At 44.8% G+C, this 115,343-nt stretch carries 105 protein-coding genes, 24 tRNA genes, 3 rRNA genes and 1 other RNA gene (2 of these 133 running past the window's edge); 53 read left to right on the forward strand and 80 right to left on the reverse strand.

Features of this window, described 5'->3' with window-relative positions:
- The 4 genes from trmD to ffh form a co-directional block, all read right to left on the reverse strand.
- Positions 1-638, reverse strand: partial view of a tRNA (guanosine(37)-N1)-methyltransferase TrmD gene (gene trmD, locus H9L11_RS03710; protein WP_033905595.1) — the 5' portion only. The gene continues 124 nt to the left of window position 1, outside the view; 638 of the gene's 762 nt are visible here — the first part of the coding sequence; its start codon is at positions 636-638; its stop codon lies beyond the left edge, outside the window.
- Between the two features lie 27 nt (positions 639-665).
- Positions 666-1,214 (reverse strand): ribosome maturation factor RimM, encoded by a 549-nt coding sequence (gene rimM, locus H9L11_RS03715; RefSeq protein WP_005379964.1) that lies wholly within the window; start codon positions 1,212-1,214, stop codon positions 666-668.
- Positions 1,215-1,243: 29 nt separating this feature from the next.
- Positions 1,244-1,492 (reverse strand): 30S ribosomal protein S16, encoded by a 249-nt coding sequence (gene rpsP / locus H9L11_RS03720; RefSeq protein ID WP_005379962.1) that lies wholly within the window; start codon positions 1,490-1,492, stop codon positions 1,244-1,246.
- Positions 1,493-1,701: 209 nt separating this feature from the next.
- A complete protein-coding gene (gene ffh / locus H9L11_RS03725; RefSeq protein ID WP_005385423.1) occupies positions 1,702-3,084 on the reverse strand; it encodes a signal recognition particle protein in 1,383 nt (460 codons plus the stop codon).
- Positions 3,085-3,308: 224 nt separating this feature from the next.
- Here ffh and H9L11_RS03730 point away from each other — a divergent pair, with 224 nt between their 5' ends.
- Together H9L11_RS03730 and H9L11_RS03735 are read left to right on the forward strand one after the other, a co-directional pair.
- A complete protein-coding gene (locus tag H9L11_RS03730; protein WP_005379950.1) occupies positions 3,309-4,103 on the forward strand; it encodes an inner membrane protein YpjD in 795 nt (264 codons plus the stop codon).
- Positions 4,104-4,227: 124 nt separating this feature from the next.
- The gene (locus tag H9L11_RS03735) at positions 4,228-5,508 is read left to right on the forward strand and encodes a CNNM domain-containing protein (protein ID WP_005379948.1); all 1,281 of its coding nucleotides are present in this window, start codon (positions 4,228-4,230) and stop codon (positions 5,506-5,508) included.
- Positions 5,509-5,576: 68 nt separating this feature from the next.
- On the opposite strand, the gene luxS is transcribed toward H9L11_RS03735, so the two are convergent.
- The 25 genes from luxS to pncC all read right to left on the reverse strand — a co-directional run bounded on the left by luxS (position 5,577) and on the right by pncC (position 25,013).
- The gene (gene luxS / locus H9L11_RS03740) at positions 5,577-6,095 is read right to left on the reverse strand and encodes an S-ribosylhomocysteine lyase (RefSeq protein WP_017820391.1); all 519 of its coding nucleotides are present in this window, start codon (positions 6,093-6,095) and stop codon (positions 5,577-5,579) included.
- Between the two features lie 84 nt (positions 6,096-6,179).
- Positions 6,180-6,785, reverse strand: a complete 606-nt coding sequence (locus H9L11_RS03745; protein WP_172563496.1) for a hypothetical protein — start codon at positions 6,783-6,785, stop codon at positions 6,180-6,182.
- 23 nt (positions 6,786-6,808) lie between these two features.
- A complete protein-coding gene (gshA, locus tag H9L11_RS03750; RefSeq protein ID WP_033905598.1) occupies positions 6,809-8,377 on the reverse strand; it encodes a glutamate--cysteine ligase in 1,569 nt (522 codons plus the stop codon).
- Positions 8,378-8,533: 156 nt separating this feature from the next.
- Entirely contained in the window at positions 8,534-11,377 is a 2,844-nt protein-coding gene (locus tag H9L11_RS03755) for a pitrilysin family protein (protein ID WP_033905599.1), read from the reverse strand.
- A 9-nt stretch (positions 11,378-11,386) separates the two neighbouring features.
- Entirely contained in the window at positions 11,387-11,848 is a 462-nt protein-coding gene (locus H9L11_RS03760) for a YqaA family protein (protein ID WP_005379938.1), read from the reverse strand.
- A complete protein-coding gene (locus H9L11_RS03765; protein ID WP_005385434.1) occupies positions 11,842-12,792 on the reverse strand; it encodes an NADP-dependent oxidoreductase in 951 nt (316 codons plus the stop codon). Before H9L11_RS03765 ends, H9L11_RS03760 begins: the two co-directional genes overlap by 7 nt.
- 123 nt (positions 12,793-12,915) lie before the next feature.
- On the reverse strand, positions 12,916-14,046 hold the full coding sequence (locus H9L11_RS03770; protein WP_005379935.1) for a sodium ion-translocating decarboxylase subunit beta: 1,131 nt from the start codon (positions 14,044-14,046) through the stop codon (positions 12,916-12,918).
- A 9-nt stretch (positions 14,047-14,055) separates the two neighbouring features.
- Complete coding sequence (gene oadA, locus H9L11_RS03775; RefSeq protein ID WP_033905601.1) at positions 14,056-15,840, reverse strand: sodium-extruding oxaloacetate decarboxylase subunit alpha; 1,785 nt, start codon at positions 15,838-15,840, stop codon at positions 14,056-14,058.
- A 31-nt stretch (positions 15,841-15,871) separates the two neighbouring features.
- Positions 15,872-16,129, reverse strand: a complete 258-nt coding sequence (locus tag H9L11_RS03780; protein WP_005379932.1) for an oxaloacetate decarboxylase subunit gamma — start codon at positions 16,127-16,129, stop codon at positions 15,872-15,874.
- A gap of 552 nt (positions 16,130-16,681) precedes the next feature.
- Positions 16,682-16,758, reverse strand: a tRNA-Arg gene (locus tag H9L11_RS03785).
- Between the two features lie 52 nt (positions 16,759-16,810).
- Positions 16,811-16,887: transfer RNA gene (locus H9L11_RS03790), tRNA-Arg, on the reverse strand.
- Between the two features lie 53 nt (positions 16,888-16,940).
- Positions 16,941-17,017: transfer RNA gene (locus tag H9L11_RS03795), tRNA-Arg, on the reverse strand.
- Between the two features lie 52 nt (positions 17,018-17,069).
- Positions 17,070-17,146, reverse strand: a tRNA-Arg gene (locus H9L11_RS03800).
- Between the two features lie 52 nt (positions 17,147-17,198).
- Positions 17,199-17,275: transfer RNA gene (locus tag H9L11_RS03805), tRNA-Arg, on the reverse strand.
- 52 nt (positions 17,276-17,327) lie between these two features.
- Positions 17,328-17,404: transfer RNA gene (locus tag H9L11_RS03810), tRNA-Arg, on the reverse strand.
- Positions 17,405-17,459: 55 nt separating this feature from the next.
- Positions 17,460-17,536 (reverse strand) — tRNA-Arg (locus tag H9L11_RS03815).
- 85 nt (positions 17,537-17,621) lie between these two features.
- Positions 17,622-17,713 (reverse strand) — tRNA-Ser (locus H9L11_RS03820).
- A 29-nt stretch (positions 17,714-17,742) separates the two neighbouring features.
- Positions 17,743-17,819, reverse strand: a tRNA-Arg gene (locus H9L11_RS03825).
- A gap of 31 nt (positions 17,820-17,850) precedes the next feature.
- Positions 17,851-17,942: transfer RNA gene (locus H9L11_RS03830), tRNA-Ser, on the reverse strand.
- 334 nt (positions 17,943-18,276) lie between these two features.
- Positions 18,277-18,474, reverse strand: a complete 198-nt coding sequence (csrA, locus tag H9L11_RS03835; protein WP_004415691.1) for a carbon storage regulator CsrA — start codon at positions 18,472-18,474, stop codon at positions 18,277-18,279.
- Between the two features lie 92 nt (positions 18,475-18,566).
- Positions 18,567-19,754 carry an aspartate kinase gene (locus tag H9L11_RS03840; protein ID WP_033907430.1) on the reverse strand — a complete coding sequence of 396 codons (1,188 nt, stop codon included), beginning with the start codon at positions 19,752-19,754 and terminating at the stop codon, positions 18,567-18,569.
- A gap of 212 nt (positions 19,755-19,966) precedes the next feature.
- On the reverse strand, positions 19,967-22,549 hold the full coding sequence (alaS, locus tag H9L11_RS03845; RefSeq protein ID WP_033907431.1) for an alanine--tRNA ligase: 2,583 nt from the start codon (positions 22,547-22,549) through the stop codon (positions 19,967-19,969).
- A gap of 142 nt (positions 22,550-22,691) precedes the next feature.
- Complete coding sequence (recX, locus tag H9L11_RS03850) at positions 22,692-23,159, reverse strand: recombination regulator RecX (protein ID WP_017633543.1); 468 nt, start codon at positions 23,157-23,159, stop codon at positions 22,692-22,694.
- Between the two features lie 127 nt (positions 23,160-23,286).
- Positions 23,287-24,330 carry a recombinase RecA gene (gene recA, locus H9L11_RS03855; RefSeq protein ID WP_005380874.1) on the reverse strand — a complete coding sequence of 348 codons (1,044 nt, stop codon included), beginning with the start codon at positions 24,328-24,330 and terminating at the stop codon, positions 23,287-23,289.
- A gap of 200 nt (positions 24,331-24,530) precedes the next feature.
- Entirely contained in the window at positions 24,531-25,013 is a 483-nt protein-coding gene (gene pncC / locus H9L11_RS03860) for a nicotinamide-nucleotide amidase (RefSeq protein ID WP_017633544.1), read from the reverse strand.
- A 366-nt stretch (positions 25,014-25,379) separates the two neighbouring features.
- Here pncC and H9L11_RS23665 point away from each other — a divergent pair, with 366 nt between their 5' ends.
- Positions 25,380-26,639 carry a flagellin gene (locus tag H9L11_RS23665; protein ID WP_029851395.1) on the forward strand — a complete coding sequence of 420 codons (1,260 nt, stop codon included), beginning with the start codon at positions 25,380-25,382 and terminating at the stop codon, positions 26,637-26,639.
- A 70-nt stretch (positions 26,640-26,709) separates the two neighbouring features.
- On the opposite strand, the gene H9L11_RS03870 is transcribed toward H9L11_RS23665, so the two are convergent.
- Positions 26,710-27,516 carry a hypothetical protein gene (locus tag H9L11_RS03870; protein WP_029851397.1) on the reverse strand — a complete coding sequence of 269 codons (807 nt, stop codon included), beginning with the start codon at positions 27,514-27,516 and terminating at the stop codon, positions 26,710-26,712.
- Positions 27,516-27,743 (reverse strand): AlpA family phage regulatory protein, encoded by a 228-nt coding sequence (locus H9L11_RS03875; protein ID WP_029851398.1) that lies wholly within the window; start codon positions 27,741-27,743, stop codon positions 27,516-27,518. Before H9L11_RS03875 ends, H9L11_RS03870 begins: the two co-directional genes overlap by 1 nt.
- 182 nt (positions 27,744-27,925) lie before the next feature.
- On the opposite strand from H9L11_RS03875, the gene H9L11_RS03880 reads away from it, so the two are divergent.
- The 5 genes from H9L11_RS03880 to H9L11_RS03900 all read left to right on the forward strand — a co-directional run bounded on the left by H9L11_RS03880 (position 27,926) and on the right by H9L11_RS03900 (position 32,185).
- Complete coding sequence (locus H9L11_RS03880; protein ID WP_029851399.1) at positions 27,926-28,843, forward strand: hypothetical protein; 918 nt, start codon at positions 27,926-27,928, stop codon at positions 28,841-28,843.
- A gap of 301 nt (positions 28,844-29,144) precedes the next feature.
- Positions 29,145-29,327, forward strand: coding sequence for a hypothetical protein (locus tag H9L11_RS03885; protein ID WP_205390997.1), 183 nt, complete (start codon positions 29,145-29,147; stop codon positions 29,325-29,327).
- Between the two features lie 54 nt (positions 29,328-29,381).
- The gene (istA, locus tag H9L11_RS03890; RefSeq protein WP_205390739.1) at positions 29,382-30,401 is read left to right on the forward strand and encodes an IS21 family transposase; all 1,020 of its coding nucleotides are present in this window, start codon (positions 29,382-29,384) and stop codon (positions 30,399-30,401) included.
- Positions 30,398-31,192 carry an IS21-like element helper ATPase IstB gene (gene istB / locus H9L11_RS03895; RefSeq protein WP_205390738.1) on the forward strand — a complete coding sequence of 265 codons (795 nt, stop codon included), beginning with the start codon at positions 30,398-30,400 and terminating at the stop codon, positions 31,190-31,192. The genes istA and istB overlap by 4 nt, the downstream gene beginning before the upstream one ends.
- An 81-nt stretch (positions 31,193-31,273) precedes the next feature.
- A complete protein-coding gene (locus H9L11_RS03900) occupies positions 31,274-32,185 on the forward strand; it encodes a hypothetical protein (RefSeq protein WP_205390998.1) in 912 nt (303 codons plus the stop codon).
- Between the two features lie 231 nt (positions 32,186-32,416).
- On the opposite strand, the gene H9L11_RS03905 is transcribed toward H9L11_RS03900, so the two are convergent.
- A complete protein-coding gene (locus H9L11_RS03905) occupies positions 32,417-33,691 on the reverse strand; it encodes a site-specific integrase (protein ID WP_205390999.1) in 1,275 nt (424 codons plus the stop codon).
- Positions 33,692-33,864: 173 nt separating this feature from the next.
- Between H9L11_RS03905 and mutS the strand changes: the two genes are divergently transcribed.
- Complete coding sequence (mutS, locus tag H9L11_RS03910; RefSeq protein WP_205391000.1) at positions 33,865-36,456, forward strand: DNA mismatch repair protein MutS; 2,592 nt, start codon at positions 33,865-33,867, stop codon at positions 36,454-36,456.
- An 82-nt stretch (positions 36,457-36,538) separates the two neighbouring features.
- On the opposite strand, the gene rpoS is transcribed toward mutS, so the two are convergent.
- The 13 genes from rpoS to rlmD form a co-directional block, all read right to left on the reverse strand.
- Positions 36,539-37,525: an RNA polymerase sigma factor RpoS gene (gene rpoS, locus H9L11_RS03915; RefSeq protein WP_005380887.1), complete on the reverse strand. Its 987-nt coding sequence runs from the start codon at positions 37,523-37,525 to the stop codon at positions 36,539-36,541.
- An 80-nt stretch (positions 37,526-37,605) separates the two neighbouring features.
- Positions 37,606-38,529, reverse strand: coding sequence for a peptidoglycan DD-metalloendopeptidase family protein (locus H9L11_RS03920; protein ID WP_033907434.1), 924 nt, complete (start codon positions 38,527-38,529; stop codon positions 37,606-37,608).
- A gap of 13 nt (positions 38,530-38,542) precedes the next feature.
- On the reverse strand, positions 38,543-39,169 hold the full coding sequence (locus tag H9L11_RS03925; protein WP_033907436.1) for a protein-L-isoaspartate(D-aspartate) O-methyltransferase: 627 nt from the start codon (positions 39,167-39,169) through the stop codon (positions 38,543-38,545).
- Entirely contained in the window at positions 39,169-39,945 is a 777-nt protein-coding gene (gene surE / locus H9L11_RS03930; protein ID WP_005380894.1) for a 5'/3'-nucleotidase SurE, read from the reverse strand. The genes H9L11_RS03925 and surE overlap by 1 nt, the downstream gene beginning before the upstream one ends.
- A complete protein-coding gene (gene truD, locus H9L11_RS03935; protein ID WP_033907437.1) occupies positions 39,945-40,988 on the reverse strand; it encodes a tRNA pseudouridine(13) synthase TruD in 1,044 nt (347 codons plus the stop codon). Before truD ends, surE begins: the two co-directional genes overlap by 1 nt.
- A gap of 45 nt (positions 40,989-41,033) precedes the next feature.
- Complete coding sequence (ispF, locus tag H9L11_RS03940) at positions 41,034-41,510, reverse strand: 2-C-methyl-D-erythritol 2,4-cyclodiphosphate synthase (protein WP_005380896.1); 477 nt, start codon at positions 41,508-41,510, stop codon at positions 41,034-41,036.
- A gap of 14 nt (positions 41,511-41,524) precedes the next feature.
- Positions 41,525-42,232: a 2-C-methyl-D-erythritol 4-phosphate cytidylyltransferase gene (gene ispD, locus H9L11_RS03945; RefSeq protein WP_017821625.1), complete on the reverse strand. Its 708-nt coding sequence runs from the start codon at positions 42,230-42,232 to the stop codon at positions 41,525-41,527.
- A 1-nt stretch (position 42,233) separates the two neighbouring features.
- Complete coding sequence (gene ftsB / locus H9L11_RS03950) at positions 42,234-42,515, reverse strand: cell division protein FtsB (RefSeq protein ID WP_005380907.1); 282 nt, start codon at positions 42,513-42,515, stop codon at positions 42,234-42,236.
- A 401-nt stretch (positions 42,516-42,916) separates the two neighbouring features.
- Entirely contained in the window at positions 42,917-44,218 is a 1,302-nt protein-coding gene (gene eno, locus H9L11_RS03955) for a phosphopyruvate hydratase (RefSeq protein WP_033907438.1), read from the reverse strand.
- Between the two features lie 78 nt (positions 44,219-44,296).
- Positions 44,297-45,937, reverse strand: a complete 1,641-nt coding sequence (locus H9L11_RS03960; protein WP_021034029.1) for a CTP synthase — start codon at positions 45,935-45,937, stop codon at positions 44,297-44,299.
- Between the two features lie 205 nt (positions 45,938-46,142).
- Complete coding sequence (gene mazG / locus H9L11_RS03965) at positions 46,143-46,946, reverse strand: nucleoside triphosphate pyrophosphohydrolase (protein ID WP_033907439.1); 804 nt, start codon at positions 46,944-46,946, stop codon at positions 46,143-46,145.
- Positions 46,947-47,295: 349 nt separating this feature from the next.
- Positions 47,296-49,515 (reverse strand): GTP diphosphokinase, encoded by a 2,220-nt coding sequence (gene relA / locus H9L11_RS03970; protein WP_005380915.1) that lies wholly within the window; start codon positions 49,513-49,515, stop codon positions 47,296-47,298.
- 123 nt (positions 49,516-49,638) lie between these two features.
- Positions 49,639-50,958, reverse strand: coding sequence for a 23S rRNA (uracil(1939)-C(5))-methyltransferase RlmD (gene rlmD, locus H9L11_RS03975; protein ID WP_025768846.1), 1,320 nt, complete (start codon positions 50,956-50,958; stop codon positions 49,639-49,641).
- 192 nt (positions 50,959-51,150) lie between these two features.
- On the opposite strand from rlmD, the gene barA reads away from it, so the two are divergent.
- Positions 51,151-53,949, forward strand: a complete 2,799-nt coding sequence (gene barA / locus H9L11_RS03980) for a two-component sensor histidine kinase BarA (RefSeq protein WP_033907441.1) — start codon at positions 51,151-51,153, stop codon at positions 53,947-53,949.
- Positions 53,950-54,018: 69 nt separating this feature from the next.
- Here the strand turns inward: barA and acpS are convergent, their stop codons facing one another.
- From acpS to rpoE, 11 genes are all read right to left on the reverse strand, one after another.
- Positions 54,019-54,399: a holo-ACP synthase gene (gene acpS / locus H9L11_RS03985; protein ID WP_005380927.1), complete on the reverse strand. Its 381-nt coding sequence runs from the start codon at positions 54,397-54,399 to the stop codon at positions 54,019-54,021.
- 10 nt (positions 54,400-54,409) lie between these two features.
- Positions 54,410-55,144, reverse strand: coding sequence for a pyridoxine 5'-phosphate synthase (gene pdxJ / locus H9L11_RS03990; RefSeq protein WP_005384579.1), 735 nt, complete (start codon positions 55,142-55,144; stop codon positions 54,410-54,412).
- Complete coding sequence (recO, locus tag H9L11_RS03995) at positions 55,141-55,872, reverse strand: DNA repair protein RecO (protein WP_005384578.1); 732 nt, start codon at positions 55,870-55,872, stop codon at positions 55,141-55,143. The genes pdxJ and recO overlap by 4 nt, the downstream gene beginning before the upstream one ends.
- 115 nt (positions 55,873-55,987) lie before the next feature.
- A complete protein-coding gene (gene era, locus H9L11_RS04000) occupies positions 55,988-56,950 on the reverse strand; it encodes a GTPase Era (RefSeq protein ID WP_005380931.1) in 963 nt (320 codons plus the stop codon).
- Positions 56,943-57,620 (reverse strand): ribonuclease III, encoded by a 678-nt coding sequence (rnc, locus tag H9L11_RS04005; protein ID WP_005380932.1) that lies wholly within the window; start codon positions 57,618-57,620, stop codon positions 56,943-56,945. Before rnc ends, era begins: the two co-directional genes overlap by 8 nt.
- Before the next feature lie 21 nt (positions 57,621-57,641).
- The gene (gene lepB, locus H9L11_RS04010; RefSeq protein WP_005380933.1) at positions 57,642-58,541 is read right to left on the reverse strand and encodes a signal peptidase I; all 900 of its coding nucleotides are present in this window, start codon (positions 58,539-58,541) and stop codon (positions 57,642-57,644) included.
- Positions 58,542-58,645: 104 nt separating this feature from the next.
- Positions 58,646-60,439, reverse strand: coding sequence for a translation elongation factor 4 (gene lepA, locus H9L11_RS04015; RefSeq protein ID WP_005380934.1), 1,794 nt, complete (start codon positions 60,437-60,439; stop codon positions 58,646-58,648).
- A gap of 158 nt (positions 60,440-60,597) precedes the next feature.
- On the reverse strand, positions 60,598-61,068 hold the full coding sequence (locus tag H9L11_RS04020; protein ID WP_205391001.1) for a SoxR reducing system RseC family protein: 471 nt from the start codon (positions 61,066-61,068) through the stop codon (positions 60,598-60,600).
- 2 nt (positions 61,069-61,070) lie between these two features.
- Entirely contained in the window at positions 61,071-62,030 is a 960-nt protein-coding gene (gene rseB / locus H9L11_RS04025; protein WP_005380941.1) for a sigma-E factor regulatory protein RseB, read from the reverse strand.
- Positions 62,027-62,653, reverse strand: a complete 627-nt coding sequence (locus tag H9L11_RS04030) for a sigma-E factor negative regulatory protein (RefSeq protein ID WP_005380944.1) — start codon at positions 62,651-62,653, stop codon at positions 62,027-62,029. The genes rseB and H9L11_RS04030 overlap by 4 nt, the downstream gene beginning before the upstream one ends.
- A 26-nt stretch (positions 62,654-62,679) precedes the next feature.
- Positions 62,680-63,258 carry an RNA polymerase sigma factor RpoE gene (rpoE, locus tag H9L11_RS04035; protein ID WP_005380946.1) on the reverse strand — a complete coding sequence of 193 codons (579 nt, stop codon included), beginning with the start codon at positions 63,256-63,258 and terminating at the stop codon, positions 62,680-62,682.
- A gap of 553 nt (positions 63,259-63,811) precedes the next feature.
- Here rpoE and nadB point away from each other — a divergent pair.
- Positions 63,812-65,425, forward strand: coding sequence for an L-aspartate oxidase (nadB, locus tag H9L11_RS04040; protein ID WP_005380947.1), 1,614 nt, complete (start codon positions 63,812-63,814; stop codon positions 65,423-65,425).
- A gap of 22 nt (positions 65,426-65,447) precedes the next feature.
- On the opposite strand, the gene H9L11_RS23515 is transcribed toward nadB, so the two are convergent.
- Both H9L11_RS23515 and H9L11_RS04050 read right to left on the reverse strand, forming a co-directional pair.
- On the reverse strand, positions 65,448-65,909 hold the full coding sequence (locus H9L11_RS23515) for a protein YgfX (protein WP_238939353.1): 462 nt from the start codon (positions 65,907-65,909) through the stop codon (positions 65,448-65,450).
- On the reverse strand, positions 65,878-66,138 hold the full coding sequence (locus H9L11_RS04050) for a succinate dehydrogenase assembly factor 2 (RefSeq protein WP_005380951.1): 261 nt from the start codon (positions 66,136-66,138) through the stop codon (positions 65,878-65,880). Before H9L11_RS04050 ends, H9L11_RS23515 begins: the two co-directional genes overlap by 32 nt.
- A gap of 189 nt (positions 66,139-66,327) precedes the next feature.
- Here H9L11_RS04050 and ygfZ point away from each other — a divergent pair, with 189 nt between their 5' ends.
- The 3 genes from ygfZ (at position 66,328) to H9L11_RS04065 (ending at position 68,607) form a co-directional block, all read left to right on the forward strand.
- Positions 66,328-67,296: a tRNA-modifying protein YgfZ gene (gene ygfZ, locus H9L11_RS04055; RefSeq protein ID WP_025768842.1), complete on the forward strand. Its 969-nt coding sequence runs from the start codon at positions 66,328-66,330 to the stop codon at positions 67,294-67,296.
- Entirely contained in the window at positions 67,289-67,762 is a 474-nt protein-coding gene (locus H9L11_RS04060) for a YbaK/EbsC family protein (protein ID WP_005384562.1), read from the forward strand. The genes ygfZ and H9L11_RS04060 overlap by 8 nt, the downstream gene beginning before the upstream one ends.
- A 638-nt stretch (positions 67,763-68,400) precedes the next feature.
- Positions 68,401-68,607: a DUF1107 domain-containing protein gene (locus H9L11_RS04065; protein WP_005380970.1), complete on the forward strand. Its 207-nt coding sequence runs from the start codon at positions 68,401-68,403 to the stop codon at positions 68,605-68,607.
- Between the two features lie 65 nt (positions 68,608-68,672).
- On the opposite strand, the gene H9L11_RS04070 is transcribed toward H9L11_RS04065, so the two are convergent.
- From H9L11_RS04070 to H9L11_RS04080, 3 genes are read right to left on the reverse strand one after another with little or no spacing between them, the layout of a single operon-like run.
- Complete coding sequence (locus tag H9L11_RS04070; RefSeq protein WP_017633554.1) at positions 68,673-69,881, reverse strand: FAD-dependent 2-octaprenylphenol hydroxylase; 1,209 nt, start codon at positions 69,879-69,881, stop codon at positions 68,673-68,675.
- A gap of 31 nt (positions 69,882-69,912) precedes the next feature.
- The gene (gene ubiH / locus H9L11_RS04075; protein ID WP_017633555.1) at positions 69,913-71,091 is read right to left on the reverse strand and encodes a 2-octaprenyl-6-methoxyphenyl hydroxylase; all 1,179 of its coding nucleotides are present in this window, start codon (positions 71,089-71,091) and stop codon (positions 69,913-69,915) included.
- 23 nt (positions 71,092-71,114) lie between these two features.
- A complete protein-coding gene (locus H9L11_RS04080; protein ID WP_005380976.1) occupies positions 71,115-71,693 on the reverse strand; it encodes a YecA family protein in 579 nt (192 codons plus the stop codon).
- Between the two features lie 249 nt (positions 71,694-71,942).
- Here H9L11_RS04080 and zapA point away from each other — a divergent pair, with 249 nt between their 5' ends.
- From zapA to serA, 5 genes are all read left to right on the forward strand, one after another.
- A complete protein-coding gene (zapA, locus tag H9L11_RS04085) occupies positions 71,943-72,251 on the forward strand; it encodes a cell division protein ZapA (protein ID WP_005384553.1) in 309 nt (102 codons plus the stop codon).
- 8 nt (positions 72,252-72,259) lie between these two features.
- Positions 72,260-72,444, forward strand: a non-coding RNA gene (gene ssrS / locus H9L11_RS04090) — 6S RNA.
- Positions 72,445-72,447: 3 nt separating this feature from the next.
- Positions 72,448-73,047, forward strand: a complete 600-nt coding sequence (locus tag H9L11_RS04095; protein ID WP_005384552.1) for a 5-formyltetrahydrofolate cyclo-ligase — start codon at positions 72,448-72,450, stop codon at positions 73,045-73,047.
- A 53-nt stretch (positions 73,048-73,100) separates the two neighbouring features.
- The gene (gene rpiA / locus H9L11_RS04100) at positions 73,101-73,757 is read left to right on the forward strand and encodes a ribose-5-phosphate isomerase RpiA (protein ID WP_005380982.1); all 657 of its coding nucleotides are present in this window, start codon (positions 73,101-73,103) and stop codon (positions 73,755-73,757) included.
- Positions 73,758-74,031: 274 nt separating this feature from the next.
- Positions 74,032-75,264 carry a phosphoglycerate dehydrogenase gene (gene serA / locus H9L11_RS04105; protein WP_017821632.1) on the forward strand — a complete coding sequence of 411 codons (1,233 nt, stop codon included), beginning with the start codon at positions 74,032-74,034 and terminating at the stop codon, positions 75,262-75,264.
- Positions 75,265-75,335: 71 nt separating this feature from the next.
- On the opposite strand, the gene H9L11_RS04110 is transcribed toward serA, so the two are convergent.
- Positions 75,336-76,028 carry an oxidative stress defense protein gene (locus tag H9L11_RS04110; protein ID WP_005384550.1) on the reverse strand — a complete coding sequence of 231 codons (693 nt, stop codon included), beginning with the start codon at positions 76,026-76,028 and terminating at the stop codon, positions 75,336-75,338.
- 207 nt (positions 76,029-76,235) lie between these two features.
- On the reverse strand, positions 76,236-77,132 hold the full coding sequence (locus H9L11_RS04115) for a LysR family transcriptional regulator ArgP (RefSeq protein WP_171343181.1): 897 nt from the start codon (positions 77,130-77,132) through the stop codon (positions 76,236-76,238).
- A 147-nt stretch (positions 77,133-77,279) separates the two neighbouring features.
- Here H9L11_RS04115 and H9L11_RS04120 point away from each other — a divergent pair, with 147 nt between their 5' ends.
- Positions 77,280-77,909 (forward strand): LysE/ArgO family amino acid transporter, encoded by a 630-nt coding sequence (locus H9L11_RS04120; protein WP_171343180.1) that lies wholly within the window; start codon positions 77,280-77,282, stop codon positions 77,907-77,909.
- A gap of 26 nt (positions 77,910-77,935) precedes the next feature.
- Positions 77,936-78,418: a YbaK/EbsC family protein gene (locus tag H9L11_RS04125; protein ID WP_017633558.1), complete on the forward strand. Its 483-nt coding sequence runs from the start codon at positions 77,936-77,938 to the stop codon at positions 78,416-78,418.
- Between the two features lie 47 nt (positions 78,419-78,465).
- On the opposite strand, the gene mscS is transcribed toward H9L11_RS04125, so the two are convergent.
- From mscS to H9L11_RS04150, 5 genes are all read right to left on the reverse strand, one after another.
- Positions 78,466-79,332, reverse strand: a complete 867-nt coding sequence (gene mscS / locus H9L11_RS04130) for a small-conductance mechanosensitive channel MscS (RefSeq protein WP_005380995.1) — start codon at positions 79,330-79,332, stop codon at positions 78,466-78,468.
- Between the two features lie 423 nt (positions 79,333-79,755).
- On the reverse strand, positions 79,756-80,832 hold the full coding sequence (fbaA, locus tag H9L11_RS04135) for a class II fructose-bisphosphate aldolase (RefSeq protein WP_005380996.1): 1,077 nt from the start codon (positions 80,830-80,832) through the stop codon (positions 79,756-79,758).
- Positions 80,833-80,985: 153 nt separating this feature from the next.
- Positions 80,986-82,146: a phosphoglycerate kinase gene (locus tag H9L11_RS04140; RefSeq protein WP_005384547.1), complete on the reverse strand. Its 1,161-nt coding sequence runs from the start codon at positions 82,144-82,146 to the stop codon at positions 80,986-80,988.
- A gap of 151 nt (positions 82,147-82,297) precedes the next feature.
- Positions 82,298-83,335: an erythrose-4-phosphate dehydrogenase gene (gene epd / locus H9L11_RS04145; RefSeq protein ID WP_171343179.1), complete on the reverse strand. Its 1,038-nt coding sequence runs from the start codon at positions 83,333-83,335 to the stop codon at positions 82,298-82,300.
- Between the two features lie 135 nt (positions 83,336-83,470).
- Positions 83,471-85,429, reverse strand: coding sequence for a ligand-gated channel protein (locus H9L11_RS04150; RefSeq protein ID WP_053306783.1), 1,959 nt, complete (start codon positions 85,427-85,429; stop codon positions 83,471-83,473).
- A gap of 140 nt (positions 85,430-85,569) precedes the next feature.
- Here H9L11_RS04150 and H9L11_RS04155 point away from each other — a divergent pair, with 140 nt between their 5' ends.
- Positions 85,570-86,463 carry a LysR family transcriptional regulator gene (locus tag H9L11_RS04155; RefSeq protein WP_017633561.1) on the forward strand — a complete coding sequence of 298 codons (894 nt, stop codon included), beginning with the start codon at positions 85,570-85,572 and terminating at the stop codon, positions 86,461-86,463.
- Positions 86,464-86,554: 91 nt separating this feature from the next.
- On the opposite strand, the gene tkt is transcribed toward H9L11_RS04155, so the two are convergent.
- Positions 86,555-88,549 (reverse strand): transketolase, encoded by a 1,995-nt coding sequence (tkt, locus tag H9L11_RS04160; RefSeq protein WP_205391002.1) that lies wholly within the window; start codon positions 88,547-88,549, stop codon positions 86,555-86,557.
- A 315-nt stretch (positions 88,550-88,864) separates the two neighbouring features.
- Between tkt and metK the strand changes: the two genes are divergently transcribed.
- From metK to ruvX, 8 genes are all read left to right on the forward strand, one after another.
- The gene (gene metK, locus H9L11_RS04165) at positions 88,865-90,019 is read left to right on the forward strand and encodes a methionine adenosyltransferase (protein WP_005381027.1); all 1,155 of its coding nucleotides are present in this window, start codon (positions 88,865-88,867) and stop codon (positions 90,017-90,019) included.
- A 402-nt stretch (positions 90,020-90,421) separates the two neighbouring features.
- Positions 90,422-91,219, forward strand: coding sequence for a DUF2189 domain-containing protein (locus H9L11_RS04170; protein WP_064377333.1), 798 nt, complete (start codon positions 90,422-90,424; stop codon positions 91,217-91,219).
- A gap of 68 nt (positions 91,220-91,287) precedes the next feature.
- Entirely contained in the window at positions 91,288-91,785 is a 498-nt protein-coding gene (locus H9L11_RS04175) for a SprT family zinc-dependent metalloprotease (RefSeq protein ID WP_064377331.1), read from the forward strand.
- A gap of 150 nt (positions 91,786-91,935) precedes the next feature.
- Positions 91,936-92,631: a deoxyribonuclease I gene (gene endA, locus H9L11_RS04180; RefSeq protein WP_025768831.1), complete on the forward strand. Its 696-nt coding sequence runs from the start codon at positions 91,936-91,938 to the stop codon at positions 92,629-92,631.
- Between the two features lie 113 nt (positions 92,632-92,744).
- Complete coding sequence (gene rsmE, locus H9L11_RS04185; protein ID WP_025768830.1) at positions 92,745-93,476, forward strand: 16S rRNA (uracil(1498)-N(3))-methyltransferase; 732 nt, start codon at positions 92,745-92,747, stop codon at positions 93,474-93,476.
- Positions 93,477-93,489: 13 nt separating this feature from the next.
- Positions 93,490-94,440: a glutathione synthase gene (gene gshB, locus H9L11_RS04190; protein WP_005381021.1), complete on the forward strand. Its 951-nt coding sequence runs from the start codon at positions 93,490-93,492 to the stop codon at positions 94,438-94,440.
- A 127-nt stretch (positions 94,441-94,567) separates the two neighbouring features.
- Positions 94,568-95,131, forward strand: coding sequence for a YqgE/AlgH family protein (locus H9L11_RS04195; protein ID WP_005381020.1), 564 nt, complete (start codon positions 94,568-94,570; stop codon positions 95,129-95,131).
- Positions 95,132-95,166: 35 nt separating this feature from the next.
- Positions 95,167-95,592 (forward strand): Holliday junction resolvase RuvX, encoded by a 426-nt coding sequence (gene ruvX, locus H9L11_RS04200; RefSeq protein WP_005381017.1) that lies wholly within the window; start codon positions 95,167-95,169, stop codon positions 95,590-95,592.
- 61 nt (positions 95,593-95,653) lie between these two features.
- Here the strand turns inward: ruvX and H9L11_RS04205 are convergent, their stop codons facing one another.
- Both H9L11_RS04205 and H9L11_RS04210 read right to left on the reverse strand, forming a co-directional pair.
- Positions 95,654-96,760 (reverse strand): PilT/PilU family type 4a pilus ATPase, encoded by a 1,107-nt coding sequence (locus H9L11_RS04205; RefSeq protein WP_005381016.1) that lies wholly within the window; start codon positions 96,758-96,760, stop codon positions 95,654-95,656.
- A 30-nt stretch (positions 96,761-96,790) separates the two neighbouring features.
- The gene (locus H9L11_RS04210; protein WP_205391003.1) at positions 96,791-97,831 is read right to left on the reverse strand and encodes a type IV pilus twitching motility protein PilT; all 1,041 of its coding nucleotides are present in this window, start codon (positions 97,829-97,831) and stop codon (positions 96,791-96,793) included.
- 28 nt (positions 97,832-97,859) lie between these two features.
- Between H9L11_RS04210 and H9L11_RS04215 the strand changes: the two genes are divergently transcribed.
- From H9L11_RS04215 to hemW, 7 genes are all read left to right on the forward strand, one after another.
- Positions 97,860-98,561, forward strand: coding sequence for a YggS family pyridoxal phosphate-dependent enzyme (locus H9L11_RS04215; protein WP_005384521.1), 702 nt, complete (start codon positions 97,860-97,862; stop codon positions 98,559-98,561).
- A gap of 159 nt (positions 98,562-98,720) precedes the next feature.
- Positions 98,721-99,539, forward strand: coding sequence for a pyrroline-5-carboxylate reductase (gene proC, locus H9L11_RS04220; protein ID WP_205391004.1), 819 nt, complete (start codon positions 98,721-98,723; stop codon positions 99,537-99,539).
- A 52-nt stretch (positions 99,540-99,591) separates the two neighbouring features.
- A complete protein-coding gene (locus H9L11_RS04225) occupies positions 99,592-100,149 on the forward strand; it encodes a YggT family protein (protein ID WP_005381012.1) in 558 nt (185 codons plus the stop codon).
- Entirely contained in the window at positions 100,149-100,439 is a 291-nt protein-coding gene (gene yggU, locus H9L11_RS04230; RefSeq protein WP_005381011.1) for a DUF167 family protein YggU, read from the forward strand. Before H9L11_RS04225 ends, yggU begins: the two co-directional genes overlap by 1 nt.
- A gap of 128 nt (positions 100,440-100,567) precedes the next feature.
- The gene (locus tag H9L11_RS04235) at positions 100,568-100,999 is read left to right on the forward strand and encodes a DUF4426 domain-containing protein (protein ID WP_005381010.1); all 432 of its coding nucleotides are present in this window, start codon (positions 100,568-100,570) and stop codon (positions 100,997-100,999) included.
- Positions 101,000-101,117: 118 nt separating this feature from the next.
- The gene (locus tag H9L11_RS04240; RefSeq protein WP_025768828.1) at positions 101,118-101,720 is read left to right on the forward strand and encodes an XTP/dITP diphosphatase; all 603 of its coding nucleotides are present in this window, start codon (positions 101,118-101,120) and stop codon (positions 101,718-101,720) included.
- A gap of 18 nt (positions 101,721-101,738) precedes the next feature.
- Entirely contained in the window at positions 101,739-102,917 is a 1,179-nt protein-coding gene (hemW, locus tag H9L11_RS04245) for a radical SAM family heme chaperone HemW (protein ID WP_025768827.1), read from the forward strand.
- A gap of 90 nt (positions 102,918-103,007) precedes the next feature.
- Here the strand turns inward: hemW and glsB are convergent, their stop codons facing one another.
- The 3 genes from glsB to trmB form a co-directional block, all read right to left on the reverse strand.
- A complete protein-coding gene (gene glsB / locus H9L11_RS04250) occupies positions 103,008-103,928 on the reverse strand; it encodes a glutaminase B (RefSeq protein ID WP_005381007.1) in 921 nt (306 codons plus the stop codon).
- A 98-nt stretch (positions 103,929-104,026) separates the two neighbouring features.
- Positions 104,027-105,055: a DNA methylase gene (locus tag H9L11_RS04255; RefSeq protein WP_065274864.1), complete on the reverse strand. Its 1,029-nt coding sequence runs from the start codon at positions 105,053-105,055 to the stop codon at positions 104,027-104,029.
- A 17-nt stretch (positions 105,056-105,072) separates the two neighbouring features.
- A complete protein-coding gene (trmB, locus tag H9L11_RS04260; RefSeq protein WP_005384506.1) occupies positions 105,073-105,792 on the reverse strand; it encodes a tRNA (guanosine(46)-N7)-methyltransferase TrmB in 720 nt (239 codons plus the stop codon).
- Between the two features lie 203 nt (positions 105,793-105,995).
- Between trmB and mutY the strand changes: the two genes are divergently transcribed.
- The 16 genes from mutY (at position 105,996) to H9L11_RS04340 (ending at position 112,096) form a co-directional block, all read left to right on the forward strand.
- Positions 105,996-107,072, forward strand: a complete 1,077-nt coding sequence (mutY, locus tag H9L11_RS04265) for an A/G-specific adenine glycosylase (RefSeq protein WP_205391005.1) — start codon at positions 105,996-105,998, stop codon at positions 107,070-107,072.
- 19 nt (positions 107,073-107,091) lie between these two features.
- Complete coding sequence (locus tag H9L11_RS04270) at positions 107,092-107,364, forward strand: oxidative damage protection protein (protein WP_005381002.1); 273 nt, start codon at positions 107,092-107,094, stop codon at positions 107,362-107,364.
- A gap of 77 nt (positions 107,365-107,441) precedes the next feature.
- Complete coding sequence (gene mltC / locus H9L11_RS04275; protein ID WP_005381001.1) at positions 107,442-108,581, forward strand: membrane-bound lytic murein transglycosylase MltC; 1,140 nt, start codon at positions 107,442-107,444, stop codon at positions 108,579-108,581.
- Positions 108,582-108,681: 100 nt separating this feature from the next.
- A tRNA-Phe gene (locus H9L11_RS04280) sits at positions 108,682-108,757 on the forward strand.
- A gap of 66 nt (positions 108,758-108,823) precedes the next feature.
- Positions 108,824-108,899, forward strand: a tRNA-Thr gene (locus H9L11_RS04285).
- A gap of 7 nt (positions 108,900-108,906) precedes the next feature.
- A tRNA-Phe gene (locus H9L11_RS04290) sits at positions 108,907-108,982 on the forward strand.
- A 45-nt stretch (positions 108,983-109,027) separates the two neighbouring features.
- A tRNA-Asn gene (locus H9L11_RS04295) sits at positions 109,028-109,103 on the forward strand.
- A 71-nt stretch (positions 109,104-109,174) separates the two neighbouring features.
- Positions 109,175-109,250, forward strand: a tRNA-Thr gene (locus H9L11_RS04300).
- A 7-nt stretch (positions 109,251-109,257) separates the two neighbouring features.
- Positions 109,258-109,333, forward strand: a tRNA-Phe gene (locus tag H9L11_RS04305).
- A gap of 45 nt (positions 109,334-109,378) precedes the next feature.
- A tRNA-Asn gene (locus tag H9L11_RS04310) sits at positions 109,379-109,454 on the forward strand.
- 275 nt (positions 109,455-109,729) lie between these two features.
- Positions 109,730-111,355: a methyl-accepting chemotaxis protein gene (locus H9L11_RS04315; RefSeq protein WP_205391006.1), complete on the forward strand. Its 1,626-nt coding sequence runs from the start codon at positions 109,730-109,732 to the stop codon at positions 111,353-111,355.
- Between the two features lie 233 nt (positions 111,356-111,588).
- Positions 111,589-111,664, forward strand: a tRNA-Phe gene (locus H9L11_RS04320).
- A 52-nt stretch (positions 111,665-111,716) separates the two neighbouring features.
- Positions 111,717-111,792: transfer RNA gene (locus H9L11_RS04325), tRNA-Thr, on the forward strand.
- 22 nt (positions 111,793-111,814) lie between these two features.
- Positions 111,815-111,890 (forward strand) — tRNA-Asn (locus tag H9L11_RS04330).
- 39 nt (positions 111,891-111,929) lie between these two features.
- Positions 111,930-112,005 (forward strand) — tRNA-Thr (locus H9L11_RS04335).
- 15 nt (positions 112,006-112,020) lie between these two features.
- Positions 112,021-112,096: transfer RNA gene (locus tag H9L11_RS04340), tRNA-Asn, on the forward strand.
- Positions 112,097-112,342: 246 nt separating this feature from the next.
- On the opposite strand, the gene H9L11_RS04345 is transcribed toward H9L11_RS04340, so the two are convergent.
- From H9L11_RS04345 to H9L11_RS04370, 6 genes are all read right to left on the reverse strand, one after another.
- Complete coding sequence (locus H9L11_RS04345) at positions 112,343-113,779, reverse strand: NAD-dependent succinate-semialdehyde dehydrogenase (protein ID WP_205391007.1); 1,437 nt, start codon at positions 113,777-113,779, stop codon at positions 112,343-112,345.
- Positions 113,780-114,276: 497 nt separating this feature from the next.
- Positions 114,277-114,353, reverse strand: a tRNA-Asp gene (locus H9L11_RS04350).
- A 76-nt stretch (positions 114,354-114,429) separates the two neighbouring features.
- Positions 114,430-114,546, reverse strand: a 5S ribosomal RNA gene (gene rrf / locus H9L11_RS04355).
- Between the two features lie 57 nt (positions 114,547-114,603).
- Positions 114,604-114,679: transfer RNA gene (locus tag H9L11_RS04360), tRNA-Thr, on the reverse strand.
- A 101-nt stretch (positions 114,680-114,780) separates the two neighbouring features.
- Positions 114,781-114,896 (reverse strand): 5S ribosomal RNA (gene rrf / locus H9L11_RS04365).
- A gap of 93 nt (positions 114,897-114,989) precedes the next feature.
- Positions 114,990-115,343 (reverse strand): 23S ribosomal RNA (locus H9L11_RS04370); it runs 2,533 nt beyond the window's last position.

The following is a 115,343-nucleotide window of genomic DNA, read 5'->3' on the forward strand; positions in this document are numbered from 1 at the left end:
AACGACTGCTTGAGTCGCCATTGACGAATGTCCTTGTGATTGCCTGACATCAGTACCGCTGGTACCTCTTTGTCATCCAATACTTCTGGACGCGTATAGTGAGGGCAATCTAACAAGCCATTTGCAAAAGAGTCTTCTTCTGCTGACGCGAAATCCCCTAGTACACCCGGAACAAACCGAGAGACAGCGTCGATTAACGTCATGGCTGGTATCTCACCACCCGTCATCACAAAATCACCAATCGACCATTCTTCGTCGACTTCAGATTGAATGATGCGCTCATCTACCCCTTCATAACGACCACAAATCAGAAGCAAGTTCTCATTCGTTGCCAGTTCTTCCACTCCTTTCTGGTCGAGCTTGCGACCTTGAGGAGAAAGGTAGATGACTTTCGTCTTGCCCGGTGAGGCTGCTTTCGCGGTATAAATGGCATCGCGCAAAGGCTGAACCATCATTAACATACCAGGGCCACCACCGTAAGGTCGGTCATCGACTGTGCGATGTTTGTCGTGAGTGAAATCTCTAGGATTCCAAGTCTCAATCGACAAAAGACCTTTTTTAACCGCTTGACCTGTTACTCCAAAATCAGTAACAGAACGGAACATTTCTGGAAAAAGGCTAATAACGCCAACCCACATGTTTATCTCGCTCTGTAATTTTGGAGATTAGAATCCAGGATCCCAGTCAACTTCGATCCGTTGAGCTTCGCGATCAACATTAATGATCACTTGCTCTTCAAGGAACGGGATTAATCGTTCCTTCTGCCCGAAAGCATCTTTAAGATTTGCTTTAACAACCAGAACATCGTTTGAGCCAGTTTCTAGCATGTCAGTAACAACACCTAGATCGTAACCTTTAGTGGTTACAACTTGCATCCCAAACAATTCGCGCCAGTAGAACTCATCTTCTGACAATTCAGGAAGTACCGCAGGGTCAATAGCAATTTCAAAGTTCGTCATTAGATGCGCGTCTTCACGAACATCCATGCCTTCCAGCTTAGCCACCATACCTTTGTTATGGCGCTTCCAGCTTTCTACTTTGTACTCAACCCACTTGCCCTTTTGGTTAATGTACCAAGGGCTGTAATCGAAAATGCTTTCAGCATTGTCTGTGTAGGAAAAAACCTTAAGCCAACCACGAATGCCGTAAGTAGCACCAAACTTGCCTACAACAATCTTTTCGTTGCTCATTGTTTCTTTACCTTTCATCGACATAAACTAGTTTCTACTTTTCAAGTAAAAAATTAAGCCGCTTTTTGAGCGTCTTTAACTAGCTTAGCAACACGGTCAGATACTGACGCGCCTTGACCAACCCAGTGGTTAACGCGGTCTAGGTCTAGACGTAGACCTTCTTCTTGACCTTTAGCAGTTGGGTTGAAGAAACCAACTTTCTCGATGAAACGGCCAGTTGCAGCGTTGCGGCTGTCCGCTACTACGATTTGATAAAATGGACGCTTTTTAGCGCCGTGACGTGCCAAACGAATGGTTACCATGTCGTCCTCTTTGCTTTCTCAAAAATAAAATTAACCCCAAAAACCATTCAATAAATTAAACAGTTTGGGGTCTCGTGCCAAAATAAAGCTCCGGAATTTTACTCTTCTCCCGGAGCAATGCAAGGAGTTTAGTTACTTTTTCACCAACATAAATTGAATTTAAAGTTTGTGACGTACCTAACACCCTGAATCTATGCGTGATCGATTAATTAACGACCAAATGGATTGAAGCCACCGCCACCACCCATGCCGCCCATCATGCCTTGCATATTGCGCATCATGCCTTTCATGCCACCTTTTTGCATCTTTTTCATCATTTTCTGCATTTGGGTGAACTGTTTTAGTAAGCGGTTTACATCTTGAACCTGCACACCAGAACCAGCCGCGATACGCTTCTTGCGCGAGCCCTTGATAATTTCTGGGCGTTGACGTTCTTTCATTGTCATGGAGCTGATGATCGCTTCCATCTGTTTGAACATCTTGTCATCAACTTTGTCTTTTACATTGTCTGGTAGCTGGGACATTCCTGGAAGCTTATCCATCATCCCCATCATGCCGCCCATGTTTTGCATCTGGCCTAGCTGTTCACGGAAATCTTCAAGGTCGAAACCTTTCTTCTCTTTGAACTTCTTCGCTAACTTTTCTGCCTTTTCTTGGTCAACGTTGCGTTGTAGGTCTTCAATCAAAGACAGAACGTCACCCATGCCAAGAATACGTGAAGCAACACGATCTGGGTGGAACGGTTCTAGCGCGTCAGTTTTTTCACCGACACCCAAGAATTTGATTGGTTTGCCCGTTACATGGCGTACTGAAAGTGCCGCACCACCACGAGCATCACCATCAACCTTAGTTAGAACTACACCGGTAAGAGGTAGCGCATCGCCAAAGGCTTTTGCTGTATTTGCTGCGTCTTGACCCGTCATGGCGTCAACAACAAATAGCGTTTCTACTGGGTTGATAGCTGCGTGAAGATCTTTGATCTCCCCCATCATCTCTTCATCAATTGCCAAACGACCTGCGGTATCGACAATAAGTACGTCGTAGAATTTTTTCTTCGCATGGTCAATCGCTGCATTGGCGATATCAATAGGCTTTTGGTCTGGTGATGATGGGAAGAAGTCAACACCGATGTCTGATGCCAGTGTTTCAAGCTGCTTGATTGCCGCAGGACGGTAAACGTCGGCAGACACAACCAAAACTTTCTTCTTGTCACGTTCTTTTAGAAGCTTAGATAACTTACCTACCGATGTGGTTTTACCCGCACCTTGTAGACCTGCCATAAGAAGCACAGCAGGTGGTTGAGCGGCAAGGTTTAGCGCCTCATTCGACTCACCCATTACGGCTTCAAGTTCTGTTTGAACGATCTTGATAAATTCCTGACCTGGAGTCAGAGATTTAGAAACTTCTACGCCCACCGCTTTTTCTTTAACGCGGTTCACAAATTCACGAACGACCGGAAGCGCAACGTCAGCTTCAAGTAGAGCCATTCGGACTTCACGTAGGGTTTCTTTAATGTTGTCTTCGGTCAGACGACCTTTACCACTGATATTTTTCAGCGTTTTGGATAATCGATCCGTTAAATTCTCAAACATCTTTGTCTCTTCGCTAAAATGGCGATTAATTAGTGTGAGTATACATTAGCCAAGGTCTGAGTCATACCCGTACCGCTGTCCTATTCTTGTCTCTATTTATATATGGTGCGGTAACTTATTAATTTCAATATCTCATCTCTCACGATTGATGTCGGATATAACGTAGCCCCAAAGTGTAATGCAAGGTATAATTTCTCCATCGTGCACAATAATATTTAGGATTCATGGATAGCTTAATAGCCATCGCGGCCGCCATACTTTATGTCTTGGCGATTGCGACCATCATACCCGGACTCTCACAACAGTCAGGAATCAAAGCAAAAACAGTGTTTGCTAGTGCTGCCTGTGCGCTTGTTTTTCATGCGTGGATTTTGAGTGATCTGATTTTTGATGGTTCAGGTCAAAACCTGAGTATTCTCAACGTGGCTTCTTTGATCAGTTTTATTATTTCTCTGGTCATGAGCCTTGCTATGTTGAAAAACCGACTGTGGTTTTTATTGCCAGTTGTTTATAGCTTTGCTGCCATCAATTTATCTGCTGCCACATTTTTGCCAAGCACGTTTATAAAGCACCTAGAGAATGACCCTAAGCTACTCATTCATATTTCATTTGCGCTCTTCTCATACGCGACTTTAACTATCGGGGCACTCTATGCGCTTCAGTTGGCTTGGCTGGATCACAAACTGAAAGCAAAAAAATCTTTGGCGATTAACCCAAACCTGCCGCCTCTATTAATGGTGGAGCGTCAACTCTTCAAAATTATTTTGATCGGTAACTTATTGTTAACTGCCACGCTCATTACTGGCTTTGTCTTTGTGCAGGATATGTTTGCCCAAGGTAAGGCACATAAGGGCATTCTTTCTTTCATCGCTTGGGTGGTGTACTCAATACTGCTTTGGGGTCACTATCAAAAAGGCTGGCGTGGTAGAAAAGTCACATGGTTCGCTGTTGCAGGAGCAACACTGTTAACTCTGGCATATTTTGGCAGTCGCTTTGTAAAAGAAATCATCTTGAATTAAGGAGCTCTAGGGCTCCTATCCTTTATATTTTAGGCTAGATAAAATACAGTACGCCTTAACTCTTTGACTTAACGGACTTACTCAACCGTTATATAACCCAATACTTACAAGGAACAGCAACGTTTTGGACGACATCTCTACGGGTATCTTGTTTGCGCTACTCGCGTGTCTTATCGTCATATCAGGTTACTTTTCCGGTTCAGAAACAGGGATGATGTCTCTGAATCGTTATCGCTTAAAACACTTAGCCAAAAACGGGCATAAGGGTGCTAAGCGAGTCGAAAGACTATTAGACCGTCCAGATCGTTTGATTGGTCTTATTCTTATCGGCAACAACCTCGTTAATATTCTCGCGTCCGCGATCGCGACCATTATTGGTATGCGTTTGTATGGTGATTTAGGTGTCGCTATCGCAACCGGTGCACTAACTATGGTTGTATTGGTTTTTGCCGAGGTTACCCCTAAAACAATTGCAGCGCTTTACCCTGAACGTGTGTCCTACGCGAGCAGTATATTATTGACCATACTGATGAAGTTACTGTCGCCTTTAGTGATGCTTGTTAACTTTATTACGAATGGCTTTATCCGCTTACTTGGTGTAAGAGCGGATCACTCAGCAGAAGATCATCTTAGCTCCGATGAGCTGCGTACGGTGGTAAATGAAGCTGGCGGTTTGATCCCTCGCCGACACCAAGACATGCTAGTGTCTATTTTAGATCTTGAGCACGTCACCGTGAACGACATTATGGTCCCACGCAATGAAATTACCGGTATTGATATTAACGACGACTGGAAATCCATTGTTCGCCAGCTAACACACTCACCACATGGACGCATAGTTTTCTATCGTGACCAAATTGATGAAGTGGTTGGCATGCTGCGCTTGCGTGAAGCTTATCGTCTGATGTTGGAAAAGAACGAATTCAACAAAGAAACGCTATTACGTGCTGCTGATGAGGTCTATTACATCCCAGAAGGCACACCACTGAACGTGCAAATGTTGAAATTCCAACGCAACAAGCAACGTATCGGTCTGATCGTGGATGAGTACGGTGATATCATCGGTCTAATCACTCTTGAAGATATTCTGGAAGAGATCATTGGTGAGTTCACGACGTCAATTTCTCCAAGCCTCTCTGATGAAATCAGTCCTCAAGGTGACGGAAGCTTTCTTATTGAAGGCAGCACCAATATTCGAGATATTAACAAAGGCCTGAAATGGGATTTACCAACGGATGGCCCAAGAACGTTAAACGGTCTTATTTTGGAGCACCTGGAAGATATTCCAGAGAGCCATTTAAGCGTGAGAGTAGCGGGTCACCCAATGGAACTTGTTGAGATTGAAGAGAACCGAATCAAGCTCGTTCGTGTTTATCCGAAGAAGAAAAAATCGACATCCAAATAACCAAAAGAAAAGCCTGACTCATGTCAGGCTTTTTTACTTATTGGGGCAATATGCTTCTTAATGAGCACCTAGTCGATACGCAACTCTTTTAACATCGACTCAGGCAAAGCAAGTTCATCATTTTTGTTCACCGAAACACCAGCATCCAAAATGTTCTTTGCGATCTGTTGTGCTTCTTTTAAAGAGTGCATTGCTGCCGTGCCGCATTGGTATTCGTTAAGTTCAGGGATCTTATTCTGACTTTCTACCTTCAGCACGTCTTCCATTGCTGCAATCCAAGCATCTGCGACTTGCTGCTCTGATGGTGTGCCAATCAGACTCATGTAAAAACCTGTGCGGCAACCCATAGGCGAAATATCGATGATCTCAACAGAATCACCGTTTAGGTGATTACGCATAAAGCCTGCATAAAGGTGCTCTAGGGTGTGAATACCTTTTTCAGAAAGAATGTCTTTGTTTGGCGCAGTAAAGCGTAAGTCGAAAACAGTAATCGTATCCCCTTTTGGGGTCTGCATGGTTTTCGCCACTCGCACTGCCGGTGCATTCATACGAGTGTGGTCCACGGTAAAACTATCGAGTAAAGGCATTACATCTCTCCTGATTGTAACTCCAGTACCTTTCGGTAATGGATAAATGTCATTCATCCCTACAGCACATGAACTGACTGTGGGCTAAAAGAACCAGCTGCTGTTGTCTTCTAATTCCTCACGACATTGCTTCAGCTGCCAGCCATAAGTTTTCGCTGTTTGTTCAACACGTCGAGCGACTTTGATTAAACTAGGTTTTCGATTATAAGTGCCTCGCTTATATCCACCTCGCCCTTCATGATAAGCCAGATACTGGTTATAGGGATCCCATAATGAAATCCCTAGCTGACGCCGTGTTTCATGAGTGTACCAACCGACAAACATCATAGAATCATCGAAGTTGGTACGAGAGCCCCCCTGACCTGTCGCATCTTGGAAGTCTTCCCAAGCAGGGTCTTGAGCTTGAGCATAACCATACGCACTGCTGACTCGTCCCCAAGGAATAAACCCTAGCAAATAATCTTTAGGTGGTTTTGCATCGTGCCGAAAGCTGCTTTCTTGTTTAATGATGGCCATAGCGACATGAATAGGGGTACCCCATTCATCTTCCATATCTTTGGCATCATCGTACCAACCGGATTTCTCTCGGAATATCTCGCATAAGTTATTCTGCTGCTTTGGCGGTGCCGTAGCACAACCTGCAAGTAACACGCTTCCAAGTACCGCTACTACTAACGACTTAATGTTCAACCCCACCAATCCTTAGTTAGTCATTACTGCTTCAGGTAAGCAAAGTAATCTTCCAAAAAATCATCAAAAGAAAGCATGTCACTCTGCTCTGCTTGCTTTTGTTTTTCCACGGACGACGCAACTTCCGTTTCCATCGTATCTTGTGAATAGTACTGATAACCGTGAGCTAGGTTTTCATCACGGTACTTCATACCAAGAGTACAACCGACTTTACCTAGCCCACCCAGCTCTTTCGTTAGCTCTAATAGTTGACCAGAGATCGTTAGTTCTGGGTTATCAATCCATGTCTCGAGTTGATTACACACATCTTGGTATGCACAGCCACCAGCGGTCATATCCATTTGCTGTGCTATTTGACGTAACTCGACGAAAACTCGGTGTGCCCAATCTTGTAGAGATAGACGCTCACCTTGGCAACCAATTTGCAGCATTAGACCTTTTTCACGGCCTGAAACAATGACTTTATTCCAGTTATCGCGCCAACACTCTAATTCACAGTTATCCATAGGGTCTGAGTCTGACAAGGCCGCCCAGGTAAGGAAGAGATCCAAGAATCGTACTTGCTCTTCATTTAAGCCCACTGCGCTGAATGGGTTAACATCTAGAGAACGAACTTCAATGTATTCGACACCACCGCGTCGTAACGCATCTGAAGGCTTCTCACCACTTTTCGATACACGTTTTGGACGAATCGGAGCGTACAGTTCATTCTCAATTTGTAAGATATTGGAATTAAGCTGGCGGTATTCACCATCCACTTTTACCCCAATTTTCGCAAACTCTTCTGATGGGTGGCGAATCGCATCACTCAAACCATCGAGGTATTGGTCAATGCTGTTAAAACCAATTTTCAGCACACTTTGAGCACTATTGGTATAGCCAAGATCGCTCAAACGCAAAGACGTCGACTTCGGCAAATATAATGTCCCGCCAATCTTCTCGAATGGCAGATCGGTTTCACGACCTTGAATAAAAGAGCCACATAACGCTGGTGATGCACCAAAGAAGTAGGGAATCATCCAGCCAAAGCGGTAGTAATTACGGATCAACGCAAAGTACGCATCAGACTTAGCATCTTGGCGGGCTTGTTCATCTTGCTCGCCATAGAGCGCATCCCAAAATGTTTCAGGAAACGAGAAGTTAAAATGGACACCTGAAATAATTTGCATCAGGCTGCCATAGCGACGCTTTAGGCCTTCTCGGTACAGCGTTTTCATTTTCGCTGCATTCGAAGAGCCATACTGGGCTAACTGAATATCATCCTCTGAGCCTACGTAGCAAGGCATTGATAGTGGCCACATTTTCTCTTCACCCATTTTGGTTTGAGTGAAATGATGGATATCTTTCAGCTGTGCCATCAGTTCTGGAATTTCATGTGACACAGGCGTAATGAACTCTAACAATGATTCCGAAAAATCCGTTGTGATCCATTGATTTGTGAACGCAGAGCCTAACCCTTCAGGATGAGGAGTTGTAGCTAGATGTCCATCCTGACGATAGCGCAAAGTTTCTCGCTCAACACCGCGTCCAAACTGCTTAAATACTTCGGGGTTTGATGCAACTTTTTTTAGTCGCGCAGCAAAATCAGTCAAAATGAGGTTCGCTTATATTGGGAGCAGGACACTTGTTACATAACACAAGTGTAAGCTAAGTTATTGATAGTTAATGCATCTAGATAAATAACCCACGAAAAGTTGCTTATCTAGATGAATAGCGGAGAAACGTTTCTCCGCTATTAAATGTGTACTCTATCGAATGATTTCAAGCTCTTCTACGTCTTTCCCCAACTTTTCTAATTGAGGACGCAACGATTTAGCATCACCAACGACGATAATTTGATAGTCATTTGGATCAAACCATTTCTGAGCCAGCGCATTCAACGTCTGCTTATCGACTTTTTCTACGATAGCGTTTCTTTGCTGCAAGTAATCATGATCGAGGTTGTACTTAAGAATATCACTGATGAGCTCCGCTTTTTGTGTTGGCGTTTCATATTTCAGTGCATCTTTTTGACCGACCGCTTGACGCATAAATTTCATCTCTTCATCAGTAATACCTGACTGCGAGTATTCATTTAGCTCATTTTCCATCTCAATGATCGAAGCAACCGTTGCATCCGCTCGTACTTGCGCGGTGAAAACCACCGAGCCTGTTTCTGGATTACCAGAGAAGTAGCCGTAAGCACCGTATGTGTAACCCTTGTCTTCACGTAGATTTTGGTTAATGCGGCTATTGAAGTTCCCAGCTAAGTTGAAGTTTGCCAGTTGACTTAGGTAAAAATCGCCCGTTGCGTCGTAAGGCATACCTTGACGAACCATCATGACCACACTTTGCGGCGCTCCTGGTTTATCAACAAGATGGATCTTTTGCTCACCTAATGCAGCAATGCTTTGCGGTGCATACAATGGCGCAGCTTCATCTTGCCAGTTTTTCCAGAACGTCAGTTGCTGCTCAATTTCCTGTTTATTGATGTCACCAACAACGACGATTTGCGCACTTTGTGGCGTGTAATGCTTCGAGTAGAATTCACGGACATCATCCAACGTTAATGCACTGACACCTGCTTGCGTGCCGTCTTTTGGTCGAGCAAAAACCGAATCCCCATAGAGCACCTGGCGACTCGCTTGTGACGCCATCCAACTTGGATTTTGGTGCTCATACACCAGGCCTTCTAGCGCTTGCATTTTTACACGCTCGAAATCATCTTGATTAAATGCAGGAGACAGCAACATCTCTTCGACAATTTCTAACGTCGGCTCTAAGTTCTTTTCTAGAGCAGAAACACTGATGTTTGTTGTATAACCTGTGGCATTAACAGAGATAACACTACCCAGTTTATCAAGCTCAGCTTGAATCTCTTCGACACTGCGTTTCGTTGTACCTTCTTGCAACATCGCAGCGGTCAATTGGGCAAGACCTTCTTTACCCTTTTCAACAAAACGTGTCCCTGCAGGTAGACTAAATTGCATCATCACCGTCGGCGTTTCATCGCTAACTGCACCAAGCAGCTCTGAGCCATTCTTGAAATGTAACTCGTACAGCTCTGGCATCGTCGCTTTCACTGGTTCTCCTACTGGCGGTTGCACTGAGCGATCGAAGTTATCGGTCGCACGACGATACGCCAATTGGTCATCGGAAATCTTCTCATATTCTGGCAGCGTGCGCTTTGGCGTCACAAAGGTCGCAGGTTTTACGACAAGGTCTGTTTTTCCTTTTGGGACCACGCTTAGGGTCACTTTGTTCTTACCTTGGATAAAGTCCGTATACGCTTTTTCTACCGAAGTCGGCGTAACTGCACGGATTTGCTCAAGCTGTTGCTCAAGACGATCAGGATCGCCGAAAAATGTCTCGTTGGAAGCCAACTGAGTCACTTTACCTTTAACGCTTTCTAGCGCAAAAATAGCATCCGCTTCCGCTTTACCCTTCAACTGCTCAAGGCGATCTTCTGTCACGCCTTTTTCCGCAAACTGATTCAGTGATTGTAAAAGCTCGTCGTACAGTTTTGATAGGTCGCCTTTGTCTCCAGAATCACCCATTGCGTAAACGTAAAAGTTACACGCCAGTTCAGCACAATCATGGAATGAACCAGCATCGACCGCTTTTTGAGTCTTCACTAGGTCTTGATAGAGCACGCTGTTGGTACCGCCACCCAATACTTCTGATAATGTATCGAGAGACGCTTGGCTTTCTTCGCCGTTGTAGGTTGTTGGCCACGCGATCATCACCATAGGTTGTTGAATACGATCTTCTAGAGTGATGTATTTATCTTCTTGCAGTTTTGCAGGTTGTTTCGGCGCATTTTCAACCTCAGGACCACGAGGAATCGAACCGAAGTACTTATTTACCCACTCTAGAGTTTGTTCAACGTCTAAGTCACCACCGATCGTGATAGTCGCATTGTTTGGGCCATACCAACGCAAGAAAAACGCTTTGAGATCGTTCACATCAACACGATCAAGATCTTCAACATAACCAATGGTTTGCCACGAATACGGGTGACCTTCAGGATATAGCGCTTCGGACATGCGCTCCCAAATTAAGCCATAAGGACGATTATCGTAACGCTGAGCTCGCTCATTTTTTACAGTAGAACGCTGAATTTCAAATTTGCGTTGAGAAACCGCATCCAACAAAAAGCCCATACGGTCAGACTCTAACCACAGCATTTTCTCGAGCTGGTTAGCAGGGACCGTTTCAAAGTAGTTAGTACGATCGCGGTTTGTTGTACCATTTAACGTGCCGCCAGCCTCTGTGATGATTCTGAAGTGCTCTTGGTCACCAACGTTCTCTGAGCCTTGGAACATCATGTGCTCAAAGAAATGCGCAAAACCAGACTTACCCACTTCTTCACGAGCTGAACCAACATGGTAAGTCACATCCACATGGACCAATGGGTCAGAATCTTCAGGAGCTAAGATCACCGTTAAACCATTATCGAGTTTATACTTTTGGTATGGAATCTTAACTTTGCCTTCTTCAGCTTTCGATGACTCAACGAAAGTTACCCCTTTCGGCAGTGATGAAACTGGCGTATTTGATGCACAGCCCGTGATCACCAACAGTGAACACGCGCCAACCCAAAACATCTTCATGTACTTTCCTTAAAATAATCCGAGATAGATGGCCGCAAGTAAGCTATACCTAGCAGCCTTTCCTAAAAATATTAAAATCACGCAAGGCAGAAACTTCATTCTTAGCCACCCTGCGGCTAAACACAGCGGGTCTCCTATTACAGGTAACCAGCTAAAAAATAATCCCCAATAGCCATACTTAGAGAGCCACTTTAATGCGGTATGACCGTGCTTTTCCTCTTGTGCTTTGTTGGGAATCCACAAGCCAAGCCAATAATTTGTTAAGCCACCAAGCGTATTACCGATAGTAGCGACCATAACAATTGAAGAAACGGAGTATTGATTTAATGAGAGAGTGGCAACTAAGCCCGCCTCAGAACCACCAGGCAACAACGTGGCACTGAGAAAACCGGTCATGAAAAGCACCCATAATGCTGAATCTGAAAACCAAAGCGCTAAACTTTCAAAACTCGTGTTAAATGCTTCTAGCATGTCATATCAAGCAACACCTTGCCTCTGGTTCTTCCTGATTCGACCTGCTGGTGAGCACCAATGACATCACTCATAGGATAAACCTGTTGAATTTCAGTCTTCAGTAAGCCAACGCCGACCATGTACAACAAGGTATCTAACTGCGCAGGGTCTGGTTCAACCAACATGCCACTAGCCTCAAAGCCTAGGAGTTTGGCTTTTTCACAAATCAGCTCAGCAGTTATGGTTGGAACGGTGATGACTCTCGCATTGTCTTTCAGGCATTTAAGCGCATCTAACGCAGCATCTCCGCCTACTAAATCAATCAAAACATCAACATCTTCAACACGTTCTGACACTGGTGCAAATTGATAGTTCACTGCATGAGCACCGAGCGTCGCAAGGTAATCTAAATTTCGTTCACTGCAGGTTGTAAAGACTTCCGCTTTCGTCGCGATCGCAATTTGTACCGCGAGGTGTCCAACACCACCGGCACCAGCGAGGATAAGTACGCGATCGTTTTCCGTCACATTAGCCTTACTGAGAGCTTGTGCCGCAGTTTGTCCCGCCAACGGTAATGCAGCAGCTGCCTCTAAAGTGACAGAGCTAGGAACATGACTTAACTCAGTTTCTGGAACACATATGTATTGACTGTAACCACCGCCTCGAACTGGGAAACCAATAAATCCAGCCACCTCATCACCTTCATTAAAACGTGATGCCCCCTCTCCACAAGACATCACTTTTCCTGAGATGTCGTAACCTGGCACCCAAGGTAAATTATCCTTATTCTGCGCTGCTGCCCAACCGAGCCCAGCTCGAGTTTTGACATCAATAGGATTTACGCCTGAAAAAGCGACTTTTACTAAGACTTCACCAGGCTGTGGTGATGGTGTAGAAGCATGTTGAATCGCGAGTACGTTGGCATCACCAAACTCAGTGATAACGATCTGTTTGTGTTCCATAAACCATTCCCTGCAAGAAAACAAAAAGGGATGCGAAAGCATCCCTTTGACTATAAACCATTTTGTTAACCTAAGTTAATCGTGATTTTGTAAATTGGTTGATCATTCCATTTTCAATAATGTCTAACCAACAAGTGCTAACAATATACCAGCCGCAACGGCTGAACCCAGCACACCAGCAACGTTTGGTCCCATCGCATGCATTAACAAAAAGTTTTGCGGGTTAGCTTGTAAACCAACTTTGTTTACGACTCGCGCGGCCATTGGTACCGCAGAAACGCCAGCCGCACCAATAAGTGGGTTGATGTCTTCTTTCGAGAACTTGTTAAGCAGTTTCGCCATCAGGACGCCCGCACCAGTACCGATACTAAATGCAACTGCGCCTAACCCCAAGATACCTAACGTTTCTAGGTTCAAGAACTGCTCAGCTTGCAGCTTAGAACCAACACCAAGACCTAAAAAGATAGTCACTATGTTGATCAATTCATTTTGAGCAGTTTTCGATAAACGATCGACCACACCAGCTTCACGCATCAAGTTACCCAAACAGAACATACCAACCAATGGCGTAGCTGAAGGTAAGAACAGAATCGTCATCAGTAATACAGCAAGCGGGAAGATGACTTTCTCCCATTTACCAACATGACGAAGCTGAGCCATCTTGATTTGACGCTCTTCCTTGGTTGTCAGTGCTTTCATGATTGGTGGCTGGATGATCGGCACCAATGCCATATAGCTGTATGCCGCGACTGCAATCGCACCTAACAGATCTGGAGAGAGCTTACTCGCCAAGAAAATCGCTGTTGGCCCATCAGCACCACCGATGATCGCGATAGACGAAGCATCTGCCATGGAGAACTCCATGCCAGGTACATAGTTGAGCAAAATAGCGCCAAACAGTGTTGCAAAAATACCAAACTGCGCAGCCGCACCTAACCACAACGTTTTTGGGTTTGCGATCAAAGCACCAAAGTCAGTCATCGCGCCCACACCCATGAAGATCAATAGCGGGAACACACCCGATTCAATCCCAATGTAGTAAACGTAGTAGAGCAAGCCACCAGGCTCAGTAAAGCCAGCATTTGGAATATTCGCCAAAATAGCACCGAAACCAATCGGCAATAACAGTAAAGGTTCAAATCCTTTTTTAATTGCCAAAAACAGCAAGGTACAACCAACCAGCATCATACAGATTTGGCCGAACTCGAAGTTAGCGATCCCTGTTTCTGCCCAAAGGGTTAACAATCCGTCCATGATACTCCCTTACGCCAGGCTCAACAGAGGCGCACCTACTGTGACAGCATCGCCTTCTTTAACGTTCAGCTCTTGAACCACACCACCACGCGCCGCTCGTACTTCAGTTTCCATTTTCATCGCTTCAAGGATGAGCAATACATCGCCTTCAGCTACCTCAGCACCAGGTTGAACATTCACTTTGAAGATGTTACCTGCAAGAGGAGCAGGTACCGCTTCTGCTGAAGCATTAGAAGGTGCGCTAGGTGTAGCCGATTTTGCCGGTGCATTAGAAGGAGCAACAGATGTCAGTTCACCTTGAGGGCCAACTTCCACCTCATACACCTGCCCGTCAACACGTACACTATAAGTTTCTACACCACCAGTTGCTGGTTGAGCTACAGGTACAGCAGGCTTCTCAGCTTCTAGCGTTGGTGCAGGCTCAAATGCTTCTGGGTTTTCACGATTCTTAAGGAACTTAAGCCCAACTTGAGGGAAAAGTGCATAAGTGAGTACGTCATCAACACGCTCACTTGCTAGCTTAATGCCTTCTGATTTCGCTTTCTCCATCAGATCAACCGTAAGCGTCTCCATTTCAGGCTCAAGTAAATCGGCAGGACGACAGGTAATTGGCTCTTTACCATCAAGCACTTTCGCTTGCAGTTCTGCATTTAACTCGGCTGGCGCTTGACCGTACTCACCTTTCAATAGGCCAGCGGTTTCCTTGGTAATACTCTTATAGCGCTCGCCAGTAAGAACGTTAATCACCGCTTGCGTACCGACGATCTGTGAAGTTGGAGTCACCAATGGAATGAAACCAAGATCTTCACGTACACGAGGGATCTCTTCTAATACTTCATCAATGCGATCCGCAGCACCCTGCTCTTTCAACTGGCCTTCCATATTGGTCAGCATACCACCAGGCACTTGAGCAATCAGGATGCGTGAATCGACTCCTTTTAACTGGCCTTCCCACTTCGCATACTTCTTACGTACCTCACGGAAATATGCGGCGATAGATTCCAGTTGCTCGAGTTTCAAATTGGTATCTCGCTCGGTGCCTTCTAGCATAGCGACTACCGTTTCTGTCGGTGTATGACCGTAAGTACAACTCATTGAAGAAATCGCAGTATCGAGAATATCAATACCGGCTTCTACTGCTTTTACCGCTGTTGCTGTAGACAGCCCCGTTGTTGCATGACAATGAAGTGCCAATGGCACATCACAAGACGCTTTGATACGCGTGATAAGCTCTTCCGCTTCATAAGGCTTAAGTAAGCCAGACATATCTTTAATACACAGCGAATGACAACCTAAATCCTCTAGGCGTTTTGCCAAGTCAACCCAAGTGTCTGCGTTATGCACTGGGCTCGTTGTGTAAGACAACGTACCTTGAGCATGCGCACCAACATCAACCGTTGCTTTCACGGCTTTCTGGAAGTTTCGCACGTCATTCATTGCATCAAAAATACGGAATACATCCATGCCGTTAGCATGCGCGCGTTCAACAAACTTTTCTACTACGTCGTCGGCATAATGGCGGTATCCTAAAAGGTTTTGACCACGCAGTAGCATTTGCATTGGTGTATTAGGCATCGCTTTTTTTAGTTCACGTAAACGCTCCCAAGGGTCTTCCCCTAAGAATCGAATACAAGAATCAAATGTTGCACCACCCCAAGTCTCTAGAGACCAGTAACCAACCTTATCCAACTCAGCTGCGATAGGCAGCATATCCTCAATACGCATACGCGTAGCAAATAGTGATTGATGGGCATCACGAAGGACCACATCAGTAATAGCTAGTGGTTTAGACATGCTCTTAAACTCCTTTTTAATCCTAGTTCGGCTACTTCGCGAATGAGGCGCGATGTTTATGAATCGCAGCCGAGATCGCCGCCACTACTTGTGGACTAACAGCTGAAGAGGTTGATTGAATATTAGTGTTTGTTTTTGGTGCTGCGATCGGCTCTGGTACTTCTTCTGGTACCAATTTCGACATTAACCGAACGAGATAAACAAGAATAGTGAGGAAAATAAATACGACCGCCATCCCCGTTAGCATCAGGGTGGCCGCATCTACTAGCAGGCTTCCTATATTAGTCATGTTGCTTCCTTTCTTTGTCATCCTGACAACGTGCAGGACTTTAATAGTGTCAAATCCCGACCCATGGATTATCTCGATTGGTTAAATTTTGTCAATTTTGTTTAAGGAAGGTTTGTAGTAATCCTGATAAATGATTATTTATTCACTACCCAGATCACAGTTCATGACAAAATAATCACTTCAAATCGCTATCACCTTACGAACAGAGTAAAGGAGGACATAAATAAAAACTGCGATTTAGATTTCAAAATCAAATCGGGACTCACGCAGTAAAAACCAACAAAAACAAAAAGATGAACAAGATTAACAATAAATAAACAAATAACAAACAAAGTGACTACATGAGAGTGATTGAAATGAAAAATGGAAGTCAGTGTATAGGAGGGATAATCAGGATGATTTCACACGATGCGACAGAAGCTTGATAGCAAATTGCTTAGATACGCACATATTCGCTTTTAAAAAGAGGAACATAGGCTCTAGTGATCCTACGCCATATTTCAGATGTCTAGATACAAAAAAGCCTCGCAATTGCGAGGCTTTTTCAATAAGTGGCGCGTCCTGGAGGATTCGAACCTCCGACCGCCTGGTTCGTAGCCAGGTACTCTATCCAGCTGAGCTAAGGACGCGCAGTTTTCGATATCGAATTTCATCAATATCAGGGCATTACCCTTTAATAAGTGGCGCGTCCTGGAGGATTCGAACCTCCGACCGCCTGGTTCGTAGCCAGGTACTCTATCCAGCTGAGCTAAGGACGCGCAAGTTTTCGATATCGACTTTCGTCAACATCAGGGCATTACCCTTTAATAAGTGGCGCGTCCTGGAGGATTCGAACCTCCGACCGCCTGGTTCGTAGCCAGGTACTCTATCCAGCTGAGCTAAGGACGCGCAATTTTCGACATCGACTTTCGTCAACATCAGGGCATTACCCTTTAATAAGTGGCGCGTCCTGGAGGATTCGAACCTCCGACCGCCTGGTTCGTAGCCAGGTACTCTATCCAGCTGAGCTAAGGACGCGCAATTTTCGACATCGACTTTCGTCAACATCAGGGCATTACCCTTTAATAAGTGGCGCGTCCTGGAGGATTCGAACCTCCGACCGCCTGGTTCGTAGCCAGGTACTCTATCCAGCTGAGCTAAGGACGCGCAGTTTTCGATATCGACTTTCATCAACATCAGGGCATTACCCTTTAATAAGTGGCGCGTCCTGGAGGATTCGAACCTCCGACCGCCTGGTTCGTAGCCAGGTACTCTATCCAGCTGAGCTAAGGACGCGCAATAATCTTATTTTACTTTGTATAACCCGTTTATCAAACGAATTATTAAATAGTGGCGCGTCCTGGAGGATTCGAACCTCCGACCGCCTGGTTCGTAGCCAGGTACTCTATCCAGCTGAGCTAAGGACGCGCAGATCTTCTTGCTAAGAAGTTGTGAAGTAAATCACATTCATTTCTTACGAAACAAAAAAAAGGCCATCGGGCCAGTCAATGAATGGCGGTGAAGGAGGGATTCGAACCCTCGATACGGGATAAACCGTATACTCCCTTAGCAGGGGAGCGCCTTCAGCCTCTCGGCCACCTCACCGTTTTCATTGTTATATCTCAAAAGAGATATGGCGCGTCCTGGAGGATTCGAACCTCCGACCGCCTGGTTCGTAGCCAGGTACTCTATCCAGCTGAGCTAAGGACGCACTTTTTGTTGATAAATCAACGTTGCAAGAATGGCGGTGAAGGAGGGATTCGAACCCTCGATACGGGATAAACCGTATACTCCCTTAGCAGGGGAGCGCCTTCAGCCTCTCGGCCACCTCACCGTCTTGCGGAGGCACATATTACGTTTTACCGAAAATATGTCAAACACTTTCTTTGAAAAAATCTACGAAACTGGCTTAACCGTTGCTGATTTAATCAAAGTGACTATTAAACGAACTTTATCACTCTATTATGATGAAAAAAAGAGAGTCTTCTCTGAAAAAAAGACATTTATTTTCAAATAACTTTCTGAAGTTCGAATCAACATTATTGATGAATTCACAGCCATACTCAACACAATAGTTTCTGCAAATTTTCAAAAACAGTAAAAACTAAAAAGGCCAACCCTTCGGTTAGCCTTTTTCATTCAAACTAAGCTCTGTAAACAGGAGCGACTTAGTAGTTACCTGAAGCAACGTTGCCATTGCCTTTTTCAGCTTGAATGCGCATGTAGATTTCTTCACGGTGAACTGAAACCTCTTTCGGAGCGTTAACGCCGATACGCACTTGGTTACCTTTAACACCTAGTACAGTTACAGTCACTTCATCACCAATCATCAGTGTTTCGCCTACGCGGCGAGTCAAAATTAGCATTCTTTGCTCCTTGAGTAATCTCTAAATTTTCTTGCTACAAAGCTATTATCCAACAAAAGTTATATTTTCGTAAACTACCTTGTTAGCGAAAATCAGCCTAAAAAGGCATGTTTTTGTTGAATGTTTAATGCTTCACTAGACGTAATGTAAGCATCATGCAGAATGTTTGCTGCTGTATCCACACATTCGGGTGCTAAAACTAGCATCATAGTGAGTGCATTCGTTGCGCTGAAATTGATCTCAATATCTCGCTTTGCCAACAAATCGCATGCGTGCTCTACCATTCCATTGGCCTCAAGCCCCACTGCGGTCAACAGGCTTACCACTTCACTATTACGGATTTTGTCGCTGAACACCAGATCGAACTTGGCACATGCATCTTGTTTTATCATGATACCTGCCCGTTCTGTTTCCTCGATCACATTCCAAATGTCGATACCCAACATCTGACATTGTTTTGTAGCACTAGATAAATGTTCTTTATCGACTTCGATTATGGCAAGGTCACGTTGAATGGCTATACCAGAGACGGCTTGATTGCCTAACTCCCCCTTTACCAGACTGCCTTCATTAACATCAAATGTCGAAAGCACGCGCAGTGGCACATTATTCTTCCATGCAAATTGCACTGAAGGTAAATGTAATACTTTCGCGCCTCGGCTTGCCATCGCTTCCATGGAAGGAAAATCGATAACCGCCAATTTTCGCGCATTTTTCACTACACGTGGGTCACAAGTATAAATACCATCAACGTCGGTAAAGATTTGACACTCATCAGCGCGCAATGCGCCTGCCAGTGCCACTGCGCTCGTATCTGAGCCACCTCGACCTAATGTGGTGATATCCCCGTTCTCATTCACACCTTGAAAGCCTGCAACAATCACGATTTGGTCTTGCTCAAGCAACCCCAGAATTGTCTTAGTATCAATGTGTTTAATCGTTGCGTCATTGTGTTGATTATCCGTCACAATATTCGCCTGTGCTCCGGTAAGCGAGCGTGTAGCATGACCCAATTTATTGAGTGTCATTGCTAACAGTGCCATTGACACTTGCTCACCAGCAGAGAGCAAAACATCAAGTTCTCGAGCTGTAGGCACGCTATCTATCTGTTTAGCGAGGTCCATCAGTCTGTTTGTTTCGCCTGACATTGCAGACACGACAACAACAACTTGATTGCCATCATTTTTCGCCTTAATGATGTGTTCAGCAACTTGGTGGATTCTTTCAATTGAACCCACTGAGGTTCCGCCAAACTTTTGCACGATAAGGGGCTTTTTCACCAGTCTTCACCTTCCCAAGACCGAAGTCTCTTTAGAACTGCTTACATCTTCAGTATTTCCTTTTAGAAAAATTATATAAGCAGTAGTTACAACAAAAACCAAATAGCCTAAATGGCTCGGTTAACTTTTGGTCAATTAAACCACTTGGCTGCTAAAAAAAATTACGCTCAATCAAAGAAACTTGATTGAGCGTAATTTTAGTAGTTAAAAGCTTATAAGCGCTCTTCTAACCAAGGCTGAACTGTTTTAATTGCCTCTGGTAGTGCGGCTACATCAGTACCACCAGCTTGAGCCATGTCAGGACGACCACCGCCCTTACCACCGACTTGCTCAGCAATCATCTTAACTAGATCTCCGGCTTTTACTTTACCAGTTAGATCTTTAGTCACACCAGCAATCAAGCCAACCTTGTCACCTGTTACGTTGGCAAGCAGTACGATACCAGACCCCATTTGGTTCTTGATGTCATCAACCATAGTACGTAGGTTCTTGCTGTCAGCGCCTTCAAGAGCTGCGACTAGAACTTTTGTACCATTGACTTCAACCGCTTTGCCCATGATGTTAGCGCTTTCTGCTGCCGCCATCTTATCTTTTAGCTTCTGCACTTCTTTCTCTAGCGCTTTTGCTTTCTGTGCAGATTCTGCCAGTTTCTCTTCGTACTTCGCGTTTTGAGCTTCAATAGCGTCTAATGCAGCCTCGCCTGTTACCGCCTCAATACGTCGAATACCTGCAGCAATGCCGCTTTCTGAAGTGATTTTGAATAGGCCAATATCACCTGTGCTTGATGCGTGAATACCACCGCAAAGCTCTGTCGAGAAGTCACCCATAGACAATACGCGTACTTCGTCGTCGTACTTCTCGCCGAATAGAGCCATTGCGCCTTTCTTCTTAGCTGACTCAATGTCCATCACGTTGGTTTCAATCGTGTGGTTGCGACGAATTTGCGCGTTAACTAGGCGCTCAACTTCTTTCAACTCTGCTGCGGTTACGGCTTCTAGATGCGAGAAGTCGAAACGTAGGTTGTCTGCCTTCACCAATGAGCCTTTCTGCGTTACGTGCTCACCTAAAACTTGGCGTAGTGCTGCGTGTAGCAAGTGCGTTGCTGAGTGGTTTAGAGAGATAGCTGCGCGACGCTCTGCGTCAACGATAGTTGCTACTTCATCACCTTTCGCTAGAACGCCTTCTGCCATTACACCGTGGTGCGCGATTGCGTTACCTAGTTTTTGAGTGTCCTCAACGCGGAATACACCAGACTCAGTACGGATTTCACCAGCGTCACCACACTGACCGCCTGACTCTGCGTAGAATGGTGTTTCACCAAGTACGATGATTGCTTTGTCGCCCGCAGATAGCGAATCTACTTCGTTGCCTTCAACGAACATCGCTGCTACAGAACTAGAGCCTTTAGTACCTGTGTAACCACAGAATTCTGTTTGCGTATCAACTTTGATTGCTGCGTTGTAGTCAGTACCGAAGTTACCCGCTTCACGCGCACGTTGACGCTGCTCTTCCATCGCTTTCTCGAAACCTTCTTCGTCGATTGCGAACTCACGCTCACGTGCTACGTCGTTAGTTAAGTCAGCTGGGAAGCCGTAAGTATCGTAAAGTTTAAATACGGTTTCGCCGTCTAGTACTTTACCGTCTAGGTTATCTAGTGCTTCGTTTAGAATCGCCATACCGCGCTCAAGTGTACGACCAAAGTTTTCTTCTTCGATACGCAGTACTTTTTCAACCACAGCTTGTTGACGCTTCAGCTCTTCACCAGCCGTACCCATGATGTCAGCTAGAACGCCAACCAACTTGTGGAAGAATGCACCTTGTGCGCCCAGCTTGTTACCGTGACGAACTGCGCGACGGATGATACGGCGTAATACGTAACCACGACCTTCGTTTGAAGGCATAACGCCATCCACGATCAGGAATGAACATGAACGGATGTGGTCAGCGATAACGCGTAGTGATTGGTTTGATAGGTCTTCGTAACCGATCACTTCTGCTGCTGCTTTGATAAGAGCTTGGAATACATCAATTTCGTAGTTTGAGTGAACGCCCTGCATGATTGCAGAGATACGCTCGATACCCATACCAGTATCTACCGATGGTTTTGGTAGCGGTTCCATAGTGCCGTCTGCGTGACGGTTGAACTGCATGAATACGTTGTTCCAGATCTCGATGAAACGGTCACCATCTTCTTCAGGCGTGCCAGGACGGCCACCCCAGATGTGCTCACCGTGATCGTAGAAGATTTCAGTACATGGACCACAAGGGCCAGTGTCGCCCATTTGCCAGAAGTTATCAGACTCGTACGGCTTGCCGCCTTCTTTATCACCAATGCGAACAATACGATCAGCGGGTACGCCAACTTTCTTGTTCCAGATGTCAAACGCTTCGTCATCGGTTTCGTAAACAGTTACCAATAAACGATCCGCTGGCAGTTTAAGAACTTCGGTTAGGAATTCCCAAGCAAAGGAGATCGCATCTTCTTTGAAGTAATCGCCAAAGCTGAAGTTGCCTAACATTTCAAAGAATGTGTGGTGACGAGCAGTAAAGCCAACATTTTCTAGGTCGTTATGTTTACCACCAGCACGTACGCAACGCTGAGCCGTAGTCGCTCGAGTGTAGGCTCGTTTTTCTAAGCCTAAGAAACAATCTTTAAATTGGTTCATACCTGCGTTTGTGAACAGCAGGGTTGGGTCGTTATGTGGAACTAACGATGAACTTTCTACGATTTGGTGTCCTTTGCTCTCAAAGAACTTGAGGAACGCGTTACGAACCTCATCAGTGCTCATGTACATGCAGCTCTTCCTGAAAATAGTCGAGTTAGAATTTTGCCGTATTGTAGATCATGCAAACAGCTGAGACTAGTTTTCTTGAGGAAAAGAGGGAGTAGGAGAAAAAATTTGAAGCAAAACAAAAATCAGTGCGGACGACTGACCGTTAATCTTCGTCCTCAAAGCTCAGCGCGTAGCTGATTTGGTCAAAACTGTAGCCACGATATTGCAGAAAACGAACTTGTTTTGCGTACTCTTTTTGGTCTTTGGCTTTAATACCTTTGAATTTCTTTTCTGCCGCCTGTTTAGCCAGTTCAAACCAATCTTGCGGCTCTTCAGCCATAGCTTGCTCAATCACCGACTCCGCAACACGCTTCTGGTTTAACTCTTGACGAATTCGACGCTCTCCATGTCCTTTGTATACATGCTGTCTAATTTGACTCTTCGCGTAACGTAAATCATCTAAATAGTTATGGTCTAGGCAAAAATTAATTGCGATGTCGATGTCTGATTCTTCATAGCCCTTCATCGATAATTTTTGGTAAAGCTCATACTGACCATGATCGCGACGGCTAAGCAATTGTATAGCAGCCTCTTTGCTCGATAATGTTGGCGCCTGGCGTTTTTGGTACATGATGATCCTAAAAGTATTTTTGCTGTACAGGCTCTCAATGGCCTTTGTGATAATTCGATTTTTGATTTCAATAGATACAACAAAGCCCCGCATTGCAGGGCTTTGTCATTTATTAATCTATGAGAGATTAAAACTCTTCAGCTTGCTCTGGCGCTTCACCAGCTTCAGGCGCTTCCGCAAGTGCTGGCGCTAGCAACATTTCACGCAGTTTTGTATCGATAGTTTTAGCCACTTCAGGGTGCTCACGCAGGTAGTTACATGCATTCGCTTTACCTTGACCAATCTTATCGCCATTGTAGCTATACCAAGCACCGGCTTTTTCAACTAACTTGTGCTTCACACCTAGATCGACAAGTTCACCTTCGCGGTTAAAGCCTTGGCCGTACATGATTTGTGTGTTTGCTTCTTTAAATGGTGCTGCAATCTTATTCTTAACAACTTTGATGCGCGTTTCGTTACCTACGACTTCGTCACCTTCTTTGATTGCGCCAGTACGACGGATATCTAGACGAACAGAAGCGTAGAACTTAAGTGCGTTACCACCTGTTGTTGTTTCTGGGTTACCAAACATCACACCAATCTTCATACGGATTTGGTTGATGAAGATACACATACAGTTAGACTGCTTTAGGTTACCCGTTAGCTTACGCATTGCTTGAGAAAGCATACGTGCTTGCAGACCCATGTGGCTATCGCCCATTTCGCCTTCGATTTCTGCTTTCGGTGTTAGCGCTGCAACAGAGTCGACAACCATAACATCGATAGCACCAGAACGTGCAAGTGCGTCACAGATCTCTAGCGCTTGCTCACCTGTGTCTGGCTGAGAAACCAGCAATGCATCGATATCTACGCCAAGTTTCTTCGCGTATACAGGATCTAGAGCGTGCTCTGCATCGATAAACGCACACGTTTTGCCTTCACGTTGCGCAGCAGCAATAAGCTCAAGGGTTAATGTTGTTTTACCTGAAGATTCTGGGCCGTAGATTTCTACGATACGACCCATTGGTAGACCACCAGCACCCAAAGCGATATCAAGAGAAAGAGAACCCGTTGAGATGGTTTCTACGTCCATTGCGCGGTTATCACCAAGGCGCATGATAGAGCCTTTACCGAATTGCTTTTCAATTTGACCTAGCGCAGCGGCGAGCGCTTTCTGTTTGTTCTCGTCCATTACTTTCTCCGATTTATTCATCTTCTTTGGGCGACGAATAGTAATTCATTTTTCTTAAGCAGAAGAACTGCTCAGCAATGAAAGTTATTATACTGTTGATTCATACAGTGTCCATACCTGTATGAAAAAAATTTGGCTGACCTAAAGTCGTGATTTGCTCTAGCCCTTATCAATGCTGGGCTAAAACAATTTAAGAAATTCTAGAGTAGATGTTGATACAATTGAGTCAGCGCATGCTCGACCGCTTTTTTGCGAACTTCTGCACGGTCACCAGTAAAATGCATGGTTTCGACTTGCTGCCAACTTTGGTTATCAGCAAAAGCAAAGCAGACCATGCCGACTGGTTTCTCTTCACTGCCACCACCCGGCCCTGCAATACCACTGATGGACACACCGATGGTCGCATTGGAGTTTTTAATTGCACCCTGCACCATTTCAATCACAACTGGCTCACTCACTGCACCATGCGCTTCTAACGTTGAAGCTTGCACACCAAGCATCTCCATTTTCGCTTCATTACTGTAGGTGACAAACGCACGGTCAAGCCACGCTGAACTACCAGCAATGTCAGTAATGGCGGTTGCAACACCACCACCAGTGCATGATTCTGCGGTCGTTAAAAGATGCCCGTGTTTAGCCAATAATGCGCCTAAATCGGCACTCAATTTTGTTGTTTTTTCCATAGCCAAAATGCCCTTTGTCTCTTTTTACTTGATAGGGATTCACGTATCCTAAGCCGCTACGGAAATAAACAAAAGAACTTACCTGTGAAAGCTGAACAAAAACACACTCCTGATGCAAGAGTGTTATAATAACTAAAAAACAACAACTTATAGAGAAAAACTCAGAAGAGCTACACTTTTACCTACACTAAATACAATCTCTGCGGCAATTATTGTCCTTTCACAAGTCATATCAAAAAGAGCTAACTCTGATCTCGGCAAACAAAAGCCAATTTTCCTCAATAAACCCAACCTTTTCATAAGAAACAAGTGGCACAAACATTGCTTTAACTGCTTAATTATTTTTAATTTCCCAAGGAGTTGAGCATGGCTTTGAGCATCAATACTAATACTCTCGCTAATTCTGCACAGAACGGCTTAAAGAAAGCTAGCATGGCTCATAGAGAATCGATGGACAAGTTAAGCTCTGGCTCAAGTATTAATTCTGCAAAAGATGATGCTGCTGGGCTACAGATCTCCAATAGACTCCAAACTCAAAGCCGAGGACTTGAAGTAGCATTAAGAAACTCTAATGATGCAATATCTACGCTAGAAGTCGCTGATGGTGCTCTAAACGAATATACGAATATACTGTTCAAAGTTAGAGAACTGTCGCTCCAGTCTTTGAATGGTTCTCTTGATAAGGATGATAAAGAAGCTATTCGAAATGAAATAACTCAATTAGGAAAGGAGTTAACAAGAATTGCACAAACCACTGAGTTTGCAGGAAAGTCGTTATTTACCGGACATTCTTCGCATGAGCACAGTATGACGTTTCAAGTAGGAAGTGACTCAGGACAAGCTGTCACAGCAACCTTACCTGAATTAAGTGCTATTCAAAGTGGGCTAATGACTAGAACTAGCATCGATACATCTGCATTCGCAAATGGGGCAAATTTCGAGATTCCTTCAGATTGGAGAACTGAAACTGGTGATTTCATAGAGTTTATTTATTCACCACAAAAAAATGGACAGACATCATTAAGAGTTGATTTTGAATCTGGCAAGTCTGCCGAAGATATTATTCACACTCTAAACTCAGCTCTTGAAGGTAGTAAAGCAAAGTTTTTTCTTGCAGAAGAGGTTAATAGTAAAGGTGAAAGTGTCCACAAGATCGGCTATAGCAGGGAATATAATTATTTCAATTCAGTAAACCCCACGTTAGGCATCGGCATTCAAAATTTTAAATCAATGCCTAATAATAATTTGATATATACGACAAACCAATGGCATTTAGGTGAACATCATGTCTCTTATGACGAGTTAATTTCTTTTAAGCCAGAAGTTGCTACTAAATTCAATAATCACTATGAAAACGCTCTAGTTCATGCAACCGACCAAATGTTGACACTAGTTGATTCATATAGGTCTGGTATTGGAGCAACTAACAATAGGTTAGAGAATGCAATCAATAATCTAACAAGCCAAAATATCAATACAACCGAATCGAAAAGCAGGATAAAGGATACTGACTTCGCCAAAGAGACTACTGAGTTAACCAAGCAAAAGATCCTCAGTGACTCAACCACGAGCATATTGGCACAAACACAGAATATCCCTAAAAGTGTCTCTCAACTACTAGCTTGACGGTGGTATTCATAATGAACCCACCGTCTAGTGTATTACCTAATATGCAGCTATATAAGCCATAGAGTGATTAATCATAATGCTCTATTCGCTTAGTAGTGCATCTCTTACGTAAACTAGCCCACTTGTGATCTGATATCCCTAGGGTAAATTTAAACTCTGAGTAGTCGTGACTATCCATAAATAGTAGATATTCAGAAAGCTTTCTTTCTCTTAAAAAGTATCCTTTCTTATTACCACCTCGATCAATAGTTATCTCTTTGCCGTAAAGCTTATGTGTGTAGCTGAGAACTGTAACTGAATCAACAATATCAAATGGATCACGCTTATACGGTCTATTTTCAGTTCCTTCCAAAAACTGATTATTACAGTGAAAAACTCGTGATTTTTTCAACGCCTTGTATGCCACATCATTATTTTTTGTATCTGGTAAAACGATGTGGAAATGTGGCAACCATGCATCGGCATACGAGTGATAATCAATTTCCATCATCCCCCAGATCGGTCCAGCGAACCCAAAGTTACGCAACACACGTCCAAACCACTTCTTCATTGCCTTAACGTCAAAATACATAAAATCAGGTGCTGTAATGCTTTTCTCATATGGAACTACCGTTAGTAAGTGCCACTTATCAACACCTGACTCAACGACTGAACATATGACCGGATTTACCAACTCGATTCTCAAATCTCGATTGCAAAGCTTACACGCCAGACTGCCACACGGCTCTCCACCATCGATACAGTCTTGCAATCGAAAACGTAGTTCATCAAACAGCTTACCACTGCTCTTTAGTGCTCTAATTCTTCGTTGATTTTCTTCAATCGAGCGTTCTGTTGTCTCGAATTTATCCATTTCTTCGATGCGCATTTTCATTAGGCTTCCTCCAAGTAAAAATCCAAAACTCTTGGACGTGACAGAATCCACTCATCGACTTCAGACTCAAACCATCCAACTCGCCTCGTGTTTGAACTACTGTCACCATCATCAAGACGCACAGGTGAGGGAAATAAACCTTTTTCAATCTTTCTGTAGATGGTTGATTTGCTGATAGAAGTTTTCTTTATAACTTCAGTTAACTGGATAATTCGAAGAGTGCTCACAACTTTCTCCTTGTGTATTTAAGTCATAAGCGGATTTACAATTTTCCTAATTCACACCAAAAACTACTTTTTTTGTGAGCATCACAAATTAAAATCAATGTAAACTTAGCTAGAATGGGTAAACAAAGGATTTACTTATCATTTTGTGAGCATCACAAATTTAAAACTTATAGAGATATTGAATGGCTACAAAAAAAGCAACCGGATTAAAGAAGAGCGAACAGCCAAAAGAATTCGAAAGATTAGAAATCGAGGTAGTCAGCTTAAGCGAGCAAATAAAGGAGCTATTTGAGACTCTGAGTTCAAAAAATGAAAGCGATGTTACGGAAGAAGCAACTGTTAGGAAACGTAAAAGCTCAGCCAAGAAAAAAGCTTCAGGTTTTACATCAAAAACTATCCATCTATCAGAAAGTGCGCTTGAACGGATGGAAAATTTGGCTGACGACCTAGGACACAAAATTGGAGAAAAAGGACTTAGCAGTGAACAGCTATCGATGTTGGTTCACTTCCTTCTTGACAGCCACAAGCAACCTAAGAACATTGAAACTCCTCAAACAGCTAAGGGACAGTACATTTATCGTCTACATCAGATTCTAAAATACCGAAGTACAGAAATGAGTGACACTATGGGTGAAATCGTTAACTTCATGAAAGAGAAGAAGTTCGTACTTCCTAGGTTCTATGGAAGCTCTAGACAAATAGACAAAAGTCAAAAATATAACTGGAGCCAAAAACTGGTTAGGTCCATTCTAGATTCAGAACAACTGAACACGAAACTTAAGAATTTAAACGATAGAACCAATAGAAGCGGTAGAAAGGTCATTCGCAGAAAGGCATCAAAAACACAGCAATCTGAAGATTTTATTACCAATACAAAGGAATTGCCAACTCCTGCAAGTATTACTCTCCAAACGATTCAATCTCTTTTCGAGCAATCATCGCTCTATATGTTGGGACGAAAGCTTACCGATGATGAGATTCTAGACAAGTACGGGGTAGAAAAAAAAGTCCTTCTGAAAAAGATAATGAATCACTACAAGGATAATCCAAACATAGTGCTTGAACAGTTCCTAAATGAATTATTAGCAAGATCTCGGTGACTCAATAACAAGAACCAACGTACATAAATACATCAGTTGAATTAATCCTGATATAACCGTTTATTACTTGAGTTTCGGTGCTATCAGAGCAGATATCTTGTCCCAACTTGCTTCTGCCCCGTTACCGCTTAGAGTCATTACTCACAACATTCCTTGGTATTGATATTTGACCAAATTTTCCTAATGATTCAATATGGTTTTGGTTGAATAATAATGTAGACTGGTTTGTGTCTGTAACCCTCCCTGATTTGGTGGTAATTCATTAGCCGCCATCGTTGGACTTAGAACTAGAGGAATAAAATTGAGCTCACCAATATTAGAAGCTCTTCCTGCATTACATGTAACTGTGATTGGTGTAGTCGCAGCTTTCTTTTCTGCTTTTGCTATTTATGCGTATCAAAAAGTGAACGATGCGAAAGAAAAGCTAGATGAAGCTCTAAAGTGTCAGCGCCGATGTAAAAATGACCCACTAACGCCGATTTAAAATTGGCCCACCTGAGGCAAACTATCCGTTCGTAAATGGACAAAACGGCGGATTATGATCAATCAGGAGCAACTAGTGGAAATACACGTTTTACATCAGCAAGGGCGAAGCATCCGCCGCATCGCAAAGGATCTGGGTATCTCAAGGAATACAGTTCGCACTTATCTTCGAGATAAAAGCAAAGCGCCTGTGTATCCCGAGCGGCAATCTCGACCAACCAAACTGCAGCCTTACCATGACTACTTGCGCACCCGCATTGAAGCCGCAAAGCCTTATTGGATACCCGCAACTGTCTTACTACGTGAGCTGAAATCTCTCGGTTACGAAGGCGGTATAACGATGCTCAAAGAGCACATCAGGCAGTACAAACCGAGTACGCCAATCGACCCTGTCGTTCGATTCGAGACATTGCCAGGTGAGCAGATGCAAGTCGACTTTACGACCATCACCCATTACGGTGTACGTGTTAAAGCCTTCGTGGCAACGCTTGGTTATAGCAGAGCGACCTTCGTTCGCTTTAGTGAACGAGAGCGCCAAGAAGACTGGATACAAGGTCTTGAAGAAGCGTTTGAATACTTCGGCGGCGTCCCTAAAGAAGTTCTGTTCGATAATGCGAAAGCCATCATGATAGAGCGTGATGCTTATGGTGAAGGTGAACACCGCTGGAATCCAGCACTGCTCACCGCCGCCAAGAAATACAGTTTTAAACCAAGAGCCTGTCGTCCATATCGCGCAAAGACCAAAGGGAAAGTGGAGCGCTTTAACTCTTACTTGAAGAATAGCTTCGTCACTCCGCTTGCGGCGACACTCAAGCAGCACGGTCTTAAAATCACCGTCGATGTTCTTAATGGGCATATCGGCGCATGGCTAGAAACCGTCGCTCATCAACGAACTCATAGAACGACAGGTGCAAAGCCTCAAGTTCTCTTAGATGAAGAGCGCTTTATACTTCAGCTACTCCCATCGCCAACGCGCCCAGTCACAACCCTAACAATGAGTGATAATGTGGTGCCGCTGGAGAGCTTCCAGCACCCACTATCAACGTATGATGCACTGTTGGAGGTGCGACCATGAACCTTCAAATGAATCGCATTGAAGCTGCCTGTGCAGCGCTGAAGCTACAAGCTATCGGTCAGGAATGGCCGAGATTAGCAGAAGCCGCCAACCATCGTGAACTAAGTCTAGCCGATTACTTAGAGTCACTTCTGAACGCAGAGTTGGAAGCACGAGCGGAACGCACAAGAGCCACACTGACTAAGTTCGCCAGCTTTCCAATGAAAAAAACGTTCGATGACTACGACTTCAAGTTCGCAACAGGCGCTCCGAGAAAGCAGCTCAAAGAGCTAACAGGGTTGGCCTTCATCGAGCGAAAGGAAAACGTGGTGCTACTTGGGCCAAGTGGCGTTGGCAAAAGTCACCTTGCGGTAAGCTTGGGTCACATAGCGGTTCAAAAGGGTTTAAAGACAAGGTTCATCACGGCAGCAGACTTGATGCTTCAACTCTCCACTGCGAAAGCTCAAGGTAAACTTGAAAGCTACTTGAGACGCAGTGTTCTCGCTCCAAAGCTCCTTATCGTCGATGAAATCGGGTATCTACCGTTCGGCAGAGAGGAAGCGAACTTGTTCTTCAATGTCATCGCCAAGCGTTATGAGCAAGGCAGCATTATCGTGACTAGTAATCTGCCGTTCTCCCAATGGTCAAATGCGTTCGCCGACGATACGACCTTGACGGCAGCTTTACTCGATAGGCTTCTTCATCACTCGCACATCGTACAAATCAGCGGTGAAAGCTATCGATTAAAAGGAAAGAAGGCGGCTGGAACCATACCAACGGTTCTGGAAAACCTATCTGAAAGTAGAAGTTAATTACATGGGTGGGTCAGTTTTACTTCGGCGATAACGTCGATAAGTGGGTCAAATTTAAACTGGCGTTGACAAAAGCACAGTATGTCTGTTAGCACGCCCAATTCAATGTTGTTTAATGGTAACAATGCTTACTTGAATCAAGATGGAACTTTAAATTGGGACGAGAGAGGTAGGGAGACGTTACGCAGAGCGACAATGCTGTATTCATATTTAGACTACGAGGAAAAATATGGAGTGCCACGAAGCCCTTTCCAAAGAGAACCTAGCTCAGAAGAGGTGATTTCAGTATGCAATGAGCTTTTTTCTCTTTTCACAACAATCTTTACCACTTACCCATTTTGGAACAATAATCTTGTTCACATTCAGGGGCAAACGGACAAGGTTAACCAGTTGTGTTCAAAGGAATTTGATGCCAAGCGTATTCAGGAAATGCAAAGGATCGTCGGGTATTTGAATTGGACTTGGAGTACAAGTAATCGCCCTCTTATAACACTGGCAAATCGCGGCATGGAGTTTACTCGCGAGAAGCAGTTGAAAGAACAAAGAGAGGCGTTTGAAAAGCACATGGCCAATATGCCAGATCAAATGCCTAAAGGTGAGCAAGAGAGAGTCTGGAAGCAATTTCATCAACCTCATGTTGATAGCGTTACTGATTTTCAAGGTGTCTTCGTTAGTTACTTTGAAAAATCGCATGTTGTTGAAAGAGAAGTGATTCCGTTGCTTTCTTCTTCTATTTCTAGCTTCAATACTTACAATGAAACTTTTAGAGTTAAAGAAACAACGCTCAAAGTTATTATCTTGATTATGTTTAATATGGTGTTTGGTGTTCTACTTCCCTTAGTTACTTTAAATTTGCTAGTTGGCGTTAATTTTGACTGGACCAACTTTTGGTTTAGTGCGTTTGAGTACTTTGTTTTATTTTCAACAATGTGTCCATATCTATGGGCGTGTAAGTTTTTGTTTAACAAAGTGAAGAAGTTGAATTTTGCATAAACGGCTAACAACGTTCAAGTAATCAACATACTTTTTCTAATCTGACTACACGCTATAGAGCATTAGGCCTAAAACGTTTATGTCCAAAAATGAGTTTGGTGGGCGCGTTTATCCTTATCGTATAGGTTGAACCGCACCACCAGTTTTGTGAGGTTTAACCAACTAATACACGTCACATTAGTACAAATCTGCAACCTGAAAAACCATTTAGCTTCGTAAGAGTGCTTCCAATCAAGAAATAGGCTCACTCATTAGAGAATCTAAATGGTCAGCCCATTTTTGCAACCAAACTCTACACTCATCCTCATAAGAATGAAGGTCATAAGTCCCATTAATACCTTCCTTTGTATGTCCTAAAACGGCTTCAGCAACTTCTGAAGGACACTTTTTCCTAGCAAGTCCTGTTCTAACCGTTCTTCTTAAATCATGGGGAGTCCAATTGGGGATATCTAACATCATACCTTTCTGCTTCAAACTCCAGATTTTTTCAGATAAATGTTTTTGCTGAACAGGTCTGCGAGTCCTCTGAGATTGGAAAACGTAATCATTTTTATCTCGTTTTTGGTATTTGTTCTGTAGCCACTCAGCCGCTTGATTAGAAAGCATCACATGACGAACCAGACCAGTCTTAGTTTCTCTCAAAAATAGAGTTTTATTGTTCAAGTTGACATCAGACCAAGCTAAGGAACATACCTCACCTGTTCTACAACCAGTCCAGAGCGTCAGTCTCAAGATCCCCTTTTGGTTCTGACTAAAACCAGAGATTGGTAACCAGTTCAAAAACTGAACAATTTCTTCATCATTGAAATAGCGTCTTCCTTTACTACAAGTTAATTTCACTTTGGATATTTTTAAGCTATCTTTAGCTTGTAGCGCAGGGTTTACAAATTCATAAGGTAAGTAACCAGTTGAAATAGCATAACGATACGCTGAAGTTAGTTCTCTAAGGACATACCCAGCTTGAACATTTGCTCCGCGCTCAACGATCCCCATAACCAAATCAGATATATCTTTACGGGTTAGGTCAATAGCGAGCTTTGAACCAATAGGTTTTACGACGTCTTTATACAGCGTTCGGCGAGCTTCCTTTTGTCCTTTAGGTTTCCTATTACTTGAACCTTCAATGTAGCCTTTCAGGTAATTATCAACCAAGTTTTTAACGTTGATCTTAGCGTAGCGATCTGATTCTTTAGCTTGAGTCTCTAGGAGCTTCTGTTTTTCCAATTCTCTTTTAGGACACTTACCTGCATCTCTAATAGCTTTTAAGTGCTTAAGCTCAACTCTAGCTTGCTCCAAAGACATGTCTGGATAAGTGCCAAGCTTAGCTTGAGTTATCTTGTTGTTTACCGGAGAACGATAGCGGTAAGTAAATGTCTTACGTCCTGTTTTACCAACATTAACTCGCAACCCTCTATATTCACCAACATCAACCAAGGTTTTTCCATCAGCTTTATGGTTTCTAATTGCTCGATCACTAAGAGGTTTGTTACTCTTTCCCACGGTCATATTTGTATAATCCTTAACTAATACGCAAACAACACAATATGACTATCTTAGTGTAGGAAGAATCCAAAAGCTACACAAAAACCTACACTTAGTTATGGGATTCACTGACACTAAGTGGCACTCCATGAGACTAGAAACCACACATGGTTGGTCGTAAAACATTGAATATTATTATGAAAACATTAGAAGAAACCAATAAAAACAAAGCAACCAACCACAAACACACACCTATGATGCAGCAATACCTCAAGCTAAAAGCTGAGAACCCAGAGATTTTGCTGTTCTACCGCATGGGCGATTTCTACGAACTCTTTTACGATGATGCCAAGCGAGCTTCTCAGCTTCTTGATATTTCATTGACCAAACGTGGTGCGTCTGCAGGTGAACCTATCCCAATGGCGGGTGTGCCATTTCACGCCGTAGAGGGCTACCTGGCAAAACTTGTTCAGCTTGGTGAGTCTGTGGCGATCTGTGAACAGATTGGCGATCCGGCCACCAGCAAGGGCCCAGTAGAACGTAAAGTTGTGCGTATCGTGACACCAGGTACAGTGACGGATGAGGCGCTGCTTTCTGAGCGTGTCGATAACTTAATCGCAGCAATTTACCATCACAACGGTAAGTTCGGTTATGCGACGCTGGATGTCACCTCTGGTCGCTTCCAACTGACAGAACCAGAAACTGAAGAAGCGATGACAGCCGAGCTTCAACGTACCGCACCACGTGAGCTACTGTTCCCAGAAGATTTTGAACCTGTACATTTAATGGCGAGCCGCAATGGTAACCGTCGTCGCCCAGTCTGGGAGTTTGAGCTTGATACGGCTAAGCAACAACTCAATCAACAATTTGGCACAAAAGATCTGGTTGGTTTTGGTGTAGAACATGCGTCCTTAGGGTTATGTGCTGCTGGTTGTTTGATCCAGTACGTAAAAGATACTCAACGTACGGCTTTACCTCATATTCGCTCTTTAACGTTTGATCATCAGGATCAATCCGTCATCCTTGATGCTGCTACCCGACGTAATCTGGAAATTACTCAAAATCTAGCAGGCGGAACCGATAACACGCTCGCTGCAGTACTCGACCATTGTGCAACTCCGATGGGCAGCCGAATGCTGAAGCGTTGGTTGCATCAGCCTATGCGTTGCATTGAAACGTTAAACAATCGCCTTGATGCGATTGGTGAGATTAAAGAACAAGCTCTGTTTGCTGATCTTCAACCAACGTTAAAGCAAATTGGTGATATTGAACGTATCTTAGCGCGCCTTGCATTACGCTCTGCTCGCCCTCGCGATATGGCTAGACTTCGCAATGCCATGCAACAGCTACCAGAGCTAGAATCTGTCACCGCTTCTTTGACCCATCCGTACCTAACGAAATTGGCGAAGTATGCAGCTCCGATTGACGAAGTATGTGACCTGTTAGAGCGCGCGATTAAAGAAAATCCGCCGGTTGTTATTCGTGATGGTGGCGTCATCGCTGAAGGCTACAATGCGGAGCTCGATGAATGGCGAAAATTGGCAGACGGTGCAACAGAATATCTTGAGCAGCTTGAGCGAGATGAGCGTGAACGACACGGTATCGATACGCTTAAAGTAGGCTACAACAACGTTCATGGCTTCTTTATCCAAGTAAGCCGTGGCCAGAGCCATTTGGTTCCACCGCATTATGTACGTCGCCAAACACTCAAAAACGCTGAACGCTACATCATCCCAGAGCTTAAGGAACACGAAGACAAAGTACTTAACTCGAAATCTAAAGCGTTAGCACTTGAGAAACAGTTGTGGGAAGAACTGTTTGATCTATTGATGCCAAACCTTGAGAAGCTGCAAAACCTAGCTTCTGCCCTGTCTCAACTGGATGTATTACAAAACCTAGCAGAGCGTGCAGATTCGTTAGATTACTGCCGCCCAACGCTTGTGAAAGACGCAGGAATTCACATTCAAGCTGGTCGTCATCCAGTCGTAGAACAAGTAACAACAGAGCCGTTCATCGCGAACCCAATTGAGCTTAACCCAGCCCGTAAGATGTTGATCATCACCGGTCCAAACATGGGTGGTAAATCAACCTACATGCGTCAAACTGCGCTGATTGCATTGATGGCACATATCGGCTCTTATGTACCGGCAGAATCCGCACAGATTGGTTCTTTAGATCGTATATTTACTCGTATTGGTGCATCAGATGATCTTGCATCTGGCCGCTCGACCTTCATGGTAGAAATGACCGAAACAGCCAATATTCTTCACAACGCAACTAAGAACAGTTTGGTGCTAATGGATGAAATCGGACGCGGTACTAGTACTTACGACGGTCTGTCTTTAGCTTGGGCAAGTGCGGAATGGCTCGCAACACAAATTGGTGCGATGACCCTATTTGCAACTCACTACTTCGAATTAACAGAGTTACCGAACCAACTGCCAAACTTAGCGAACGTTCACTTGGATGCCGTAGAGCATGGAGACAGCATTGCCTTTATGCACGCAGTTCAAGAAGGTGCGGCAAGTAAGTCTTACGGCTTGGCTGTTGCGGGCTTAGCTGGCGTACCAAAAACGGTCATCAAAAATGCGCGTAACAAGCTATCTCAGCTAGAGCAACTGGGGCAAAACAGTGACACACCGCGTCCAAGTGCAGTAGATGTGGCTAACCAGTTGAGCCTGATTCCAGAGCCTAGCGAGGTCGAACAAGCTCTGTCAGGTATTGATCCTGACGACTTAACGCCACGCCAAGCTCTTGAAGAGCTGTATCGCTTGAAGAAGATGCTGTAAACAGACTCACACCGACGAGCAAAAAAGAAAAAAGGCTAGGGGGAACCATAGCCTTTTGTGTATCTAGTGAAATACGGATTACTTAATCGTCTTCTACGTTAAACAAGTTTTCCATATTCAAACCTTGTTTGATTAGGACTTCACGAAGACGACGTAAACCTTCCACTTGTATTTGACGTACTCGCTCACGTGTCAGACCAATCTCTCGACCAACTTCTTCCAGCGTCGAAGGCTCGTAGCCTAGTAGGCCGAAGCGACGTGCAAGCACTTCTTTCTGTTTCGGATTCAACTCTTCTAACCAATGAATCAACGATGATTTGATGTCGTCATCTTGAGTCGAAACTTCTGGATCAGAGTTGTTTGCATCAGGAATAATATCCAGCAGCGCTTTCTCACCGTCACCACCGATTGGCGTGTCGACAGAGCTAATACGCTCATTAAGGCGTAACATTTTGCTTACGTCTTCGACTGGAATATCTAATTGAGCAGCAATTTCTTCTGCGGTCGGTTCGTGATCGAGCTTTTGAGAAAGTTCACGCGCAGTACGCAGATAAATGTTCAGCTCTTTCACTACGTGGATAGGTAGACGGATCGTGCGAGTTTGGTTCATCAACGCTCGCTCTATCGTTTGTCGGATCCACCATGTTGCGTAAGTAGAGAAACGGAAACCACGTTCTGGGTCGAATTTTTCGACCGCTCGGATCAAGCCGAGGTTACCTTCTTCAATCAGATCGAGTAGTGCTAGACCACGGTTACTGTATCGACGAGAAATCTTAACAACCAAACGTAGGTTACTTTCGATCATACGTTTGCGTGCCGCTTCGTCGCCACGTAGGGCGCGTCTTGCGTAAAGCACTTCTTCTTCGGCAGTAAGTAAAGGTGAGAAGCCAATTTCGCCCAAATACAACTGAGTTGCATCTAAGCTTTTACTGCTCGCGTCAAATTCTTCACGCGCAGTCGCTTTGCTTTCTGTGGATGATGATCTTTCGAGTTCGTTATCAATGGTCTTCACTGACGCATTGTCAAATGCAAACTCTTCAACTTTGGTTACTGTGTTGCTGATACTCATAACGCCTCCCCCTGGCGAGTTAGCAAGACATGACAACTCAATATGTCGCTAAATGATGTCGCAAGTTGTTTTTCAAAGTTTTAAGGCAAATAGCGTTTTGGATTCACTGATTTACCTTGATAGCGAATTTCAAAGTGTAGTTTGACCGACTTTGCACCTGAACTACCCATGGTGGCGATTTTTTGTCCGCTTTTTACGCTTTGTCCTTCTGTGACCAGCAGTTTGTCATTATGTGCGTATGCGCTTAAATAATTGTCGTTATGCTTTACTATAATTAAGTTGCCATAACCTCGTAGCGCATTGCCTGAATAAACGACTGTGCCGGCTGCGGTTGAAACGATAGGTTGACCACGCTGTCCTGCGATGTCGATACCTTTATTTCCCTGTTCTCCCGCCGAAAAGTTCTTGATTACTCTCCCTTTTGTTGGCCACAACCACTTTGAGACTTTATCACTCTTTACTGTGGTAGTTGGCGATTTTTGCTTCACTTTTTGGTTGTCTTTTGAACCAACATACTCCTTTGTTTTCGATTGTTCAACCTTCTTTGGAGGCTGTTTTTGTACGACTTTAGGCTTAGTCTCTGTAGGTTTTTGACTAGAGTTTTTACTCGAAGGTTTAGGTTTAGAGGCTGTTGATGTTTTCGTCACTGGAGCTGGGGGTGTCGTAACAACAGGAGCCACAACGGGTTCAACTTTTTGACCATATTTAGGGGCGACATATTTCGGAGCCCAAAGTTTTAGCCTCTGTCCTGGGTAGATAGTGTAAGGCTGAGTTAACTCATTGTAACGAACAAGATCATTTACATCTTTATCTGTGACATAAGCTATGAAGTAAAGTGTATCGCCTTTTTTTACCTCATAATAACTCCCTCTGTAACTCCCTCTTTCAAGGCTTGAATAGTCTTTTTTTAGGCTAGAGACAGGTGCAGGGGAATGCGCTGCACAACCAACTAGTCCTGCAGCAAACACAAAGCTAATACCAATATGACGTAGTAACTTATTCACCTATCCCTAACCCTTAAGCTAAATCACCCGCAACCAGAGGTACGAACCGAACCATTTCTACAACGGTAGAGAGATATTCGTCTCCCTTACGCTCTATTTTTAATAACTGTTGTTCCGTATCTCCAACAGGAATGACCATTTTGCCGCCATCTCTTAATTGTGAGAGAAGAGCTTGGGGAATCACTTCAGCGGCAGCGGTAACGATAATAGCATCGAAAGGACCTCTCGCTTCCCAGCCCTGCCACCCATCAGCATGCTTAGTTGAAACATTGTAAATATCCAATTGCTTCAGGCGACGCTTTGCTTCCCATTGCAACGATTTAATTCGCTCAACGGAGTATACATGATCAACAATTTGCGCCAGTACCGCAGTTTGATAACCCGATCCCGTTCCGATTTCCAGAACACGACTCGCCGATTCTAGCTCAAGCAACTCGGTCATACGAGCAACGATATAAGGCTGAGAAATAGTTTGTCCCTGACCAATTGGTAACGCATTGTTATCATAGGCTTGGTGCATCATCGCTTGAGAAACAAAGCTTTCTCGTGGCAAGCGTTGGATAGCATCCAGAACTCTTTGGTCTTTGATGCCACTGGAGATAAGAAACGCTATCAACCTGTCAGCATGTGGGTTACTCATTACTTCTCTTCCTTTAACCAACTATCCATAGCACGCAGCGACTCGTGAGCGGTGAGATCAACTTGCAGAGGCGTCATTGAAACTCGGCCATGCTCAATTGCATAAAAGTCCGTGCCCTCTCCTGCATCTTGCTCCTTTCCTGGTGGCCCTAACCAATAAATGTCATGGCCTCTCGGATCTTTCTGCTTGATCATATTCTCTGCGTGATGACGTGCACCTAAACGCGTAACTTCAATTTCACCTAAATTCTCTGATGGTAAGTCAGGCACGTTTACGTTCAGTAGACGATTCGTTGGAATCGGCGACGCTAAATGCTGTTGTACAATTTGACGTGCAATTTTAGCGGCGGATTCGAAATGTCGCTTACCCACTAGTGAAAAAGCCACCGACTGAACGCCAAGGAAATGACCTTCCATGGCGGCTGCTACTGTTCCAGAATAAAGAACATCATCACCCAAATTAGCGCCATGGTTGATTCCTGACAGAACAAGATCAGGCAAATCATCTTTCATTAGCTCATTCAGCGCGAAATGCACACAATCCGTGGGCGTGCCTTGCACTGAGTAGATATTTGGGGCAATTTCAGTCACGCGTAATGGTTGTTCTAATGTGAGTGAATTCGAAGCACCTGAACGATTTCGATCAGGTGCGACAATGGTCACTTCGGCGATATCTCTCAACTCATCAGCGAGGGCATGAATCCCTTGTGCATGAACACCATCATCATTGCTGATTAAGACTCTTAAGGGCTTCGGGTTTCGTGAATCCTGTTCCATTAGTATTCTCTTTCTACTTCAACCTCATTAACTAACTCACGAACAATAGAGGTCGCAAAAGATCCCGCATCCAGTGAGAAAGTCAGCGTAATGTTGTTACCTTCAACCGTCCAAGCTAAATCTTTTGGCTTCAGCGCAATATCGCGACGATCGTGGCGCATGCGATTACCACGAATCAGCGCCATGAGGTCAGGCTCTTCGTCTAAAAACGGTTGCTCTAATGCCAGAGCCTCGGCTTGAGTAGGCAGTGCATTATCGCCAGCAAGCGCAGCGGTAATTGCCGCTTCACCTTGTGCAAATTGCACTTGCAAATCAGTGATGTTGTTTGCATCAATCAACTGAGTGCCAGAATTCGTCTGTGCAATGTCACCATCAATGAACTTATCAAACACACCATTCTCTAGACGAGCTGAAACGATGCGGTTGAAAATCCACGAACGAGCCGCTGATAAATACATGCTTCGCTTGTTTTGATTGCGGGTACGAACGTTTTCGCGTCCCCATCGACGTGCTTCTTCAAGGTTGTTGCCATCGTTACCAAAACGCTGACTACCAAAGTAGTTTGGCACGCCAACTTGTTTCACTTTTTCAAGACGTTGCTCTACATCCGCTATATCTGTCACTTCAGACAAAGTAACCACGAACTCGTTCCCTACTAGGTCACCAGGACGCAGTTTTTTATTGTGACGATCTGTTGCAAGGATTTCGATACTTGGGTATTGAGCCAAAAACGCTGAAAAATCTGGCGTTTCACCTTTTGGTAAATGGACACTTAACCACTGTTCCGTCACCGCATGACGGTCTTTAAGACCCGCCCAGCTAACGTCTTTCGACTTAACACCACAGGCTTTTGCTAACTCGTTAGCAACGAAGCTGGTGTTCTCGCCCGTTTTACGGATACGAACCATTAAGTGCTCGCCTTCGCCCGTAAAGGCAAAACCTAAATCTTCGCGAACCTGAAAATGCTCTGGCTGCGCTTTAATTTTTGCCGATGCAACTGGCTTACCCGTTAGGTAAGCCAATGAAGATAAAATGTCTGACATGATGTGTTTCCGCTGATATCACAGCTTAGAGGAGCAAATTGCTAGTTATTGCTTAAACAGAAGTACAACGGCTTCCGTTGCAATGCCTTCTTTGCGTCCAGTAAAACCGAGACGTTCTGTCGTCGTCGCTTTTACGTTAATGTTACTAATGTCGGTTTCTAGGTCTTCGGCTATCGCCGCACACATTGCGTCAATGTGTGGTGCCATTTTAGGCGCTTGTGCCATGATGGTTACATCAGCATTGCCAAGACGGTAGCCTTGCTCTTTAACTCGACGGTAAACGTCTTTCAGTAATTCACGACTGTTTGCGCCTTTCCATTTATCATCCGTATCTGGGAAATGACGACCAATATCGCCGGCAGCAATCGCGCCCAGCAGAGCATCCGTTAACGCATGCAACGCTACATCGCCATCTGAGTGAGCAATCAAACCTTGCTCATAAGGGATTGCTACACCACCAATAATGACTGGGCCTTCACCACCGAATTTATGTACATCGAAACCATGACCAATTCGAATCATTTTCTATCCTTTCTTTATTCGCCGCGCTCACGGCTTAGATAAAACTCGGCTAACGCAAGATCTTCTGGCTGAGTGATTTTTATATTGTTCGCATTCCCTTGAACTAAGGCTGGCTTCTCGCCTAACCATTCCAAAGCCGAGGCTTCATCGGTAATGGTTACACCCTGTTCTAATGCGTCAGCCAGTGCTTGAGTAAGCTGCTGAGTTTTAAACATTTGTGGAGTAAGTGCATGCCACAATGCTTCTCTATCTACCGTATGATCGATATCTTGTACTGCGTTTGCTCGCTTCATTGTATCTCTCACAGGAGATGCGAGAATGCCACCCGTTGAGTGGGCGCAGCAAACATCAATCAAACGGTCAATGTCGGATGTTAATACACATGGCCTCGCAGCGTCGTGGACTAATACCCACTCGCTTTCCAGATGCTCATTGACATAGTTTAGCCCTGATAACACAGAGTCTGCTCTTTCTTTACCACCAGCTACACGAATCACATCTGGGTGCTTAGCAATGGACAATTCTGGGTAATATGGGTCGCCGTCAGTAATGGCAACGACAACCTTAGAAATATTTGGGTGGGAAAGCAGTTTCTCTACGGTATGTTCCAGTACCGCTTTACCTTCGATCAATAAATATTGCTTAGGGCGATCTGCCTTCATTCTGCTACCCACACCCGCAGCTGGCACAATTGCGATATGCGATGAGTTCATATCCAACATTTTAATGGTTTTCCTCACCTATAATGCGGTAAAAAGTCTCGCCATCTTTAACTAAACCGAGCTCATGACGCGCACGTTCTTCAATCGCATCAAGACCTTGCCTTAAGTCATCAATCTCAGCGAACATTTCATTGTTGCGAGCTTGTAGCTTGCTGTTCACTTGTTGCTGAACTTCAATTTCATCTTTTACTGTGTAGTAGTCAGACACTCCGTTTTTACCAAACCATAGAGTGTATTGAAGCAAGCCAAACAGTAGCGTAAGGGCTATAACAAAGATTCGCATATCGCTGCTAACATTCTGTACCGGAAGGAATTAGATAAGGTGACATATATAGCATAAATGCGAGGTTGCCTCTAGGGGAGAAAGGGAGACTCACACGCTCCTTACAAGAAATAAGCAGCAAAATGAAACAAGCTCATAGGAAGCGCTCCTTACCCATGACCAAAGTAAGAGCCAAAAATACAAACCTATAAATACAAAAAACCGCCGTAGCGATGGTTTCAAAAAGCTATTTAGCGAAACTTTACTCAATAAGAATTAAGCCTGACCTTTAACTTCTTTGAGACCACTTCCTTGAAACATGGAGGAGCGCGCTCACTTAGAGCTTCCGTCATATAAAAAACGCCCCGCAAGTGCGAGGCGTTTTCAAAAGCTTTAAGTTAAGCGGTTAATTCAATTAAGAATTAAGCTTGACCTTTAACTTCTTTAAGACCGTTGAAAGGAGCGCGCTCACCTAGAGCTTCCTCGATACGGATTAGCTGGTTGTACTTAGCAACACGGTCAGAACGGCTCATAGAACCAGTTTTGATTTGACCTGCAGCTGTACCTACCGCTAGGTCAGCGATAGTTGCATCTTCAGTTTCGCCAGAACGGTGAGAGATTACTGCTGTGTAACCTGCGTCTTTAGCCATCTTGATTGCAGCTAGAGTCTCAGTTAGAGAACCGATTTGGTTGAACTTGATAAGGATAGAGTTAGCTACGCCTTTCTCGATACCTTCAGCAAGGATCTTAGTGTTAGTAACGAATAGATCGTCACCTACTAGTTGAAGCTTGCCACCTAGTAGTTCAGTTTGGTGCTTGAAGCCATCCCAGTCAGACTCGTCTAGACCGTCTTCGATAGAAACGATTGGGAATTGGTTAGCTAGCTCAGCTAGGTAGTGGTTGAACTCTTCAGAAGTGAAAGTTTTACCTTCGCCTTTCATGTTGTAGATGCCAGCTTCTTTGTCGAAGAACTCAGATGCAGCACAGTCCATAGCTAGAGTAACGTCTTTACCTAGTTCATAACCAGCAGCTGCAACAGCTTCTGCGATAACTTCTAGAGCTTCAGCGTTAGATTTAAGGTTAGGAGCGAAACCACCTTCATCACCAACTGCAGTGCTGTAGCCTTTTGACTTAAGAACTTTAGCTAGGTTGTGGAATACTTCTGCACCGATACGTAGACCTTCTTTAAGAGTCTTAGCGCCAACTGGTTGGATCATGAACTCTTGGATGTCAACGTTGTTGTCTGCGTGCTCGCCACCGTTGATGATGTTCATCATTGGTAGAGGCATAGAGAACTGACCTGCAGTGCCGTTTAGCTCAGCGATGTGCTCGTATAGAGGCATGCCTTTCGCAGCAGCAGCAGCTTTAGCGTTTGCTAGAGAAACAGCTAGGATAGCGTTAGCACCGAATTTAGATTTGTTTTCAGTGCCGTCTAGTTCGATCATTACTGCGTCGATTGCAGCTTGGTCTTTAGCGTCTTTGCCAACTAGAGCTTCAGCGATTGGGCCGTTTACAGCTTCAACTGCTTTAAGAACACCTTTACCTAGGAAACGTGCTTTGTCACCGTCACGTAGCTCAAGAGCTTCGCGAGAACCAGTAGATGCGCCAGATGGAGCTGCCGCCATACCTACGAAACCGCCTTCTAGGTGTACTTCAGCTTCTACAGTTGGGTTACCACGTGAGTCGATGATTTCACGACCTAGAACTTTAACGATCTTAGACATTAATGTTTCCTCTCGTTTCAAATATAAATGTCAATCTTAAAGGGCAGCAGCACAACCTTCGCCGCCGCCCGTATCCTTTTACTTCTCGAATTCGCCGCGTGCGTTTTGGCCCGCAGCCTTAACAAAACCTGCAAACAATGGATGTCCATCGCGAGGAGTCGAGGTGAATTCTGGGTGGAACTGAGCCGCTACAAACCATGGGTGAGCTGGGTTCTCAATCATTTCCACTAACTTCTTGTCCGCAGATAGACCTGATACTTTTAGGCCTGCTTTTTCGATTTGCGGACGAAGCACGTTATTCACTTCGTAACGGTGACGGTGACGTTCATGGATCGTCGCGCTACCGTACAGTTCACGAGCTTTAGTCCCTTTCTCTAGGTGACACAGCTGTGAACCAAGACGCATCGTACCGCCTAGGTCAGACTTTTCAGTACGCTCTTCTACGCTACCTGATTCGTCTACCCACTCTGTGATCAAACCTACCACAGGGTACTTAGTCTCTTTGTTAAATTCTGTTGAATGTGCACCTTCCATACCCGCAACGTTACGCGCGTATTCGATTAGTGCAACTTGCATACCCAAACAAATACCTAGGTAAGGCACGTTATTTTCACGTGCATATTGAGCCGCACGGATCTTGCCTTCAATACCACGATCGCCGAAGCCACCTGGTACTAGGATCGCGTCCAAACCTTCTAGAAGTTCAACGCCTTTTGTTTCGATATCTTGTGAGTCTACATACTTAATTGTGACGCTTAGACGGTTTTTCAAGCCAGCGTGTTTAAGCGCTTCGTTCACAGATTTGTATGCATCTGGTAATTCAATGTATTTACCAACCATACCGATGGTTACTTCACCAGTAGGATTTGCTTCTTCGTAGATAACCTGTTCCCATTCAGAAAGGTCTGCTTCAGGAGCAGTAATACCAAAGCGAGCACACACAAGGTCATCTAGCCCTTGAGATTTAATCAACTGAGGGATCTTGTAGATAGAGTCTACATCCTTCATTGAAATTACTGCTTTTTCTGGAACATTACAGAACAGTGCGATTTTTTTACGCTCATTCGCAGGAATAACGCGATCGCTACGGCAAACTAGGATGTCTGGCTGAATACCGATAGATAGAAGTTCTTTTACAGAGTGTTGCGTCGGCTTAGTTTTCACTTCGCCCGCTGCCGCTAGGTAAGGAACAAGTGTTAGGTGCATGAACATTGCGCGCTCACGGCCTAGCTCAACAGCTAGCTGACGAATCGCTTCCATAAATGGTAGTGATTCGATATCACCAACAGTACCGCCAACTTCAACGATAGCCACATCATGGCCTTCAGAACCTGCAATAACGCGATCTTTGATCGCGTTAGTGATATGAGGGATAACTTGAATAGTTGCGCCTAGGTAGTCACCACGACGTTCTTTACGAAGTACGTCGGCATAAACACGACCTGCAGTGAAGTTGTTACGCTTGGTCATCTTGGTACGGATGAAACGCTCGTAGTGACCAAGGTCAAGGTCAGTCTCTGCGCCATCTTCTGTAACGAACACTTCACCGTGCTGAGTAGGGCTCATTGTGCCCGGGTCAACGTTGATGTAAGGGTCAAGCTTCATCATAGTCACTTTAAGACCACGAGCTTCTAGAATAGCCGCAAGAGATGCTGCTGCAATACCTTTACCTAGAGAGGATACAACCCCGCCAGTAACAAAAATGTAATTTGTCGTCATGTTTAACCTGAAATTGGTTGAATGAGGGAAATGGAGTGCTTCTGGACGGGAGATAAATATACCAGAAGCTCCTTACCGCCACAACGTGAAATCTATCACACCGTAATTTTTTATTTTTTGCTTCAAATCAAAGTGAGCAAAGACAAACCAAAGTCCGTTTTCGTGTAACCAAACAAGCTGACCTTATATTATGTATTCTGCCAGTTTACCTCTGCCTCGATTCTTCTTGTTTTACTTCATCCCAAAAATGGTCAAGTTCTGATAAAGAACAATCTGTAAGTACTTTGCCTGACTGCTGGACCTTGCCTTCAACTTGTTTAAAACGTCGCGCAAACTTTACGTTTGCTTTTCCTAGCGCGACTTCTGGGTTTTTATCAAGGTGGCGAGCCAAATTGACAGTCGCAAATAGCAAATCACCGAGCTCCAACTCAACTTTCTCTTCATCGGGCTGAACTTGCAGTGCCTCTTCCATGACTTCGTCAATTTCTTCTCGTACTTTATCGACAACCGGGCCAAGTGAATCCCAATCAAACCCAAATTTTGCACATTTTTTCTGAATTTTTGTAGCACGAGAAAGTGCCGGTAAAGAGTTTGGTATTGAGTCTAGGATACTTTCTTCCGCTTTGCCTACTAGGGCTTTTTCTTTTGCTTTTTCCGCTTCCCAGTTCGCGTTAATTTCCTCGTCAGATTCAAACTCAACATCTGAAAAAACATGCGGGTGGCGACGAGTCAGTTTTTCGTTCACGGTTTCGACGACATCCGAAAAGTCGAACAGCTCTTGCTCTTTCGCTAGCTGACTGTAAAAAATCACCTGAAACAACAAATCCCCTAGCTCTTCTTTTAGATTGAGCCAATCTCGATTTTGAATCGCGTCCACCACCTCGTAGGTTTCTTCTATTGTATGCGGAACGATGGTGTCAAAGGTTTGTTTTAAGTCCCAAGGGCAACCGTTTTCGGGGTCACGCAGCTTCGCCATGATTTGTTCTAACTGTTCAATTGGATGACTCATTTTTTGTTCCTTTAAACCTTTCTATTAAAGAAAAAGGTGAGCAGCCAAAACCACTCACCTTCTACATTATATTTTCTCAGCAGCTTTCACTAAGTAATTGTTACTTTGACAAGGCAACAAGTTTTCGCGACTCCTGAGCATAGCCTACTATGTGATGCCCCTGAGCCGGCACGTCGGAATAAGTGCAGCTAACGCAGATAAAAAGCCAAATATGACGCAAGTGTAACTCTGTAAATAGTTGAAGTTGTAGCTAGGCGACAAACAAACGAGACTCCTGAGCATGGTTCACCATGTGATGGAGCGAGTGCGTGCAGTCAACAACGCTACAACGATAACTATGACGAGAGTTTTAGCCGAGGCGTTTCACCGTCATGACATCCTTGATCTGTTCCACACGTTTCGAAACCCGCGAAAGCACCTCAATATTGGTGACTTCTAGGTCAAAGTCCATGATGGCAAGTTGACGTCTGTAGTCGACTCGGTTCTTCATACTGGTCACTTTGATCTTTTCATTGGCGAACAGTGTCGTAATGTCTTTGAGTAGACCACCTCGCTCCATCGCTTCAACACGCACGGTGAGGATGTATGACCCCACAAAGCCGCTGCCCCAGACTGTATCGATGATGCGCTCTGGCGCATGATGGCGCAGTTCTTCTAGCTGTTCACAGTCACTACGGTGTACTGAAATCCCACGACCTTGCGTTATGTAACCAGAGATATCGTCACCTGGAATTGGCTGACAGCAACGTGCTAGATGTGTCATTAGGTTATCGACGCCTTCTACTACAACTGCGTCTTTTTTCGGTCGGCTTTGCGCGGGTGATTTATGCTCAGCTTCTTGCAGTTTTTCCAGTGCTTGCTGATCTTCTTCCTCTGCCGTTGGCTTGTTAACTAACGCGTTGATATGATTAATTATTTGGTTGATACGCAAATCACCGCTACCTACACCAACATACAATTCATCTGGTGTTTTGACGTTAAACCGCTTGAGGGCGTAATGCTCTGCATCTTTTAACGTTGCGCCAATTTTGGCTAACTCATGCTCAAGGATTTCACGACCTGCTTCAAGGTTCTTCTCACGGCTTTGTTTTCGGAACCAGGCGTTAATTTTGGCACGCGCACGACCAGAATGAACGAAGCCTAATGATGGGTTTAACCAGTCACGTGATGGGTTAGGTTCTTTCTGAGTGATAATCTCGACTTGGTCACCCATATGTAATTTATGCGTGAATGGCACAATACGACCTCCGACTTTGGCACCGATACAACGGTGTCCCACTTCGGAGTGAATGTGATAGGCAAAATCTAGCGGCGTTGCCCCCATTGGCAAATCGACAACATCACCACGTGGTGTAAAGGCATAAACACGGTCATCAAAGACTTGGCTACGCAGCTCATCGAGCATTTCGCCAGAGTCAGACATTTCTTCTTGCCAATCCAGTAGCTTACGCAGCCACGTGATCTTCTCATCATAACCGCTTCGGCTGCTTGCCCCTTCTTTATATTTCCAGTGCGCGGCAACACCCAGCTCCGACTCTTCATGCATTTGCTTGGTACGAATCTGGATCTCGATGGTTTTGCCTTCTGGCCCTAGAATTACGGTGTGGATCGATTGATAACCGTTTGGTTTAGGGTTAGCAACGTAGTCATCAAACTCGCTCGGTAGGTGCTTGTATTTGGTGTGAACTACACCCAAAGCCGCGTAACAGTCTTGCAGTTTGTCTGCGATGATACGTACTGCTCGAACATCAAACAGCTCATCGAATGCCAAACTCTTCTTCTGCATTTTTCGCCAAATGCTGTAGATGTGCTTAGGTCGACCACTCACTTCGGCATTGATGCCCGACACTTCCATTTCGTGCGTGAGGTCTTCAACAAAGTCTTTGATGTACTGTTCACGAACGATGCGTCGCTCAGAAAGCTGCTTGGCAATTTGTTTGTAAGTTTCCGGCTGTTGGTAGCGGAAAGCGTAATCTTCAATTTCCCATTTCAGCTGACCGATGCCTAATCGGTTTGCTAGCGGCGCATAGATGTTGGCACACTCTTTTGCCGCCGCACGTCGAACTTCATCAGGCGCTTTTTTAACTTCAATAAGGTTACAAATTCGCTCCGCAAGCTTGATAACCACGCAGCGGAAGTCATCCACCATGGCAAGCAGCATGCGGCGTACGTTATCTACCTGAGATGACGCTGCACTGCCTTCCATGTTGACGTTGAGTTGGCCAATAGCAGCCATTTCTTCAACGCCGTCGATTAATTTTATGATTTCTTTGCTGTATTTCTCTTCCAGAATTTCTCTGTTAAAAGCACCACTTGAAACCAAAGGAAACAGTTGAGCAGCCACTAAAGTGGCTTGATCCATAGACAAGGTGATCAAAATTTCGATCATTTCTCGTCCACGCCACAACAACAGCTCCGCTTGCTCGTTATCAGCTAATACCGTCTGGCAATCTCGATATACTTCGATTAAGCGTGAGGCTGTGTTTTTCTCTTGTCCTAGGCTAGCCACCCAGTTTTCGAGTTCAAACTGTTCATCTTGGTTTAAATGCGCGCTTCTTACCGCAACCATCTCATCATCCTAATTATTATATTCGTGTGGTTTGACTAACACCGTCCAGGTTAGTTCTTTTTACCGCGCGTACACGCTGGCTTTATGACCACCCACCACAAATAAGGGGTCAAAGTCCTAAAGTTAGGACTTTTCAAACAATGCCATCGATTCTAGATGACTGGTATGAGGGAACATGTCCAGCATACCTAATTTCGTTAATTTATAGCCTTGCTCTATCAAGCTTTGACTATCCCTAGCAAGGGTAGCAGGATTACAAGAAACATAAACTACACGCTGTGCGCCAAGCTCAGAAACTTGATCGATGATCCCACTCGCTCCCGCGCGTGCCGGGTCTAATAATACTTTATCAAACCGCTCTGCGGCCCAGGCTTGGCCTTCAAAATCTTGCTCAAGGTTAGCGTGATAAAATTGCGCGTTATTGATTTGGTTCAAAGATGCATTGTTTGTGGCTTTTTCTACCATCTCTGCAACACCCTCTACTCCAACCACGTACTTAGCTAATTTCGCAACTGGTAAACTAAAGTTGCCTAAACCACAGAACAAATCTAACACTCGGTCACTCTTTTGTGGGTCTAACCACTCAACCGCTTGTTTGACCATTTGTTGGTTTACACCTTGGTTTACTTGAATAAAGTTATTTGGTGCAAAAGGGATTTTCACTCCAACTTCTTGATAAAAAGGCATATCGCCTTCGATAAGGTCTAATTGTTCTGTCGATGGCATTAAGTACAACGATGCGCCATGACGTTTTGCCAACTCCGTTAGAGATTGAGTTTCACTCGTTGTCAGAGCGCTCAAGTGGCGCAGCGTAATACACGGCCCATTATCACCAAGTACCAGCTCTACATGACCTAATTGTTCCGGCTTTTTGAACGCTTTTAGGGCTGAGTAAATCTCTGGCAGCAAAACATTCAGTTCCGGTGCCAGCACTGGGCAATCGGTCACTTGCGCAATTTGCTTACTCTGCTTTTTACGGAAACCAAAATGTAGCTGACGTGTTTTTTTATCAACAAACAAGCTCACTCTCGCACGGCGACGGTAGGCCTGCGAATATCCCAATAACGGGGCATCTAGTTCAATGTCACTGCCTGAAAATTTTCGCATTAGCTGACGCAACGTTTGCTGTTTGTACGTCAATTGTTGGTCATAATCTAGATGCTGCAAATCACAGCCACCGCACTCATGATAATGTGGGCAAAATGGCTCCACACGAGCTTCACTCGGCTTAAGGATTTTAATCAACTTACCGCGAGCGTATTTGCTCTTTTCTTCCACCAATTGAGTGACCACCTCCTCACCCGGCAGTGCTCCATCAATAAACAATGGCTTCTTTTTGAGGTAAGCAATGCCTGCGCCGTGGTGATCTAAACGCTCTACTTGCACTGCTTGGTGCCGAGTATTGAGTTGGGTTTTCTTTTTCGGTTGAAAGATGCGTGCCATGCTCTATGCCTGATTTATGTGTAATTGCTCTTCGGCTTCACTATTCTTGATTGCAGCCGTTGTGTGATTCGAGTGACTTGATTATGCTTACCGTTTATTCGGTGACGTCACTTCTTTGCTCAAGGCTTTATCGTGCGCTTGAGAAATAATGCGTTATTTTCCCATATCCAGACTCCGATGTAATTAGATAACATGACCAGATATGGCTTACGAGCACGTGTAATTACACTAACTCTCGCTCCCACTCTCATTATTGGTTTATTACTGAGCGGCTTTTTCTCATTTAACCGCTACCAAGACCTTGAGAAACAAGTTATCACCACTGGTAACAGCATTATTGAGCCGCTGGCGATTGCCAGTGAAACGCATCTACTATCAGAAAGCCGAGAGGCGGTACGTCGCTTGATAAGCTACGCGCACCGCAAAAACTCCAAACTGGTTCGTAGTATCGCGGTATTTGATGAACATCATGAGCTCTTTGTGACCTCTAACTTTCATCCTAATTTTGAAGCCTTGATGTTTCCCAAAGATAAACCGATCCCGCAACTGGGTAATTCGGAAATCTACGAAAACTCACTGATATTGCGTGTCCCCATTTTGTCAGAAGGTCACTACTTAGCGGAGTTGTCGAACGAAAGCCAAGGCACAAAAGCGATTGGTTACATCGCCGTCGAGTTAGATCTCTCCTCCTTGAGGCTGCAACAGTATCAAGAAGTCTTCTCTGCTTTTTTAGTTCTGGTTCTCGGTCTTGGCTTAGCAAGTGTGTTTGCTTCACGTCTAATGCACGATGTGACCCAACCTATCACCCACATGAAGAATGTCGTTGACCGCATTCGCCGTGGTCATCTGGATGTGCGTATCGAAGGCAAAATGCACGGTGAGTTAGACCAGCTAAAAAATGGCATCAACGCCATGGCGGTATCGTTATCAGAATATCACGTGGAGATGCAGCACAGTATAGACCAAGCCACGTCCGACTTACGTGAAACGCTTGAGCAGCTAGAAATTCAGAACGTTGAGTTGGATATCGCGAAGAAACGCGCGCAAGAAGCGGCCAGGGTTAAGTCAGAGTTCTTGGCGAACATGTCGCACGAGCTGCGTACTCCGCTCAATGGGGTGATTGGCTTTACTCGTCAAATGCTTAAAACGCAGCTTTCTAACAGCCAAACGGATTACCTACAGACGATTGAGAAATCGGCGAACAACCTGCTGAATATCATCAATGACATTCTCGACTTCTCGAAACTTGAAGCGGGTAAGCTGGCACTCGAAAACATTCCTTTTGATTTCCGAGAAAGCTTAGAAGAGGTAATTAACCTACAAGCCACAAGTGCACATGAGAAAGGGTTAGAAATCACCCTAAAAGTGGACCCTAAAATTCCACCAGGTTTAGTTGGGGATCCACTACGTATCCAGCAAATTTTGACGAACTTAGTCGGTAACTCAATCAAGTTTACCGAGCGAGGCAACATTGATGTTAGCGTAGAAATGCGCTCTCAATCAGGAGACTCCGTCGAACTGCAATTCATGGTGCGTGATACCGGTATTGGTATCTCTGAGCGTCAGCAAGCGCAGTTGTTCCAAGCCTTTAGCCAAGCAGATGCAAGTATTTCACGTCGTTACGGCGGTACTGGTCTTGGTCTGGTTATCACTCAGAAACTGGTGAGCCAGATGGGCGGCGAAATCAGTTTAACCAGCCGTCTACACCAAGGTTCAACCTTCTGGTTTACGGTGCGCTTGCACTCAACCGAGATGCCAATGAGCGAACTGATTGAAGTGGAACTTCTGACTGGGAAGCAGTTACTGCTGATTGAACCAAACATGCAAGCCGCGTCCGTAACCCAACAGATTCTAAGTCAGGAGGGTATTTTAGTAACCTACCGCTCTTCGCTACCAAACAACGAAGAACAATATGATTATGTACTGTTGAATTTAGCGGCCAACCAGACTCACGATGCGGAAGTTATTACACCTTGGATAGAACAAGCGAAACGCATGGCTCCGAGTGTTCTCCTAGGGACACCGAGTACCGAATTGGCGCTTGCGGACCAAATAATGACAGAGCATCACGTCCAGTGCCTGACGAAACCATTGTCTCGCCGTAAGTTGCTACAAAGCCTGATTAGCGAACATGTAGAATCGCCACCGGTATTAAGCGCTCCAATTACGCCAAGCGAAGGGGACCGTTTACCTCTCACTGTACTAGCAGTGGATGACAACCCTGCAAACTTGAAGCTGATCTCTGCACTGCTCCGCGAACGAGTAGAAACCGTCACCGCCTGTAGCAATGGCCAGCAAGCGGTGAACCTGGCGACAGAGAAAAAGTACGATTTAATCTTCATGGATATTCAAATGCCACAAATGGATGGGGTGACCGCTTGTAAGCACATTAAAGAGTTGGAGCTAAATAAAGACACGCCAGTGATTGCGGTAACGGCACATGCCATGGCAGGGGAACGAGACCGCTTGCTCTCGGCAGGAATGGATGACTACTTGACCAAACCTATTGAAGAGCATGTGCTACAACAGGTTTTGGTTCACTGGAACCCAAATGCTTGTACAGAGAGCATTGGCAAAGTCGCCCCTTCATACGTTGATGAACCTGAAGGAAGCGCACCACAATCCGTTTCTTCGCCTCAGCAGGATGTGATTATTGATTGGCAAGCAGCCTTGAAACAGAGCGCGAATAAAGAGGATCTCGCTAAAGACATGCTACGCATGTTGATTGAGTTCATCCCTGAAGTAGAAGCAGTCGTTGACCAAGCTCTGGAGCAAGAAGATATCTCTCGTGATGACCTAATTCATGTCATCCATAAGCTGCACGGCAGTAGTTCATATTGTGGCGTTCCAAGGCTGAAATCACTCTGTGCGACGCTTGAGCAAGCACTGCGCTCAGGGATCAGTCTTGAGGAGGTTGAGCCTGAAATGTTCGAGCTGCAAGATGAAATGATTAAAGTAACAACAACCGCAAAGTTATACCTTGAACAGTGATCTATTGAAGAGAAACAAAAGCCAGAGCAAATGCTCTGGCTTTTTAGTATTTTGTTTAAGACTTACAAGCTAGGATTCAAAAATGACCGTCGCCACAGCGTAATGACGCTCATCGGAAATGGACAGGTGAATGTGGTTAACACCCATCGCATCCGCTATTTGCTTGGCTGTGCCCGTCAATGCGAGTACTGGTTTTCCAAGCTCATCGTTCGAGATGGAAAAGTCGTGAAACGTGACCCCTTTTGCGATCCCTGTCCCCAATGCTTTTGAGGCAGCTTCTTTAACAGCAAAGCGCTTAGCAAGATAACGACCTTGCAGCTTAAGCTGTGAGAATTTGGCCATTTCTTCTTCTGAAAGAATCCGCTGAGCAAAAGGTTCACCACTACGAGCTAACGCTTTTTCAATACGCTCAATTTCTGCAATGTCGGTCCCTAACCCTATAATCGCCATCTAGATAGCCCTATGACTGGCGAGCCTCAATCATCAATGCTTTCATGTCAGCAACCGCTTTATTTAAACCATCAAATACCGCGCGACCAATGATTGAGTGACCAATGTTGAGTTCGTAAATTTCTGGTAATGCAGCAATTGGTGCGACATTGTGATAAGTCAGGCCATGCCCGGCATTAACAATAATACCTAGATCATGTGCATAACTAGCACCAGCGGCAATCTTCTTCAGTTCAGCTTGTTGCTCGTCTTCTGTCGTCGCATCTGCATAATGGCCAGTATGTAGCTCAATAAACGGAGCGCCACACTTTTTCGCAGCTTCAATCTGTTGACGGTCAGCATCAATAAAGAGCGAAACTTTGATGCCTGCATCTGTCAGCTTTTTCGTCGCAGCTTTAATTTTTTCAAGCTGCCCTACTACATCTAAGCCACCTTCCGTCGTCAGTTCTTCACGCTTTTCAGGCACTAAACACACAAACTCTGGTTTAGTTTGCAGCGCAATCTCAACCATTTCGTCCGTCACTGCCATCTCTAGATTCATACGCGTTTGAATGGTTTCACGCAGAATACGTACATCACGATCCAAAATATGGCGACGGTCTTCACGTAAGTGGATAGTGATACCGTCCGCGCCTGCACGCTCAGCAATTTCAGCAGCGTGAACAGGATCTGGGTATTTTGTACCACGTGCATTACGTAGAGTGGCAATATGGTCGATATTGACGCCTAAATAAATTGAGCTCATTTTCCGTTACTCCGTGCTCTGGGGGTCTGAATGAAAAATTCACGACTTTTTAAAGGTTTGCCGCCAAGATACGGCTTTAAGGCTATACGTGTAAAGCGTTTTGCCGCTTTTAGCTGCTCTTTAGTGACGAACCGCCGCTCACTGATAGCAATCAGTTCATTCCCTAAAAACGTGAGGTTATCGCGCCTAACCGAAGCAATAAACCCTTTCTGTTCCCGGTAACGATAGGTCATTTCTGGGTCGACGGGCTCGCCGGTACCTGCACAATGCAAAAAATCCACGCCATACCCCATAGCAGACAGCAAGGCTAACTCAAAACGACGCAGTGCAGGCTCAGGGTTCTCGTTGTGCGCCAACTCGGTTAACGCATGCAAATAATCATGAAATAGTGCTGGCATCGGCACTTCAGCCATCAAAATACGGCCAATCAGTTCATTGACGTACATGGCTGAGTAGAGATTAATGCCCGTTAACGGCAAACCTAGACTTATCGGCTCGGCTTGACGCAAAGTTTTCATCGAGCCTTTCCCCGACCATTTAAGTAATAGCGGGGTAAAAGGTTGCAATGCGCCTTTTAAGTTCGAACGCTTACTGCGCGCGCCTTTGGCCATTAAAGTCATTCGGCCATATTCCTCACTAAATACATCAAGGATTAAGCTCGATTCACTGTAAGGGCGTCGGTGCAATACAAAACAGCGCTGTAAACCTTCGGAAGACAGATTACTCATCTAAGTCATTGTGCCTAAAAAGTGTGAAATAAAAAATAAGGAGCCGAGCGGCTCCTTATTTTAATCGATACTGATTTTTCATCGATGTTGGAGCGAAGCACCTTCGCAGCCAAGATTATAAATCGTCTATATAACCCAACGAACGCAACGCTCGTTCGTCGTCTGCCCAGCCAGATTTCACTTTTACCCAGGTTTCTAGGTAAACTTTACGACCGAACAATTCTTCCATATCCAAACGCGCTTCGCGACCAATGGTTTTAATCTTCTCGCCGCCTTTGCCAATCACCATTTTCTTCTGACCATTACGCTCAACAAGAATCAAGGCATTGATGTGGAAACCGTCGGTTTCGGGGTTGTAATCAAAACGTTCAATTTCAACCGTTACTGAGTATGGCAGCTCTTCACCAGTAAAGCGCATCAGCTTTTCACGCACAATCTCAGACGCCATAAAACGCTGAGAACGGTCAGTCACGTATTCTTCTGGGAAGTGATGCGTTGCTTTAGGTAAGTGATTACGCACGTGCTTACGCAGTACGTCAATGTTCTTACCTTGCTTGGCAGAGATTGGCACAACATCCACGAAGTCCATCTTCTTCGACATCTCCGCCATGTGTAGCATCACGTCGTTACGATCTTGTACGTTGTCGACTTTGTTTACACAAAGCACAACTGGGAAGTTCGATTTTTGAAGTTTGGTCAGCACCATCTCATCGTCTTTAGTCCAATGCGTACCATCGACTAAGAAGAACACAAGGTTTACATCACTCAATGACGAGTTAGCTGCACGGTTCATCAAACGGTTGATCGCACGCTTTTCTTCAATGTGAAGTCCAGGCGTGTCGACGTAAATCGCTTGGTAATCGCCGTCCGTATCCACACCCATAATACGGTGGCGTGTCGTTTGCGGCTTACGAGAGGTGATCGAAATCTTCTGACCCAAAATCTTGTTCAAAAGTGTCGACTTACCTACGTTTGGACGACCAACAATAGCAATAAAGCCACAGTGTTGGTTTTCTGGCGAGCTTGGCTCACCTTGTGATGCGAAAAACGCATCGATATCGAATTCGTTATCAGCCATTTGTTAATTGCTCAAGTGCTGTTTCAGCAGCCGCTTGTTCTGCCTTGCGGCGGCTGGTGCCTTTACCGATTACAGGCTTATCCACACCTGCTACTTCGCACTCAACCGTGAACTCTTGGTTGTGCGCTTCACCTTTAATATTAGTCACTGTGTAGACAGGCAGCGGTTTTCTTCTGCCTTGTAGGAACTCTTGTAGGCGAGTTTTCGGATCTTTCTGTGAAACGCCTGGTTTAATGGCTTCAAGGCGTGACTGATACCAACTCAGTACAATGCCTCGCACAACTTCAAGATCACTGTCTAGGTAAATTGCGCCAATAATGGCTTCAACCGCATCGGCTAAAATAGAGTCTCGGCGAAAACCGCCACTCTTCAATTCACCTGGACCTAATTTTAAATAATCTCCTAGATCGAATTCACGACCCAGTTCCGCCAATGTATGTCCGCGAACCAAAGTAGCACGCATGCGGCTCATGTCACCTTCGTTCACTTTTGGGAAACGATGGTACAGATCATCAGCGATGACAAAACTTAAAATTGAATCGCCCAGAAACTCAAGACGTTCATTGTGCTTACTGTTGGCGCTGCGGTGCGTCAGCGCCAAATTGATAAGCCCGGCATCTTGAAACTGGTAGCCGAGCTTTCTCTCTAGTTTATCAATTGGAGAATTCATACTCTCTCGATATTTGAATGGTTAGTGAATGCCACCGATGCGGTTAAAACGCACACCAGTTGGAATCCATGAAGGTAGAACACTATCTGCGCCACGATCAAACTCGAAGCTGATCCAGATCGCGACAGCTTTACCGACTAAGTTTGCTTCTGGAACAAAGCCCCAGTAACGGCTGTCAGCACTGTTGTCACGGTTATCACCCATCACAAAATACTGACCTTGTGGTACAACCCACTCTGTCGTGCCGCTGCGTGGGAAATATTGCTCCACGCGGTTACGCACAAGAGGGTTAACCAAAATATTGTGCTCAACGTTACCCAATTTCTCATCCAGTTGGATCATTGGAATACCGTTCGAGCTAAACTGACTTTCTTCAACATTGCTCAGTTTAACTGGCTTACATGCCGATTCGCCTTGGCTTTGCACGCAAAGCTGCTTATCACTTGAATAACGCACGATATCACCAGGTAAACCAACTACACGCTTAATGTAGTCCACACTTGGTTGTGGTGGGTATTTGAAGACCACGATATCACCACGCTCAGGCTTACCAGTTTCCACTAGCTGAGTACGCCATACTGGGTCTTTTAGACCGTACGCGTACTTCTCAACTAAAATGAAATCGCCAACCAGCAAGGTAGGCATCATTGAGCCTGATGGGATTTGAAATGGTTCGTAGATAAAAGAACGTAATACTAAAACGAACGCGATCACAGGGAAAATAGAGACGCTATTTTCAACCCACCAAGGCTGACGCTCAACTTTTTGCAAGGTCACTGCATCCAAACCATTAGACGTCTGAGCTTGAATCTCAGCCAGTTTTTCCTGACGCTTTTTCGCGAAAACCAGCTTTTCCAATAGCCAAACCACGCCAGTTACCAAAGTCGCAATAACCAACATCAGTGAGAATGTATTCGCCATTAAATTCCCTTATCTAAAAATACGAAAGTGAAAGAGCCGAAACCCTTTCACTTATTTTAATATCTAACGTCTTAAGACCGACAAGTGTGAGACAAAGTTCAACTTTAGTCTTTACCTACGTGAAGGATGGCTAGGAACGCTTCTTGAGGCAGCTCAACGTTACCGATCTGCTTCATGCGTTTCTTACCTTCTTTCTGTTTCTTCAGAAGTTTCTTCTTACGACTTACGTCACCGCCGTAACATTTCGCAATAACGTTCTTACGCAACTGTTTTACCGTTGAACGAGCGATAATGTGGTTACCAATTGCCGCTTGGATTGCGATATCAAACATTTGGCGAGGGATGAATTCTTTCATCTTCTCTACCAACTGACGACCGCGAGTCTGAGACTGATCTTTGTGTGTGATCATCGCCAATGCATCAACAGTGTCACCGTTAAGAAGAACGTCTACACGTACCATGTTCGAAGCTTCAAAACGCTGGAAGTTGTAATCCAAAGATGCGTAACCGCGTGATGTTGATTTCAGACGATCGAAGAAATCCAGTACCACTTCAGCCATTGGAATATCGTAAGTCACAGCGACTTGGTTACCGTGGTAAACCATATCAACTTGACTGCCTCGCTTTTCAACACACAGAGTGATTACGTTACCTAGGTACTCTGAAGGCACAAGGATATTACAACGTGCAATCGGTTCACGAATTTCTTCAATGTCATTGATCGCTGGTAGTTTTGCTGGGCTATCAACATACAGCAGATCGCCATCTGTCTTCTCAACTTCGTAAACTACCGTTGGTGCTGTGGTAATAAGATCCAAGTCGTATTCACGCTCTAGACGCTCTTGGATGATTTCCATGTGCAACATGCCAAGGAAACCACAACGGAAACCAAAGCCAAGTGCCGCAGAGTTTTCTGGCTCGTAGAATAGCGATGCGTCGTTAAGGCTTAGTTTGCCTAGTGCGTCACGGAAGTTTTCGTAATCGTCGGAAGATACAGGGAACAGACCTGCGTAAACCTGAGGTTTAACTTTCTTAAAGCCAGGTAGCGGTTTATCACAACCATTCTTCGCTAGAGTCAGCGTATCACCAACAGGGGCACCAAGAATGTCTTTGATACCACAAACAACCCAACCTACTTCACCAGTACGAAGGGTATCGGTATCTACTTGTTTTGGCGTAAAGATACCAAGGCGGTCTACACCCCAAACTTGGCCCGTACTCATCACTTTGATCTTATCGTTCTTCTTCAGTTCGCCGTTTTTAATACGCACTAGAGAAACAACGCCAAGGTAGTTATCAAACCATGAGTCTATGATCAGCGCTTGTAGTGGCGCATCTGGATCACCTTCCGGTGCTGGAATCGCTGACACAATGTTCTCTAGAACGTCATCAACACCAATGCCTGTCTTCGCAGAACAGCGGGTTGCTTCCATTGCATCGATACCAACGATTTCTTCAATTTCTTCCGCTACACGCTCAGGATCGGCTGCTGGTAGGTCAATCTTGTTCAAGATTGGCACAACCTCTAGATCCATTTCGATCGCGGTGTAACAGTTAGCCAGTGTTTGAGCTTCAACACCTTGACCCGCATCCACAACCAATAGCGCACCTTCACAAGCCGCTAGAGAGCGTGATACTTCATATGCAAAGTCAACGTGCCCCGGAGTATCGATGAAGTTCAGCTGATACGTCTCACCGTCTTTAGCGGTGTAGTTTAGCGTCACACTCTGAGATTTGATGGTGATGCCACGCTCACGTTCAAGATCCATAGAATCCAGAACCTGTGCGGCCATTTCACGATCGGTTAACCCGCCACAAACTTGGATTAGACGGTCTGATAGGGTCGACTTACCATGGTCGATGTGGGCGATAATCGAAAAGTTACGAATGTGCTTCATAGATTTAGGGTGACTAACTCTTTACAAATAGGGACAGTAAGAAACGCCATCTACTGACGGCATTTCAATCAAGTTGGCAGATTCTACCGAATTTCGTTAACGGGCGCACGTAATTTAAAGTACATACCCAAATAACCTTTAGTGGAGGGGGACAGCACTTACTGGATTGGCTCTCCAAGTACCCGAACGAGGGTAACTTGGCGCTTGGATTCATCTTCTAACGGACGAGAAACACATTTTGCGATCCACATTCCACCAGCGGCAAACAATACCGATGCCAATATGATGATGCCTTCCCCGCCGGCTGTCAGCGGCGCTAATAGGAAGTGACCAAACATCGCACCGATAATCAAACCAAACAATGGCAGTAAATAAACCGCCATTGCTGATTTTATTAGGCTCGACTCAGGAAAACCAATCTCGACGACTTGACCTATTTTCACCGATTTATCCGTGCGCAGGTGCCAAGATAAACTCTTGTTACCAATAGCTTTAGTAACAACGCCCGTTCCACAGCTTTTCTGTGAAGAGCAACTACTGCAACTGGTCTGCTGTTCGCAACTTAAATCAATTTCGAATTGCTTGCCGCGACGATGCACGTCTGTCACGGTAGCCAACGCGGTCATCATTGTTATTTACTCTTTGTTACATTAAATGTGACAGATTGGGCTATACGCTGTGCTGTGGTCGGTGGAATGTCTCCTACAACAGAGATTTCATGTTGACCGCTCACAAAACTGTGTAGCGTTCTTCTGCCTTGGCGAACCAACTGCCCTTTTAACGAATGCTCATCTTTGTTTGCTACGTAAACAGAGAAGCTAAACAGACCATCAGAATACAGCTGGCTCTCCACCATTTGATTAGTAACGGCCATTCGATAGCGGTTGAGCTCGTTCGGCTCGAAACCCTCAGGGATCCAACCAACCTGCCAATTACTGGTCCCAATATCGCCTTTTGGCATGGTGAGAACAGCAGGTAATTGAACATCTTGCAGGCCACTCATTAACTCTGCGATTTTTGGGTTTACCGTGTAAGAAATAGTGCGATATTGTTCAAGCATCTCACCATCGCGGTCCACAAGGTCGGCACGTAACGGCAATTTACTCTTCTCATCGATCCATAGTACGTATGAATAACGCAGACCGTCTTTAGGAACAATACGCAGCACTTGTGTTGCAACACCAGCTTCACGAGCTCTACCCACTTTTACATAGTCGTAATACAAGTTTAGCTCATCGATATTGGTGTTGAGCATAGGCATAGTCGGAGCGACCATTTTACCTGACTCGATGGTGAACGGTTCTAAACCCGTTTCGATGTAACTTACTTCAGTTCCGCGACGAATCACTTCACGCACGGGGCCACTTAAGTAGACAAGATGAGCATATTGATCGTCACCATGCGTGGCATGACGATACAGCAACGGCTCAATGCTGTTCTTTTTGATAAGGATATAAGAGAGTTCGTAACTTAAATTCTTACTCGCCTCGCTCATTTGATGCAATAAAGCCTCCGCTGGCTTATCACCAGCAAAGGCTTGAGAAGACATCATACTGAACAGAGCGCAAGCGCTGATCAGAAATTTTTTCATTCAATATCCGGATTCAGATTTGCATCTTGTTGAGATGCATCACTGTTAATTCGTAACTGCAATTCGTAGTCTCGCAGCATAGCATGAACACGCTTGCGCTGCTCTTGCATATTTGCCTCGCCTACAGAACGTTCTACAGACTCACGAGTCAAACTCACTGGTTCTGCGCTGCCAGCAAACGGAACCGTCTGCAATACAGGTAATTGATCTGTTTGCGGCGACATTGAATCGCTACCACCGTACTGCTGTACACCTAAAATAACAACAAGCGATACACATGCAGCAACAGCAACTTGACCAAACTGCGTCAACCAACCTGGCAATTGACGTTTTGCTTTTTGCGGTTCTGGTTGCGACTCTTTTGGCGTATCCGCAATTGAGATAACATTTGCACTGTGCGAATCAAACGCACGGTGTGCAGGTTCATCTTCTAACGCTAACGCCACGCTTTCAGCAATATTCCACTCAGGTTTTGCTGGCGCTTCGCCTCGCATCACATCACCAATCAGGTGATAGTTCTGCCAAGCATCACGGCTCTCTTGGTCTTGCTCTAACTCTTGAATTAAAGCCTTATCGACCAATTCTCCATCCATGAGAGCTGAAAGTTTTTCTTTGTCAGCCATTATTTTCACCATAGTTATTACTTGTACTAGCGTTGCAAAAGAGGTCTGATTTTCTTTTCCACCGCCTCACGAGCACGGAAGATACGCGATCGTACCGTTCCTACCGGGCAATCCATCACTTCTGCAATTTCTTCATAACTCAAGCCATCGAGCTCTCGTAATGTCATTGCGGTTTTTAAATCTTCAGGTAAAGCTTCGATTGCACTGAACACCACCCGTTGCAATTCTTTGGACAACGTTAAGTTCTCAGGGTTCGATATTTCTTTAAGTGCACTACCTGTTTCGTAAAATTCAGCATCTTCAGCATCGACATCTGTCGCTGGAGGTCTACGCCCTTGAGCAACAATGTGATTTTTCGCAGTATTCACTGCAATGCGATACAGCCACGTATAAAACGCACTTTCCCCACGAAAGCTAGGGATAGCTCGGTAAGCTTTAATAAACGCTTCTTGTGCTACATCTGGTACATCGCCAGGATTACTAACGTATCTGGAAATAAGATTACATACCTTATTCTGGTACTTTGTTACCAACAGGTTGAATGCTTGCTTATCGCCATTCTGAACTCGCTCAATCAATACTTGATCGGTCAGCTGCTCGTTCATTCGAGCGGATACTCCTATTTGTTATGCCCCTACTCTTCTCAGATATGGGTACTAATTATGCAAAACGTAGTATTGACACCACTGCTTACTTGAGCACTATTGTGACCCTAACGTGAATGAGAAAGTTCCATGGTTTCTCAAGTTTTTTGTCATTGTTTTTCACAGTGTGATGTCTGTACCCAAATGACCACCGCTGCCTGACTTTAGTCTAAGTTTGACAAGCGAGCATCTTGGAGGGAAATGGGTATAATGAATGATCTCTGTCCCAGATTGTGCTGGGTCGAGCATGGAAAAGCAATGGCATTGACAAACTATTACTTTTCATTTGCATGGCTAATGGCTATCTGAACACCGCGTTACAAATTATAACTTAGGAAGCATGCTCATGCTCTGCATGAAAAAGAAGAGTGGCTCAGTCACCGCAGTAACACGGACGTCGATAGGTCTCCCAACTTAGCCCTTAGCGACAGATGTCGCGATAATGGAATGCACATGGTGTGCAAATAATACACAAGGTAACTTTGTTACCTTAGCTTGGGATTATAAAAGTTATATGAACACAAATCGTGAACATGAGTGTGATGTATTAGTGGTAGGGAGTGGCGCGGCAGGTTTGTCGTTGGCTTTGCGCGTTGCTAACCACTGTAAGGTGATGGTGCTGAGTAAAGGACCACGCAGCGAAGGGGCGACCTACTATGCTCAAGGCGGTATCGCTGCCGTATTTGATGAGTCAGACACCATTGATTCACACGTTGAAGACACGCAAATCGCCGGGGATGGTATTTGCGATGAGGAGACCGTAAGGTTCATTGCTGAGCATTCAAAAGAGTGTGTACAGTGGTTGATTGACGGTGGTGTCCCATTTGATCGTGAAGAAGATGACTCTGACGATGAACCTCGCTACCACTTAACTCGTGAAGGTGGTCATAGCCGTCGTCGTATTCTTCACGCGGCAGATGCGACAGGTATGGCGATGCAAACCTCCCTGCAAGATAACGCTCATAACCATCCAAACATTCATGTTCTCGAACGTCACAATGCTCTGGACTTAATCACCGAAGACAAAATTGGCGGTGATAAAAACAAAGTTATCGGTGCTTATATTTGGAACCGCAACGAAGAGCATGTCGAAACCGTGCGAGCCAAATTTGTGGTTCTCGCTACAGGTGGTGCTTCAAAGGTTTATCAATACACCTCTAACCCAGATGTGTCGTCTGGTGATGGTATTGCGATTGCTTGGCGTGCAGGGTGTCGTGTGGCTAATATGGAATTTAACCAGTTCCATCCGACGTGTTTATATCACCCAGAAGCACGTAACTTCTTGCTAACTGAAGCGTTACGTGGCGAAGGTGCTTACCTGCGTCGTCCAGATGGTTCTCGCTTTATGCCAGATTTCGATGAACGTAAAGAGCTTGCTCCGCGTGACGTCGTGGCTCGTGCTATCGACTTCGAAATGAAGCGTTTAGGTGCCGACTGTATGTATCTCGACATCAGCCATAAGCCTGCTGACTTTATTACGAAACACTTCCCAACCATTTATTCACGTTTGATGGACTTGGGCATTGACATGACTAAAGAGCCAATCCCAATCGTACCTGCTGCACACTACACTTGTGGCGGTGTCATGGTGGATAGAAATGGCTGCACCGATCTGAAAAATTTGTATGCGATTGGTGAAGTTAGCTACACCGGGCTGCATGGTGCTAACCGCATGGCATCAAACTCACTTCTCGAATGCGTGGTTTATGCTTGGTCTGCGGCAAAAGATATTCTAAAACATCACACTAACGTTGAGCTACCTTCACAGGTGCCATGTTGGGATGAAAGCAAAGTAACCAATAGTGATGAAGAAGTGATCATTCAGCACAACTGGCACGAGCTTCGTCTGTTTATGTGGGACTACATGGGCATTGTGCGAACTGACAAGCGTTTAGAGCGCGCCTTACGCCGTATCCAACTGTTGCAACAAGAAACGCACGAGTACTACAGCAATTTTCGAGTGTCGAACAACTTATTAGAACTGCGTAACCTTTTACAAGTAGCAGAGTTGATGGTTCGTTGTGCGATGCAGCGTAAAGAGAGTCGAGGTTTGCACTACACGCTTGATTATCCGAACCAACTGGAAAACAGCGGACCAACGATTTTGGTTCCAGCTAAACAGCTTTAACTCTACCAAGTAAACTATTACATCAGCAGGGAGCATTAGCTCCCTGTTTCATTTCCCATTGGCGTAATACCAAAGATAGTTGACGATACTGCTCATCGTCACAGCTATCACGCCAAATCGTAACACTACGGCCAGATTGCAATTGGAATGTTATCTTGAATGGTGATGCCGATGTATCGACTCGCTGTAAATGACCCTTTTCGGACTCAATATCTTCCGAGTATTCGCCATACTCAAGGGCATCAAACCTAACCGAGCCATCGCAGTGCACATACCAATGCCCATGACTTGTAGGTTGAACAAGGCCTTGGCTTGAGAGAGCCTTAACAATCAGTAATAACAAATAAGTCGATAATACGAGCGGAATGCTAGAGAAGATAACAGCCCAAGTCATCAATAAGAAAAGTACAACATTGAAGACTCGGGCAGTCAGAGAGGGAGAAGCAGTAAAATTAACGAACTTTGCTGAGGTTATGGGCGACAATTTTATCAACCATTGCTGCATGACCTAAATTTTCGCTACGGCCATGCCCCATTACCCAAGTAAACAGATCAGGATCATCGCATTCAAGTAAAGAAACAAAGTCACGCTGCTCTTGTTCACTCAGAGTATCAAAGCACTCTTCAAAAAACGGCATAATTACTACGTCAAGCTCAAGCATGCCTCGACGACAAGCCCATTTAATACGCGCTTTTTCTTCCGGAGTGTACATTCACTATTCCTTCATAGATGTCTTGTTGTTAGTGCGGAGTGTAACAAGGGATGTGCTACGTCACTAGTGTGCGGGTCACAATACGATAGTGAAAGCAGACAAATGTTGATTCGTAAATCGCTCCCCTAGTATCTCAAGGTTATTTGGGTATAACATAGCGGAAAAATATCTTCAAAAGGCATTGTAATTATGGAATGGCAAACTCGTTTTTCAGCATTACCTCTCTCAACTCAAGACGCACTTCCAGAGTTATCTATCTCACTGCTGGATAACTTCGGCATGATCACCATGATCGGTGATGATAAAAAATCATACTTACAAGGTCAGGTTACCTGCGATGTTGTTTCTTTAGAACAAGACCAATCAACACTGGGCGCACATTGTGATGCAAAAGGCAAAGTGTGGAGCGTGTTCCGGCTTTTCCATCATCATGATGGCTACGGCATGATCCAACCAAAATCGGCGATTGACGTAGAACTTAGTGAAATAAAGAAATACGCCATTTTCTCTAAAGTAACGATTGAAGCTTCTGATGACGTTATCTTAGGTGTTGCTGGCGTCAAAGCCGACGAATTCATTTCAACAATGAGCAAGACAACTGGCAGCGTTCGCCCAGTTGACGGTGGCACAGCAGTGCAAGTTGCACAAGATCGCTGGTTACTGATATTAAGTGCGCCAGAAGCACAGCAAATCGTTGAAACTACCGACGCTGTCTTTACGACAAATGAGCTTTGGAATCGTTTCGATATTGAGGCAGGTTTACCATTTGTCTCTGCATCCGCGCAGAATGCTCACATTCCACAAGCACTTAACGTGCAAGCTTTAGGAGGCATAAGCTTCACAAAGGGCTGCTACACGGGACAAGAAACGGTAGCACGAGCGAAGTATCGCGGTACCAATAAACGTGCGATGTATATCGTAAAAGGTGCAACTTCTGCTCCATTCAGTGACGAACCAATTGAGCTCGAACGCAGCGTAGGTGAAAACTGGCGTTCAGTAGGTGCTTTATTAAATCACTACCAGTTCAGTGACAATCACGCGATTGGCCTGATCGTGCTGCCTAATAATCTCGATGAGGACACTCGTCTTCGTTTGGTTGCGCAACCAGAATGTGAATGGACAATCGAATCACTGCCTTACAGTCTTGATGATGAGTAATACAATCAATACTCCTTTGATGCAATTTCTCACAGACCAACACATTCCGTTTCGTCTGTTACCGCATCAAAGACCAGCAACCACCATTGAGGATGCCGCGCACCAACGCGGCATTCGCCCCTCTCAAATGGTGAAAGCAATCTTGCTACGAGACATGGGTAATCAATATGCACTCGCCTGTGCGCCAGGTGATCGTAGCGTTGATCCCAAAAAAGTGCGCTCGTTACTGAAATGTCGCCGGATGACTTGTGTTGATCAAGCCGATGTTGAGTCCATCACTGGTTACAAAATTGGTACTGTCACTCCTCTGCTACTAAAACGTCATATGCCAATCGTGTTCGACCCTAGCTTACTAGAAGAACAGGAAGTCACGATCAGCAGTGGCGATCGCATGGCTGGACTGGCGCTTTCTATCCAAGATCTTATCCAATTGTGTCAGCCGACCGTAGCTGAGATCTGTCGTTAATCGTCTAAAAACAATGTAATGACACGTAGTGTTTCTATCACTGCGTGATCTCGCTCATATCTACAAAAATAGACATGAGAATTTTTAATCACATATAAAACATAAATAGTCACAAAGATAAAACTCGTATATGCTGAATTTGTTGGTTAAGTTTCAAACAAGCACTTAACCAATATAAAGTGAGTCAGCTAGCTGAGTGACAGCATTCATGCAGTTAGTTATCCACTTTTGTGTAATGCATCTGTGACTATTCGCCCGCTGAAGCGGGCTTTTTTTTACGTGGAACTTTTTCTCTTTCATTTCCTCTAATCGTTAGAACGTAAAGTGTGTTACGCGAAGCACGACCTTAATAGAAACAACTAGCAAACAACCGTTTTCGTTCTATTCTTAATTCTGTAACAAAACTATTGCTTAATGCGTCACGTAAAAAGGAGTGTATTGGGTAAGGGTTCCTTTAGAGAGGTTATTTTTGGGGTAATCCTCACGCTATTTAAGAGATGACACTGTCAAATTGTCTAAGACAACACAATTCTCTGACGCAACACCCTACATCTGTATTTAATACTATTGCTGTCACAATAATTTTCGCGTCCAGAACGTAGAATACCTAGGCTAGGTTAGATAAAAGGAAAGTAAATATGAGACTGTTTAAGCGCTATACACCAAGTATGATTGCTAAACATATAAGTCGTCTTTTTAAAGGAAGAATTTATATTTACGGGGTCGGTAGATTCGAGTTTGATAACGGTAAGTTAATACTGCCGGAGAAAGCAGAGCAACGCCATTTCCGAGCGGTCAAAGAGATCAATCAAGAAATAATGAAACTCCGATGCGCATATGCTTAGCAAAATGTTGATAAAACAAAGGCTGGATTAACCAGCCTTTTGTGTATTTGAAGTTCGCTTTGCACTTACTGACGCGCCAGATCCGGCAAGTGTCCCTTTAAACCAAGCGCGCGCTTCATGATCTCATCTTTCGCTCCCGGCAGTTGCCCCGCTAAACTTAAGCCAATGCCACGAACGAGCTTCTTAGCTGGGTTCTCGCCAGAGAACAAATCTCGAAACCCTTGCATAGTAGCGATCATCTTTGCCGCTTCCGCTTTTCGCCAACGCTCGTAGCTTCTTAGGTTGCGTTTACTACCGATATCTTGTCCCTGCTTCCAAAGTGCTAACACCTCTTGAGCAAGACTGGCCGCATCTAATAAACCCAAATTCACACCCTGCCCCGCTAATGGGTGAATGGTATGGGCCGCATCACCAACCAGCGCGACTCGCTCGACGACAAAATCTCGCGCATAGCGCATTTTCAAAGGAAACGCAGCACGCTCTCCCACTACTTCACATAGACCAAGTCGAGCATCAAACTCACTCGTCAACGCTTTATTGAAATCATGTTCACTCATCGCCACTAACTGCTCTGCTCGATTTGGCTCCGTGGACCAAACAATAGAGCACATATTTGGTTGCGACATTGGCAAAAATGCCAACGGTCCGTGAGGAGTAAATATCTGGCGCGCAATGCTGTTGTGTGGCATAGCAGTTTTGACATTCGCGACCAAAGCATGATGACCATAGTCCCAATGCGTTAATGGAATATCCATTTGATGGCGAAGCCACGAATTCGCCCCATCGGCTCCGACCACTAATTTAGCGGTCATGGCTTGGCCATTATCGAGCGTCAGCCAGCTTTCTTGCTCACCGACCGCGAGAGTCGCGCAACGTGCAGGCATAAACATAGTGACGTTATCGAGCTTTTGGACTTGTTCAAGCAGCGCAAGTTGAATCACACGATTCTCAACAATGTGCCCTAAATCAGGTTGTGCCATACTTTGTGCATTAAATTCAATACTGGCAAAGCTATCTTGTTCCCATACTTCCATGCCATGGTAAGGTGAAGCTCGGCGCTGTTCTATGCCCTGCCAAGCACCAAGTTTACGCAAAATCGTCTCACTAGAGCGGCTCAGCGCAGACACACGAACATCGGGCAATTCTTTCAACGAATCATCTGGCACTTTACCTTCAATAACGGCGACACGCAGATCACTGTCTTTGAACGCGGCAGCAAGTGCCAACCCAACCATCCCTCCGCCGATGATGGCGATATCTACACTTTGCATCATTGCTTTTTATTACCTAATTCAGTGCGGCCGTTCATCGTTTTACCAAGCCAAGTGTATGGCGTAGTAGCGGCTGCTTAAAAATAGAAAGGTTATCCATCGCTGCTAAGGCAGTATTTCGGCCAATTCGCATCGCGGGTAAATCATTTGAAAAAACATGCACCAAGGCACTGGTTAGCCAAATAGTTTCGCTTCGATCTGCTTCTCTACGTTGACTAAAGCGCATCAGGCCTTGATAAAGACCCACATCCTCACTTTGGTGCACAATTTCTTCTGCTAGTGAGACTACATCGCGAATACCGAGATTAAAGCCTTGTCCAGCTATCGGGTGCAGCGTTTGCGCCGCATTTCCAACAATCGCAAAGCGATGTGAAATATTTTGCTTTCGATGGCGAAGAAGCAATGGGTAACTTGCACGACGCCCCACTTTTTTCATCGCGCCTAAACGCCAACCAAAATCGTTCTGTAAATGCTGGAGAAATGCTTGATCAGATAACTCAAGAACGGCTTGGGCTTCTTCAGGGTGCAAACACCAAACTAAGGACATTCGATTGTCACTCATTGGCAATAAAGCAACAGGGCCATTTTCAGTAAAACGTTCAAAGGCTCTACCTTGATGAGGTTCTTGAGTCACAATATTGGCAATGACAGCCACTTGTTCAAAATCTTGCTCAGAAAGTTCTAGACCAATTTTCTGACAACAGGTCGAAACAGCACCATCTGCAGCCACCAGCAGTTTTGCTTCAAGTTGCTCACCACTTTTCAACGTCACATGGGTACAGTTTTGCTCGCGCTCGATATCGGTAACGGAGTCAGGACAAAACAGCGTAATTGATTCGCTGCTGTCTAATAATTCTTGATATACACGCCCAACATCGGCTAATTCTACAACATACCCTAGAGCTTCAACCCCAACCTCTTGCTTGGTAATCTCCGTCATCCCAGCATGAGAACGGTCAGAAACGTGGATATGTTCAATGGGTGTGACAAACGGTTCTACTGACGTCCAGAGCTGTAGTTGACGCAACAGATTGACAGTACCGTAAGACAATGCGATTGAGCGAGAGTCAAAACCAGGGTGCATATCTGATTGTGCTTTAAAAGGCTCAACGACGGCAATGCGGAGCTTTCCCTGAGACAAATGGTCAATCGCCAATGCTAACGTTGCACCAGCCATGGCACCACCAGCAATGACTACATCATATTGCTTCATACTAACCTCTGGACGGTCTACGATTAGTGAATAGTAGGTTTTTTGTCGCTGCTTTCAGGACGAACACCAAATTCAGCATGAATCGTTAGTACGCAAGCTTTGATGTGCTCAATCACTTGCTCTAGCAATTGCGCTTGTTCACCAAGATCGTCATCTTCATCGATGCCTAATTTGGCAATCTCTTCTAGGTCAGCCAGTGCTTCTTTAGCGTCATCAGATGCTTTATTAAGCGCAACGCCTGCTAGACCTAACCCAGAAATAAAGTGGTTTACAAAGTCGGACACACTGTCGGCTAATGCGAATAAGCCTTCTTCGCCCGGCTCATCTGGCAATAGTAAAGACAGCTCCATTGATGTGCCAGTAAGCTCATTAACAGTAACGTTGAATATGCTCTGAGCAAAAGTGAGTGCTGTCGAGGGCCACCCCATCCCATCATTGGTGTAGTCAAAAAGAATCGGCTGCCAAGTTTGATCATTGATCGCCAATCCACCACTTAACATGCCAACAAATAAGCCATGTAACTCCGCCGGTGTCACAGCCAGGCTTGCCGATTGCAGTTCAGCAGCAATAGATTGGTATTCAGGAAGGGTGATTTCACTCATAACTTGGCTCATTCTTGCGTAATAATGTATTGGTATATCCTACCATCAAGGTTAGTGGTCTGAAACGGCTATCAAATTCAATTTTGGACAGCATTTGTTCAATTTGCCCAATTCCTGTGTGATCTCGTCATCATTTCTCTTTCTGTGATGGGAAATGCTTGAATCTTAATAGCGGTTTTCCTATAGTTTGCTCCTCGGTAGTTGTATGAAGCAACACCTTAGATAGCGCGAATATAGAGTTTATTCATCATGAGCAATCAAGCGATCGACGTTGAAATATTAGGCAAACTTACACGTGTGAATTGTCCGACAGGACAAGAAGAGTCTCTTGTTGCAGCGGCAAAAGATCTGGATCGCCGATTGAAAGAAATGAGCGAACGTACTAAGGTAACCAATGAAATCCAACTGCTGACCTTTGCTGCATTGAATATTTGCTATGAGTTGCACACCAAGTCATACGAATCCAATGGTCAACAGCAAGAAATTACTGAGCGAATGGAAAAGCTCACCGCGTCTTTAGAGAACGCACTAAGCAAAGTTACGCAAGGACAGCAGTAAATACAAAATTTACCCTGGGGTGTGCGTCAGCAGGATTTAAGTCCCTGAGCCGATAAGCAATACCTAAGGGTTAGTATTTGGTAACTATTGAGCAAGCTCGGCATGCACCGAGAAGCCTACGGTTGTCATTGCTGATCCGCCTTGAACCAGCTGGTTCAAGGGCCACAATCCTCAACGGCACCCTGGGGTATTCTCTATGTCAGACCTCTCTCGACAAGACTTCCGCAAACTGATTCGTGAAAAGCGCAACGCTCTGTGCAGTGATACGCAATACCAAGCGGGAATCGACCTTATTACTCAATTTTCCCAACTTCCTGAAATCGATCAGGCGCAACATATTGCCATCTACCTTTCTGCAGACGGTGAGCTTGATACTAAACCGCTCATTGAATGGTTATGGCAACAGGGAAAATCGGTTTATCTGCCCGTCATCCATCCCTTTTCTAAAGGTCAGTTACTGTTTCTTCAGTATATAAGTGATGAACAGCTCGTCTACAACAAGTACGGCATCTTAGAGCCCAAGCTCGATATCAGACACCTCAAACCCGTTCGCCAGCTTGATTTAATCTGCACGCCTTTAGTTGGGTTCGACAGTATCGGACACCGCTTAGGCATGGGCGGAGGGTACTACGATCGTACTCTATCACGTTGGTTTATAACTGGAGAGGGAGCTAAACCTGTTGGTATCGCTCATGACTGCCAACATGTAGAACGCTTACCAATTGAAAGCTGGGATATTCCATTACCTAAGATCGTGACCCCAAGCCAAATATGGCAATGGGAAAGTGACAAGTAAGCCGCTATAATCACGCCCGCAAACGTTAACGAACATCTATTCAGGAGATTGGCATGACTCAAGATGAAATGAAAAAAGCGGCTGGTTGGGCAGCACTAAAATATGTTGAGAAAGGCAGCATTGTCGGTGTTGGTACTGGCTCTACCGTGAATCACTTCATCGATGCACTAGGCACTATCAAAGATGATATTAAAGGTGCAGTGTCTAGCTCTGTCGCTTCAACTGAGCGCCTTAAAGAGCTTGGTATTGAAGTATACGAGTGTAACGATGTAATGAAGCTGGATGTGTATGTTGATGGCGCAGATGAGATCAACCCAGCACGTGAAATGATCAAAGGCGGCGGCGCGGCTCTGACTCGTGAGAAAATTGTCGCAGCAATCTCTGATAAGTTCGTATGTATCGTTGACGGCACTAAAGCAGTTGACGTACTTGGCCAGTTCCCATTGCCTGTTGAAGTAATCCCAATGGCACGCTCTTACGTGGCTCGTGAATTGGTAAAACTAGGTGGTGACCCAGCTTACCGTGAAGGTGTTGTGACTGACAACGGCAACGTGATTCTGGATGTGCACAATATGCAAATTACCAACCCGAAAGAAATGGAAGACAAAATAAACGGCATCGCTGGTGTGGTGACTGTGGGTCTTTTCGCTCATCGTGGTGCAGACGTAGTGATCACCGGCACACCAGAAGGTGCAAAAATTGAAGAATAAATAACAGCCCAAAATGAACCTATCTGGTTCACTTTTCTGTTATTTCATTACATACGGTGCTGCAAGGCACCGTTTTTTATTCCTTTCTATAAGAAAATTATCTCTTATTCCGTAATTTTCTTACCCAAAGCAATTTTTTTTTGTTACTTTATTGAACAGAAGACGCACAGGGAAACGTTTGTCTTCCTACAAAACTGTTAATTATCCCCTTTTTAATAGTTTTGTCCAATGTGCGCCACATTAGCCCACCTTTCCATTTTAAGGACGAGAAAAAATGGCCAAAGTTTCACTGGAAAAAGAAAAGATTAAGATCCTCTTGTTAGAGGGACTCCACCCTTCTTCAGTTGAAGTTCTTCAAGCAGCTGGTTATACCAACATTGAATACCATAAAGGTTCCCTTCCGGAAGAAGAACTAATTGAAGCGGTAAAAGACGTGCACTTCATTGGTATCCGCTCCCGTACGAACCTATCCGAAGAGGTAATCAATGCGGCGAACAAGCTGGTTGCAATTGGCTGTTTTTGTATTGGTACTAACCAAGTAAACCTAGATGCAGCAGCAAAACGCGGTATTCCTGTCTTTAATGCACCATTCTCTAACACTCGAAGCGTGGCAGAGCTTGTACTTGGGCAAATCCTTTTACTAGTGCGTGGTATTCCTGAAAAGAATGCACTTGCACATCGCGGTATTTGGAAGAAAAGTGCAGACAACTCTTACGAAGCTCGTGGTAAGTGCCTTGGCATTATCGGATACGGTCACATTGGTACGCAGCTTGGTATTATTGCCGAAAACTTAGGTATGCGCGTTTACTACTACGATATTGAGAACAAACTGTCCCTTGGTAATGCGACGCAAGTACATACCATGAGTGAACTATTGAACAAATGTGATGTGATTTCTTTGCACGTTCCCGAAACACCGGAAACGAAAAACATGATGGGTGAAGCTGAATTTGCTCGAATGAAACCAGGTTCCATCTTTATCAACGCGGCACGTGGCACCGTTGTGGATATTCCTGCACTTTGCCATAGCTTAGAAGCTGGTCACCTTGCCGGCGCTGCAATTGATGTATTCCCAACTGAACCAAAAACAAATGCTGACCCGTTCGAGTCTCCTTTACAAAAATTCGATAACGTCATTCTCACTCCACACGTTGGTGGTTCAACGCAAGAAGCACAAGAGAATATCGGCTTAGAAGTGGCGGGCAAACTGGCTAAGTACTCTGATAACGGCTCGACACTTTCAAGCGTAAACTTCCCTGAAGTGTCATTGCCAGAACACAGTGGAGAGTGCTCTCGTCTGCTTCATATCCACAAGAACCGTCCTGGTATTCTAACTCAGATCAACACCATCTTTGCTGAAGAAGGCATTAACATTGCCGCGCAGTACCTACAAACAGCCGCTGAAATAGGCTACGTAGTGATCGACGTTGAAACTGAACGAGCAGAAGAAGCTCTAACAAAGCTCAAAAACATTGAAGGCACAATCCGTGCTCGTATCCTTCACTAAACAGTGAAACAGAAACGACAAAGGCAGGGGTTATGACTCCCTGCCTTTTGCTTTTTACTGTTTGCTAAGCCTTACTTTAGCTTATAAATGACATCGACTTGATCGCGAATGATCATAGTTGAATCTTGGTAGCTATTCGCTCCTTCTTTACTATCCATCGCCATTGAACGCATTAACACAGGCTGAACGTGCATCTGTCTGTAATTGATCTGCCATACATCGCCCAACTTTTTCTCAAAACCAGTCGCTAATGACCCTGCTTTTTCTCTTGCGTCCTTAATCGCCGCCATTCGTGCCTTTTGCTGATACTCGGCTTGGTTGCTTACCTTAAGTTGAATATTATCAACCTGATTAATTCCCGCTTCTAACGCCATATCTAGGTATTGGTTAAGGTTTTTCAGATCCGTCACCGTGACATCAATACTGCGAGATGCTCGATACCCAACAAGTTCTGCTTTTCCTGATTTAGGGTAGTGGTACTGAGGAGCAAGGTATAAATTCGAGCTAGTAATATTGTCTTTTGACAAGCCGGCATCCGACAAGCTTTTTAGAAACTCTTCAACGGTTTTATCTACGGACAATTTCGCTTGTTCAGCCGTCATTGTCGTATCGACTACTTTTACAGAAAACGTAGCCATATCAGGTGTAGCCGTCACTTCGCCATACCCCGTTGTCGTAACATGAGCAAACTCTGGCGTATTCGCCAAAACTGAAGCACTGGTAAGGCTGAGTGCTGAAGCCAGCAAAAATGAATACAATTTCATTCAATAAATCCATCCATACAAAATTAAGTACTTAATCTCAGATTCCAACATCACTATCATGGCTGAGAAAGCGTGTGGTTTCATAATAGAAACTTCCGCCGATTATCCAAGCACCCATAGTGACTTCTAACACAACTTTGACTATGTAACATTGGCGTAATTTTTAAACAAAACACACTAAGTTAACGATATGCAGCTCTGACAAACTTATTGAGGTAGATGCTGCTGCGCATACCCCACTATCGCATGTGAGATTTCTTGTAGTACCCCAGTTTCTAACTGCCAGTGGTGCCAATAAATCCGATGGGACATTAAAAAACCTGGAGTCACATCAACCAACACACCTCTGTCTAATTCGTCGGTAATTTGCAAGCGGGGGATCAAGCAATAAGCTACACCAGCTAACGCCACTTTTAGAAACGCTTCAGAACTACTGATGTTGTGATGAATAACGCTGTCAGGATTGACGTTAAAGTGCTCGGTAAGAAATGTTTTATGTAGATCATCATATTGGTCATATGAAACGGCCGGTGCTTTTGCCAATGTCTGATTATTTACGCCTTTAGAAAAATAACGCTGATAGAACTCTGGGCTCGCGACACAAACATAATCGATGCGACCTAAATAGTCTGAGCTGCATCCGGGGATTGGCTGGGACTCCAAGCTGATCGCTCCTGTCACTTCGCCACTTTTGAGTTTTTCAATAGAGCGGTATTCACCATAGATAGTCAGTTTTAGTTCAACTTGACGCTGCTTCATAACATTTTGCAGCGCTGGCAGTAGCCATGTTGCAAGGCTATCTGCATTAGTCGCTAAAGAGAGTTGCACAGGTCGCGTACTGGTATCATTTTTTAGTTCGGGGAGAATTTCATGCTCTAGCAAGCGTACTCGCCGATAAAGACCCAACAATTTTTTACCAATTAGCGTTGGCTTAGGTGGCTGGCTTCGAATTAAAACAGGCTGCGCGAGAAACTTCTCTAACTGCTTGATACGTTGAGAAATGGCGGATTGAGAAACAAATAAATGCTCGGCAGCACGCTCAAAGCTACCCTGATAAACTATAGCATCTAATGCCTCAATCCATTTGTAATCTAACCCTCGCATACCTTTCCTCTCACTCCTGATCAAACGCCTCCCGTTAAATTAGTCTATCTAATGTAAGATTAAAATCATTAATTATACTTATTTAGATAAACGCTTTATCTTTCCCTTTTCTGTAAATGTATTTGTTATTTTGAAGTGAGGTGAAGTGTGAGCTTGTGGGTTCTATTGCAAGGTTTTGGTTTAGGAGCATCAATGATCATTCCGATCGGCGCGCAAAATGCGTATGTTTTGAATCAAGGCATAAAGCGTAATCACCACCTAACAACCGCCACTATTTGTAGCGTGCTAGATATGATTTTCATCTCTCTAGGTATCTTTGGTGGTGGTGCAATTCTGTCTCAAAATGAAATCTTACTGATGTCGGTGACACTTGGTGGTATTGCTTTCTTGAGCTTCTATGGACTGCTCTCGCTAAAAAGTGCTTTTAAGCCAGAGAGTGAATCGGAATCAAAAGGGGAGATTGTAGCTCGAGGTCGTCGAACGGTTATTCTAGGTGCGCTAGCTGTCACTGTGCTTAATCCGCACTTATATTTAGATACAGTCGTTATTCTAGGTTCGATCGGTGGACAATTTGAAGGCCATGATCGCATTGCTTTTGCACTAGGTACGATTCTGGCTTCCTTTGTTTGGTTCTACACTTTATCGATAGGAGCAGCCAAACTAGGTCCAACACTCTCTAAACCAAAAGTGAAAAAAACCATCGACATTGCAATCGCAATGATGATGTTCACAATAGCGTATATCTTAGCGAGTGAGCTTATTGATAAGTATTGGTAATCATAAGGTAGTAAGGCAGCAAAGACATGGAGTCACTAAAACGTATTTATAACAACAATAGAGAGCGATTCAACGCGCTCTCTATTCCTTTTCGGGAATGGCAGCACGAAGCCATCTTAGACTTTGAGACAGATATACGCATTGCGAGAGAGCTTGGTTGGACGGGTACGCATACCAAAAGCCTCTTTTTAACACTCAAAGGACAAGGTTACGCGGTTTATCTGACAGATAAGGACTCGCGCCTCGATGCCAAGCAGATTAAAGCGATTACAGGTAAACGTCCCTCTATTTGTAATGACGATGAAATGGTCGAAGTGTTGGGTTGCGTACCCGGCGCGGTTTGCCCAATAGGCTTACCGGAATACATCACTATCATTGTTGATACCAATCTCTATCAACATCAAGAGTTGCTCTATACGCCTGGCTTACCTGAATTCACATTTGGATTTGCAGGTAAACATCTAAAACGCCTCTTACTTGCTGGTCATCACACCCTTTACGAAGTATAAAAAAGCGAGGCCTATTGGCCTCGCTTTTGAATATCGACTGCTTTTGATTAAGCGTCGACTTTGTTCAGGTGAACATCCATTTGTGGGAATGGAATCTCGATACCATTTTCATCCAATGCTTCTTTAATACCTTGCATTGCATCAAAGTATACGCCCCAGTAATCTGCAGTTTTCACCCATGGACGAACCACAAAGTTAACTGAAGAGTCTGCTAACGTAAGTACACCAATTGTGATATCTGGGTCTTTCAAGATACGTGGATCTTTCTCTAGCGTCTCACGAATCACTTTCTTCGTTAGTTTAAGGTCTGCTTTGTATGAAACACCAATCACTAGGTCGACACGTCGTGTCGCATGGCGAGAGTAGTTAGTAATGGCACCGCCGATAACTGAAGAGTTAGGCACAACAACCATTTTGTTGTCTGGTGTTTTTAGAACTGTTTGGAAGATTTGAATTGCTTCAACACTACCCGCTACACCACCGATTTCTACGTAGTCGCCTGATTTGAATGGACGGAACGCAACAATAAGTACGCCTGCTGCAAAGTTTGATAGTGAACCTTGTAGTGCAAGACCAACAGCAAGACCTGCCGCACCAATCACAGCAACAACAGAAGCGGTTTGAACTCCTAATCGACCAAGAGCCGCGATTAGCACGATTACAAATAGCAAGTAACGAACAAGACCGTGAATAAATTCAACGACGGCCTTATCCATGTTTTTCTTTTCTAGTACTTTAGAAACACTACCAGCGACTGCCTTAACGATAAGATTACCGATAAACAGAATAAGCAGCGCAGAGATAATGTTCACACCGTACTGAACCAGTAGATCTGAATTGTTTGTCAGCCAAGTTTCAGCCTGAGTTAGACCATCCGTTAAAGTGGTATCGATACCCACCGATTCACCTGCCATAATTCTTATCCTCAAAAATAAAGAGATATAAATCCAATTGCCGTTAATTTATGAACCTTGTTTTTAAAGGCTCTTTTCTAAAACAACATCCCTATTGCTCCACTGAACAGTGTCAGATTTTTGGCACAATATCCCAACTCTGACTTTTTTCAAAGTCAGAGTTTCGCAAAGATATGCAAAACAAGACTTTATCAGAGCTTTCTGACACTGACTTGTTACAGGTTACGCAATGCACTCTGATTTCGCCACTCTTAAGACTGATATTCCCATGTTTTCTTTAAAAAAACGTTAAAGGTGAGATATCTCACTAGCAAATACAACCTAACGCATAAAAATATCGGGAGAAAGCAGCGGGGAAGAAAGTGATAGACATAAAAAAACCCGCTCAAAGAGCGGGTTTTTAAGTAACTTAATCAGTAACGATTATAGTACGTCAACTGCGTTAAGGTCAGCAAATGCTTGCTCTAGGCGAGTAACCATTGAAGCTTGGCCTGCACGTAGCCATACGCGTGGATCGTAGTACTTCTTGTTTGGTGCATCTTCACCCGTTGGGTTACCGATCTGACCTTGTAGGTAATCGTGGTTTTCAGCTTCGAACTTACGGATACCATCCCAAGTAGCCCACTGTGTATCAGTATCGATGTTCATTTTGATTACACCGTAGCCGATAGATTCACGGATTTCTTCTAGAGAAGAACCTGAACCGCCGTGGAATACGAAGTTTAGAGAGTTCGCTGGAAGACCGAATTTCTCAGAAACGTGCGCTTGAGAATCACGTAGGATAGTTGGAGTTAGTACAACGTTACCTGGCTTGTATACGCCGTGTACGTTACCGAAAGATGCTGCGATAGTGAAACGGTGGCTGATTGCGCTTAGTTTCTCGTATGCGTATGCAACGTCTTCTGGAGAAGTGTATAGCTCAGACGCATCCATATCAGAGTTGTCAACGCCGTCTTCTTCACCACCAGTACAACCTAATTCGATTTCTAGAGTCATGTTCATTTTAGCCATGCGCTCTAGGTACTTAGCAGAAATTTCGATGTTCTCTTCTAGAGACTCTTCAGAAAGGTCGATCATGTGAGAAGAGAATAGTGGCTTACCAGTTTGCGCGAAGTACTCTTCACCAGCGTCTAGTAGACCGTCGATCCAAGGAAGTAGTTTCTTAGCTGCGTGGTCAGTGTGTAGGATTACTGGAACACCGTAAGCTTCAGCTACAGCGTGAACGTATTTCGCACCAGCAACAGCACCTAGGATTTGAGCTTCTTGACCTTCAAGTTTTAGACCTTTACCAGCAAAGAAAGCAGCGCCACCGTTAGAGAACTGAACGATAACTGGAGCTTTAACTTTTGCAGCTGCTTCAAGTACTGCGTTTACAGAGTCAGTACCCACACAGTTTACTGCTGGAAGTGCAAAGCTGTTTTCTTTTGCAACTTCAAATACTTTCTGAACGTCATCGCCAGAGATAACACCTGGTTTTACGAAGTCGAAGATCTTAGACATGGATGTAATCCTATTTATCTGTCGTTTTAAACAAAACTTGTTAAGTTGAAAATCTTGCAAACGTTTGCTCACAACTGAGGCTATTCTAGCAGAGTTCCTCACACGTTGCAGCAAACAAGAAAGCGGGAGAATCACTCCCCCGCTTTGCTTTAATTACTTAGCGCGTGCTTCTAGCATTTCTACTGCTGGAAGAACTTTACCTTCTACGAACTCAAGGAAAGCGCCGCCGCCAGTAGAGATGTAAGATACATCCGCTTTGATACCGAACTTGTCGATAGCTGCTAGCGTGTCACCACCGCCTGCAACAGAGAAGCCTTCAGAAGCTGCGATAGCTTCAGAGATACCTTTAGTACCTGCTTCGAAGTTCTTGAATTCGAATACGCCTACTGGACCATTCCATAGAATAGTCTTAGCGTTTTTAAGGATTTCAGCTAGTTCAGCTGTTGAATCTGGACCAAGATCGAAGATCATGTCGTCGTCTTGTACTTCAGAAACGTGCTTAATTTCAGCTTCTGCGTTCTCGTCGAATGCTTTCGCACATGCAACGTCAGTTGCTACTGGAATTGCACACTCGTCCATTAGCTTCTTAGCTGTTTCAACTAGGTCTGCTTCGTATAGAGACTTACCAACGTTGTGGCCAGCAGCTGCGATGAATGTGTTAGCAATACCACCACCAACAACTAGTTGGTCAGCGATTTTAGATAGAGACTCAAGAACAGTTAGCTTAGTAGAAACTTTTGAACCACCTACGATAGCAACCATTGGACGAGCAGGCTTGTCCATTGCTTTACCTAGAGCTTCTAGTTCGTTCGCTAGTAGAGGACCAGCACATGCTACGTCTGCGTGCATACCAACACCGTGAGTAGATGCTTGTGCACGGTGAGCTGTACCGAATGCGTCCATTACGAATACGTCACATAGTGCTGCGTATTTCTTAGATAGCTCTTCGTCGTTTTTCTTTTCGCCTTTGTTGAAGCGAACGTTTTCAAGAACAACAAGTTCACCCGCATTTAGCTCTAGGCCATCTAGGTAGTCTTTTGCTAGCTTCACTTCGCAATCTAGTGCGTCGTTTAGGTAGTTAACAACTGGTTGTAGAGAGAACTCTTCAGCGTATTCACCTTCAGTTGGGCGACCTAGGTGAGACGTAACCATTACTTTAGCGCCTGCTTCTAGGCAGTGCTTAATAGTTGGAAGAGATGCGATGATACGTGCATCCGAAGTTACTTTACCGTCTTTTACTGGCACGTTTAGGTCAGCACGGATAAATACACGTTTACCTGCAAGATCCAGGTCAGTCATCTTGATTACAGACATGATGTGTCCTCTCAAATATTTAGTAATTAAAGTTTTTGAAAACTCGGCAACCCTGCCAAGCCTGTTAATTCTTCAAACTGGTTATAGATATGGAGATATTATGGATTTATTTCAAGGCTAGAAATAAAAATTCTCCATCACTTCTTCGTCATTACTGTTCCACTTGCGAAGAAGCTTGCATTGCTAAGGCAGTATCCAGCATCCGGTTAGCAAAGCCCCATTCGTTGTCGCACCAAACGAGCATTTTTACGAGTTGCCCGTTACTCACTCTAGTCTGGCTTCCATCCACAATCGCACTATGGGGGTCGTGGTTAAAGTCGATGGAAACGAGTGGCGATTCAGTATAGTCAACAATGTTACGTAATGTACACTGAGATGCGTTAACAATGGTTTGATTTACGTCATTAACTTTCACATTTGTACTAATTGTGACACTTAAATCCATTGCAGTGACGTTAACCGTTGGAACACGAACAGAAATTGCTTCGAATTTGTTGGAAAATTTCGGGAAGATTCTTTCAATCCCCTTATGCAACTTAGTGTCCACCGGAATAATAGATTGGCTTGCAGCGCGGGTACGGCGTAAGTCGTTATGATACGCATCGATTACTTGTTGATCGTTCATGGACGAATGAATTGTCGTAATGGTGCCAGACTCTATGCCGAAGGCTTCGTCTAATACTTTAATGATGGGAACGATACAGTTGGTGGTGCAAGAGCCATTGGAGACAACACGGTGCTCGTCTTTCAGAGTTTCGTGGTTCACGCCATAGATAATCGTATTATCTAGGTCGTTTGCGCCCGGGTGCGAAAACAGTACTTTCTTCGCGCCAGTTTCTATATGCGCTAGCCCATCCGCTTGCGAACCAAATACGCCAGTGCAATCCAAGACGATATCAACTTCTAAATCACGCCAAGGAAGTAATTCGATTTCGGAGAGATGGAGAATGCGAATGGAATCATATTCACCGCTGTCATGATGAACATGCAAATGTTCTTGGTCATGGGAAATTTTTTTACCAAAGCGACCATGACTGGTGTCATATTGCAGTAGGTGTGCCATCGCCTCTGGCTGTGCTAGTTCGTTTACCGCCACAACCTTGATCTGCTGGTGTTTTCCGCTTTCATACACCGCTCGCAGAACATTACGACCTATACGTCCAAATCCATTGATCGCAACCTTTAGCATTTATCCTTCGCCCTACCAAAAATTTCGTGTCACAGATACTACCTGATCAGGCTGACAAACGCACCTGTTGAATCAAAGTAAAGCAGGATTAAAAAAGGTCGAGACTATGCTCGACCTTATTACAACGATAGATAATTAAAATGCGACGTCTAAACCTAACCAGTAGCGACGACCATCTTCAATATATCCATATTCTTCGTAACTGATTTCCTCGTCCAGCAAGTTATAGATAGCGCCTTTAATACGAGTATTGTCGGTTAACTGGTATGTCACACCGGCGTCCACAAAGGTATAAGCTGGTTCTACAATACTGTTTCTTGATGGGCCAGTAACCGGATCCATTTCTTTACCTCGGTACGTGACTTTCGCCCAGCTCTCTAGATCTGTTGTCGTTTGCCAAGTCACATCCACATTAAACAGATGCTTTGGTAACTGCTGCAGCGGCATGCCTTTGTATTCACCTGTTTTTTGCTCTGAGTCGGTAAATGTGTAGCTCGAGCTAAGGTAAATGGTTTCCGTTAACGGCGATGCTAAGGTCGCTTCAATACCTTGTGTGACGGCTTCATCCACGTTAATACGGTACGTTGGATCTGCGCCCCATTGGTTTGGACCATCAGTACAGATAGTGTCTGGACAAACAACACGTGTGATCTTGTCTTTGAATTCGTTATGGAACGCTGTCAAAGAGACATCTAAGCCAGAATCACCTTGATACAAGACGCTGATTTCTTTGTTTAGCGACGTTTCAGGGTCAAGATCTGGGTTACCGTAGATATTACCGCCACCACTGACTTGCGCCCAGCCAGGAGTAATTTCACGTAATTGTGGAGAACGGAAACCTGTTGCCACACCGCCTTTCACCGTCCAAGACGGATCAACTCGCCATACACCGTAAACACGCGGACTAAAATGCGCGCCATAGTTTTCGTCATGATCTAGACGGCCGCCAAGCGTAACGCTAAACGGATCAGCAATTCTCCATTCATCTTCAATGAAAACAGCCCACTGCGTATTCGATGTTTCAGTCTTCGATGACGCTTTGTTGGAGGTGAAATCCTCAAGCTCTGCATGAGTAGCGTCCACACCCGTCGTCAACGTATGGTTTCCAATACCAGTCACCAAGCTCGATTTGAACGTGGTGTTGGTGATCGTCATCTCACGAGATTTGTTCTCGCTCTCTTCTCGCTGTAAGTAAGTATCTGAAATTCCCACCGAATCCCAATCACCGTTGTGGCTTACCGTTACGTAATTACGACGATATTCATTCAGTGAATCTTCACACCCACCACGACACCCTGTGGTCGGCACTGAAAGGCCCACATTACCACGACGACTTTGTGCCGACGTGCCGCCCTCTAATTGCACCGAGTGGCGATCATTAATCTGGTAAGTCAGTTTTGAAGAGATACTCTGCATATCTTTATCTTCATAACCGTATTCGATGTCATCTTCTTCTCTGGTTGTGTACTGACCATATACTTGGAGAGATAAATTTTCAGCCAACGGACCATTAACGAAAAAGTTCGCGCTCTGCTCTCCCCCTGAGCGACTATTCTCTTGTAGTACCGTGCCCAGTTGAACATTACCCGTCCACTCTAGCGCATCTTTTCGTGTGATGACGTTAATCACACCACCAATCGCATCAGAACCGTAAAGCGTCGACATTGGGCCACGAATAACTTCGATTCGCTCAATCGCTTGAAGAGGAGGTAACCAACCTTGTTCGATACCAGGGCCGTCACTATTTGGACGAGTTTCACGCGTACTTTGACGTTTACCATCGACCAGTATCAAAGTGTATTTAGAACCCATACCACGGATACTAATGTCGGTGGTATCACCACCACCTGTCACGACAACACCTGGCACACTTTTTAGTGCATCAGTCACATCGCGGTAATAACGGGAGTCCAATTCCTCACGTGAAATCACACTAATACTTGCAGGCGCGTCCGCTTGAGATTGCTCATAACTTGATGCAGTTACAACCACTGTTTCCATTTTAGAAACTGCATCATTGGCAAAAACATGAGGGACACTGACGAAGGCTAAAATACCAGTTGCGGTAATAACTGGCAGTCTAAGAGTAGACATCTACATCTCCATAATTGATAATGATTATTATTTTCGAAAGTGAATTATTCACAAATAGAATGAGATGCATAGTGAGAGTTATGGAACGGTTCTTTCCATTTATGGAACTCGTACATAACGCAGTAAGGAGTAAAAGAAATATGCACGACTTAGCATCAATTAGAGCCTTTGATGCGCTCAATCAGCATAAAAGTTTGACAGCCGCTGCTAAAGCCCTTAATCAGCCAAAATCAACGCTAAGTCGTCGCTTGGCACAATTAGAAGAAGACTTCGGTCAGGCTCTAACCGCCAGACAAGGTAATCGATTAGTTCTGACAAGAGCTGGAGAAATCTTTGCCCACTACAGCCGCCAGATTCTTGAGTTAAGTGAAGAGAGTTATGATGCACTCCAAGGTTTAACGAACCAAGTTTCAGGGCCACTGCATATTGTTTGTCACACCGCCTTAGTTAGAAGCTGGCTCGGCGGCGTACTCAATCGTTTTCTTGCTGATAATCCTGACGTTAGGGTTCAACTTACCAGTGACTTTTCTGAAGCGCACCATGACCCAGATTTGTTCATCTGGCTCGGTGAACGTAAAGAGCTAGACTGGCGAAAAGAAGTGCTGGGGGTATTTCGCTATACGCCTTTTGCCTCTCCAAATTATCTAAAACAACATGGGCCTATACCGCACCCCAAAGAACTTGAAGCACATCCATGGATCGATTTTGGTTCAGTGCAAGAAAATGGATTGATGCTAGCACACCCTCAACACGGTGAGTTCTTTTTAGAACCCTTTGTTAGTCGCTTATACAGCGACAACATAGCAATGCAAATAGACAGTATCGCGAATGGTCATGGTATTGGACTGCTGCCGACTTGGACAGCATGCGGCTATGAGAAACATCACCCAGGGCGAATCACACCATGCTTAGAAGGTTGGCTTTCTGAGCCTATTTCCATTAACTGCTATACACCAGCAGGACGACCACCACTGCGCTTATCCGTACTTTTAGACTGCATTCACCAAAGCATTCCACAAGGTTGGAAAACCTGACAAAAATAAAAAGGCCATCATAATGATGGCCTTTCTAACTTTAGCATCTAACAGTTGTCGTTTACGTTCGACTGTTTAGATGGTCCTGCAATTACGCTAGCAATTCTTTTGCTGTGTTCACTACGTTTTCAGTCGTGAAGCCAAACATCTCGAATAGCTGACCAGCAGGTGCAGATTCACCGAATGTTGTCATACCAATGATGCGACCGTCAAAGCCAACGTACTTGTACCAGAAATCAGCAATGCCCGCTTCAATAGCGATACGTGCCGTTACGTCTGATGGCAGTACAGCTTCACGGTAAGCGGCGTCTTGTTTGTCGAATGTATCTGTTGATGGCATTGAAACAACGCGTACTTTCTTGCCTTCTGAAGTTAGTTGCTCAGCGGCTTTCACTGCAAGCTCAACCTCAGAACCTGTTGCGATAAGGATTAGCTCAGGCTTACCTTCGCTATCTTTCAGGATGTAAGCACCTTTCGCGATGTCTGCGACTTGTTCAGCAGTACGCTCTTGTTGCGCTAGGTTTTGACGAGAGAAGATAAGTGCAGTTGGTGCATCTTTACGTTCAATCGCTAGTTTCCATGCAACTGCAGACTCAACTTGGTCACATGGGCGCCATGTGCTCATGTTTGGAGTTACACGTAGAGACGCCATTTGCTCAACAGGTTGGTGAGTTGGACCATCTTCGCCAAGACCGATCGAATCATGCGTGTAAACTTGGATGTTCTGAATTTTCATCAGCGCAGCCATACGCATTGCGTTACGAGCGTATTCCATGAACATTAGGAATGTTGCGCCGTAAGGAACGAAACCACCGTGCAATGCGATACCGTTGATGATAGCAGTCATACCGAATTCGCGTACACCGTAGTGGATGTAGTTGCCAGAGAAGTCCTCCGTTTCTAGAGACTTAGAACCAGACCACATGGTCAGGTTAGAAGGCGCTAGGTCAGCAGAACCACCCATAAACTCAGGAAGCATTTGACCAAACGCTTCTAGTGCATTTTGCGATGCTTTACGTGATGCAATGTTCGCTGGGTTTGCTTGAAGATCAGCAATGATTTGGTTCGCTTTTTCTTCCCACTGTGCAGGAAGTTCGCCGTTTAGACGACGTTTAAGCTCTGCCGCTTCAGCAGGGTAAGCTGCAGCGTATGCTTCGAATTTTTCATTCCAAGCTGCTTCTTTCGCGGCGCCCGCTTCTTTTGCATCCCACTCAGCGTAAACATCTGCCGGGATCTCAAATGGGCCGTACTCCCAACCTAGGTATTCGCGAGCCGCTTGGATTTCATCGTGACCTAGTGGTGCACCGTGACAGTCGTGCGAACCAGACTTGTTAGGAGAACCGAAACCGATAATTGTTTTGGTACAGATAAGCGTAGGACGTGGGTCCGCTTTTGCTGCTTCAATTGCTGCGTTGATCGCGTCTGAGTCGTGACCATCGACTGCTGGGATTACATGCCAGCCGTACGCTTCAAAACGCTTAGGTGTATCGTCAGAGAACCAGCCTTCAACGTGACCGTCGATAGAAATGCCGTTGTCATCCCAAAACGCGATCAGTTTGCCTAGACCTAACGTCCCAGCAAGAGAGCATGCTTCATGCGAGATGCCTTCCATTAGACAGCCGTCACCCATGAACACATACGTAAAGTGGTCAACGATATCGTGACCTTCTTTGTTGAACTGTGCCGCTAGTGCTTTCTCTGCGATCGCCATACCAACAGCGTTAGTGATGCCTTGACCTAGAGGACCCGTTGTTGTCTCGATACCAGGCGCGTAGCCGTACTCTGGGTGACCTGGGGTTTTTGAGTGCAATTGACGGAAGTGTTTCAGATCGTCAATAGATAGCTCGTAACCGCTTAAGTGCAGTAGAGAGTAAATAAGCATTGACCCATGACCGTTTGACAGCACAAAGCGATCGCGGTCGGCCCACTCTGGGTTTGAAGGGTTATGGTTTAGGTGAGAGCGCCAAAGAACTTCAGCGATATCAGCCATACCCATTGGTGCGCCTGGGTGGCCTGAGTTAGCTTGTTGAACACCATCCATGCTTAGAGCACGAATTGCATTGGCAAGATGTTTACGAGACGACATGTCTGCTCCTGAGTACATTAAGCGAAACGAAAAGTAGGTCATAATTCTCTCAAAGCCCTGTTGGGTGTGCAAACGTTTTCCAGTCCAAAACCTCACAAATATTGCACCTTTCGCGCCAAATCGTTCGAAGTTCTTAAAATTATCAATAAATCAGGCAAACGTTTGGTTGTAACAAAAACCAAAAAAGAGCTTGTAATTCGAGCAATCAAATTTAGAATAGACGTCTAGATGTAGATACACCTACAAAAATTAGTATTAATTTGCGCTGGAGAGTTTATCATTCCCCAGTTTTAAACCAGATATAGTGGAGCTAACATGGCTAAGCACCTGTTTACTTCTGAGTCAGTATCAGAAGGTCATCCAGATAAAATTGCAGACCAGATTTCTGATGCGGTTCTTGACGCGATTCTAGAGCAAGATCCAAAGGCTCGTGTTGCATGTGAGACTTACGTTAAAACCGGTATGGTAATGGTGGGTGGTGAAATCACGACTTCAGCATGGGTAGACATCGAAGAGTTAACTCGTGAAACCGTTCGTGAAATCGGCTACGTACATTCAGATATGGGCTTTGACGCAGATTCTTGTGCGGTACTAAACACAATCGGTAAACAGTCGCCAGATATCAACCAAGGTGTTGATAAAGCTGACCCTAAAGAACAAGGTGCAGGCGACCAAGGCATCATGTTTGGTTACGCTTGTAACGAAACTGAAGTACTAATGCCAGCGCCAATTACTTACTCTCACCGTCTTGTTCAAAAGCAAGCAGAAGTTCGTAAAAACGGCACACTACCTTGGTTGCGTCCTGATGCAAAATCTCAGGTAACATTCCAATACGATCAAGGTAACATCGTTGGTATCGACGCGGTTGTTCTTTCAACTCAACACTGTGACTCAATCTCAACTTCAGACCTGCGTGAAGCGGTAATGGAAGAGATCATTAAGCCAGTGCTACCTTCTGAGTGGATCAACAAAGAAACAAACTTCTTCATTAATCCAACCGGTCGCTTCGTAATCGGTGGTCCTATGGGTGACTGTGGTCTAACTGGTCGTAAGATCATCGTAGATACCTACGGCGGCGCAGCTCGTCACGGTGGCGGTGCGTTTTCTGGTAAAGATCCATCAAAAGTTGACCGTAGTGCAGCATACGCAGCACGCTACGTAGCGAAAAACATCGTAGCGGCAGGCATGGCTGACCGTTGTGAGATCCAACTTTCTTACGCAATCGGTGTTGCTGATCCAACGTCTATCATGGTGGAAACGTTCGGTACTGAGAAAGTATCTCACGACATCATCATTGAAGCGGTTCGTCAATTCTTCGACCTACGTCCATACGGTCTACAAGAAATGCTTAACCTTCTTCAACCTATCTACAAGAAGACAGCGGCTTACGGTCACTTCGGTCGTGAAGAATTCCCGTGGGAAGCAACAGACAAAGCTGCACTTCTACGCGATTTCGCTGGCATCAAATAATCAAGCCATGCAAGAATCAATCAAGCCCTCGCCTATGGTGGGGGCTTTTTATTTTCAGCAACTTTTATCTAGTCATTTCGACTCATACCGCCCTGCGCCACAAAGCAGTCCTGTTTCTCCCTCATTTTTATACCGAATAAATTTTAAGCAATTATTTGTAAATTATCCCATCTCCGCCAATAGTTAAAATATTGTTAATTCCAATTTAAATAGAGACGTCGGATGCTGGCGACTGTGGAAGCAACACTTAAGTAAAGACATGAGTCAGGCATCTTTATGGCCGATACCAAACTAAGCCAATGCTCAGATGTAAACTTGAAAAAGTCGCTTCAAGTTTGACTGAACAAAAACCGCTGTCAGTTGGTATAAGCGGATAATGTGGGAATAAATCAAGGAGGAGTTATGCCTCGAACTGTTAATCCATCGGACTTCCACAACAAGCGAAAGGAAGTGCCAGACAACGAATACGCCAGAACCATACCGTGCAATACGGTCAATCTTTCTGCACCTTTTCATTGGCTAGCATTAGGTCTGCATGATTTCGTGCGAATGCCACTTATTAGTGCTTTCTATGGCATCTGTTTTATGGCAGCTGCGATAGGCATTGTTTTGCTCGTACAGTGGCAAGGCACACACTTGGTCGTCATGCCCAGTTTGATTGTTTACATGTTAATCGGTCCGTTTCTCGCGCTGGGCTTGTATGATGCCAGTTGGGAGAGAGAGCGCGGACACAAAGCAAGCTTGTTCCATTCAATGAAAGCGATCGGTCGTAACTCAACATCTCAATGGGCGTTCGCCGTGTTACTCGCAGTGTGTATGATATTTTGGATGCGCATTGCCGCTCTACTTCATGCGCTCTACCCTTCTGTTCAAGGGGCACCTTTAAGTGAGTTCCTACCCTTCCTTGTCATCGGCTCTTTAGTTGGCTTTGTTTTGGCTTGTGTGGTGTTTAGCATTTCAGCCTTTTCTATTCCGCTCATGATGGAGCGTCGCGTAGACATGATGACCGCTGTATTTACCAGCTTTAATGCCGTGAAATCCAACATTCCAGCAATGATTGTTTGGGCAGCGATCATCTGTGGCGGTATTCTTATCGGCTTTGCGACCTACGGGATCGGAATGTTGTTTACCATGCCAGTTCTAGGCTACGGTACATGGCACGCTTACCATGCCACCATCAAGAAAAAACACACACCATAATTAACTGATGCTATGATCTGGCCCTCGCAAATGCGGGGGCTTTTTTATTTGATTTATCGAGGTGAATTGTGGATATAGAACTCAGCTATAAAGCCAAGCAAGTGATGGCGGACTGTATCGCGATGGCGGAACAAGCTTTCAAACGTTCTTTCCCGATTCCAACAATCACCTTCGACGTTCGTGGGAAAGCGGCAGGAAAAGCCTACCTTCAATTAAATCAAGTACGCCTAAACTCTGTTTTATTTCGCGAAAACACCCAAGCATTCTTAGATGAAGTCATTCCTCATGAAGTAGCACACCTGATTACTTATCAGGTTTACGGGCGAGTTAGGCCTCACGGCAAAGAATGGAAAGGCGTCATGGAAGCCGTATTTAACGTACCAGCCAAAACCACTCACAGCTTTGAAGTAAAATCCGTTCAAGGTAAAACCTTTGAGTATCGTTGTGGTTGTATGACCTACCCTCTATCGATTCGCCGTCATAATAAAGTGCTGCGCAAAGAGGCGACGTACTCTTGTCAAAAATGCCGCCAACCACTTAACTTCACCGGTATTCAATTATCGTAGCCCTTACCTCATAGTGTTACTTGCGTTCCCAAAATAAAGATCGATTTGATCAAAACCTTCCCTTCGCCAACTATTGTTAACTTACTCATCACTAAAGCTATTTTATGCGTGTTATCATGAATAAAGTCATACTTTATAAAGACTTTTATCATGAAATACTTATTCTCTCTGTTGCTTATCGCGCTTTCTAGCACTGCGATTGCCGCGCCACCGAGCTCATTCTCTGCAGCCAAACGTGAGGCGGTCAAAATTTATCAAGACCATCCAACAAGCTTCTACTGTGGCTGTAACATTCAATGGCAAGGCAAGAAAGGCTTACCCGATTTAGCCTCTTGCGGCTACCAAGTCCGTAAACAAGAAAAACGGGCTGCACGAATCGAATGGGAGCATGTGGTTCCTGCGTGGCAATTTGGCCACCAGCGTCAATGCTGGCAAGATGGCGGACGTAAAAACTGTAAGAAAAAAGACAAAACTTTTCGTTTGATGGAAGCAGACTTGCACAACCTAACTCCTGCTATTGGTGAAGTAAACGGTGACCGTTCGAACTACAACTTCAGCCAATGGAACGGTATGGATGGCGTGAGTTATGGTCGCTGTGAGATGCAAGTGAACTTTAAGCAGCGTAAAGTCATGCCACCAGACCGTGCGCGTGGCTCAATTGCTCGTACCTATCTATACATGAGCAAAGAGTACGGTTTCAAACTGTCGAAGCAGCAAACGCAATTAATGAGTGCTTGGAACAAAACCTATCCTGTCGATAAATGGGAATGTGAGCGTGACGAGCGCATTGCAAAAGTACAGGGCAATCACAACCCATTTGTTCAAGAAGCCTGCCGCGCACTGTAACCTCCGACCTCGAAGCGTTTCAATTACTGATATTGAAACGCTTCTTGCCCCTTGTTTTTTCGGTGCAAAGCATCCATGTTAGGGTTTAAGTTTATTCTCTTGCTGGAAATCTCATGCGTACCCCTCGAATTTATCATCCAGAAACCATTCATCAACTTGGCTCACTTGCTTTAAGTGACGACGCAGCAGGCCATATCGGTCGTGTTTTGCGCATGAAAGAAGGCCAAGACGTTCTCCTTTTTGACGGCAGTGGCGCAGAGTTCCCAGCGGTTATCAGTGAAGTCAGCAAAAAATCAGTTTTGGTTAACATCACCGAGCGCGTAGAAAACAGTATTGAATCCCCTTTAGATCTGCACCTTGGTCAAGTCATTTCACGTGGCGATAAGATGGAGTTCACCATCCAAAAGTCTGTTGAACTTGGCGTCAATACCATCACTCCTCTGATTTCTGAACGTTGTGGTGTCAAGCTTGACCAAAAGCGTTTTGAGAAAAAACTCGCGCAATGGCAGAAAATCGCCATCAGTGCCTGTGAGCAATGTGGGCGTAATGTCGTGCCCGAAATTCGTCCAATTATGAGCTTGGAAGAGTGGTGTAAAGAAGAGTACGATGGTTTAAAGCTTAACCTTCACCCTCGTGCTAAATACTCAATCAACACTTTGCCAACCCCGGTTGAAAAAGTGCGCCTACTGATCGGTCCTGAAGGCGGTTTATCGTCTGAAGAAATCGAGATGACTCGAGAATACCAATTTGAAGAAACGCTACTCGGCCCTCGCGTTCTGCGTACCGAAACAGCGGCTCTGACAGCAATTACAGCCTTACAAGTTCGTTTCGGCGATCTTGGTTAAACGGAGAAAAATAATGATCAAACTCGGTATCGTAATGGACCCAATCTCGTCCATTAACATCAAAAAAGACTCTAGCTTTGCCATGATGCTTGAAGCGCAACGACGCGGCTATGAAATCCACTACATGGAAATGAATGATCTGCATCTCGATCAAGGCGTTGCCATTGCAGATACTAAAGTGGTAGAACTAAAAGAAGATCCAAACGGTTGGTACGAGTTCAAATCAGAGCAAACTATCGAACTGTCTGAGCTAGACGCGGTGCTAATGCGTAAAGATCCTCCGTTTGATACTGAATACATCTACGCGACTTACATCCTTGAGCGTGCAGAAGAACAGGGTGCACTGATCGTTAACAAGCCTCAAAGCTTACGTGATTGTAACGAAAAGCTGTTTACAGCATGGTTCCCAGAGCTGACACCTACAACGATCGTGACGCGAAAAGCAGAAAAAATTAAAGAATTTCGTGAAAAACATGGTGATGTCATCCTGAAACCGCTTGATGGTATGGGTGGCGCGTCCATCTTCCGTGTAAAAGAAAACGATCCAAACGTCTCTGTAATCATCGAGACATTGACTAACCACGGTCAAAACTACGCAATGGCACAAACCTTCGTGCCAGACATCAGCAACGGTGACAAACGTATCCTAGTGGTAGATGGCGAACCTATGCCTTACTGTCTAGCACGCATTCCTGCTAAAGGCGAAACGCGCGGCAACCTAGCCGCTGGTGGTACTGGTGAAGCTCGTCCGCTAAGCGAAACCGACCTCAAAATTGCGCAAACCGTTGCTCCGACACTGAAAGAAAAAGGCCTTATCTTTGTTGGCCTTGACGTAATTGGCGACAAGCTAACAGAAATCAACGTCACCAGCCCAACCTGTATTCGCGAAATTGAAGCAGCTTTTGATATCTCAATCACAGGCAAGCTGATGGATGCGATTGAGCGTCGAGTAAAAGGCGAATAACTCAAACTGTATTACAGTTAATAGAGAGCGTAGTACATTAACTTAAGCAAACTCATGCACATACCTAGATGTAAATTGTATGATGTTTGCTTAAGGGCATTTACGAGAGTTAAGGGTCAGTATGAGTATGAATCTCACAAATCACTTTTTGGTTGCCATGCCTGGGATGAAAGATCCGTACTTTCAAAACAGCGTGATCTACGTTTGTGAGCACAACGAAGACGGCGCTATGGGGCTGATGATCAATGCTCCTGTTGATATCACCGTCGGCAACATGCTCAAGCAGGTGGAAGTTCAGCCAGTACACCCGCGCCTATTTGAAGCCAGTCTAGATAGACCAGTTTATAATGGCGGCCCAATCTCGGAAGATCGTGGCTTTATTTTGCATAAACCCAAAGATTACTACGAGTCCAGCGTCCAAATGACCGATGACCTCGCGGTAACCACTTCGCGTGATATTCTGTCGGTGTTAGGAACAGAAGCAGAACCAAGTGATTACTTAGTGGCACTTGGCTACTCCGGTTGGAGTGCAGGCCAATTAGAAAGTGAGCTGGTCGAAAACTCTTGGCTCACCATTGAAGCGACGCCTGAAATTATCTTTAATACACCAATCAACGAGCGTTGGAAGAAAGCGGTCGAAAAGCTGGGTATCGACCCAAGTCACCTTTCAGCAGACTCTGGACATGCTTAGTCCAAATATACAGTTACATTAGATAGAGACACCTTATGTCACGCACAATTATGGCTTTTGACTTTGGAACCAAAAGCATTGGTAGCGCTATTGGCCAAGAAATTACTGGTACAGCTTCCCCATTAAAAGCCTTTAAAGCCAATGACGGTATTCCAAACTGGGACGATATCGAAAAGCAAATCAAAGAGTGGCAACCAGATTTGCTAGTGGTCGGTTTACCGACCGATCTGCATGGTAAAGACCTTGAGACCATAACCCCTCGTGCACGAAAATTTGCTAAGCGTCTGCAAGGCCGATACGGATTGCCTGTTGAGCTGCATGATGAGCGTTTATCTACTGCAGAAGCTCGTGCGGAGTTGTTCAGCATGGGCGGCTACAAAGCCCTATCGAAAGGTAATGTTGACTGCCAGTCAGCGGTGGTGATTCTAGAAAGCTGGTTTGAAGCCCTTTGGGGTGAGTAAACACTTCAAGCACAATGAAAAAAGGTTGGCTTCTGCCAACCTTTTTTGTTTCTGGATTGGATTAATCCATATCGATCTTAACGTTTGCCAAACTGCCCGTAGAGAATGCTTCACCACGCTGCGTTTTCAACATCAGGCGCAGATCATTCGCTGAGTCGGCACTATGTAGTGCATCCTCTTCGCTGATCTTACCTTGCATCACTAACTTATAAAGAGATTGATCGAACGTCAGCATACCAAACTCATTTGAGCGAGCCATGGTTGACTTCAACTCATGTAAATCTCCGCGACGAATCAAATCCGACACACGTGGGCTATTTAGCAAGATCTCAAATACACCATGACGTCCCTGCCCATTTTTATCTCGGATCAGCTGCTGACCAACCACGCCTTTTAGGTTCATCGACAAATCGAACAAGAATTGTTCTTTTTGATCTTTCGGTACCAAGTGAAGAATGCGCTCTAAAGCTTGGTTTGCATTGTTGGCGTGCAACGTTGCCATACACAGGTGACCCGTTTCGGCGAAGGTCATCGCGTATTCCATTGTTTCACGGCTACGGATCTCACCAATCAAAATCATATCTGGTGCTTGGCGCAGCGAGTTTTTAAGCGCAACTTCATAGCTTTCCGTATCTAACCCAACTTCACGTTGAGTCACGATACAGCGCTTGTGTTCATGCACGAACTCGATCGGATCTTCGACCGTCAAAATGTGCCCGGTTTTATTGCTGTTTCGATAGCCTGTCATCGCCGCCATGGTGGTCGATTTACCCGATCCAGTAGCACCGACCACCAGCACCAAACCACGCTTAGCTATCGCCAAATCTTGCAACACTAACGGTAACTTTAACTGCTCAAAAGTAGGAATATTAGTTTCAATACGACGAATCACTGCGCCTGGTAACTCGCGTTGAAAAAAGGCACTCACACGGAAGCGGCCACAATCTCTCACAATGGCAAAATTCGACTCGCGACTTTTACGAAATTCCTGACGCCGATCTGGTTCCATAGCGCTGTCGAGTAATGCAGCCACATCACTCTCGGTGAGTTTTTCCCCTTGCGGACGCAATTCGCCATCCACACGAAATAGAATTGGCGCTCCAACCGTGATGTAAAGATCCGACGCTTTCAGCGCCAACATGCCTTCGAGAAATTTATCTAGATCCATCTTCCGTATTCACCATTATCTGTATGAACGTTACGAGAATTGCTGCACTTCTAATCCGATCTTACTATCGACCTCTTCACGAGCAACCATGCCTTGCGCCATTAACTGACGAGCATTTTGCTCCATGGTTTGCATGCCGTGAGCCGCACCTGTTTGAATGACCGAATACATCTGCGCGACTTTGTCTTCGCGGATCAAGTTGCGAATCGCAGGCGTTGCCATCATAATTTCATGGCATGCAATACGGCCACCACCATTACGCTTCAGAAGCTTTTGCGCGATAACCGAACGAAGGGACTCAGATAGCATCGAGCGAACCATATCTTTATCACTACCAGGAAACACATCGATAATACGGTCAATGGTTTTTGCCGCCGAGCTGGTATGTAACGTGCCGAACACTAAGTGCCCCGTTTCCGCCGCCGTTAACGCAAGGCTGATGGTTTCTTTGTCACGCATCTCACCAACCAGAATGACATCCGGGTCTTCACGTAATGCGCTGCGCAGTGCGTTTTGGAAACTATGGGTGTCACGGTGAACTTCACGCTGGTTGATCAAACATTTATTGTTGTTGTGAACAAATTCAATCGGATCTTCAATTGTGAGTACGTGCTTATTGTGATTACAGTTAATGTAGTCAACAATGGCTGCTAAGGTCGTCGATTTACCTGAACCTGTTGGGCCAGTGACCAGAACTAAGCCTTTTTCAGCGTTCGCAATTTTTTTGAAGATCTCTGGCGCTTCTAGCTCTTCCAGAGTTGGAATGCTACTTGGAATGGTACGGAATACTGCCGCACAACCACGAGATTGGTTGAAAGCGTTGACACGGAAACGGCCAACGTTATGCAACTCAAAAGAGAAATCGACTTCGAGTTTTTCTTCGAACTCACTGCGTTGGGCATCGTTCATGATTTCGAAAACCAAACGATGCACTTCTTGGTGTGTAAACGCTGGAATGCCTAGTTTTCTCACATCCCCATCAATACGAACCATTGGTGGGACACCTGCAGAAAGATGTAGATCCGAGGCATTATGTTTTACACTAAAATCCAGTAACTCAGTGATATCCATTTAAAATCCTTAAGTCTAAAGTACAGCTATGAGTAGTATTCAACAAAATATTGAACATATCACCTCTCAAATTCGATATGACGAGCAAAAATGTGGTCGAACTCCAGAGTCAGTGCAACTTCTAGCGGTAAGCAAAACTAAACCTGTCGAGGCAATTCTCGAAGCCTACCAAGCGGGACAAACCGCCTTTGGTGAAAACTACGTTCAAGAGGGCGTCAGTAAAGTTCAGCACTTTGCCGAGCATTATCCAGATAATCGAATCGAATGGCACTTCATTGGTCCGATTCAATCCAATAAATCGCGACTTGTTGCTGAACATTTCGATTGGGTTCACACCATCGATCGAACCAAGATTGCTCAACGCCTGAATGATCAGCGGCCAAGCGAACTTAAACCGCTACAAGTTCTGATTCAGGTTAACACCAGTGGTGAGGCATCTAAGTCTGGTGTCACTGAAGCGGAAGTATTCGAGCTGGCGGAGTTGATTTCTCGCCTACCCAACCTCACTTTAAGAGGGTTGATGTCGATTCCTGCCAACGTGTCTGACTACGAATCACAACTCCGTGAATTTCAGAAGTTGGCTACGTTGAAGCAAACACTCGAAGCACAGTTCCCAGAAATCGATACATTATCAATGGGAATGAGTGGTGATATGACCGCTGCAATCGAAGCTGGTAGTACAATGGTTCGTATTGGAACCGCTATTTTCGGCGCACGAGACTACAGCTAAATCAACAAAACGCTCACTCGCGACATAAGTTATGTCGTCAATCGTTAGAGCGTAAATGCGCAATCATCTTACTCGCCAATAGGAGCAGTAAGTAACAGCGGCGCCATTATACACCTGGGCGCACAACAAATTCTAAATATCATGATGGAAATCAGACAAATGGAACATAAAAAAATCGCCTTCATTGGTGCTGGCAACATGGTGAGAGCCATTGTTTCAGGCTTGGTTGCTAACGGATACCCAGCGCAAAACATTACCGCGACAGCTCCTTCAGAGGCTCGCCGCCTTCTGCTAGAACAAGATTTTGGCATCCGTACCACCAGCGATAACATCCAAGCTGCGACCGAGGCGGATGTGGTGGTATTGTCTGTAAAACCGCAAATGATGGCTGATGTCTGTAAACCACTGCAATCGATCGATTTCACTAATAAACTGGTGATTTCTATTGCCGCAGGCATCAACTGTTCACGATTGGATGATATGCTAGCCACCAAATTGAACTTGGTTCGTGTTATGCCAAATACGCCATCACAACTTGGGTTGGGTATGAGTGGGTTATTCGCACCAACTCATGTAACCGAGCACGACAAAGCTTTTGCCGCAGAGTTAATGGAAGCGGTCGGTAAAGTATGTTGGGTTGAGCAAGAGTCTGGCATCAATAATGTGATTGCCGCAGCGGGCAGTGCTCCAGCATACTTCTTCCTGTTTATGGAAGCGATGCAAGCAGAAGCGATTGCGCAAGGCTTTGATAAAGAGACTGCTCGACTATTGGTTCAACAAGCTGCATTGGGCGCGGCCAGTATGGTGGCTAGCAACCCAGAAACTGAGCTATCGACCCTGCGTGAGAACGTGACATCGAAAGGTGGGACAACGGCAGAAGCACTGCGTACATTCAACGAACATCAACTTTCAGATATTGTCGCTAAAGCCATGCAAGCTGCTGTGGCTCGCGCGGAAGAAATGGAAAAACTGTTTTAATTATTTGGATGAACTCCGTTTAGTATCATCCATCACTTGTTAAGGGTACCTTATGAATTCAATGAGTTTTCTCATCTCAACCCTATTTGACCTGTACATCATGGTCGTAATTTTGCGAATTTGGTTGCAAGCTGCGCGCGCAGACTTCTACAACCCATTCTCGCAATTCATAGTAAAAGCGACTCAGCCGGTCATTGGTCCATTGCGCCGCGTTATCCCTTCCGTGGGGAATATTGACCTAGCAACCGTGTTGTTTGCCTACGTGTTGTGTGTGCTTAAATTTGTCGTGCTTATCCTAATAGCTTCGAACGGTTCCGTCTCTTTCAGCGCTGACTTCTTATTCTTGGGCTTATTATCATTAATCAAAGCCGCAGGTGGCCTATTGTTCTGGGTACTATTGATCCGTGCAATTTTGAGCTGGGTAAGCCAAGGCCGCAGCCCTATCGAGTACGTATTCCATCAACTGACCGAGCCAATGTGCGCTCCAATCCGTCGTATTCTTCCGGCTATTGGTGGTCTTGATTTAAGCGTACTGGTGTTATTTATCGGCTTGCAGTTCGCGAACTTCTTAATGGGCGATATCATTGGTCCAATTTGGTTCCAGCTATAATGTCAGCTGCAGTTTGGCAAGATGGTGAGGACATCATCCTGAAGCTCTATATTCAACCTAAAGCTAGCCGCGATAAAATCGTTGGCTTGCATGGTGAAGAGCTAAAAATCGCCATTACTGCTCCACCTGTCGATGGCAAAGCTAATGCACACCTAACTAAGTTCTTAGCCAAGCAGTTTAAAATCGCTAAGGGCTTGGTTCACATAGAAAAAGGTGAATTAGGACGGCACAAACAAATTCGGATAGAATCGCCTACCCAGATACCGACAGAAATTAAAGCCATCATATGATGGCTTTTTATTTACGATTTTGTACCACACTTACTAATACCAACGACTGAGTACGCATTTTTTACCCCCTGACCAAGGTAAAATTGCAGCTATGGTTGTTTTATAACAAGTGCTTTGAGGAAGTAACAATGAGCAAATGGATTACCGCATTACTGATTAGCCTGTTGTCGTTACCAAGCTTCGCCGATCAGTTTAAAAATATGAAAGATATCGAAGTACACTATGTCGCGTTTAACTCAACATTCCTAACACCCAAAGTCGCACGTAGCTACGATATCAAACGTAATGGATACCTCGCTGTGGTTAATATTAGCGTGTTAGATAGAGCTTCATTGGGTAAGCCAGCATTAGAAGCAAAAATTGCTGGACGCGCGAAGAACCTTATCGGCCAAACTCAGACCTTGACCTTTCGTGAAGTCAAAGAAGGCAATGCGATATACTATTTAGCCGAACTACCAATTACCCACGAAGAAACTTTTACTTTCGATATTGACGTAAAAGCTGGAAACAAAGGCTCAGGTAAGCTTAAATTCACCCAGAAGTTTTATGTTGAAGAGTAATTGGGTTGTGATGTTCCAAAAGCTTTTGGATCTAAGCAGGCTAAAAACCACTTATTAGTTAAAGAATATCTAGAGGAGAACGATTTGTTCTCCTCTATCACTATTAAAAGAGATTCCCATGAAAAAAATTGTGCTAGCAACTGGTAACCAAGGCAAAGTTCGTGAAATGGCAGATTTGTTGTCTGACTTCGGCTTTGAAGTATTAGCGCAAAGTGAATTCAATGTATCGGAAGTGCCTGAAACGGGTACAACTTTCATTGAAAACGCAATCATTAAAGCTCGCCATGCCGCACAAGAAACAGGGCTTCCTGCCATTGCAGACGACTCTGGATTAGAAGTCGATTTCTTAAAAGGCGCTCCGGGCATTTACTCTGCACGTTACGCAGGCGAGAGCGCATCTGATCAAGAGAATCTAGAAAAATTGCTAGCGGCAATGGAAGGCGTACCAGAAGCAGAGCGTACAGCACGTTTCCACTGTGTATTAGTCCTCATGCGTCACGAGAACGACCCAACGCCTATCGTCTGTCACGGTAAATGGGAAGGCCGAATTCTAACTGAAGCACACGGTGAAAATGGCTTTGGCTACGACCCAATCTTCTTTGTTCCTGAAGACAACTGTGCGTCAGCCGAACTTGAACCTGCACGTAAGAAACAACTGTCTCACCGCGGTAAAGCGCTCAAGTCGTTGTTTGCTCAACTGTCTGAGCAAGTGTCTCAGTAATCACGAGCGAATTAGACCATGTTAACGCCCCCAGCACTCAGCTTGTATGTACACATCCCTTGGTGTGTGCAAAAGTGCCCGTATTGCGACTTTAACTCTCACGCGCTCAAAACCGAGATTCCAGAAGAAGAGTACATCAGTGCCCTTTTAGAAGATTTGGATACCGACATTGAGAAATACCGACTTAACGAAGCGCCACGTCCACTGTATTCAATCTTCATTGGTGGTGGTACGCCGAGTTTGATTTCGGCAGAAGGCATCGAGCGTCTACTTAAGGGCATTGAAGCGCGTATTCCGTTCAAGCCTGAAATCGAAATAACCATGGAAGCGAACCCAGGCACCATCGAAGCAGAGCGTTTTGTTGGCTACCGTAAAGCCGGGGTAACGCGTATCTCTATCGGCGTGCAAAGCTTTGAGCAACAAAAGCTTGAGCGTTTGGGGCGTATTCACGGCCAAGACGAAGCCGTCAACGCTGCTCAGCTGGCGCACCAAATCGGTTTGAACAGCTTTAACCTCGATCTCATGCACGGCTTACCTGATCAAAGCATCGAACAAGCCTTGGCAGATTTGGACAAAGCGATTGAGTTGGCACCGCCGCACTTGTCTTGGTATCAGCTGACCATCGAACCAAACACCATGTTCTACTACAAGCCACCAACGCTACCTGACGATGATGACTTGTGGGATATTTTCGAGCTCGGACACCAAAAACTTGCAGCCGCGGGTTATGTGCAATATGAAATCTCCGGTTACAGCAAGCCGGGCTATCAGTGTCAGCACAACCTCAACTACTGGCGCTTTGGTGATTACCTTGGTATCGGTTGTGGCTCTCATGGCAAACTCAGTTTTACCGACGGACGTATTATTCGAACGACAAAGGTAAAACACCCGCGAGGCTATTTAGCGGCTTATCAAAATATGGTCAAACCTTATCTGCATACAGAACATGTCGTCGCGGATGAAGATCGTCCATTCGAGTTTTTTATGAACCGATTCCGCTTAATCGAAGCCTGTCCGAAGCAAGATTATGTGGACACCACGGGCTTACCGCTTAGTACGATTCAAGAAACCATCGACTGGGCGATAGAAATGGGCTACCTGAGTGAAACGGCTACCCATTGGCAAATTACTGAAAAAGGGAAGCTCTTCCTTAATGATTTGCTCGAAGCCTTTATGGCCGAAGAAAGCGAAGAGTAACGCAACCCCAAAACAAAAAAAGCCTCTCAATTGAGAGGCTTTTTATTTAGAAACTGTGCCGTCCTAAATAAGGTTGACACATTTCCAACATTAGAAAATTGAACGGCCAATTCGCTCTGAGAGCAGCTCAAGCGCCTTAGTACCCGCAAGCGAGTTACCTGAAGGATCAAGCTCTGGAGACCATACTGAAATGGTCATTTCACCAGGTACTACCGCGATAATGCCACCACCAACACCAGACTTACCAGGCATACCAACGCGATAAGCAAACTCGCCCGCGCCATCATACAAGCCACACGTTGCTAACAGTGCATTAAGTTGTTTGGTTTGCACAGGAGAAACTACAGGCTTACCCGTTTGTACCGATGTGCCCTTGTTTGCTAAATAGCTAAACGTTTTAGCCAAATCGACGCAACTCATCTTCAGCGCACAAGCGTGGAAGTAGTTTTGTAGTACTGGAATCACTTCATTTTCGAAGTTGCCAAACGAACGCATGAGATATGCAATCGCCGCATTACGATCACCATGCATCATTTCGGATGCCGCAACGACTTTGTCATACACAATATGGGTATCACCAGAAAGCTGACGCACAAATTCCAACAGGCGCTGACGAGGTGCAGATAAGCGAGTTTGTAACAAATCTGCCACTACTATCGCTCCAGCATTTATAAATGGATTACGAGGAATACCTTGCTCCATTTCTAGCTGGATTAGCGAATTAAATGCCTGCCCCGAAGGCTCTTTTCCCACTCGAGACCAAATTTCTTCTTGCTTGTACAAGCACATCGCTAACGTCAAGCTCAATGCTTTTGAAATAGATTGGATAGAGAAAGGTTCATCGGCATCACCCGCCTTAATAACCTCACCTTCGTTGGTGTATACCGCAATACCTAACTTGTTGCTGGGTACTTTTGCCAGAGCAGGAATGTAATCAGCCACTTTACCTTGGCCGATTAAAGGGCGTACTTCCGCCAAAATATCTGTCAAAATTTCCACTGTCGGTTTCATTCTCTACCTTCTATTTACAAGAGAACTCGTTGAGCTCAGAGGTAAAAAAAGCCAACGTGTCGTTGGCTTTTCCATAGGGTTCGTTCGACTCAAGTCGATTATGGTTTTACTGCCACAATAATATTGCGGTTGATAGATTGATCAACACGGTGAAGATAACCGATGTAAGGCTCTTCTGAAAGTACCTTCCAACCTTGCTCTTCAAATAATGCCGCGACATCTTTCCATTTCAATGTAAATTCATTGAAAGACAACACCACTGAACCTTGTTTTTTCAATACCACTTTCCATGCAGGCAGAGCCTCTTTTAAAAGCTCTAGTGGACTGCGGTTCAGTTTGCTGTCCTTGGCATTTTTGCTGCCGTGCTGCACGCCATAAGGCAAGTCAGACACCATCACATCAACTGAGTTCTTTTTCACGACTTGATCAGCGATACGAGTATCAGCCGAATACAGCTTCATAAACTGAAGATGGCCTTGGTTGTAATCTTCTTTATTTGCTGCAGCTTCAACCACGAAACCATCCGCCACTTTCTTGCCACCCGCAGTGCGCTTTTCTTTGCTCACTTTGTGCTTAAAGCGGCCATTCTTCATGAACTTAACAATAAAGGTCTGGATCTCTTGCACCCACTTGGCGTTGATCTCAACCCCTACCACGTTCAAACCGTGGATCAAGCCTTCAAATAAGGTTGTACCTTTACCACACATTGGATCCATTAAGGTCAGTTGTTCACTTCCCGTATTGGACGCACTAATGCCGATATTCACCATCAAACGGGTAAACTGCTCGTTTGTTTTCCCGGTGTAGCGCAAAATCTGGCTCATACTTTCCGGGAAAGTGTTAAATACGGGCGCTTGAACTGGTCGAAGTAAACCATCTTCGCGCACTTCAAATAGCGCATAGTAAATCGAAGAGGCTGCGATTCTTCGCGCCTGCTCATCGGTTAGCGCTTCCTGACAAGAAAACACCAACGCAGCAGGTAAGCCAACGTCTTTACTACCAATTTCTGTCACATCCACGCCTTGTGAAGCTAAAATTGCTTTTAGCTCAGAACAGGCAATGGTCATTGCGCTATCAAAGTAAATTCGGTTATGACCCGGATTCGCTAATATCGCGTAATGGTACATCCCATGAACTCCTCTGGTTACGCAATACGCTTATATTTGATATCCCAAACACCGTGACCAAGACGGTGACCACGAGCTTCAAACTTCGTTAGCGGGCGATCGTCTGGACGAGGAACGAAATCACCATCTTTAGCAATGTTTTCGAAACCTGGCGCTTGGTTCATCACTTCAATCATGTGCTCTGCGTAGTTTTCCCAGTCGGTCGCCATGTGGAAAATACCTTCATTAGGGATAAGCTTCTCACGCACCATTTCCGCAAAACCTAATTGAACAATACGACGCTTGTGGTGACGCTTCTTATGCCAAGGGTCTGGGAAGAACAATTGCAGTGTCGATAAGCTGCCATTTGGGATCATGTGTTCGAATACTTCTACCGCATCGTGACACATTACACGCAGGTTAGTAATTCCCGCTTCGCGAGCATCGGCAAGACAAGCACCAACGCCTGGGCTATGAACTTCGATACCGATGAAGTTTTTCTCTGGCGCGTTCTTTGCCATTTCAACCAATGAAGCACCCATACCAAAACCGATCTCAAGCACTACTGGGTTATCGTTGCCAAACACTTCTTTCCAATCGAGAAGTTCAGCTTTGAAGTCAATACCCATCGTAGGCCAGCATTCATTCATCGCGCTCTCTTGACCTTTAGTCAAACGCCCTTCACGGCGTACAAAGCTGCGGATTTTGCGGATCAGCTTTCCGTCTTCGTTGTATTCGTTAGTGGTTACTTCACTCATTGATTTTGCCTGCACATTGATTAATCAAAGCGGGGATTATCCAAAGAATTTACTTAGGTGCAAGTATTTGTTGAGCTCTTGGTCTATGGCAACCCAAAAGCAACGACACACCTCTTTATATCCCTACTGTTTATCCGTTGTACTTCTTGTCCATTATGTGGTGCAATTTTGCACCTAACCAATAATAGAATACAGAGCAAGTCGTGACACCTTTCGCCAGTGCCATCCTAGAATGGTATGACGCATATGGAAGAAAAGATCTTCCGTGGCAACAAAATAAGACCGCATACAGTGTCTGGTTGTCTGAAATTATGCTTCAGCAAACTCAGGTCACTACGGTTATTCCGTATTACCAACGTTTCTTGGAGCGCTTTCCAACCGTGATCGATCTTGCCAATGCTGAGCAAGATGAAGTCCTACACCTTTGGACTGGCTTAGGGTATTACGCCCGAGCCCGTAACCTTCACAAAGCAGCACAAGAGGTCGCCTCTAAATACAATGGTGAGTTTCCTCTTGATATAGAGAAAATGAACGCCCTACCGGGGATTGGTCGCTCTACTGCTGCCGCCATTTTATCGTCTGTGTATAAACAACCACACGCGATTCTTGATGGTAACGTGAAGCGCACTCTATCCCGCTGTTTCGCAGTCGAAGGATGGCCAGGACAAAAAAAGGTTGAAAACCAGCTGTGGGAAATTGCCGAAACGCATACCCCACAAACGGATGTAGATAAGTATAACCAGGCAATGATGGACATGGGCGCAATGGTCTGCACACGCAGCAAACCCAAATGTAGCCTCTGCCCTGTTGCTGATCTGTGTGTGGCAAAGCAACAAGGTAATGTGCTCGACTACCCGGGCAAAAAACCGAAGAAAGATAAACCAATCAAGCAAACTCGTTTCGTGATGCTTCACCACAACACCGAAAATGGTCATGAGGTGTGGTTGGAGCAAAGACCACAAACAGGCATTTGGGGTGGCTTATTCTGCTTCCCACAAACCGAACATGTGGATGCAGAAAGCGACATTGAATTGCTACTGGATCAACGCGGCATTCAAGCCAGCAATATCAAACAGCAGCAAACACTGATTACCTTTCGTCATACCTTTAGCCATTACCACCTAGATATCACGCCAATTTTGATTGATTTATCAAAGCAACCGGACGTGATAATGGAAGGCAACAAAGGTCTTTGGTATAACTTATCTAAACCTGAAGAAGTCGGTTTAGCCGCGCCAGTAAAACTATTGCTGGAAACGCTACCCCACGAACTTCGTTAATTGAATACAAGGAGTCATTATGAGCCGCACTGTATTTTGTGCTCGACTAAAGAAAGAAGGCGAAGGTCTAGACTTTCAACTTTACCCTGGTGAACTAGGTAAACGCATTTTCGACAACATCTCGAAAGAAGCGTGGGCTCAGTGGCAACACAAACAAACCATGTTGATCAACGAGAAGAAACTCAACATGATGGATCCAGAACACCGCAAACTGATCGAAACAGAAATGGTAAATTTCCTCTTTGAAGGAAAAGACGTTCATATCGAAGGTTACACACCGCCGAGCGAATAAAGTCGCTTGAGTTAAACAATGACATCACAACCATTTGTGGTGTCATTTTTCTATTACCTTCAATAACTCTGATACTTATGAAAAAAATTGTCTTTATCGCTGCCGCACTTTTAATGGCAGGCTGTAGCCGTGAATTCGTCGAAAAGATTTATGACGTCAACTACGAGCCAACAAACCGTTTTGCCAATAACTTAGCTGAGCTACCAGGACAATTTGAAAAAGATACTGCGGCGCTAGATGCCTTAATCAATAGCTTTTCAGGCAATATTCAAAAGCGCTGGGGTAAAAAAGAAATCAAGTACGCTGGCAAGAGTAATTACGTTAAGTACATCGATAACTACCTTAGCCGCGCCGAGGTCGACTTTCGCAAAGGCGTGATCACGATAGAGACCGTATCACCGACCGAGCCCCAAAAACACCTAAAAGACGCGATTGTCACCACCTTATTAACACCAGACGATCCCGCGCACGTCGACTTATTCTCCTCTAAAGGTATCACGTTAGAGGGGCAACCATTCCTGTATAAACAAGTTGTCGACCAAGACAATAAGCCAATTCAATGGTCTTGGCGGGCAAACCGATTTGCGGAATACCTCATCGCAAATAAAATAAAAACCAAAAATGTAGATTTCAAGAAAGCGTATTACGTCGAAATTCCCATGGTTGAAGACCACTTTTCAACTCGCAGCTACCAATACGCCGATATCGTGCGTCGAGCTTCCAAGAAATACGACATTCCAGAAGACTTGATATACGCCATTATTAAAACCGAGAGCAGTTTCAACCCATACGCGGTAAGTTGGGCAAATGCGTATGGCCTAATGCAAGTTGTACCTAAAACAGCGGGACGAGATGTGTTCAAACTCGTGAAAAAGCGCTCGGGCCAACCAAGCCCTGAATATTTGTTTAATCCAGAAAACAACATAGATACTGGTACTGCGTATTTCTATATCTTAAAAAATCGTTATTTAAGAGAAGTCCGCCACCCTACCTCTCTCGAGTACAGCATGATTTCAGCTTACAATGGCGGTACTGGAGGAGTTTTAAACACATTTCATCGCAGTGATCGCAAACGCGCAATGCAAGATCTTAATTCATTGCAACCCAACCAAGTTTATTGGGCGTTAACCAAGAAACACCCGAACGCAGAAGCGCGTCGCTACCTAGAAAAAGTTACAAATTTCAAAAAGGAATTTAACTCGAAGCAAACTTTGTAGTGACAGTTGAATAAAAAGCGTTCGAACAACCACTTTTTTGAAATTATTTAAAAAAAGTGGTTGACGCAACGCGGGAAAATCCGTTTAATAGCGCTCCGTTGCCCGGATAGCTCAGTCGGTAGAGCAGAGGATTGAAAATCCTCGTGTCGGTGGTTCGATTCCGCCTCCGGGCACCACAATTTGATTTGTTGGTGTCTTAACGAAATGTTATAACACGGACAAAAGCACAAAGAATAAAGTGTGCCGACTTAGCTCAGTAGGTAGAGCAACTGACTTGTAATCAGTAGGTCACCAGTTCGATTCCGGTAGTCGGCACCATTCTTTTGCCTCGATAGCTCAGTCGGTAGAGCAGAGGATTGAAAATCCTCGTGTCGGTGGTTCGATTCCGCCTCGAGGCACCATATTTGGTGCACTTGCTTCATAAGCAAGACACAAAAAAGAATAGTTCCTCCTTAGCTCAGTTGGTAGAGCGACGGACTGTTAATCCGCAGGTCGCTGGTTCGAGCCCAGCAGGAGGAGCCAATTTCTAGAATCTTACTTAAGTGAGATTTTAAAAACTGAAGAGATAATCTCTTCTAGAAAGAATACAGTGTGCCGACTTAGCTCAGTAGGTAGAGCAACTGACTTGTAATCAGTAGGTCACCAGTTCGATTCCGGTAGTCGGCACCATTCTTTTGCCTCGATAGCTCAGTCGGTAGAGCAGAGGATTGAAAATCCTCGTGTCGGTGGTTCGATTCCGCCTCGAGGCACCATATCTGGTGCACTTGCTTCATAAGCAAGACACAAAAAAGAATAATTCCTCCTTAGCTCAGTTGGTAGAGCGACGGACTGTTAATCCGCAGGTCGCTGGTTCGAGCCCAGCAGGAGGAGCCACTTTTAAAGCCGCATCACTTGATGCGGCTTTTTTGTATCTGCTTTATACGTCATTTCTCACTTTCCCATTTATCTGCACTTCATTTCTAAACATCAGCGAACATTAAATCCTTTCTTCAAAAATACTTATTTCACGCTAAAAATTTAATCCTCATCGTAATTTCAATACGCATTAGTATCCGAGCATATTTATCTTCACTAAGATGCCCAAGTTATTACATTTCTTCTTTTAGCTATGCCTTGCATAGTGATAACACTTTATTTGTGAGCTAAATATGAAACTAAAAACTCAAGCCTATTTATTATCTGCGATCATATTGCTAGCTCTCCTAGCTCTGACCGCAACGGGCTTATGGACACTTCGCGTCGCAAGTAACCTTGATAACAAAGCTCGAGTTACTGAGCTATTTAAAAGTGCGTACAGCATACTTACCGAAGTAGAAAAGATGGCTATCGAAGGCAAAATGCCGGAAGACGAAGCGAAAGCATTAGCCACTCGCCTACTTCGTAACAATATCTACAAAGACAACGAATACGTTTATGTCGCAGATGAAAATATGATGTTCATCGCCGCACCACTAGACCCTCAACTGCACGGAACCAGCTTCCATGACTTTAGAGATGGCAGTGGTAATAGCGTAGGCCAACTCATTCTAGATGTATTGGGGCACAAAACAGGTCAGATCGTTGAATATACCTGGAGCCAAAAACAAGCTGATGGCAGCATTGAAGAAAAACACTCGATAGCAGAAAAAACACCACACTGGGGCTGGGTTGTCGGTACAGGTATTGGCTTTAATGAAGTTAACGCACGTTTTTGGTCGACAGCACAATGGCAGCTTGTGCTGTGTCTGATTATCGCGGGAAGTATTCTAAGTGGCCTGATCATTTCGATTCGCAAAATGCTTCATCTACTTGGTGGAGAGCCTAACGACGTGCGTAAAGCAGTTCAAGCTGTCGCTCAAGGAGACATTCAGACCAGTTTTGATACTGTGGCACCGAGAGGAAGTATCTATCGTGCCGTGCAAGATATGAGTCAATCACTAGCTACTATGGTGACAAACCTAGAGAAGTCTATGCATGCACTGCGCGCAGAGTTGTTTGCCGTAGAGGCTCGATCAAATACGATTGCCGATCTTACCGTATCTCAGCAGCAATCAACGGCGATGATTGCCACTGCGATGACTGAAATGGCATCTTCAGCCAACCATGTTGCCAATTCAGCAAGCGACACCGCAAACAATACGGACGAGGCTGACAAACAAAGCCAACATACTCAGAAACTCATTCATAACACGGTTGAAAACATTCAAGGTTTAGCTTCTCAATTAAATACTGCGAGTAAAGCGGTCGCCGATCTAGATCAGGATGTAAATAATATTGTAAAAGTGCTCGATGTGATTGGTGATATTGCAGAGCAAACAAACCTATTGGCACTCAATGCAGCCATTGAAGCAGCACGTGCTGGAGAACAAGGCCGAGGCTTCGCAGTCGTTGCTGATGAGGTACGCAACCTAGCAGGACGCACACAAGACAGCACAAAAGAGATTCAGTATATGATCTCCAATCTGCAAGAAGGCTCTCGCAATGCCATTCACACAATGGAAATATGTGCAGAAACCAGTGAAAGCACTGTTACAGAGTCTAAGAATGCCTCTGAAGCTCTACAGCAAATTGTAACGGCGTTAGAATCTATCACCACAATGAGCCAGCAGATCGCTACTGCTGCCGCTGAGCAGACGCAGGTTAGCGATGATATTGCGCTACGCATAAACCTTATCGAGGAAAGCGGAGGCCAACTCAACTCTGTCGTAACCGAGAGCCAATCAAATACTCAAAGTTTAGCTTCACTAGCGAATGAGCTAGAAGGTTGGGTAAACAAGTTCTCAGTAAAGCACTAGTTTAAAGTCAATTGTTCAATAAAAAGCACGTTTTCAGACGTGCTTTTTTGTTTTTATCGCCTTTATTTTGCAAGTGAACACACTATCAATGTTAAAACATCGCTTAAAGCATGGCGCATTGCTGCTAAAAACGCATAAAAACAGCCCACTCCGAGCACAAATTCATCAAACGATATTTTATTTTAATTTTATTGTTGACCTGAAAGCCGAAAAGCCTTTTAATACACCTCGTCGCCCGGATAGCTCAGTCGGTAGAGCAGAGGATTGAAAATCCTCGTGTCGGTGGTTCGATTCCGCCTCCGGGCACCACAATTTATTAATTGTTGGTGCTTAGCACGAACAATGTTAAAGAATAAAATGTGCCGACTTAGCTCAGTAGGTAGAGCAACTGACTTGTAATCAGTAGGTCACCAGTTCGATTCCGGTAGTCGGCACCATTTATTCTCTTAAAAAGACAATTCCTCCTTAGCTCAGTTGGTAGAGCGACGGACTGTTAATCCGCAGGTCGCTGGTTCGAGCCCAGCAGGAGGAGCCAATTTTCATTATTAAGTTAATAACTTATTAATGACATTGTGCCGACTTAGCTCAGTAGGTAGAGCAACTGACTTGTAATCAGTAGGTCACCAGTTCGATTCCGGTAGTCGGCACCACTTATTAAAATTTGTTCCTCCTTAGCTCAGTTGGTAGAGCGACGGACTGTTAATCCGCAGGTCGCTGGTTCGAGCCCAGCAGGAGGAGCCATATTAGAAGAAGCCGCATCACTTGATGCGGCTTTTTTGTATTAGTTTAAAGCTAAGCTCTCTCCTACTACCCACGAAATAACATAAGCGCTTTGATTATTAAAAACCGCTTACCGCAAGCTAACTATCGACTCACTAAGTAACCAGAAAATATTAACCACAAACGCGCGTGGCAAATGGTGTATCTTTCAACTAAAAAAAGCCAGGTAAAAACCTAGCTTTTTAATTCAATCGGCCATCTCTGAAATCAGCTTAAACCACCAAGACAAATATACTTTGTCTCCAGATATTCATCGAGTCCTTGCTTAGCACCTTCCCGTCCAACACCCGACTCTTTAACTCCACCAAATGGAGCCACTTCAGTAGAGATGATCCCTTCATTAACTCCAACCATGCCGTACTCTAAACCTTCACTAAAAGCCATAATACGCTTCAAGCTATTCGTATAGAAATAGCAAGCCAAACCATATTCTGTATCGTTCGCCATTTCGAGAACTTGATAATCATTTTCAAAGGTAACAATAGGCAACACAGGCCCGAATAGCTCTTGCTGAACAATCGACATATTCTGCGTCACACTATCCAAAAGAACGGGCTCCATAAAGCGACCAGGCCGTCTCTGTGGAGAGTTAGCAATAGAGGCTCCTTCTTGTACAGCTTGATCGATCACCGCCTCTAGTCGATGCTTAGAGGCCATCGTAATAACAGGACCTAATGTGACACCTTTCTCTAAACCATTTCCAAGCTTTAATTTGCTTAACTTCGACAATACTTTATCAATAAAAGCTTGTTTTACATTTTTATGAACATATAGCCGATTGGTACAAACACATGTTTGCCCTGCATTACGGAACTTCGACGCGACAAGCCCTTCCGCAGCCGCATCTAAGTCTGCATCTTCAAACACGATGAAAGGCGCATTACCACCCAACTCCATCGACACCGCCTTGACTGAATCACTGGCTTGCTTCATCAAAATTTTCCCAACGCGCGTAGACCCCGTAAAAGAGATCTTCTGAATCCTAGGATCAGTACTTAGTACTTGACCAAACTCAGCAGCCTGCTCCGACACCACGACAGAAAGCAGTTCTTTAGGGATACCAGCCTGATAAGCTAATTCAACAACAGCAATTGCAGTGAGAGGGGTAAGCTCTGATGGCTTGATCAACATGCCACAACCTGCCGCTAGGGCTGGTGCTGCTTTTCTTGTAATCATCGCAATAGGGAAGTTCCAAGGTGTAATTGCAGCGCATACTCCCACAGGCTGGCGAATTGCAGATAGACGTCTATCTGTCGTGGGGGCAGGAATAACTTCGCCATAAGCACGTTTTGCTTCTTCTGAGAACCACTCGACAAAAGAGGCACCATACATCACTTCCCCTTTGCTCTCAGCTAAAGGTTTACCCTGCTCTAAGGTAATAATCGTGGCTATGTCTTCTGCATTATCAAGAAGTAGTTGATACCACCCCCTCAAACGACGAGAGCGCTCTTTGGCACTTAATTTAGCCCAACGGACTTGCTCCGTTTTGCACTGACCAATGAGATCATCTAACTCATCAAGAGTACTGGGCTTTAACCGAATTAACTCTTGCTCAGTTGCAGGGTTGATGACCACAATTCCCTCTTCGGAAGACCATTGCTTAAATACAGATTTCAGCGTTTCATTTTTTATTTGTTGCATCATCAAACATACTCCTCAAGAACTCCTCTTAGGTTAATCGCTACTAGCAAGTTCAGCAAAGAAAACAAAGTTTTCTAAAAGGCATTAATTTTCGGAAGACTTAGATCTCTTCCTCACTATACTTCGGGAAATTGCGCAATACACGCAACGACGGCCCCGCTCTAAACATGGAAGCAATGAATGTTTGAGAAATAAGATGTAGAAAATTATTGTTTAAGAGAGACGCTAACAAAACACGCAGTGAGGAAGACTATTCATTCTACTACGGTTGAGGGCGAGTGTTATAAAGACTCATTGTTCAAATGACCAATCTTTCAACGAGGACATGATACAAACTCGGAGTAATTAGAAGTGCAGGCAGCAGGCTCATCTTCCTGAGAAACTCATGCGCCAATAGGGTAAAGAAAGTCGTATTGTCTCGCCTTCAATGTGTAAATGCATTTCTAGGGGACACGACCAAACGAAAAAGCCCCAGTCTTTCGACTAGGGCTTAATATAAGTGGCGGAGTGGACGGGACTCGAACCCGCGACCCCCGGCGTGACAGGCCGGTATTCTAACCAACTGAACTACCACTCCGCAGTGGTATCACTCGCTTTAATAAGCAAGCGTCCGCTTTTGTCTTCACTTTTCGAAAAGTGAAAATAAAACTAAAGCCTGGCGATGTCCTACTCTCACATGGGGAAACCCCACACTACCATCGGCGCTATTTCGTTTCACTTCTGAGTTCGGCATGGAAATCAGGTGGGTCCAAAATGCTATGGTCGCCAAGCAAAATTCTTTACATTTTGTTTTAGGCTTTAATTTAAAACATAAAACAAACAATAAATGGTGCTGATACCCAGAATCGAACTGGGGACCTCATCCTTACCAAGGATGCGCTCTACCGACTGAGCCATATCAGCACATTATTTGTGTCCGTGAGGACTAAAAAAGCCCGCTTTTACAAACGGGCTCTCTTAACTTTTGTCTTCGCCTTTTGAAAAAGGAAAAAACTAAATTTAAAGCCTGGCGATGTCCTACTCTCACATGGGGAAGCCCCACACTACCATCGGCGCTATTTCGTTTCACTTCTGAGTTCGGCATGGAATCAGGTGGGTCCAAAACGCTATGGTCGCCAAGCAAATTCTTTAATCTGGAAAGCTGTCTTTTAATTCTCGTTCTTACACATTCAATATTCTTTCATTGAGTCCATCAAAACCCCTTGGGTGTTGTATGGTTAAGCCTCACGGGCAATTAGTACAGGTTAGCTCAACGCCTCACAACGCTTACACACCCTGCCTATCAACGTCGTAGTCTACGACAACCCTTTAGGATACTTAAAGTATCAGGGAGAACTCATCTCAAGGCTCGCTTCCCGCTTAGATGCTTTCAGCGGTTATCGATCCCGAACTTAGCTACCGGGCAATGCGTCTGGCGACACAACCCGAACACCAGAGGTTCGTCCACTCCGGTCCTCTCGTACTAGGAGCAGCCCCTTTCAATTCTCCAACGCCCACGGCAGATAGGGACCGAACTGTCTCACGACGTTCTAAACCCAGCTCGCGTACCACTTTAAATGGCGAACAG

This window comes from Vibrio sp. sp1 (genome assembly GCF_016920955.1).
GTDB lineage: Bacteria > Pseudomonadota > Gammaproteobacteria > Enterobacterales > Vibrionaceae > Vibrio > Vibrio alginolyticus.

Excerpts from the sequence above, each read along its gene's own strand:
- rimM (WP_005379964.1), bottom strand. The coding sequence starts at position 1,214 with ATGTCGATGAAAGGTAAAGAAACAATGAGCAACGAAAAGATTGTTGTA.
- rpsP (WP_005379962.1), bottom strand. The coding sequence starts at position 1,492 with ATGGTAACCATTCGTTTGGCACGTCACGGCGCTAAAAAGCGTCCATTT.
- ffh (WP_005385423.1), bottom strand. The coding sequence starts at position 3,084 with ATGTTTGAGAATTTAACGGATCGATTATCCAAAACGCTGAAAAATATC.
- H9L11_RS03730 (WP_005379950.1), top strand. The coding sequence starts at position 3,309 with ATGGATAGCTTAATAGCCATCGCGGCCGCCATACTTTATGTCTTGGCG.
- luxS (WP_017820391.1), bottom strand. The coding sequence starts at position 6,095 with ATGCCTTTACTCGATAGTTTTACCGTGGACCACACTCGTATGAATGCA.
- H9L11_RS03755 (WP_033905599.1), bottom strand. The coding sequence starts at position 11,377 with ATGAAGATGTTTTGGGTTGGCGCGTGTTCACTGTTGGTGATCACGGGC.
- H9L11_RS03760 (WP_005379938.1), bottom strand. The coding sequence starts at position 11,848 with ATGCTAGAAGCATTTAACACGAGTTTTGAAAGTTTAGCGCTTTGGTTT.
- H9L11_RS03765 (WP_005385434.1), bottom strand. The coding sequence starts at position 12,792 with ATGGAACACAAACAGATCGTTATCACTGAGTTTGGTGATGCCAACGTA.
- H9L11_RS03770 (WP_005379935.1), bottom strand. The coding sequence starts at position 14,046 with ATGGACGGATTGTTAACCCTTTGGGCAGAAACAGGGATCGCTAACTTC.
- oadA (WP_033905601.1), bottom strand. The coding sequence starts at position 15,840 with ATGTCTAAACCACTAGCTATTACTGATGTGGTCCTTCGTGATGCCCAT.
- H9L11_RS03780 (WP_005379932.1), bottom strand. The coding sequence starts at position 16,129 with ATGACTAATATAGGAAGCCTGCTAGTAGATGCGGCCACCCTGATGCTA.
- csrA (WP_004415691.1), bottom strand. The coding sequence starts at position 18,474 with ATGCTAATTTTGACTCGCCGCGTAGGCGAAACACTGATGATTGGTGAT.
- alaS (WP_033907431.1), bottom strand. The coding sequence starts at position 22,549 with ATGTACATGAGCACTGATGAGGTTCGTAACGCGTTCCTCAAGTTCTTT.
- recX (WP_017633543.1), bottom strand. The coding sequence starts at position 23,159 with ATGTACCAAAAACGCCAGGCGCCAACATTATCGAGCAAAGAGGCTGCT.
- recA (WP_005380874.1), bottom strand. The coding sequence starts at position 24,330 with ATGGACGAGAACAAACAGAAAGCGCTCGCCGCTGCGCTAGGTCAAATT.
- pncC (WP_017633544.1), bottom strand. The coding sequence starts at position 25,013 with ATGGAAAAAACAACAAAATTGAGTGCCGATTTAGGCGCATTATTGGCT.
- H9L11_RS23665 (WP_029851395.1), top strand. The coding sequence starts at position 25,380 with ATGGCTTTGAGCATCAATACTAATACTCTCGCTAATTCTGCACAGAAC.
- H9L11_RS03870 (WP_029851397.1), bottom strand. The coding sequence starts at position 27,516 with ATGAAAATGCGCATCGAAGAAATGGATAAATTCGAGACAACAGAACGC.
- H9L11_RS03880 (WP_029851399.1), top strand. The coding sequence starts at position 27,926 with ATGGCTACAAAAAAAGCAACCGGATTAAAGAAGAGCGAACAGCCAAAA.
- istA (WP_205390739.1), top strand. The coding sequence starts at position 29,382 with ATGATCAATCAGGAGCAACTAGTGGAAATACACGTTTTACATCAGCAA.
- istB (WP_205390738.1), top strand. The coding sequence starts at position 30,398 with ATGAACCTTCAAATGAATCGCATTGAAGCTGCCTGTGCAGCGCTGAAG.
- H9L11_RS03900 (WP_205390998.1), top strand. The coding sequence starts at position 31,274 with ATGTCTGTTAGCACGCCCAATTCAATGTTGTTTAATGGTAACAATGCT.
- H9L11_RS03905 (WP_205390999.1), bottom strand. The coding sequence starts at position 33,691 with ATGACCGTGGGAAAGAGTAACAAACCTCTTAGTGATCGAGCAATTAGA.
- mutS (WP_205391000.1), top strand. The coding sequence starts at position 33,865 with ATGAAAACATTAGAAGAAACCAATAAAAACAAAGCAACCAACCACAAA.
- rpoS (WP_005380887.1), bottom strand. The coding sequence starts at position 37,525 with ATGAGTATCAGCAACACAGTAACCAAAGTTGAAGAGTTTGCATTTGAC.
- H9L11_RS03925 (WP_033907436.1), bottom strand. The coding sequence starts at position 39,169 with ATGAGTAACCCACATGCTGACAGGTTGATAGCGTTTCTTATCTCCAGT.
- surE (WP_005380894.1), bottom strand. The coding sequence starts at position 39,945 with ATGGAACAGGATTCACGAAACCCGAAGCCCTTAAGAGTCTTAATCAGC.
- truD (WP_033907437.1), bottom strand. The coding sequence starts at position 40,988 with ATGTCAGACATTTTATCTTCATTGGCTTACCTAACGGGTAAGCCAGTT.
- ispF (WP_005380896.1), bottom strand. The coding sequence starts at position 41,510 with ATGATTCGAATTGGTCATGGTTTCGATGTACATAAATTCGGTGGTGAA.
- ispD (WP_017821625.1), bottom strand. The coding sequence starts at position 42,232 with ATGTTGGATATGAACTCATCGCATATCGCAATTGTGCCAGCTGCGGGT.
- ftsB (WP_005380907.1), bottom strand. The coding sequence starts at position 42,515 with ATGCGAATCTTTGTTATAGCCCTTACGCTACTGTTTGGCTTGCTTCAA.
- eno (WP_033907438.1), bottom strand. The coding sequence starts at position 44,218 with ATGTCTAAGATCGTTAAAGTTCTAGGTCGTGAAATCATCGACTCACGT.
- H9L11_RS03960 (WP_021034029.1), bottom strand. The coding sequence starts at position 45,937 with ATGACGACAAATTACATTTTTGTTACTGGCGGGGTTGTATCCTCTCTA.
- mazG (WP_033907439.1), bottom strand. The coding sequence starts at position 46,946 with ATGAGTCATCCAATTGAACAGTTAGAACAAATCATGGCGAAGCTGCGT.
- relA (WP_005380915.1), bottom strand. The coding sequence starts at position 49,515 with ATGGTTGCGGTAAGAAGCGCGCATTTAAACCAAGATGAACAGTTTGAA.
- rlmD (WP_025768846.1), bottom strand. The coding sequence starts at position 50,958 with ATGGCACGCATCTTTCAACCGAAAAAGAAAACCCAACTCAATACTCGG.
- barA (WP_033907441.1), top strand. The coding sequence starts at position 51,151 with ATGACCAGATATGGCTTACGAGCACGTGTAATTACACTAACTCTCGCT.
- acpS (WP_005380927.1), bottom strand. The coding sequence starts at position 54,399 with ATGGCGATTATAGGGTTAGGGACCGACATTGCAGAAATTGAGCGTATT.
- pdxJ (WP_005384579.1), bottom strand. The coding sequence starts at position 55,144 with ATGAGCTCAATTTATTTAGGCGTCAATATCGACCATATTGCCACTCTA.
- recO (WP_005384578.1), bottom strand. The coding sequence starts at position 55,872 with ATGAGTAATCTGTCTTCCGAAGGTTTACAGCGCTGTTTTGTATTGCAC.
- era (WP_005380931.1), bottom strand. The coding sequence starts at position 56,950 with ATGGCTGATAACGAATTCGATATCGATGCGTTTTTCGCATCACAAGGT.
- rnc (WP_005380932.1), bottom strand. The coding sequence starts at position 57,620 with ATGAATTCTCCAATTGATAAACTAGAGAGAAAGCTCGGCTACCAGTTT.
- lepB (WP_005380933.1), bottom strand. The coding sequence starts at position 58,541 with ATGGCGAATACATTCTCACTGATGTTGGTTATTGCGACTTTGGTAACT.
- lepA (WP_005380934.1), bottom strand. The coding sequence starts at position 60,439 with ATGAAGCACATTCGTAACTTTTCGATTATCGCCCACATCGACCATGGT.
- H9L11_RS04020 (WP_205391001.1), bottom strand. The coding sequence starts at position 61,068 with ATGATGACCGCGTTGGCTACCGTGACAGACGTGCATCGTCGCGGCAAG.
- rseB (WP_005380941.1), bottom strand. The coding sequence starts at position 62,030 with ATGAAAAAATTTCTGATCAGCGCTTGCGCTCTGTTCAGTATGATGTCT.
- H9L11_RS04030 (WP_005380944.1), bottom strand. The coding sequence starts at position 62,653 with ATGGCTGACAAAGAAAAACTTTCAGCTCTCATGGATGGAGAATTGGTC.
- rpoE (WP_005380946.1), bottom strand. The coding sequence starts at position 63,258 with ATGAACGAGCAGCTGACCGATCAAGTATTGATTGAGCGAGTTCAGAAT.
- nadB (WP_005380947.1), top strand. The coding sequence starts at position 63,812 with ATGAACACAAATCGTGAACATGAGTGTGATGTATTAGTGGTAGGGAGT.
- H9L11_RS04050 (WP_005380951.1), bottom strand. The coding sequence starts at position 66,138 with ATGTACACTCCGGAAGAAAAAGCGCGTATTAAATGGGCTTGTCGTCGA.
- ygfZ (WP_025768842.1), top strand. The coding sequence starts at position 66,328 with ATGGAATGGCAAACTCGTTTTTCAGCATTACCTCTCTCAACTCAAGAC.
- H9L11_RS04060 (WP_005384562.1), top strand. The coding sequence starts at position 67,289 with ATGAGTAATACAATCAATACTCCTTTGATGCAATTTCTCACAGACCAA.
- H9L11_RS04065 (WP_005380970.1), top strand. The coding sequence starts at position 68,401 with ATGAGACTGTTTAAGCGCTATACACCAAGTATGATTGCTAAACATATA.
- H9L11_RS04070 (WP_017633554.1), bottom strand. The coding sequence starts at position 69,881 with ATGATGCAAAGTGTAGATATCGCCATCATCGGCGGAGGGATGGTTGGG.
- ubiH (WP_017633555.1), bottom strand. The coding sequence starts at position 71,091 with ATGAAGCAATATGATGTAGTCATTGCTGGTGGTGCCATGGCTGGTGCA.
- H9L11_RS04080 (WP_005380976.1), bottom strand. The coding sequence starts at position 71,693 with ATGAGTGAAATCACCCTTCCTGAATACCAATCTATTGCTGCTGAACTG.
- zapA (WP_005384553.1), top strand. The coding sequence starts at position 71,943 with ATGAGCAATCAAGCGATCGACGTTGAAATATTAGGCAAACTTACACGT.
- H9L11_RS04095 (WP_005384552.1), top strand. The coding sequence starts at position 72,448 with ATGTCAGACCTCTCTCGACAAGACTTCCGCAAACTGATTCGTGAAAAG.
- rpiA (WP_005380982.1), top strand. The coding sequence starts at position 73,101 with ATGACTCAAGATGAAATGAAAAAAGCGGCTGGTTGGGCAGCACTAAAA.
- serA (WP_017821632.1), top strand. The coding sequence starts at position 74,032 with ATGGCCAAAGTTTCACTGGAAAAAGAAAAGATTAAGATCCTCTTGTTA.
- H9L11_RS04110 (WP_005384550.1), bottom strand. The coding sequence starts at position 76,028 with ATGAAATTGTATTCATTTTTGCTGGCTTCAGCACTCAGCCTTACCAGT.
- H9L11_RS04115 (WP_171343181.1), bottom strand. The coding sequence starts at position 77,132 with ATGCGAGGGTTAGATTACAAATGGATTGAGGCATTAGATGCTATAGTT.
- H9L11_RS04125 (WP_017633558.1), top strand. The coding sequence starts at position 77,936 with ATGGAGTCACTAAAACGTATTTATAACAACAATAGAGAGCGATTCAAC.
- mscS (WP_005380995.1), bottom strand. The coding sequence starts at position 79,332 with ATGGCAGGTGAATCGGTGGGTATCGATACCACTTTAACGGATGGTCTA.
- fbaA (WP_005380996.1), bottom strand. The coding sequence starts at position 80,832 with ATGTCTAAGATCTTCGACTTCGTAAAACCAGGTGTTATCTCTGGCGAT.
- H9L11_RS04140 (WP_005384547.1), bottom strand. The coding sequence starts at position 82,146 with ATGTCTGTAATCAAGATGACTGACCTGGATCTTGCAGGTAAACGTGTA.
- epd (WP_171343179.1), bottom strand. The coding sequence starts at position 83,335 with ATGCTAAAGGTTGCGATCAATGGATTTGGACGTATAGGTCGTAATGTT.
- H9L11_RS04150 (WP_053306783.1), bottom strand. The coding sequence starts at position 85,429 with ATGTCTACTCTTAGACTGCCAGTTATTACCGCAACTGGTATTTTAGCC.
- H9L11_RS04155 (WP_017633561.1), top strand. The coding sequence starts at position 85,570 with ATGCACGACTTAGCATCAATTAGAGCCTTTGATGCGCTCAATCAGCAT.
- tkt (WP_205391002.1), bottom strand. The coding sequence starts at position 88,549 with ATGTCGTCTCGTAAACATCTTGCCAATGCAATTCGTGCTCTAAGCATG.
- metK (WP_005381027.1), top strand. The coding sequence starts at position 88,865 with ATGGCTAAGCACCTGTTTACTTCTGAGTCAGTATCAGAAGGTCATCCA.
- H9L11_RS04170 (WP_064377333.1), top strand. The coding sequence starts at position 90,422 with ATGCCTCGAACTGTTAATCCATCGGACTTCCACAACAAGCGAAAGGAA.
- endA (WP_025768831.1), top strand. The coding sequence starts at position 91,936 with ATGAAATACTTATTCTCTCTGTTGCTTATCGCGCTTTCTAGCACTGCG.
- rsmE (WP_025768830.1), top strand. The coding sequence starts at position 92,745 with ATGCGTACCCCTCGAATTTATCATCCAGAAACCATTCATCAACTTGGC.
- gshB (WP_005381021.1), top strand. The coding sequence starts at position 93,490 with ATGATCAAACTCGGTATCGTAATGGACCCAATCTCGTCCATTAACATC.
- H9L11_RS04195 (WP_005381020.1), top strand. The coding sequence starts at position 94,568 with ATGAATCTCACAAATCACTTTTTGGTTGCCATGCCTGGGATGAAAGAT.
- ruvX (WP_005381017.1), top strand. The coding sequence starts at position 95,167 with ATGTCACGCACAATTATGGCTTTTGACTTTGGAACCAAAAGCATTGGT.
- H9L11_RS04205 (WP_005381016.1), bottom strand. The coding sequence starts at position 96,760 with ATGGATCTAGATAAATTTCTCGAAGGCATGTTGGCGCTGAAAGCGTCG.
- H9L11_RS04210 (WP_205391003.1), bottom strand. The coding sequence starts at position 97,831 with ATGGATATCACTGAGTTACTGGATTTTAGTGTAAAACATAATGCCTCG.
- H9L11_RS04215 (WP_005384521.1), top strand. The coding sequence starts at position 97,860 with ATGAGTAGTATTCAACAAAATATTGAACATATCACCTCTCAAATTCGA.
- proC (WP_205391004.1), top strand. The coding sequence starts at position 98,721 with ATGGAACATAAAAAAATCGCCTTCATTGGTGCTGGCAACATGGTGAGA.
- H9L11_RS04225 (WP_005381012.1), top strand. The coding sequence starts at position 99,592 with ATGAATTCAATGAGTTTTCTCATCTCAACCCTATTTGACCTGTACATC.
- yggU (WP_005381011.1), top strand. The coding sequence starts at position 100,149 with ATGTCAGCTGCAGTTTGGCAAGATGGTGAGGACATCATCCTGAAGCTC.
- H9L11_RS04235 (WP_005381010.1), top strand. The coding sequence starts at position 100,568 with ATGAGCAAATGGATTACCGCATTACTGATTAGCCTGTTGTCGTTACCA.
- H9L11_RS04240 (WP_025768828.1), top strand. The coding sequence starts at position 101,118 with ATGAAAAAAATTGTGCTAGCAACTGGTAACCAAGGCAAAGTTCGTGAA.
- hemW (WP_025768827.1), top strand. The coding sequence starts at position 101,739 with ATGTTAACGCCCCCAGCACTCAGCTTGTATGTACACATCCCTTGGTGT.
- glsB (WP_005381007.1), bottom strand. The coding sequence starts at position 103,928 with ATGAAACCGACAGTGGAAATTTTGACAGATATTTTGGCGGAAGTACGC.
- H9L11_RS04255 (WP_065274864.1), bottom strand. The coding sequence starts at position 105,055 with ATGTACCATTACGCGATATTAGCGAATCCGGGTCATAACCGAATTTAC.
- trmB (WP_005384506.1), bottom strand. The coding sequence starts at position 105,792 with ATGAGTGAAGTAACCACTAACGAATACAACGAAGACGGAAAGCTGATC.
- H9L11_RS04270 (WP_005381002.1), top strand. The coding sequence starts at position 107,092 with ATGAGCCGCACTGTATTTTGTGCTCGACTAAAGAAAGAAGGCGAAGGT.
- mltC (WP_005381001.1), top strand. The coding sequence starts at position 107,442 with ATGAAAAAAATTGTCTTTATCGCTGCCGCACTTTTAATGGCAGGCTGT.
- H9L11_RS04315 (WP_205391006.1), top strand. The coding sequence starts at position 109,730 with ATGAAACTAAAAACTCAAGCCTATTTATTATCTGCGATCATATTGCTA.
- H9L11_RS04345 (WP_205391007.1), bottom strand. The coding sequence starts at position 113,779 with ATGATGCAACAAATAAAAAATGAAACGCTGAAATCTGTATTTAAGCAA.